This is a genomic window from uncultured Friedmanniella sp., assembly GCF_964244005.1.
Classification (GTDB): Bacteria; Actinomycetota; Actinomycetes; order Propionibacteriales; family Propionibacteriaceae; genus Microlunatus.
On record NZ_CAXTHG010000010.1, the window covers coordinates 1 to 114,397 of the forward strand.

The following is a 114,397-nucleotide window of genomic DNA, read 5'->3' on the forward strand; positions in this document are numbered from 1 at the left end:
CGAACCCCGGACCGCCACGCGACAAAAAACACCAGCCACCTAGGAGGGTGGTGTCGAACGGCGGCCGTAGCGAGCAGGTGCCCGGGTGCGTGCCGGGCAAGGCGCCGGAGGAGTCGGATAGCGGGGTTCTCTCCGCGACGACGGCAACGAAGACCGGTGCGTGCCCGGGTGCCGCGCAGTAGGTCGGCGTTTGACACCACCCTCCTAGTGGCGAGGCGGGCCATCATCGGCTCCGGTAGGTGTCGAGGGCGGCCGCACCGGTCGCGGTCAGCGCGATCGAGCCGGGCAGACCCGGCAGTGCGACATCGCCGAGCGGCACCCGGCAGTCGACGCGGGACGTCACCGTGGCCGGGGTGCCGACGGGAACGCCGAAGGCCGCCGTCCGGATCTGGACCGACGTCGTGCCACAGCGCAGTCCGGCGGTGGCCAGTGACGCCTCGGCCGCGTCTCGACCGTCGGAGGCTGCCACCCGCGGGCTACGGGCCAGCGACGCGGCTCGAGCCCCGGTCTGGGCGGCCTCGGCCACGGTCGTCCGCGCGAACCAGAGCCGGCCACCAGCCACCAGTAACCCCAGGACGAGCACCAGCGCCGGGACAAGCAGGGTCAGCTCCACGGTCGCGGACCCCCGTTGGGCCTCGAAGGAACGCGGCCGAAGGCGCAGCGGTCGCCGGGTCACGGCGCGGTCACCCGTTCGAGAGGCGCGGCAGCGGTCTCGTGGAGGTCGGCCATCCCCAGGTCGAAGATCAGCGGGGCGGTGCCGGTCACGGTGGCCGAGACGGCGGTCGCGCTGCGGACGACCGTCACCGACACCTCGTCCAGACCGCCGGCCCGCGCGAGGTCGACGCCCAGCTCTTCAGCCGCGGCGCTGGTCCCCTCGCTCCCCCGGGCGGCGTCGACGGCCGCCGTGGCGGCGCGCTCGGCGACGTTACGACCGTGCAGCCAGATCCCCGTCTGGATCAGGCCGAGGGTCACCAACATCAAGGCGGGCCAGATCACCGCGAGCTGGACGCTCTCGCTGAGCCCCCGCTCGTTCACCCGAGGCACGACTACTTGGGCAGCTTGGCGGTGACGTAGTTGGTGATCGCCGTGACCACGATGATCGCGACGGCGACCGCTCCCGCGAGCAGAATGGCGTTCTCGGCCGACTGGCTGAGGCCTCGCTCGTCGCGGGTCACCGGGTGCCGCAACAGCACCACTATTCCCACAGCCGTACTGATCAACGTCTTGACAGTCATTGGGTGTCCTCCCGAGATCGGTGCGATCACGAAACCCCCGAGGGCAGGTGATCAGACCGGCAACGCTGCCGGCGAAAAATTGCGGGAGAAACCCCGGGCAGCCCTGCCCATGGACGCCGGTGCCCCCGCACGCGAGCCACTACTATCGCTGGTCAGCGCGGGTTTTGCTCGGAAACTGAGAACTTGGTGTTGTCCTTTCTGCCCGAGGTGTTGTCCGTCCGTCGGGGCGCACGGGAATGACATTCGGGTGATTTGCCGGTGGCCGCCCGGGACCGTCACGCGGCCTCCGCGAGCTCGACGGCGTGGGCGGCCAGCACCCGGAGCGCCCGGCTGCAACGGACCCGTACCGAACCGGGGGTCGAGGCACTCTGCCGGGCGACCTCGGCCCCACTGAGACCCCGGAGGTACACCCCCTCGAGCAGCAGACGCGCCGGCTCGTCGAGGAGCCGCAGCCGCAGACCGGCCTCGATCACCTGGGCCGCGTCCAGCCGAGCGGCGACCCCGTGGTCGAGAACGCGCTGCCGGATGCCCCGCTCGAGCTGGTCGAGCTGTTCCCCCGCCAACCAGGGCGCCGACTCGGCCCGGCCCCAGCCGTCCCGCTCGTGGTGCACCGCCTTCAGCGTGTCCAACGCCAGGTTGGCCGCGATCCGGACCGGTCGCGCGGCGAGCGGGTACGCGACGAGGACGCACCAGGCGGCCGCCACGTAGTCGTCGGCCGAGGCCCGGCCGTCGCGCGCCGCCATCCGCACCAGCCGGCCGAGCAGTGACTGCAGCACCGTGCGCGCGGCCAGCCGGTCTCCGGACTGCGCCTCGGCCAGCAGGGCGTGCAGCGTGGTGTCGCAGCCGGCGCTCGCCCGGTCGAGCAGGTCGGCCAGCTCCGGTCGGTCGCCGAGCTCTGGTCGGCGGACCGACCACTCGAGCACCTGCGGCGGCCGGTGCTCCACCAGCTGTCGCCAGTCGGCGTTCAGCGCCTCGACCACCGCTCGACCGCCCCGCGACCCCGGAACCGCCAGCCAGCCGCTCCGCTCCATCTGCACCTCCTCGATCCGTTGGATCGAGGATCGCGAGCCCGTGTTGGCCGAGATGTTGTGCGGCGCGCGTCCGTTGTTGTCCGACTGAACGAGGTGTTGTCCGCCGCTCAGCCCCGTGCCAGAGTGCAGAGATGGACCCGGTGAGCCTGGCGGCGGAGCTGCTTGCCGCGTGCGTGGCGGACGGCCAGGCCGCACGTCGGGTGGCCGACGACGACCAAGCGGAGGCGGTGCGAGCGGAGCTGCGCCGGCGGGCGCGACGCGACGAGGTCCGGGTGCGGACGGCCCGGCTCGGCGACACCGTGGTCGTCGCCCGTACCGACGCCGCGGTCTGGACCGACGATGCCGCCACGATGCGTCGCAAGCTGAGCCCGCCCGACTGAGTCCCTACCAACAAGGGGGCTGAGGCACCCCCTGATGGGGTCAAGGCACCCCCTCCTGGGGTGCCTCAGCCGTCCAAGGGGTGCCTCGAGCTGCGTACCCCGGGGATCAGATGATGCCCGGCAGCGGGTCGGTGGCCTCGGGATTGATGACCTCGTCGGGTTCGACCGGGATCGGCTCGAGCTCCACCGGGTCGGGCACGGGGTCGGCGGGGTCGGGTACGGGGTCGGGGTCCGGCTGGGGGTCGGGCTCCTCCGGCACGTCCACGACCGGCCGGCCGCGTGCGTCGAAGGCGTCAGCCATGAGGATCAGTGCGCCGACGCCGAAGTCGGCCCCGGGGTTGAAGGTCGGTTTGGTGTTGAAGTAGGAGGTCTTGTCCAGGGCCAGCAGCCCCAGGATCACCTCGGCGACGATCCGGCCACCGACCGACCCGAGCTGGTGCCCGCCGGCCAGCTCGGCCTCCTTCAGCACGTAGAACCAGAGCGGGGCCTTGTTCTTCCAGCCGCTCTCGGTCAGCCCGAGCTGAGCGTTGGTCAGCGGCTTGGCCCCCATCGCGGTGGCCACGTCCTGGCCGGCCGGCAGGCCGAGCCGCTTGCCACGCAGCAGGTTTCTTTCGGCCAGGGCGACGATCGCGCCCGCGGTCGGGGCCACCACGGTGGACGGCAGCGTGGCCAGCGGCAGCGAGATCTGGGCGTCGAACCTGCGGGCCATGTTGCGGTCGTCGGGGGCGCTCATCCCGGGTATGTCGAAGAAGTAGTTCCAGTCCATCCACAAGTTGTGCGGGATGGCCCGGCTGCCGCGCAGGTCCTCGTACCCGTCCGGGCCGAAGATCGGCACGGTGTGCATGTCCTGCACCTCGTACTCGGCGCGGATCAGGCTGTGCCCGAAGCGGTAGGCCCCGGCCGAGAACTCGATCGGCATGTACGGCTTGGCCGGGTTCTTGGGCTTGTAGTAGGTCGTGGCGGCGGTCAGCTTGCCGGCCTTGGTCACCAGCAGCTTGTCGACGACGTCCTGGCCGACGATCTTGGGCAGGTAGTCGTGCACGATCAGCCACTGGTAGTGCCAGCGGCAGCGGGTCTGCGCGTCCTCGAAGCTGAGCCCGGAGTCGCGGAACTTGTTGTGCAGCCGCAGGAACACGGTGTGCAGCTGGGCGACGATCAGGTTCTCGTCGTTGCGCGGGTCACCGAGGTAGGCCGCGCCGACCGCGTCCCGGGGCAGGTCGACGAGGTCGTCGTGCGGGTTGACCTTGAGGTAGCCGGGCTTGGCGGCGTCGTAGAGGTCGGGGCTGAGGGTCGGGCCACTGCCGTAGACCGACCCCAGGTCGAAGCGGGGCGTGTCGTAGTTCACCAGGGCGGTCGGGTCGGACTTCTGGGTGGTCAGCGGGGTCTTGTCAAGAGTGACGTCGTGGTCGACGAACTGCCCGAAGTAGATGTAGCCGGCCGGGATCGAGGTGTCGAACGCGACGTCGGAGTCCTTCACGTCGTTGAGCGGGGCCTTGCCGTCGTTCATCTTGACCGCGAGCGAGCGGAGCAGAGCGTCGGACGGGCTGTAGGCGGGCAGCTTCTTGAACATCAGCCCGAAACGGGCCTCCCGGTCGCGGCCGTACTTGGCGGCGATGTCGCAGCCGCGCAGCATCGTGCCGTGCGAGCCCTTCAGCGCCCGCTTGGTCGCCGCCGCGGCGCGCAGCGTGCCGCGCAGCCCCACCGCGTGGGCCGAGACGAGACCGAGGGCCGCGGCCAGCACCGTACGGCGGCGGACGCCACCGGGTCCGGTCGTCGGTTCGGTCGCTGCGGCCGGGGTGCTCGGCGCGGTCGCGCTGGTGGCCTGGTGGAACGGGCACGTGCCGGTGCCGGTGTGGTCGCGCATGGTGGCTCTCCCCCTGAGTCAGTGGGTTCAGCCTGGTCGCACGGCGGCGGCGTGGTCAGCCGCAGATGGGGGGCAGCAAACCCCCCAGAACGAGGGGGTCAGGCCAGGCTGGACGGCCCCGAGCCGGGCTCGTCGAGCAGCCCGAGCTGGCGAGCCCGCAGCACCGCCTCGAGCTGGCTGCCCGCGTCGAGCTTCTGCCGGACCGACTTCACGTAGCCGCGGCAGGTGTTCACCGTGATGCCGAGGTCGGGGGCCATCTGCTTGACCGGGATCCCGGCGGCGAGCAGCCGCAGCACGTCCAGCTCGCGGCCGCTGAGCTCGGGCGCCGCGGGGTTGCGGGGGGCGGTCACGGGTGCCGTCGCGAACGTTGACGGAGCCACCAGCATCTGGCCGGCCCGGACGCTCCGCAGGATGTCGGTCAGGTCGGTCAGCGAGCCGTTCTTGGGGATGAACGCCGACGCCCCGGCCTGCGCCGCCTTCGCCACCCACTCCGGCGACGTGTGCGCGGTGACCACCGCGACCACGGCGTCCGGCACCACCTCGCGGATCCGCCGCGTCGCGGCCAGCCCGTCCTCCCGGGGCATCTGGATGTCCATCACCACGATGTCGGGCTGCAACCGAGAAGCTTCGGCCACCCCTTCGGCCGCGCTGCCGGCCGTACCGACACACCGCATCCCGGGCAGCGCGTTCAGCGCAGCGGCCAGCATCTCGGCGAACGTCCGGTGGTCGTCGATCACCAGGACGGCGGTCTCCCGCTCACTGCCCTCGCCGTCCGACCCCTCGTTCGCGAGATGTCTCTCGCCCTGATCTCCGTTGACCCCGTCCATCAGCCCGCCCCCGGCCTGTCCCGTACTCCCCCGTGCGTGAATGGTAGGGCCACGGAGCGGCGGGCCGGGGCCGAACTGGTCGGATCAGCCCACCGGCAGGACGAAGCCCAGACCGACCACGGCGGCCAGCAGGACGAGCTCACCGGCGACGGCGAGGACCAGCGCCCGCCGAGGTCCGGTCGCCGCCCCGGTCACGCTGCGCACCCGCAGCCGGTGACCGACCGCGACCACGAGACCCAGGCCGAGCAGCTGGGCGGCGGCGAGCACGACAGGCGTCCGGCCGGCCCCGACCGGCAGCAGGAGTCCGGCCACGACGGCCGTGGCGCCGAGGGCGGCGGCCGCTCCGGAGAGCAGGAACCCGACCCGGACGAGGTGGTGCCGTAGCTGGTAGGCCGGCGGCTGCAGGTGGGTGAGCGCGACCAGGGCACCGAGCCAGAGGACGACTGAGACCCGTTGCACCCCGGCCACGAGCAGCGGCGCCGCCAGGGCGCCGTCGTCGTGGCTGTGCCGGGCGGCAGCCTCGGGCAGTCCAGCGAGCAGGGCGACGACCACCAGAGCGAGCAGGGCGGCGGACTCGCGCCAGCCGCCGAGGCGGCGGCCGAGCAGCGCGACCAGCAGCGCGACCCACAGCACGGCCAGCCGCGCCACGGCGTCGTCGCTGTGCGCCACGACCGCGACCAGGTTGTCCGGGACGCCGCGGGCCTGCAGCCCGCCGTAGAGTCCGGCGACCGTGACCACCGACCAGATCGCGGTCACCCCGACCCAGACCGCAGCCCAGCGGGCGGCGGCCCGGGCGAGACCGTCGCTGGCCAGGCTCTGGTGGGGACCGCCGGCCAGGACGCGGAGGGCGAACAGGCCCACGACGGGCAGCCCGGGCAGCAGCCACAACGCCGAGGCCGAGGGCCACGCCCAGGTCAGCGGCAGGGCGGTACCGCGCTGCCACCAGACGGCGGCGAGCGCTAGGGCGACGGCGGCGAGCAACGCGGGTACGGCCAGGCCGGAGAGCTGCTGGCCGGCGACCCGGATGCGGGTCCGCGGGTCGACGACGGCACGTTGGGCCAGGTAGGACATGGCGGGTTCTCCTTGGGGTCAGGGCTCGGCTGGGTGGGCCTGGCCCTCCGAGAAGCTCAGGAACCGGTTCGGAACGGGGGAGTCCTTCGACGCGGTTCCTGAGCCCGTCGGGGGGTCAGGAGAGAAGAGGGGGGTCAGGAGAGAAAGGGGTCAGGAGGGACAGCTGGACCAGACGGTGCTGAGCAGCCGGCCGTCGATCGTGGTCAGGTCGACCGGCCCCCAGCGGCGGGAGTCGATCGAGAGCTCGCGGTCGTCGCCCATCACGAAGACCGTGCCGACAGGAACCGTCACGGGCCCGAAGTAGACCCCGTCGACACTGGCGGCGTCGACGTACGGCTCGGTGACGGGCTGGCCGTCGACGACCAGCACCGCGTCGGCGATCGCCACCCGCTGACCGCCGACGGCGACGACCCGCTTGAGCGTCTCGGTGCCGTCAGCGGGACTCGGGAAGCTGACGATGTCGCCCGTCCCCAGCCCCCGGACGGGCCGGAACCGGTCGAGCAGCACCACGTCGCCGGTGCAGACGGTGGGCGACATGCTGCCCGAGGAGACGCGAACGGCGTCGGCGACCGTCGTCCTGACGCCGACCACCACCAGGGCCGTGAGCAGCACGCCCAGCCCCACCCTCGTCCGCCTCCCGATCGGCATCGTGGTCGACCTAGTGGTCGTCGTCGGAGTCGTCGACGGCCGGGTCGGCCTTGATCGGGTCGTTGTCGTCGATGTCGGTGTCCTTCAGACCGACGCTGAACTGGTGCATCATGTCGTGGTCTTCGTGCGGCAGGTTGTGGCAGTGCACCATGTACTTGCCCCGGTGCGGGCCGAACTTCATCACCACCCGGACCTTCTCGCCCTCACCGACGTAGACCACGTCCTTCGGCCCCAGCTCGTAGGAGAAGGGCGGCTTGCCGTTGCGGTCCAGGATCTTGAAGTCGATCAGGTGGATGTGCACCGGGTGGAACCAGCCGCCGGACTTGTTCTCGATCTCCCAGATCTCGGTGTCGCCCAGGTCGGGGTTGGCGAGCACCTTCTTGTAGTCGGAGTCGACCACGTCGTGCCAGCTCTCGCCGTTGAGGTTCCACTCGTTGGTGGTGTCGTTGCGCTGCACCCGGATGTTCCGGACCTTCGTGGAGCTGGTGGGAACCTGGGCCATCACCTCGTTGCCCGGGTCGAGCAGCGTCGGAATGGCGCTCCAGGTGGCGTCGCTCCTGTCGAACGCGTCGTCGACCACGTCGAAGGCCATGATCTTGCCCGTGTTGTCGTAGTCGCGGTTGTTGGGGTTGCTGAGGTTCTTGAGCTCGATCCGGGTCCCCGCTTTGTAGCTGCGGAAGTCGACCAGGAACTCATAACGCTCAGCGCTGCCGTGCCGCCACTGCGTGACCGCCTGGGTCTTGGGCATCAGGCCGCCGTCGGTGGCCACCATGTAGACCGGGGCGCCGTTGGACAGCGACGGCCGGTACGACCGGGAGAGCGAGGCGTTGAGGAAGCGGAAGCGGTAGATCCGCTTCTTGACCCTCATCAGGGGCCACGGCCGGCCGTTGACCAGGATGACGTCGCCCCAGAGCCCGGAGTGGCTGCGGTCGTCGTACTGCTGCGAACCGTCGGCGTTGAACATCATGTCCGACACCGTGAGGGCGACGTCGAACTCGCCCTGGGGCAGCAGCGCCCGCTCGACCGGGTCGTGCAGGTGGTACTGCGACGCCAGACCGGAGTAGGCGTTCTGGGCGGTGTAGTGGACGCCGTGGTCGTGGTACCAGAGCGTGCGCGCCTTCTGGCCGTTCGGGTAGCTGTAGTACTTCTTCTGCTCCGGGAGCGTGACGTCGCTGGCGTACCCGTCGTACTGCGGCAGTGAGGCCGAGCCGTGCAGGTGGGTGGAGATCGCCAGCGGCGTACCGAAGGCAGGGTGGACGGGCGGCAGCTTGTTGCGCATCGTCATCTTGATGCGGGTGCCCTGCTCGACGTCGATCCGCTTCGCCGGCACCAAGCCGTCGTAGCCGAGGACCGGGGTCTTGAGGTTGGGCAGGATCCCCACCGAGCTCGACCGGGCCGCGATGTCGTAGTAGTGGATCGGACCGTTGGCGTCGGAGCCGATCCGCGGTGTCAGCACCTCCAGCCGCGCGAACGCCGCCGCGTACGGCTTGGGCATGTTGGCCGAGCTGAGCAGGCTGGGCGTACCGGCGCTGACCGAACGGCCGAACGGCAGCGTGAGGCCCGCCGTACCGACGGCAGCGAGGCCGCCGATCTTCAGCGCGTCGCGTCGAGTGAGCTTCATGATTCCCCCGGATCAAATGTCTGTGCCTCGAGCCTGGAGGAGCCGACCTGCCCGCACAGCCCTCACGCGAGGGGGCACCCGCCCCCCTAAACAAGGGGGTTCGCGTTCCCTCAGCCGGAGCCCTGTCCGAGGCGGAGTCCGGCCGACAGGTGGTCCGGGGCCGAGCCCCGCGGTCACTTCACAGCCCCACGGGCGTCGTTGCGCCCCCGGTGGAGGGCGCACGGCGGCCCTCCACAGTGTGAAGTGACCGGCCAGCCTCCGGCTGGGGTGAGGTCACGGCCGCCACCACCGGGCGGCTACCCGGGCACGGGCTGGCCGCAGACCGACCCGTACGGGAGGGTCAGCTGGCGCGGTCAGGCGGCGGCGGGGTCGTCGGACCAGAGGGTCTGGCCCAGGGCGACCCGGCGTACGGCAGCGAGGACGTCGGTGGAGTTGGCGCCCTTGACCAGGTAACCCGCCGCACCCCGGGCGCGAGCCTCGCGCTGGGTCCGCGCGGTGTGGTCGGTGGTCAGCATGATCACCCGGGCGCTCGAGCCGGACCGTTGCAGGGTCGCGGCGGCCTCGAGCCCGGAGACGTGCGGCATCCTCAGGTCCATCAGCACGACGTGGGGTTCCAGCGCAGCCACGGCGTCGAAGACCTCGGATCCGTCGCGGCACTCACCGACGGTCTCGAGGTCGTGGCTGGCGTTCACCAGGTCGACGAGGCAGCTGCGGAAGAAGTCGTGGTCGTCCACGATCAGCACACGGGTCATCGGGGCGCCCTCCTTCCGAGCTCTCGTCACCGTGCCTCGGTCGGCACCCGTCGTCCCAGCATCTCCCGAGAAGTCAAGGACTGACACCCTCACCAGAGTGTGGGCGGTCCCCCTCCGATGGGGGGTCGCGAGCCGGCGCCTCGTGCCGCCCCCTCATTTGGGGGTGCCGCGCTCCCCCTATCAAGGGCTGCCCCGGAGCCGCGCGGGCTCACACAGTTGAGCAGCCAAACCCCACGGCACTCATCAGTGGGGCGACTTCGACAACGGGGAGACCCCATGCACACCCAGATCCCGAGGACGGAGCCGCGCCGTCGCGGCCGGCACGTCCTCACCGCAGCAGCGGCCGCCGTGCTGCTGCTGACCGCCGTCACCACCTCGACCGCCGCGACCAAGGTCACCGTCACCAACCCCGGCGGCCTGACCGGGGTCGGACCCGTCAACGCCGACCACGGCTTCCCCTCCTGGTACGGCGACAGCGCCGGTACCCGGATCGAACCGTGCGTGGACGGGGACAACCCGCTCTGCGGCTTCCTGCCGGGCGACATCCCCGACCCCGACCAGCCGGTCGCGTTCCCGGGCAACTGGCCCGAGGAGTTCTTCTACTCCCTGATCGCCAGCTCGCTGACCCTGCCGGGCGGCGGCAAGGCGACGCTGACCCTCGGCCTGGAGGCATCCTTCGCCAACGGCGAGCCGATCGCCGGCGACCAGGTCACCTTCGCCCGTACCCGGATCACCGTCGTCGGCGGGCCGCGCAGCAGCACGCTCACCTTCAAGCACCCGTTCGGGGAGCTGACGATCGACACCGACGCGACCGGCAAGGGCCGGCTCGTCCAGGACATCACCCCGGCCGTCGGCAACTTCACCACCGCGCTCAACAGCAACTTCGGTCCCTTCCTGAAGTGGGACCCGTCGGTGGCGCCCGCCGCCCCCGACGGCTTCCTCGGTGACCCGGCCATCGCCCACACCGTCGTCGGCGGCAAGGCCGGCTACAACCAGTTCTCGGTGACCGGCGGCACCATCGCCACCCCGATCAGCACCGACCAGTTCACCGTCACCGGCAAGATCGCCACCAACACCGGCCTCACCGGCGACCGGGCCAGCATCGGCGACGGCTACGTCGACGTCTTCGCCAGCAGCAAGGGCACCCAGCTGCAGGTCGACGGCGGCACCGGCTACGCCACCACCCCGATGACGACCGACCCGGGCTCCAGCCGCCACTACGCGCGGATCGCCCTCGCCGACGGCGCCAAGCCGACCTCGGTGGTCGTTCGCAACCTCGGCGACAAGCCGGTCAGCACGACGACGATCAAGCTCGCCGACGTGCTCGTCACCAAGGCCGACTACGACGGCAACAAGCTGACCATCGCCGCCAAGAGCGACCACTTCCCGCTGACCGTCGCCGGTGTGGGGGAGCTGGTCGACAACGCCCCGCAGACCTTCACCATCGCCGCGCCGCCCGCAAGTGTCAGCGTCGCGTCGAACGGCGGAGCCGCGGTGGTCTTCCCGGTCACCATCACCGGTGGTGCCGCGACCGAGCCCGGGCTGCCCCCGGTCACGCCGACCCCGGCAGGTCCGCCGGTCATCGACAACACCCCGGACAACCCGTCGGCGCCGCCCGTCAGCGGACCGGTGGTCAGCGTCGCCGCGCCGGCCGCCACCGTGCCGGGGACCTCGGTGACGCTGGACGCCAGCGCCACGACCGGGGCGACCAGCTACGCCTGGACCCAGGTCACCACCCCGGCCGGTACGACCCTCAGCAACGCGCTCACGGCCAAGCCGACCGTCACGCTGCCCTACTTCACCGCCAACGCCGCGACGGCGCCGGCAGGGGCGTGGGCTCCGGTGACGCTCAAGGTGACCGCGACCAACGCCGGCGGCTCGACCGAACAGACGGTGGTGATCCCGGTCAAGACCGACGCCGTCACCATCGCCGCCGGCGCTCGGCACCGGATCGGCACGGAGCTGCGGATCGACGGCACCTCGCTGATCGACGGCGTCGCCGGGGTCCGCACCCCGCCGACGTCCATCGTGATCTGGGACATCACCCGGCCGGCGAACCCGGTCAAGCTGGGCACCGCACCGGTCGACACGCTCGGCGCCTGGCCGCTGCGGCTGAAGCCCGGCCCGACCGTCCAGGTCAGCTCGGTGCTCGTCCAGAGCACCCGCGGCGGCACGGCGACCTCCACGGTCACCAACCGCTGACCGAAGCCGGTGGAGGGCGGCCCGTCCGCCCTCCACCGGCCCTCCGGTGCCTCGCACCGACCCACCACCACACACGTCACGTCCGCGGCCACCGCCGCATCTCGGGGGAGAACACCATGACCACCAGCACGTACCACCGCTCGACGCCCCGCCTGTCCCGCCGTACGGTCCGCACCGGGCTCGCCGCCGCCGGCGCCGTCGGCCTCGTCCTGGCCACCCCGGTGGCCGCGCACGCACACGTCTCGCTGAGCGCCGACACGACCGCCGCCGGCGCGTCCGCGGTGGTCAGCCTGAACGTGCCGCACGGCTGCGAGGGCTCGCCGACCAGCCGGATCGCGATCCAGGTGCCCGCCGGGGTGAACGCCGTCATCCCGACGGTCAACCAGGGCTGGACGGTCGCCATCCGCAAGGAAAAGCTGTCGACGCCGATCGTCGGGGACGACGGCGACCAGCTCACCACCCGGGTCGCCGAGGTCGTCTGGACCGCCAAGACCCCGCTACCGGCCGACCTGCGCGACGTGCTGTCGCTGCAGGTCGCGATCCCCGAGGACGCGGCCGGCACCCAGCTCGCCTTCCCCACCGTGCAGACCTGCGTCGCCGGTTCGACCCGCTGGACCCAGGTGCCGGCCGCCGGCCAGGACCACGACGAGCTGGAGCACCCTGCGCCCGCACTGCAGGTGAGCGAAGCCGTCGCCGACGAGCACGGCGGCCACGCCGAGACCAGCGCCGCCAGCAGTGCCGCGGCCGGGCACGCCGAGACGGCGGGTCACGAGGGGAGTGGGGCGGCCGCCGACCTCCAGACCACCAGCACCGCCTCCGTGCCGGGCAGCGGCCTCGGCCTGGCCGGCCTGGTGCTCGGGGCCCTCGGACTGGCGGCGGGCGCTGCTGCCCTGCTGCGCACCCGGACGCCCCGACCCCAGCCGACCCAGCACTGAGGTGCGTCCCTCCTCCCGGCTGGCGCGGCGGCTACGGGCGGCGCTCGCGATCGTCGTGCTGGTCCTGCTGGGGGCGGTCGGCACCGCGCTGCCCGCCGCCGCGCACGCCGGCCTCGCGGCCTCCAACCCGGCCGTCGATGCTGTGCTGCCCGCCGCGCCGGCCACGGTCCGGCTGCGCTTCAACGAAGCGGTCGCCCCGGTCGCCGGAGCCTTCGCGCTGTACGACAGCGCCGGTCGCTACACCGTCGAGGGTCGACCGGCCACCGTCGTGGTCGCGGCGGTCGACGGCGTGGTGACCGCGAACCTGCCGGAGACGCTGCCGGCCGGCAGCTATCTCCTCAGCTGGCGGGTCGTCTCCGCCGACTCCCACCCGGTCAGCGGCGTGCTGCCCTTCGTCGTCGGTCACGCCTCAGCCCGGCCGGCCACGGCCCCCGCGGCCGCGGACTCTCTCGGTGGGCTCGTCGGATCGACCTACCTGGCGCTGCAGATCCTCGGCTACCTCGGTCTCTTCACTGCGGTCGGCCTGCGGGTCTTCGACGTCGTCGTGCTACGCCGGTCGCGGACGGCCGAGCGGGGTACCCGTCAGGTGCTCCGGGGCGCCGCCGGGGCGACGGTCACGGCGTACGCACTGCTGCTGCCCCTCACGGTGCTGCGCGAACGGGCCGGCCGGTGGACCGACCTGCGGACCGTCGCCCTCTGGCGAGACGGCCTGGCCACGCCGGCGGGCACCACCTTGGCTCTGGTCGTCGCCGGGCTGGCGCTGCTCCTGGGTGCCGCCCGGCTGCCGCTCCGCTGGAGCCGGCCGTTCGCCCTGGCCGGTGGGCTGGTCGCCCTGACCTCTGTCCTCGCCACCGGACACACCCGGACGGCCACCCCGTCCTGGCTGGTCAACGGCGCCGACCTGGTACACGTGGCCGCCGCCGCGGTGTGGCTGGGCGGCCTGGTGGGGCTGGGCCTCTACCTGGCGCGCGCCCGTCGGCTGCGCCTCGACCCCGTCCCGGTCGCCGGCGTCGTCGCCCGCTTCTCCGGCCTGGCCGGGGTGACGGTCGGCCTGCTGGGCGCGAGCGGGCTGATGCTGGCGCTGCTGGTGCCCGGGTCGTGGCGCTCCCTGCTCAGCAGCGACTACGGACACGCCTTGGCGGCCAAGCTGGCGCTCGTCGCCGTGCTCGGCGTACTGGCCGGCTGGAACCGGTACGCCCTGGTGCCGGCCGTGCAACGCCGTCCCGACTCCGCCGCCCGGTGGCGCCGGCTGCGGTCCGCCGTGGTCGATGAGTGCGTCATCGTGGTGCTGGCGATCGCGGTGACGGGGCTGTTGACCAGCCTGAACCCGGAGTCCGGTCCGGCCGGACCCTCCAGCGCGGACACCGCCGCGGTCGCGGTGGTCGACACCGCCGCCAAACCTGCGGGTTCAGGGGCCGCAGGCGCCCTCCGGCGGGCGGACCTCGGCAGCGGCAGCCTGCAGGGTCGGCTGCTGCCCGGGACCGCCGGCCCGAACACCTTCGAGTTCACGCTGCGGGACGCCGACGGGGCACCGCTGACCGGCCAGACCCTGCCCGAGGTCTCGGCGTCGCTACCGTCTGCCCAGCTGGGACCGCTGCACGCGACCGTCCGGCGGCTGCCCGGCACCGCTCACTACCGGGCGGAGCTGCCGCTGCCGGTCGGGGGCGACTGGCGGCTGATCGTGTCGGTGCGGCAGAGCACCTACGACGAGCCGACCACGACCCTGCTGGTCCCGGTGGCGGGCTGACGGACGGCTGGCCCGCAGCAGGCTCCGGCTCAGCCGACGCCGTTGGGCTCCAGCGGCAGGGTGACCTGCATCCGGGTGCCCTGACCGGGGGCGGAGGTGATGAGCAGCTCGCCGCCGAGGCTCTCGACCTTGTCCATCAGCAGCCGCACCCCCAGGTGACCCTCGTGCCGGCGGTCGAGCTGATGGTTCTCCAGCCCCACGCCGTCGTCCTGGACCACCAACCGGACGTCGGTCGGGTGACCGGCGGCCGCGCCGAGCACGGACAGCTGCACCAGCAGGTGCGTAGCGGCGGCGTGCTGCTGCACGTTCGACAACGTTTCCCGGGCCACCCGGTAGAGGGTGGCGGTGCTCTCCGGATCCAGGAGCGGCACGTCGGCCAGCTCGAGCTGAACCGCGACACCGGCCTCCTGCAGCGGCTCGACCAGGGTGCGGACGGTCTGCTGCAGAGTTCCGCTGCGCAGGTCCGGTGGGTAGAGGTCGGTCATCAGGCTGCGCAGCGAGGCGATCGACCGCTGCAGGGCACCCTCCACCCGCCCCATCAGCGCGACGTGCTGCGGCGGGACGCTGGGGGCGACCGCGCCGAGGGCGTACGCGATGCCGGCGAGGTCCTGGATGGGCCCGTCGTGCAGGTCCGCCGCAAAGCGGACCCGCTCGCGGTCGGAGACCGTCAGCGCCCGTTCGAGCAGCCGGGCCCGGTCCTGCTCGTGCCGCTTCAGCCGGCCGGCGAGAGAGACCGCGACCGGGATCTGGATCAGCTGCAGCAGCAGCAGCGTGCCGAGGACGAGCGGCAGGGTCGACCGCAACAGCTCGTCGGCCACCAGGTCGACCCGCTCGTAGGTGTAGTAGGCCTCGAAGACCAGCGGCTCTTCACCGGCGACGTCGAAGGGCACGTAGACCTCGACGTACCGGTTGCGCCCCGAAGGGTCGCTCGAGGACGGGCTGGCGCCGGGGTCGGCCGCCGGCGAGTCGATCGTCTCGGTCACCCCGGTGGCCGGTTCGTCCGCCTCCGGCTCACCGTCCTCGAACCCCTTGGACACGTGCCCGCGCAGGGCTTCGGCGACCTCCGGCGGCGGGTCGACCGTCTTCCCGATCGCGGCGGGGTCGCTGCAGAACACGATGTACCCGTCCTCCCGCCAGACCGTGACCTCGGTCAACGAGCCGTCACTCATCCGCTGGCCGACCGCCCGCTCGAGGTCGGCGCGGTCGGTCGAGTCACCGCTCCGGTAGCCCGCCAACAGCGGACCCACGACGTTGGACGCCAGCCGTTTGGTGGAACGTTCGGCCTCGTTCAGTGCTTGGTGCTGGGCCACCGACCGGGTGGCGAAGGCGGCGCCGACCCCCACGATGGCCATCGTGGCCACGGCAAACCCGACGATCAGCACGAGCTCGCGGCGCGCTCCACTACGCCGGCCGCGCACCCGCGGCCGCCACCAGCTCATGAAGCGACGAGCTGCAGGCGGCGTGCCTCATTCACCGCCTCGATCCGGCTGCCAACTCCAAGCTTGGCGTAGAGGGCCTTGATGTAGCCCCGACAGGTGTGCACGCTGATCCCCATCAGCCGGGCGATCCCCTTGACCTGGAGTCCCTGGGCGATGTGGCCGAGCACCTCGAGCTCACGCGCCGTCAGCTCCGGGATCAGCTCACGGGACGGACGGTAGGACACGACCGTGCCGCGCAGGGACGGCGCGAGGCTCATCCGGCCCGGTCGGGCGCTGCGCAGCATCTCGATCAGCTCGCTCAACGAACCGCCCTTGGCCACGAAGGCCGACGCTCCGGCCTGGGCGGCTCGGTTCACCCACTCGGGGTCGACGTGGCCGGTCACGACCGCGACCGCGGTGTCCGGGCTGGCCGCTCGCAGCCGACGCGTCGTCTCGAGACCGTCCGTCCCCGGCATCTGGAGGTCGACGACCACCACCGTGGGCGACAGCTCGGCCGCGCGCCGCAGCCCTTCCTCACACGTCGTCGCGGTCCCGACGCAGCGGATCCCCTCGACCGTGTCCAGCGCGGCGGCCAGCAGGTCGGCGAACGAGCGGTGGTCGTCGATGATCAACACCGTGGTGTCGGTCCTCGACTCAGCCGCTGCGGTCGAGTCGGGTGACCGCGGCTCCGAACGCGTCCCCGCCAGCCCCTCTCGACCCTCGGCCTCGGTACTCGGCCGTGTCAGAACCCCTCGACCTGCCATACGTGTCTCCCCCAAGAACGCGTTGCTGCGGGCACACGATAGGACAGATCACTAGCCTCCGGGCGGTTCGGTGGCGATTGCCAGAGGAACCGTTACGTCGGTGCCTTATTGACTCGCGAGCACGCAGCTGGACCGCCCGGCCGCCGTGGCTGTGACCTGCGCCACCGATCGGTTCGGAATCGGCCTCCCGTGCGGACGGTTCAGGTCGGTATGGCTTTGCTCTTCGAACCTCTGACCCTGCGCGACCTGACCCTCAACAACCGTGTCTGGCTGGCGCCGATGTGCCAGTACTCGGTCATCGCCGAGGACGGCGTGCCCACCGACTGGCACCTGGTGCACCTCGGCGCCCGCGCCCAGGGCGGGTTCGGACTCATCATCACCGAGGCGACCGCCGTCACCTCCGAGGGCCGGATCAGCCCGCAGGACACCGGGATCTGGAACGACGCCCAGCGCGACGCGTGGACCCGGATCGTCGACTTCGTGCACACCCAGGACGCCGCGATCGGCATCCAGCTGGCGCACGCCGGCCGCAAGGGCTCCACCTACCGCGGTTTCCCGGGCGAGGCGACGGGCTCGGTCCCCGCCGAGACCGGCGGCTGGACCACCGTCGGCCCGTCGACGGAGGCGTTCGCCGGCTTCACCGAGCCGCAGGCGATGAGCACCGACGCCGTCGCCGAGGTCGTGGCGGCGTTCGCGGACGCGGCCCGACGCGCCGACGAGGCCGGCTTCGACGTCGTCGAGATCCACGGCGCGCACGGCTACCTCGTGCACCAGTTCCTCTCCCCGCTCTCCAACGCGCGCACCGACGGCTACGGCGGCAGCTTCGAGAACCGGACCCGGCTGCTGATCGAGATCGTCGACGCCGTCCGCGCCGTCTGGCCGGTGGGCAAGCCGGTGCTGGTCCGGCTCTCGGCCACCGACTGGACCGAGGGCGGCTGGACGCTGGCCGACTCCGTCGCCCTCTCGACCCTGCTCAAGGACCACGGCGTCGACCTCGTCGACACCTCCACCGGCGGCAACGTGCTCGCCGACATCCCCGTCGGGCCCGGCTACCAGGTGCCCTTCGCTGCGGCCATCCGCGCTGAAGCGGCTATCCCCACCGGCGCCGTCGGGCTGATCTCGAGCCCGCAGCAGGCCGAGGACGTGCTCGCCACCGGCCAGGCCGACGTGGTGCTGCTGGCCCGGGCGGCCCTGCGGGAACCGGCCTGGCCGCTCCGCGCCGCCGCCGAGCTGGGGCTGACCTGGCGCGACGCCCCGTACCCCGCCGCGTACACCCGCGGCAAGTGGGACGACGTCCTCACCCCCGCCTAGTCCTCAGCGCTCAGCAGCGCTCGCTCACGCGTCCCGAGCCTGTCGAGGGGCGCGTTCCTCCAGCCTTCGACGGCTCAGACCGAGACGTCCGCGCGAACGAGGTCTCGGGCCGCGCAGACGGTCTTGCCGTCGCTGTAGCGGACGCCGTCAGCGAACCGGGCCTCGACGGCCCCGTCGCCGAACTGCTCGGTGTAGAGCCGGCGGTAGAGGCCACCGGCCGCCAGCAGCTCGGCGTGCGTGCCCTGCTCGACCAGCTCGCCGTCCTCGAGGCCGAAGATGACGTCGGCGTTCTGGATGGTCGAGAGCCGGTGGGCGATCGCGATCGTGGTCCGACCGTGGGTGGCGCGCTCGAGCGCGTCCTGGACGAGGCGTTCGGTCTCGGTGTCCAGGGCTGAGGTCGCCTCGTCGAGGATCAGCACCCGCGGGTTCATCAGGAACACCCGGGCGATGGCGAGCCGCTGCTTTTCCCCGCCGGACAACCGGTACCCGCGCTCACCGGTCACCGTGGCGTAGCCGGCCTCGAAGCCCTGGATCCGCTCGTGGATGTTGGCGTCACGGGCGGCCTGGTGGATCTCGGCGGCGGTCGCCGCGGGGCGGGCGTAGGCGATGTTGTCGTAGATGGTGCCGTGGAACAGGTACGGCTCCTGGGTGACCATGCCGACCGTCTCCGCGAGCGAACCCAGCGTGGCCTCGCGGACGTCGACGCCGTCGATCAGCACCGCACCCTCGGTGACGTCGTAGAACCGCGGCACCAGGTAGGTCATCGTCGTCTTGCCCGAGCCGGACGGGCCGACGATCGCGGCCAGCTGGCCCGGCTGCACGCTCAGGCTGAGTCGACGCAGCGTCCAGCCGTCGCCCGGTGTCCGTTCCTCCTCCGGCTCGGATCGCTCTGACCGAGGCGGCCCGGCTTCGGCCACCGGGGCGAAGCGGGGTGCGTCGGTACGCCCGCCGCTGAGCGCGCGCGGTTCGGGATAGCGGAACCAGACGTCGCGGAACTCGATGGCGCCGCCCGAGGTGCCCGTCGCCAGCGCGGTGGCGCCCGGCTTCTCCTGGATGGCCGGCACCAGGTCGAGGTACTCGAAGATCCGGCGGAACAAGGCCAGCGAGGTCTGGACGTCCAGCGTCACCCGCATCAGCTGGATCAGCGGCATCTGCAGTCGCGCCTGCAGGGTGGTGAACGCGACCAGCGTGCCGGCCGTCAGCCCGCTGCCGCCGCCGAGCCGACCGGTGATCATCAGCCCCGCGAAGAGATAGATCAGCGCGGGGGTGATGGCGAAGAACGTCTGCACCAACGCGAAGAAGGTGCGCCCGGTCATGGCCTGCTCGACCTGCAGCTTGGTCTGGCGCCGGTTTTCCTCGCGGTAGCGCGCGACCTCGGAGTCGGCTCGGTGGAAGACCTTGGCCAGCAGGATGCCCGAGACCGAGAGCGCCTCCTCGGTGATCGCCGCCATCTCCGACAGCGACTCCTGGGTGCGGCGGGCGAGCCGTTGCCGACGCCGGCCCACCCGGACCTGGACGGCCACGAAGATCGGCATCAGCACCAAGGTGATGATGGTCAGCTTCCAGGAGAGGAAGATCATCGCCACAAACGCCGAGATCACCGTCACCGAGTTCTGCAGGATCGTGGTCGCGGTGTCGGTCAGCACGGTCCGGACGCCGCTCACGTCGTTGGCCAGCCGTGACTGGATCGCCCCGGTCTTGGTGGCGGTGAAGAAGGCCAGCTCCATCTTCTGCAGGTGGGCGAAGAGGGTGCTGCGCAGGTCGGCCATCGCCGAGTTGCCGATGGTCGCGGTGAGCAGGTTCTGGCCGATCCCGATCAGTGCGGTGACCAGCGGGATCACGCACAGCCCGGCCACCAGCCAGCCGAGCAGCCCGAGGTCGGCCTGACCGCCGGCGACCGGGAAGAGCGCGTCGTCGAAGACAGCCCTCGTCAGGAACGGCGCCACCGAGCTCAGCACGGCCGAGGTGACCACCGCGACCGCGACCAGCACCATCTTGGCCTGGTACGGGGCCAGCAGCCGCGCGATCCGCGTCAGCACCGGAGCGGGGACGGAGATCTCGTCCCCCACGTCCGGAGCCGGTACGGCGGCCGAAGTCATGGCCCGACCTTATGTCACCCCCCAGATCGAGCGGGGACGCGCGAAGCGGCAGGCCACCGGCCTGCCGCTCGCGCGAGACGTCCTCCTTTCGCACTGTGTTCCCGAGGTGATGTCTCAGTCGAAGTCCATGTCGGTGATCTTCTCGTCGTACTCGTGCCAGCTCCGGCCGCTGAAGGGGGCGTAGATGGTGGAGGAGACGGTGTCCTTGGCGGTGTCGACGGTCAGCATCCGGACCGGGTTGGTCTGGCCCTCGTGGAAGGTGGTCAGGAACGAGTGGATCTTGTTGCCGTGCACCCCGGTGTCGACCCGGGACTTCTTGGCGTAGCCGACGTGGCCGGAGAAGACCATCTTGATGTTCGGGTACTGGCTGACCAGGTGGTCGTAGATGTACTGCGGTGAGGTGTCCCCGTAGCCCTGGCTGTCCTTGGCGATCGTGGCCTTGCTGGACAGGTAGTAGTGGGTGGAGATGATCACGTTCGTGTCGGGGTGGGCGGCCACGACCTTGGCTGCCCAGGCGACCGCGGCCTTGCGGGGGCAGAACTCCAGGGTCAGCACCATCCACTTCTCGCCGCCCGCCTCGTAGGTGGCGTAGACGTTGTCGATCTTGCCCGGCTCGAACGCTCCGGACACGTCGCCGAAGTCGGTGGCGGTGAAGTAGTGGTTCAGCGTCCGGGTGTCGCGGACCTGCTCCCAGGTCTTGCCGCCCCGGGCGCTGCCGCCGACGCCGGTGGCCATCGTGTCGTGGTTGCCCACCGCAACCGTGTAGGGGATCTGGTTCGCGGTGAGGACGTCCATCCCAGCCTTGGCCCGCTGGTACTGCTCGTGGGCGTCGGTGTCCCAGTTGACGAGGTCACCGGTCTGGGCCGCGAACGCCACCCCCTGGCTGTTCAGCCAGCGGTTGCGGGCCGCCAGCCGGGTGTCGTTGGACTGCAGCACCTCCATCTGGGTGTCGGGGATCACCGCGAACGTGAAGACGCTCGACTGGTTCGGCTTGGTCGGGGCCGGCGGGGTCGGGCCGGGCGGGGCCGGGGTCGGCTTGGTGGGGGTCGTGGTGGCGGTCGAGGCCACGTTGAAGTTGGTCTTCTCGGGCGTCCAGCCCGCCGCGGTCAAAGCGCTGGCCTCGGCGGCGGTCGGCGCGAGCCGGTGCAGGCCGCCCTTGACCAGCCGGGGCACCGCCTTGGTGCAGGAAGAGCCCGCGGACGCGACGTAGAAGCGGACGCCCTGGTCGACGTAGCCGTGCTTCTTCGTCGCCGAGGTCACCTCGCTCGTGCTGGTGGTGTAGAGGAAGTCCCGGTTGGCCTTGGCGTAGAGGCGGTGCACCCCGACCAGGCCCGGAGCGGCGGTGGTCGAGGCCCGGAAGGCGGTGCCCTTGGCGGTGAAGCCCTGCTTGGTGGCCTTGGTCACCTCGTCGGCCCACGGGGAGAACAGGCTGGCCCCGTCCGAGCCGACGGCCTCGTAGACCGCGTCGTCCAGGGCCGCGCACGCCGCGTTCGGGGCTGCGGTTGCCACCTGGGTGCCAGTGCCAGCTCCGGCGAAGAGGGCGATGGTGGTGCCGGCCGCGGCCAGCAGGGCGATCTTCTTCATGAGCAACCTCGGGTCGTGAGGCCAGATCTCCAGCAGATCCAGCGATGTCGAACCCCGAGTGGCTCAACCATCGCCAGCCGGACCCGGTCGTGACAACGCCCTTCAGGACAGTCGGGACTTTCGCCTGCGGGAAACCGCACAACGTGCCCGAAAGCCCTCGGGAAGGCCATGACCTAAGCCCGGCGCAGGTCGGGACTTAGGGCCCGGACCGGGCTCGGCGCACTAGGATCCGGGGATGACGTGGCTGCGCTTCCCGCGGGTGCTCGGGCTGCTGATCGCCGTCTACCTGTTGGCCATGGGCCTGCTGTTCGCCAACTTCTCCGCCCGGAACGCCGCTTTCGTCCGCGGTGCCGCCACCACCTCCGGCACCGTGGTCGCGCTGGTGCCGCGGGCCGCGGCCGGTTCGACCCGGGAGCCGAGCCCGACCGTACGGTCCATGCCGCTCGCCCCGACCGTCCGCTACACCGTGGCCGGGCACACCTACACCTACACCGCCGCGCACGGCCGGTACCGGCAGCGGCTACGGGTGGGTGACACCGTGGCGGTCCGCTACCTGCCCGCCGACCCTGGCCAGGCCCGGCTGGAGGGCGAGGACCGGGTGCTGATCCCGCTGCTGGGGATCGCGTTCGGGCTGGCGGCGCTCGGGGTGCTCGTACTGCTGTTGCTCACCCGGCGGCTGGGTCGCGCCGGTCCGCGTCCGGCCGCGCGCACCGAGGTCACGCGTACAACGGACCAGGGGACCGAGCGTGGCAGACTAACGACCCGACCGACCCGCTGAGTCCTTCCGACCGCCGAGCACGCGCCCGACGCGACTTCCAACCCGAGCAGGAACGCCCATGAACCCGGTGCTGCGATGACGGCCCTCCGTGAGAGCGAGTCGGACTTCGAGCCGATCTACCACCACTACGGTCCCCACCGGGCCGGGCTGCCGCCGTTGGTGAAGTACTTTCGTGAGCTGTGGGCCCGCCGGGAGTTCGCCACTGAGCTCAGCCGCTCGACGATGCGCAGCGCCAACACGTCCACCTTCTTCGGCCAGGCGTGGCTGATCTTGAACCCGCTGCTGCTGGCCGCGGTGTACTACCTGCTGGTCACCATCATCCGCAACCGGCACGACCCGTCGTTCTTCACCCACCTGCTGCTGACGCTCTTCGCCTTCCACCTGGTGTCGACCTCGATCAACAGCGGCTCGCGGTCGGTGACGACGTCGGGAAAGCTGCTGATCAACACAGCGTTCCCGCGGCTGCTGATCCCACTCTCGGCGGTGCGGACGGCGTTCTTCAGCTTTCTGCCGACGATCCCGCTCTACTTCGTCTTCCACCTCATCCTGATGCCGCGGCAGTGGGGCTGGACGATGCTGTTGTCGGTCTACTTCCTGGGCTGCCTGATCGTCTTCTCGATGGGCCTGGCGGCCTTCTTCGCCACCCTCCAGGTGTACTTCCGCGACACGTCCAGCTTCTTGCCCTACTTCGTCCGGATCTGGATGTACCTGTCGCCCGTGCTCTGGCTGCCCGACAGCATCACCAACTTCTCGAAGCCGATCCTGAGCCTCATCCAGTTCAACCCGCTGTACTCGATGCTCGGCGGCTACGCCGAGTCGGTGCAGGAACTGAACGTCCCGCCGCTCTACATGTGGGTCACGGCTGCGGTCTGGGCGCTGGCCTCGGCCGCCATCGGCTTCTTGTTCTTCATCTCGAGGGAGCGTGAGTTCGCTGTCCGTCTCACCTGAGACCACGTCCGCCACCGAGGTCAGCCCGCTCGCGGTCAAGGTCGAGGACCTCTCGATCACCTACCGGACCACCTTCGAGCGCAAGCCGACGCTGAAGCAGGCGCTGGTCCGGTTCGGTCGCGGTCAGCGGGCCGTCCGCGAGGTCCACGCGCTCAAGCACGTCAGCTTCGAGATCCGTACCGGGACCGCACTCGGCATCATCGGCTCCAACGGCGCCGGCAAGTCCACCCTGATGCGGGCGCTGGCGGGTATCCTTCCGCCGACCAGCGGCTCGGTCGAGGTCTGGGGCAAGGCCAGCACCCTGCTCGCGCTGGGCGTCGGGTTCAACAAGGACCTGTCCGGCCGCGAGAACATCATCCTCGGCGGCCTCGCCTCGGGCCTGTCCCGGCGTGAGGTGGAGGAGCGGGCCGACGACGTCGCCGAGTGGACTGAGCTGGGCGACTTCATCGACATGCCGATGCGGACCTACTCCTCGGGCATGTCGGCTCGAGTCGGCTTCTCCGTTGCGGTGCACATGAAGCCCGACATCTTGATGATCGACGAGGCGCTGTCGACCGGTGACGCGAAGTTCCGCGAGAAGGCCAACGCCAAGATGGCGGAGCTGCGGCAGAGCGCCCGGGCCATGTTCCTGGTCAGCCACGGCCTCGGCAACATCAAGGAGATGTGCAACGACGTCCTCTGGCTCAACCAGGGCCAGCTGATGATGCGTGGCGAGCCCGAAGAGGTCGTCGATGAGTACATGAAGTTCGTCAAGGTGAAGCAGACCGCGAGCACCGACGAGGACATCTGAGGCTCGTTCAGGCTCAGGTGAACGACGTGAGCTGGATCAGGTTGCCGCAGGTGTCGTCGAGCACCACTGTGCGGACCGGGCCCATCGCGGTAGGCGGCTGCACGAAGACCACCCCTCGGGCCGTGAGCTCCTCGTAGGTCGTCTCGACGTCGGCGACCGCGAACGAGGTGAACGGGACACCGTCCGCCACCAGGGCCTGCTTGAAGACCTGGGCGGCGGGATGAGCGTCCGGCTCGAGCACCAGCTCGACGCCGTCCGGGTCGGCCGGGCTGACCACGGTCAGCCAGCGGTACTCCCCCATCGGGACGTCGTTCTTGGCCTCGAAGCCGAGCACGTCGGTGTAGAAGGCCAACGCCTTGGCCTGGTCGTCGACCAGCACGCTGGTCAGGTTGATGGTCGGTCCGGGCATCCTGGTCCTGTCTAGGCCAAAGGCTTGTCGGTCAACGGTGGTGCGTCCGTGGTCATTCGGCGGCCAGCCGCCAGGCCAGGAAGTCGCTGAGTGAGCCGGACTCGCCGTCGCGGCCGCCCTTGCCCACGACCAGTGGTGGCGGGCTGGGCGTCAGCTTGACCCCGGTGAAGCGCTCGCGCAGCCCGCCCGGGACCGTCAGCACGTAGTACGAGCCGTCGTCACCGATGGCCAGGCTGTGGTTCTTGCGCAGGTACCAGCCGACCTTGTCGGTCTTGACTGACTGGCCGGTGTAGAGGGTGGCCCGCAGCGGTTCGGTCGGCAGCCCCCGGGCGCGGGCGTCGGCCACGAACTCCTCGATCAGCAGCTGGGCCCGCTGGGACTCGCCCCGCTCCTGGGCCGCGGCCAGCTCGGCGCGGCGGGCAGCTTCCTCGGCACGGCTCACGCGCCCACGGTAGCCCCGGCGGCTCGAGGTGTGACGCGCGCGACCCTGGTTTCGACCCCGAGCGAGGCTGACCGGGCTCTAAGAGAGCTGCTCGGTCGTTCTGGGGGTTGATATCCAGGGGCGCTGAACCACGGCACCGACCGCGCGCCGCCGCATAGACTGCGCGTGCTTCTCCAGCAGAGGACCCATGACCGACACCCCGGCGCCCGACGCCAGCTCCTCCGACCCGTCCGGGGCCAGCCCGGCCGGGCCTCGTCGTCGTGCCCGCCGCCGCTGGCCACGGGTCCTGATCGCGGTGGCCGCCCTGCTCGTGGTGGCCGTCGGAGCCGCCGGCGTGTACGCGTACACGATCGACCGCCGGCTCACCGACAACATCACCCGCGGGATCGACCTGCCCGGCGACAACCCCACCGGCAGCGGCGAGTCGGCGCGGCCGAGCGCCCAGCCGCAGGAGACGGGCACGCTCAACTACGTCCTGCTGGGCTCTGACAGCCGCGACCCCGACAACGACGGCAACGGTCGCAGCGACAGCATCATGGTCGTCCACCTCAACAAGGCGCGGAACAAGGCCTACATCGTCTCGTTCCCCCGCGACATGTACGTCGACATCCCCGGCCGCGGCAAGGACAAGATCAACGCCGCCTACTCCTTCGGCGGGCCGGCCCTGACCGTCCGCACCCTGGAAGAGCTCACCGACGTCCGGATGGACCACGTCGTGCTGGTGGACTTCGAGGGCTTCATCGGGCTGACCGACGACCTCGGTGGGATCAGCGTCACCAACAAGACCGCGTTCAGCTCGCACGGCTTCGACTATCCCAAGGGCAAGATCACCATCGCCGGCAAGAAGGCCCTCTGGTTCGTCCGGGAGCGGCACGCGTTCCCCGAGGGCGACCTCGACCGGGCCGAGAACCAGCGCAACGTCATCAAGGCGATCGTGGCCAAGGGCCTGAGCGCCGACGTGATCGCCGACCCGGCCCGCTTCACGACGTTCATCGGCAACCTGGCCAAGCACGTCACCGTCGACAACAGCCTCTCCGACGCCGACATCCGCAGCACCGCGGTGTCGTTGCGGCTCACGAGCAAGAACATCGAGCTGCTGCAGGCCCCGCTGTCCGGCTTCGGGACCGCCCCCGGCGGCCAGAGCATCGACGTCGTGGACACCGCCCAGATGGCCGAGCTGGCCAAGGCGCTCAAGGACGACACGATGGATGACTACCTCAAGAAGTACCCCAAGGGCTGATGGAGCTCCTCCGCAGCCTCCGTCGGCTCTGGCGGCACCAGCTGTTCCGTCGGTTGCTCGCGGTCCGGGTGGCGACCCAGTCCTGCGACGGGCTGCTGCAGATCGCGCTCGCCTCGTACGTGCTGTTCTCCCCCGAACGCCAACCCGACGCCCGCTCCATCGCCGTGGTGCTGGCCATCACGCTGCTGCCGTTCTCGGTGCTGGGACCGTTCGTCGGCGTGGTGCTCGATCGGGTCCCGCGTCGGCAGGTGCTGGTGGTGGTGGACTTCAGCCGGGCGCTGCTGGCCCTCGGCCTGGCCGCCGTGGTGGCCACCGGGCTGCGGACGCCGGGTATCGAGACCCTCTTCTACGGCGGTGTGCTGCTCGCGATGAGTCTCAACCGGTTCCTGCTCGCGGCCCTGTCGGCCTCGCTGCCGCACACCATCGACGAGGGCGAGTACATGGTCGCCAACTCCGTGGTGCCCACGATCGGCCCGGCCGGCGCGGTGATCGGCGTCGGGGTCGGCACCGGACTCAGGCTGTTGCTGGGCCAGTCGATGCCCGACTACACGGCCAACGCCGTGCTGTTCGCGGTCGCCGCCGCCGGCTTCGTGCTCAGTGCGAGCCTGGCGCTGCGGATCGGCCGGACCGCCCTCGGGCCGGACGTCGGCACGGCGGGCGAGCAGGGTCCGACGCGGGCCCGGGACGTGCTGGTCGGTCTGACCGAGGCCGTCGCGCACCTGCGCCAGCGCCGCGAGGCCGGGCTGGGGCTGCTCACCATCGGCGCGCACCGGATCGTGTACGGGATCGTCACCGTGGCGACGATCCTGGTCTACCGCAACTACTTCCACACCCTCGACCAGGTCGACGCGGCCCTGGCCGACCTCAGCCTGCTGGTGGTGGTCACCGGCGCCGGCTTCGTGGTCGCCGCCGTCGTCACCCCACCGATGACCGCCCGGATCGGCGTCCGCCGCTGGATGGTCCTGTGCCTGGTGGCCTCGGCGGTGTTCCAGCTGCTGCCCGGGGCGATCTACGCCAAGGGCCCGCTGCTGGTCGCGGCCTTCCTGCTCGGCGTGACCGCGCAGAACATCAAGATCTGCGTCGACACCCTCGTCCAGGCGCACGTGGCCGATGAGGTCAAGGGCCGGGTCTTCGTCCTCTACGACATGGTCTTCAACGTCGCCCTGGTCGCCGCCGCGGTGATCGGTGCCGTGATCCTGCCGACGGACGGCAAGTCCGTGCTGATCCTCGTGCTGCTGGCCGGCTGCTACCTGCTGACCGCGGTGGTCTTCGCCCTGGTCAGCCGCGGACTGAGCCTGGACGAGGGCACCGAGTCGCTCCGCGCCGAGCGCGCCGTCACCGCCCCCTGAACGAACGCGTCCCGAGCCAGCGCAACCCCTTCGGGGCCTTCGACAGGCTCAGGGCGCGTGGCTGGCCTTCCGCGTCCCGAGCCAGCGCAACCCCTTCGGGGCCTTCGACAGGCTCAGGGCGCGTGGCTGGCCTTACGCGTCCCGAGCCAGCGCAACCCCTTCGGGGCCTTTGACAGGCTCAGGGCGGGTGGCTGGCCTTCCGCGTCCCGAGCCAGCGCAACCCCTTCGGGGCCTTCGACAGCCTCAGGGCGCGTGGCTGTCCTTACGCGTCCCGAGCTCGTCGAGGGCCCCGAAGGGGTTGCGCTGAGTCTCAGGGCTCAGGCCTGCTGCTCGGCCCACCAGGAACGCAGGGCGGCCTCGGCACGGTCGGGACCGAGCGGGCCCTCGTCGATCCGCAGCTCGAGCAGATAGCGGTAGGCCTGGCCCACGAGCGGCCCGGGCGGGATCTGCAGCAGGTCCATGATCTGGCGGCCGTCCAGGTCGGGGCGCAGCGAGGCGAGCTCTTCGGAGGCGGCCAGCTCGGCGATCCGGGCCTCGAGGTCGTCGTACGCCGCCCACAGCCGGGCGGCCTTGGCCCGGTTCCGCGTCGTGCAGTCGGCGCGGGTCAGGATGTGCAGCCGTTCCAGCTGGTCGCCGGCGTCGCGCACGTAGCGGCGGACGGCGGAGTCGGTCCAGACCCCGTGTTCCCCGTCTGTGGTGGCCTCCTCGCCCGGTCCGTAGCCGTGGAACCGCAGGTGCAGCGTGATCAGCTCGGTCACCGCCGCGATCTGGTCGCTGGAGAAGCGCAGCGCGGTCATCCGCTTGCGGGCCAGCTTGGCGCCGACCACGTCGTGGTGGTGGAAGGACACCTTGCCGCCCGCCTCGAACTTGCGGGTCGCCGGCTTGCCGATGTCGTGCAGCAGCGCGGCGAGCCGCAGCACCAGGTCGGGTCCAGCCGGCTCGGTCGCCTCAGCCGGGGTCAGCCGGTGCTCCAGCTCGATCGCCTGCTCGAGCACGATCAGGCTGTGGTCGTAGACGTCCTTGTGCCGGTGGTGCTCGTCGCGCTCCAGCCGCAGGGCCGGCAGCTCGGGCAGCACCCGCGCGGCCAGGCCGGTGTTGACCAGCAGGTCGAGGCCGGGGCGCGGCCGATCGGCGAGCAGGGTCTTGCTCAGCTCCTCACGCACCCGCTCGGCCGAGATGATGTCGATCCGGCCGGCCATCGCCGTCATCGCCGCCGTCACCTCGGGCGCGGGGGTGAAGCCCAGCTGGGCGGCGAACCGCGCGGCGCGCATCATCCGCAGCGGGTCGTCGCTGAACGAGGTCTCCGGCGTGCCCGGCGTCCGCAACACCTTCGCCGCCAGGTCGTCCAGGCCGCCGAACGGGTCGCAGAAGCGGAGGTCGGGCAGCGAGACCGCCATCGCGTTCACGGTGAAGTCGCGGCGGACCAGGTCGTCCTCGAGGGTGTCGCCGAAGGCTACGGCCGGCTTGCGGCTGTCCGCGGCGTACGCATCGGAGCGGAAGGTGGTCACCTCGACCAGCCAGCTCACGGCCTGTCCGGCGGAGCCCGCGCCAGGGTCAGGCCCGTCCACCACCTGGCAGCCGATGGTGCCGAACTCCTTGCCGATGGTCCAGACCGACGGCGAGAAGGAGCGCAGCAGCGCCTCGACCTCGTCCGGCCGGGCGGAGGTGGTGAAGTCCAGGTCAGAGCCCAACCGGTTCAGCAAGGCGTCCCGCACGCTGCCGCCGACCAGGTAGATCTCGTGCCCGGCGTCGGCGAACAGCTGACCGAGCCTGTTCGCGACCGGGGTGACGCGCAGCAGCTCGGACAGGCCACCGGCCTGGACCGCGTTCAGCTTGGCTCGAGACACGTGGGCCAACTCTACGCCGAACGCATCCGGGCTCCCGTCCGTTGGGCGGCCGTAGGATGACTGAGGTGAGGAGGCCAGCGCGCATGACCGTGCTGCGCGTCCAGCCTCTCAGGGTGCTGGTCGCCTTGCTCGCCGGACTGGCCGTCGTGCTGGGCGTCGGACCCAGCCCGTCCGCCTCGGCCGCCGAACCCGAAGCCCTGGTCAGCATCACCCTCACCACGCTGACCCCGTCCTTGCCGGCCCGGGACGGCACGATCACCGTCACCGGACGGGTCACCAACGTGACGAAGGAACGGCTGTACCGGCTGCAGGCCATCTTCTGGCGTGACCAGGGCCCCATCACCACTCCGGAAGGGGTCGAGCAGGCGCTCGCCTCAGAGTCGAACATGCCGCTGGGGAACCGCGCGTCCGACTACTACGACGACCTCTACACCGCCGACGACCCCTACCTGGAGCCAGGCGCGTCGGCGACCTTCACCTTGACCGCCCCCGTGGCCAGCCTCCAGCTCTCCCCCACCGACGGCGTCTACCTGATGGGCGTGCACGTCCTGCAGAACGGCGTCCCGGTCGCCGTGGGCCGCGCCCGGACCTTCGTCCCCGTGCTGGCGGACGAGCCAGCAGGCCGGCTGCAGCTGACCTCGCTGGTGGTGCTGAGCTCACAGCCGTCCCTGCTGCGCCGGGGCGTCCTGGTCGATGACCACCTCGCCGACGAGGTGCGTTCCGGCGGCCGGCTGGACGAGCTGTTGAGCGCGGCCGACAGCGCGGGGACCAGCTTTGCCGTCGACCCGGAGCTGGTCGAGGAGCTGACCACGATGAAGGACGGCTACACCGTCCAGACCGGCGACGGACCGGCCACCACCGGCACGGGCCGTGCGGACGCCATCCGGTGGCTGAGCCGGTTCGCCTCGCTGCAGGCCACCCGGGACGGCTTCCGGCTGCTCTACGGTTCCCCCGACCTCGCCGCGCTCGTCCACTCCGGCCAGAGCTCGTTGCTGACCGACATCGTCGACGCCGGCCGCCGGATCAGCGCGACGGCGTCCCTGCCGCTGCTCGTGCTGCCCGCTGGTGGGTACGCCGACGAGGCGACCGTACGAGCCGCCGAGCAGCTGCGTCCGGCGGCGATCATGCTGTCCGACGCCTCCGCGCCCGGCGACAGCCCGCTGCTCGCCGGCCTCAGCACCGGCTCCGGGAGCGCCGCCCCGATCGTGCGCTACAGCAACGGTTCCTCCGGCGGCGGTGGTCCTGGCCCGGACCCGCGGACGACGCCCGTCCAGCTGCGCCAGCGCGCCCTGGCCGACAGCTGGGTGGAGGCCACCGCGGCCGGCTCGTCGGCCACCCAGGGTCGCGTCCGGTTGATCACCAGCACCGCGCAGGTCCAGGGCGACGACCCCGGCGTCGCCGCACCCTGGGTCACCCCGAGCACCCTCGGGGCGCTGCTGACCGGCCGCCCCGCCCGATGGGACCAACAGCTCGTCTATCCCGACACCGCGGTCGCGGCCGAGCTGACCATCGGTGAGCTGGGCAGCCTCCGGACGTTCGCGCGCCGGACCGCCACCTACGCCGAGCTGCTCGTCGACGGTGACGACGCCATGGTTGACGGCCAGGCCGCCGTCGCCCGGATGGCCAGCGCCGCCTGGCGCGAGCACGACCGCGAGCGCCGGCTGCTGCTGGCCCCGCAGCAGGCCGCGCTGGACGCCGTGCTGCTCGACGGCATTCAGATCAGCAGCAGCCCCAAGTTCACCACGATTGCTCGGGAGGGGTTGGAGTTCCCGATCACCGTGAAGAACCTGCTGCCGGTCGACCCCGACGACGAGGAGGTCAACGCGGTCAACCTCACACTGGTCTTCGTCTCCGACCAGGAGCGCCGCCTCGCCGTCAAGCCCCTGAGCTTCCGCGAGGTCGCGGCCGGGACGAACGTCACGAAGAACGCGCAGGTCACTGCACGCGCGAACGGCACGGTCCCGGTCAAGGCCCAGCTGCAGACGGCGGACGGGACGCCGGTCGGTCGGCCGCTGACCATCGACGTCCGGGTCACCCAGAACGGCACCACTGGCTGGGCGATCGCCGGCGCAGCCATGGTCGTCTTCCTCGGCGGCACCGCACTGCGGATCCGACGAGTCGGCCGGATCCGCACAGCCGAGGCGGCCGCGGCGGCCGGCGAGCCGGACGGGCCGTCCGCCCTGACCTCGGCGCCGCCCGCCGACGCCGAACGGCTGGAGCAGAGCCACCTCGACGGCGCTCCGCCGTCGACCACCGACCGGGTGCTGCCCGAGGACCGGGAACGCTTCGATGCCTGACACCTCGACCTCGGCGGTCGACCCGACCCTCGAGAACCCAGGACGTGACCACCCAGGGCTCGACGACCCGACCGAAGAGCGCCCGGCCGTCACCGACACCGGTTCCGGCCGGACGTCCCGGCTGATCTCGGCCAGTGCCCTGATGGCCGGCGGCACGCTGGTCTCCCGGCTCCTCGGCTTTGCCCGGCTGTCGCTGCTGGCCTTCCTCTTCGGCAACGCGACCCGCCAGGCCGACATGTTCACCGTCGCCAACACGGTGCCGAACAGCATGTACATCCTGCTGGCCGGCGGCGTGCTCAACACGGTCCTGGTGCCCCAGATCGTCCGCGCCATCAAGGGCGACCCGGACGGCGGCACGGCCTACACGAACCGGATCATGACCGCAGGCCTGCTCGCTCTCGGCCTGATCACGGTCGTGCTGACGTTGGCCGTACCGCTGGTCATCGACCTCTACTCCGCCGACGGCTGGAAGAGTCCCGCGCTGTCGAGCCAGTACCACTCGATGGTCGTGCTCGGCTACTACTGCATGCCGCAGGTCTTCTTCTACGGCGTGCACGTGCTGGCCGGGCAGGTGCTCAACGCCCGGGAACGCTTCGGCCCGATGATGTGGGCGCCGATCGCCAACAACGTGATCTCGCTGGCGGTGCTCGGCATCTTCCTCGTCGTCTTTCAGCGGACCGACCCGGGCCGCGCGTTCACCTCCGGCCAGGAGCTGTTGCTCGGGCTCGGCTCGACCCTCGGCATCGTCGCCCAGGCGGCCGTCCTGGTCCCGTTCCTGCGCCGCGCCGGCTACCGGTTCCAGCCCCGGTTCGACTTCCGGCACACGGGGCTGGGCAAGACGTTCGGGCTGGCCAAGTGGACCCTCGGCTACGTGCTGGTCACCCAGGTGGCGCTGGTGGTGGTCAGCAAGCTGGCGACCGGCGCCACCGTCCGGGGCGAGGGGGCCGGGCTGCTGGTCTACTCCAACGCGTACGCGGTCTGGATCCTGCCGCACTCGCTGATCACCTTGTCGCTGGCGACCGCGATGCTGCCCGCAGCATCGGCGATGGCCGCGACCGGCGACCTGGACGGGGTGGCGCGGGAGACGATGCGCTCGCTCCGGCTGGCCCTGACCGCCCTGCTGCCCGCCTCGGTCGCGTTCCTCACCCTCGGGGTCCCGATCGCCCGGGTGCTCTTCGGCTTCGGCCGTGGCGGGGAGGACGTCGCCTACGTGGGCTGGGCGCTGATGGCGCTGGGAGTCGGTCTCGTCCCGTTCACCATCCAGTACGTCTGCCTGCGCGCCTTCTACGCCCTCGAGGACACCCGGACCCCGTTCTTCCTGCAGGTGGTGATCGCCGGCGCCAACGTGCTGCTCGGGCTGGCCGCGGTGGCGATCGTCGACCGGCCCACGCTGGTGGCGGCCGCGCTGGGGCTGGCCTACTCACTCGCCTACGTGGTGGGGATCGGCCTCTCCTTCGCCCGGTTGCGGCGACGGCTGCCGGCCCTGGACGCGGTCGAGCTGCTCGAGCACTGCGTCCGGCTGCTGGTCGCGGTCACGCCGGCGGCCGTCGTCGCGGTGCTAATCAACTGGCTGCTGGTCCGGGGACTGGCCGGGCCGGGCGGGGACTCCCAGCTCGGTCGGGCCGTCGCTCTGGCGGTCGCCGGGATCGCCGCGGTGGTCCTGTTCCTGGTGGCCGCCCGGCTGCTCCGGGTCACCGAGGTGAGCGCGATCATCGCCACGGTGTCGCGACGTGGCGGCAGCGGGGGCGGCGGCGGCGCACCTCACGATTCGGCAACCTCCGGCGGTTCAACCCCTGCAGAACCGCCGGCGCCACCTACGATCGAGCCACCAATCACCGCCGGCCCGGCGACCCAGCCACCGACCGGCACGAACGAGAACGCTGACCGCATGACTTCCGCCGCAATGACCCGTACGGACCTCCGTCGGGAACTGAACGGAACCGACCCGGCGGGCGAGGCTGATCTGGGGGACGCCTCGCCCAACGCCGCGGACCGGGTGACCGCACCGGTCACCCGCGCCGCATCGCTGCCTGCCGGCACGGTGCTCGGTACCCGTTACCGCCTCGAAGAGCTGCTGGCCGTCTCGGAACCGGCCATCACCTGGCGAGCGTTCGACCAGGTGCTGTCGCGGTCGGTGCTGGTGCACCTGCTGCCGCCCGGGGACGAGGCCGAGCCCGACCTGATGGCTGCGGCCCGGCGTGCGTCCGTGGCCACCGACTCCCGCTTCCTGCGGGTGCTGGACGCCGTCCCGCAGCCCCGGACCGAAGACCAGCGCGCCGCCTCGGGCGACGACCCCGACCTCGGCTCCTACATCGTCTGCGAGTACGCGACCGGCCAGTCGCTCGAGTCGATCCTCACCCACGGCCCGCTGTCGGCGCTCGAGGCCGGCTGGGTCGTCCGTGAGGTCGCGGACGCGCTGTCGGGGGTGCACAGCCTCGGCCTGCACCACCGCCGGATCAGCCCCGAGACCGTGATCATCACCCCGACCGGCGACGTGAAGATCGTCGGCCTGCTGATCGAGGCGACGCTGCGACCGGCGCGCGCCTCGCGGGCAGCCTCGGCCCGGCTGCAGCAGGCTGCGCACGACCCTGAGCTGCTCGACGTGCTCGACCTCGGTCGGCTGCTCTACGCCGCCCTGGTCTGCCGCTGGCCGGGCGGCCCCGCGTACAGCCTGCCCGACGCCCCGATGGTCGGCCGGCACTGGATGTCGCCGCGCCAGGTACGCGCCGGGGTCTCGCCGGCGCTCGACAACATCTGCGACCAGCTGCTGGGTGACCAGCCGCGGCACCGCGCCAGCCCGATCACCACGGCGAACGCTCTGGTCGACGCGCTGACGAAGGTGCTCGGCGCCGCCGACGCGTCCGGTGACCTCGAACGCCGGTTGCGGCAGCCGATCCCGAAGGTCGGGGCGGCGACCAACCGCACCTCCGGACCGGTCTCGACGCTTTTGGACCAGCCGACCGAGCTCACCCCGGTCGTCCTGGACGACCGTCCCGGCGACACCGCGGTCCGCTCGTACGGCCTGGCCGGCCCGCACACGCCCGCCGCGGACGCCGCGCCGCTGCGGATCAGCCGACCGGTAACCGACGGCGGCCCGAGCGAGACCGGGCTCAGCGGGGCGGGGGCAGTCGGGGCGGGGGCAATCGGGGCGGGGGCGACCGGGGCCGCTGGGACGACCGTCGTCCGTGCCCCGGTACCGAGCCAGCCGGCCCCGCACCGGGTCCGGCCGCCGCACCCGCCGCGCCGCTGGATCGCCGTGCTGGTGATGCTGATCGTGCTGCTCACCGGTGTCGGCCTGGTGGCGGCCCTGGTGCTGGACAACCAGCTGAGCGCCGCCCCCGACCCGGGGCCGCAGGCCACCCCCGCCCGGTCGACGACGAGCAGGGCCACCACGGCACCGCCCGCCTCGACCACCGTGCCGATCGTCGCCGCTCGGGACTTCGACCCCCAGGGCGCCGACGACAAGCGCGAGAATCCCGACGAGGTCGGCCGCGCCTACGACGGCGACCCGGCCACCCGGTGGCGGACCGTGGCCTACATCGGCAACCCCAAGCTGGGCGGCCTCAAGCGTGGGGTCGGCCTCGTGCTCGACCTCGGCTCGGCCCAACCGGTCAGCTCGGTCACGGTGACCCTGAGCGGAGACGGGACCGACGCCGAGCTGCGGGTACCCGAGGACGACCCGGCCACGACGACCAAGGCCCCGCTGAGCTCGGACAGCCAGTGGCGGGTCGTGGCCAAGCAGTCCGACGCCGGCCGGACGGCCGCCCTGGTCCCGAAGGCGCCGGTCAACACCCGGTTCGTGCTGGTCTACCTCACCTCGCTGCCGAAGGAGGATGAGCGCTACCGCGGCGGGATCAGCGAGGTCGTGGTCCGCCGGTGAGCGCCGGCCCACCCGCCGTCGCCCGAACCCCACCCCCCACCTCGGCCGCCTCCGGGACCCCGCCTGCCGCGAGTCCCTGCGACCCTGAGCCGACCGACGCCGAGCTGCTCCGTCGCCACGTCGACGGCGACCCGGACGCGTTCGCCATCCTGGTCGGACGGCACGCCGACCGGCTGTGGGCGGTCGCCCTGCGCACCGTGCGCCACCCTGAGGACGCCGCGGACGCGCTGCAGGACGCCTACCTGTCGGCGTTCCGCCGAGCGGCCAGCTTCCACGGCGAGGCGCAGGTCACCACCTGGCTGCACCGGGTGGTGGTCAACGCCTGCCTCGACCGGTTGCGGGCCCTCAAGGTCCGGCCGGTCGACCCGCTGCCGGACGACCTGGACCGCGACCCCGACCTCGGCGCCACCCCCGACGACCCGGCGGTCGCATCCCAGGAACGGACCGACGTCGCCGTCGCGCTGGGCCGGCTCAACCCCGACCAGCGGGCGGCTCTGGTGCTGGTCGACATGCAGGGCTACTCGGTCGAGGAAGCCTCCCTCATCCTGGGCTGCGCTCCCGACACGGTGAAGAGCCGCTGCGCCCGCGGTCGGGTCCGACCCGCGCCGCTGCTGGCCGACCTCGCGCCCGTCACCGGACGTGAGCGCTGATGAGCGCCCCACTCGAGCTCTCCTACGTCTGGCAGCCCCCGGTCCTGTTCACCTCGGTCGGCGCCCTGATCTGCATCGCTGCCGTCGCCAGCACCCGGCCCAACGGCTGGGCATCGGTCATCGCCGTCCTGGTGGCTCTCTGGATCGGCATGCTGGGGTTCATCTGGACCCGCACCCGCGCGTACCTGAGCGTCGAGGGTTCGCGGCTGACGGTTCGCCGGGTCCGGCGGCTGCACACGTTCGAGGGTGAGCAGCTGGTCCGCGTCCGGCAGTACCTGACCCGTCCTGGACCCTGCTACCGGTTGGTCGTCCGGGAGGCGGACGGCCGTCAGCACAGCTATGCCGCGCCCGTCGCGCTGCTGACGACGGGCCATTCGACCCTCTTCGGCTGGATACTGGCCCGAGCCCCGCAGGCGGAGCTGGACCGTGGCTCGACCCGCACGCTCGACCAGCTCCGTGTCCGAGGACTGGTCGGATGAGACGACCTCGCCGACGGGGCCGAGGACCTGCTCGACCTCGACCGGACGGCACGGATCCAGGCACACCTGGACGGCTGCCTGGTCTGCCGGCGGTCCTCAGCCACGCTGACCTCGGTCTCCACGGCGCTCGCCGCCGCGCCGTCCCCCGGATGCCAGCTGCGGTCGCCCACCGGCTGCAGTCGGTGGTCGCCCAGGAGTCCGCCCGCCGCCAGGCCGCAGCCGCCGAGCCGGCCTCCAGCCCCCGCACCCCCCGGCGGGCCGTCACCCTCGGGCACTTCGGTGCGGACCGTCACCGAACGCCGGGCTGGCGCCGCTGGGTACCTGTCCTCGCGGCGGCCACGGCGGCCGCAGTCCTCGGCTGCGGCGGCTACGTGATCAACGCCACGGCCGGCCTCAACGAGCCTCCGGTCGTGGCCGCGGCCATCAACACCGACGACCTCGCCGCCCAGGCTGCGGGCCTCGAGCAGAGCCGCGACCTCGACCCGCACCGGTTCTCCAACGCCTGGTTCTGCGCCCGATCGGTCGCCCGCGGCCGGATCACCGGGCTGGCCGCCGCCCGCGTCGACGGCTCGCCCGCACTGCTGGTCTACACGCACTCCGCCGGGGCCGACCTGGTCACCGTGGTGACCGGCTGCGGAGCGCTCCAGCCGTCCGCGATCGCCTCCGCCCCCATCCCGCGCTGACCTCCACCGGGTGCCCACCGAGGCGGAATAGCGAACCAGCCGGACCGGTTGAGGCGGGGTAAGGTTTCGGGCCTCAGCGCCCGCGGAGAAGTGAGGAAGCAAGCGATGAGCAACGACGTGGTCGAGTCCGACACCCCGGTACGCGACCTGATCATCGTGGGCAGTGGCCCGTCGGGCTACACCGCGGCCATCTACGCCGCCCGCGCCGACCTGTCGCCGCTGGTCTTCGAGGGCTCGATCACCGCCGGCGGTGCGCTGATGAACACCACCGAGGTCGAGAACTTCCCCGGCTTCCCCGCCGGCATCATGGGCCCCGAGCTGATGGACAACCTGCGCAGCCAGGCCGAGCGCTTCGGCGCCGAGCTGGTCAGCGAGGACATCGTCTCGATGGACCTGACCGGTGAGATCAAGACGGTGACCGACGGCTACGGCAACCAGTTCTCCGCCCGGGCCGTCATCCTGGCCACCGGCTCCAGCTACCGCAAGCTCGGCCTGCCCGATGAAGAGCGGCTGTCGGGCCACGGCGTCTCCTGGTGTGCCACTTGCGACGGCTTCTTCTTCCGCGACAAGGACATCGCCGTCGTCGGCGGCGGCGACTCCGCAGTCGAGGAGGCGACCTTCCTCAGCCGCTTCGCCAAGACCGTCACCCTGGTGCACCGCCGCGACACCTTGCGCGCCAGCAAGATCATGGTCGCCCGTGCCGAGAAGGACCCGAAGATCCGGTTCGCCTGGAACTCCGCCGTCACCGCGATCTCGGGCGACAAGTCCGTCAGCGGCATCACGCTGCGCGACACCGTCACCGGCGCGGAGCGCGAGCTGGCCGTCAGCGGCCTCTTCATCGCCATCGGTCACGACCCGCGCTCAGAGCTCGTCCACGGTCAGGTACACCTGGACGGCGAGGGCTACGTGATCACCGACGGCACGTCGACCCGGACCAACCTGCCCGGCGTCTTCGCCGCTGGCGACCTGGTCGACCACACCTACCGCCAGGCCATCACCGCCGCTGGCACCGGCTGCTCCGCCGCACTGGACGCCGAGCGCTACCTCGCCGACCTCGACGACCTCGACGTTCTGGACGGAGGCGGCGCTTCGCGCCAACACGCCGTGCTCGCCGCGGCGCACGCCCAGCTGACGGGCGCCGGCAGCTGACCCCGCGCGAGCGTCGGACCGGGGCGAGCGCAGCAATACTGTCAGTGCCCTCCGCCACACTGAACTTCACGTCCCGCAACCGTAGGAGAACCGCATGAGCACCGTTACCGACGTTACCGACGCCGACTTCAGCGAGGTCGTGCTGAAGTCCGACCTCCCTGTGGTGGTCGACTTCTGGGCCGACTGGTGCGGTCCCTGCAAGCAGGTCGCCCCGATCATCGAAGAGCTCGCCCACCAGCACGGCGACAAGGTGCGGTTCGTCAAGATGGACACCAACACCAACCCGGTGACCCCGGCGAACAACCATGTCCTCGGCCTGCCGACCATTCAGGTCTACGTGGGTGGCGAGCTGGTCAAGGCGTTCAAGGGCGCGAAGTCCAAGTCGGTGCTGCTGAACGCGCTGGAGGAGTACCTCTGATCTAGTCGTCGACGCTCGCCCGCGTCTCGGTCGGTGCGGCCCACGGCCCCGCCAGCAGGCGACGCGCGTGGTCGATCAGCTCGGTACCCGTCGCCTGGGCCTGGAAGATCAGCTCGGTCAGCGCGTCCTCAGGATCAGTACCGCGGGAGATCAGCACCCCCTGCGCCTGGTTGACGACGGTGAACTCGGCGAGACCGGTGAGCCCGGACGCCAAGGGGGCCGGGGGCAGGTCGCGGTCCAGCTCGACGTCAGGGCCGGCGAGCAGGCTCGCCACCTCGTCGCGGCGGTCCTGGCGAGCGGTCCAGCTGAGGTCAGCCGCGAGATCGACGAGCGCGCCGGCCTGCCGGGCGTAGAGCGTCAGGGTCGTCGAGGTCGCTCCGGCGACGCTCGCCCACCGCAGTGACGTCATCACCGACCCGACCTCGGCGTCCTCCAGGGTCGCCAGGACGACGGGGGGACCGCCGAGATCCATGGTGAGGTGCAGGCCGACGAAGGACGGAACGGCTTCGGACAGAGTCCGCTCCAGCTCGGTGAGACCACCGGCCAGGTCGTCGCTGACGTCGGTGTCGAGCACGAGGTTGTGCAGAGCCACCAGGGCTGCTGATCGTGAGCTCACGGAATCGGTCCAAGGAAGCGGGTCCGCCCGCCGGATCATCACGCAGGAATCAGCCCTCCTCAGGAGGGCAGAGGTAGCGGTGGTGTCGGATCGCGCGTCACCGCTACCCGTCCAGACTAGACCACGTCTGGAGCGCATCCGGCCTGGTCGCACCACAGGGCCGAACCGGCACAGGCGGCACTACTCGCCCGCTCGCCGGCTCCGAGCCCGGCGGACTGCTTCGTCGACGATCTGCTGGGCGATCACCACCAGCTTGTGGTGCTCGTGCTGGCTCAAGGTCCGGATACGCTGCAGCGCCTCGACCTCGTCCACGCCGGAACGGCTCATGATGATGCCCACGGCACGATCGACGATCATCCGCTGCTCGAGCGCAGCCCGCAGCTGCTCGGTCAGCCGTTGGGCCTGGGCCATCGTCTGCGCGTTCTGGACGGCGATCGCCGCCGGGACGGCGAACAGCTCACCGAGGTCGGCCGCGCGCTCGTCGAAGACGTGCTTGGCGTGGGCGTAGACGTTCATCGCCCCCAGCACCTTGTCCTGGGCGACCAACGGCAGCGAGACGACGCTGTGGACGCCGAGGCGGGCGACCCGGGACCCGAACCGCGGCCACCTCCGGTCGCCGCCCAGCGACCCCGACATCACCGTGTGCCCCTCGGCCGCGGCACTCACACAAGGTCCCTGCATCAGGGAGTACTGGATGTCGTCGATCTCCCGGACGAACGGGGTGGTGGCCACGATGGTGTCCGACCGGCCCTCCTCCAGCAGGGTCAGACCGGCCCCGTCAGCTCCCGGGATGGCCAGCACGGCGTACTCGGCGACCCGGGTCAGCAACGGTTCCAGCCCGGCTCCGACCAGCGTCAGCCGGGACAACGACCGCAGGCTCTGCTGCAGGTCGTCCTCCTGGGCCTCGATCTCGGCGACCGTGGGGTCCACCTTCGGTGGGTGGGCTGAGGCCGCCGCCTCAGGTGCGCTGTCGCTCACGTTCAACCGCCGATCCCCTCGTCACCCTGCCGCTCCGGCGGAGGCGCGTCCACCCGAGCTCGATTCGCGATCTGTCCACGATGAGGTTACCCGCGCAGGGCTGATTGAGAGATATTCGGCAAGGCGCGGCGCCCGGCGACCAGGCCCAGCTGGGTGTACGGGACCCCGAGCGCCCCCAGTCGGCGACGCCGGATAGCGGTGTTCTCTCCGCGACGACGGCAACGCAGCCCGGTGCGTGCCCGGGTGCCGCGCAGCAGGCCGGCGTTTGACACCACCCTGCTAGGGCCCCGTCATCGCCGGTCGGCTGGGCTGAGCCGCGCGACGGCGACGACGGCGACGGACGACCCACGACCGGCGTTCGGTCTCGGTCAGCCCACCCCAGACGCCGTAGTCGGCGCCGGCTTCGATGGCCCACATCAGACACGCGTCGCTGACGGTGCAGCCGGAGCAGACCTCTTTGGCCTTCTCGGCCTGCTGGACGGCCGGGCCGCTGGTGCCGACGGGGAAGAAGAGGTCGCCGTTCTCGCCTTGACAGGCGGCGTGGTCGCGCCAGGTCATGGGGCCGAGCTTGGAGTGGTGTGGTGGAAGAACTTCACGGTGCAACCCTCACGTCAAAGGGTGCCGGGCGACATCAGGCGGCGAGTTCATCTCTCGTGTGGCGCGGCCGAGGTCAACGGCGCCAGCACGTCCAGACCGGCTGGGGGACCAGCACTTGCACTGTGACAGGTTCGGCCGGGTTCGGCAAGGGGTAGGGCCGGCAGACCGGAGCGCAACGCCTTCGAGGCCCTCGACCAGCTCGGGCCGCGCTACTGCGCCACCTACCCCTCAGCGGTCAGAAGTAGTCGAGGCAGAAGGGCAGCCGATTCCAGGCAAACGCGGCGCTGAGCTGCGCGACCGCACCGACCGTGTGCTCGGTGACCAGACCGGCGCGCTGCAGCACCGTGGCCGGAGTGCCGCCCAGGTAGAGGGTCGCCAGGTCGCGGACGTCGAGCGTGACGTCCGGGTCGTCCTGGACCCGGCTGACCTCGGCTCCATCGGGCCCGCCGCGCAGGCGGAAGGCTCCGTTGTTCTGGGGCAGCACGCTGTCGCGGACCCCGAGCACGAGGTCGACCGGCACGGCGTAGCGACGCGCCTCGAGGGCCCGAGGCAGGTCGACGAGCCGGGCGAACAAGCTCTCGCCGCGCGCAGACCCGAGCGCGTCGGCGTCACGGAGCAGGTACGGCAGCGGATCGTCGACGGGCAGGGTGGCCCGGACGGTACGGACCAGGTCGAGATCGAAGACGAAGCGCCACAGTCGGGCATAGCTGGCGGCGTTCGTGGCGTCGAGCTCGGCGACGCCGACCTGGAGGTCGGCGCTCACGACGCCCGAGCCGGCGCCGCGGGTGCGGAAGGCGAGGTAGCCGTCGACGGCTCCCGACCGGGCGTAGTGCAGCGCGAAGCGGAACGCCGACGCACCGCCGCGGCGGATGGGCGCGTCCGAGGTCGCCGAGTCCCACCAGAGCGCCGAGCGCGTCAGCGCACCCGGACGTTCCGGCAGCAGCCTGGCGTGCAGTGGTTCGACCGCCGCACGCCAGTCGGCTAGGTCGACCTCGCCGACCGACCCGGAGCCCAGGTCGACGTCGGCGCGGAACACCAGGTCGCCGGTAGCCCCGGAGACGGCCAGCGACCCGGCGGCCGTGCCGTAGCCGTAGCGGCCGTAGATCGCCGCCTCCGACGCCCAGAGCAGCGCGACCGGTTCTCCCCGCGCGACGGTGTCGTCGAGCTGGTGGCGCATCATCTGGTTCAGCAGCCCGCGCCGCCGGTACGACGGGGCGACCGTGACGAAGGTGACGGCCGCGCTCGGCAGGGTCGCGCCGCCGGGCACGGTGAGGCTCCGCGAGTACGCCGTGCAGGTGGAGACCCAGCGTCCGTCGACCCGGAAGCCAAAGCTGCGCTCCGGCTCGAACACCCCGCGGCTGGGCCACGTCTCCTCGTCGAAGTCGATCGAGAAGACACGCATCGCCGCCGCGACGAAATCCTCCGGTCGACCAGAGGTGGCGTAGCTCAGCTCCAGCTCGGCAAGGTGAGGCGCAGTCGGCACGGACTCAGCGTCGCACAGCACCTTGCTTGTCGATGCGGACGCGACCAAGCCGTTACCGCGCCGGTGTGCGCTCCTCGAGCCCCCAGGGTGAGTCGTAGTCGCCGGCCAGCAGGTCGAGGAAGGGCTGGGCGTCGAACGCCTCCGGCCCGAGGACCCCGCGGCCTCCCCAGGTGCCGGCCGCAAGCAGCTCGAGGGCGACCACCGGGTTGACCGCGGTCTGCCAGACCACGCACTGGGCGCCGTAGTCACCCATCGTGGTCTCGTTGTCGACGACGTGGTAGAGGTACACCTCGCGCGGCTGGCCGTCCTTGCCGGTACCGGTCACCCAGAGGCCCGCGCAGGTCGACCCGTGCATCAGGTGACCGAGGCCGGCCGGGTCGGGCAGGCAGGCCGCCACCACGTCGCGGGGGCTCACGTTTACCGTGAGGGGGACGACCCCCTCGGATCCCCGCCCAGACATGGACCCCTTGACCGTGACGGGATCGGTCTGGTCCAAGCCGAGCTTGCGGAGGACCTTGAGGACGTCGATGAACTCGGTGCCCAGCCCGTACTTGAACGTCACCCGCTTGGCGTCGAGCCAGCGGGGCATCAGCAGCACTTCCTCGTGCTCGACGTTGACGCACTCGACCGGCCCGATACCGCCGGGGAAGTCGAACACCTCCGGTTCGCTGAACGGCTCCGTGACGTACCAGCCCCGGTTCTTCTCCCAGATCACCGGCGGGTTGAGGCACTCCTCGATCGTGGTCCAGATGGAGAAGGACGGGGCGAAGTCGTAGCCCTCCACGGTGAGGTTCGACCCGTCCCGGGTGCCGAGCTCCTCGATCCGGGAGAACAGGTGGTCGGCCGCGTAGCGCGCGAAGACGTCGGACAGGCCGGGTTCGACGCCAATGCCCACCAGCGCCAGCCGACCCGCAGACTCCCACCGCTCGGCCTCGGCGAACTGCTCGTCCCCGAGCATCACCCCGGTCTGGGCGTACGGCTGGTCGGGGTCGCGGTGTGACAGCGACATGGCCATGTCCAGGTAGTCCGCACCCGCGTCGAACGCCCCGCGAAAGATGGGCATCACGAACCGCGGGTCGACGGCGTTCATCACGTGGGTGATCTGGTGCTCCCGGGCGAGGGCGGCCACCGACGCCGCGTCCGAGGCGTCGACCTGCGCGGCGCTGAAGCGAGGGTCTGGCCCGTGCCACTCCCCCACCGCGGCGACGGTCCGCTCGGCCCGGCCGAGGTCGTAGTCCGCGACAACCAGCCGTTCGAAGAACGGCCGCCGGACCGCGATCCTGGCGAACGCGTCGCCGACGCCGCCGGACCCGACCAACAAGATGCGCATGGTGCTCCCTCGTGGACTCCGAGAGTCCGTGCTCGGCACTCTATGACCCCGATCTCCAGGCGGCACGGACCCCGGCTCAGCCGGCCGCTGGTGGTCTAGGAGGGCGGTGTCGAACGGCGGCCGTAGCGAGCAGGTGCCCGGGTACGTGCCGGGCAAGGCGCCGGAGGAGTCGGATAGCGGGGTTCTCTCCGCGACGACGGCAACGAAGCCCGGTGCGTGCCCGGGTGCCGCGCAGTAGGCCGGCGTTTGACACCACCCTCCTAGCTGTCGAAGCCCATGCCCAACCGGTCGAGGGTCCGCAGCCACGGGCCACGGCGGCCCTCGTGCTCATCAGCCGCGGCCAAGGCCCGCCGGGTGAGCTGGATGCCGGCCCACCGGACCGGTTCGGGCGGGAAGGGCAGGGGCTTGCCGCGCACCATGGCGAGGCGGGTGCGTTCGGTGTCACGACCGTCGAGCAGGTCGAGTGCGGTCCGGGCACCGAAGTGCGACGCCCCGACCCCCAGGCCGGTGAAGCCCAGCACGTACGCGACCCGGCCGCGCAGCGCCTGACCCCAGAACGGGCTGAAGCGGCTGCAGGTGTCGATGGTGCCGCCCCAGGCGTGCGAGATCGCCACGTCGGCCAGCTGCGGGAAGGTCTGCACCAGGTGCTCGGCCAGCAGCGCGAAGGTCCGCGGGTGCTGAGCCAGCCGGGGGTCGGTCTTGCCGCCGGCGAAGTAGAGCGCGTCGTACCCACCGAACAGGAGCCGCTCGCCCTGCGCGCTCTGTCCCTCCGGGGGGGACGACCCCCCCGAGTCCCCCGGCAACGAACCAGAAGTCAGTCGGTAGTAGTGGAACTGGTTGCCCGCGTCGCCGATCCCCTGGCGGCCGGCCCAGCCGAGCGAGGCGCGGACGTCGGCAGGCAACGGCTCGGTCATCAGCGCGTAGTCCCAGACCGGCACCACGTACGCCGAGATGCGGCGCAGCACCGGCGGCGAGGCGGCGGTGGCGAGCAGCACCTGGGCCGCGCGGACGGTGCCGTGAGCCGTGGTCACCCGGACGCCGGGGCCGTCCAGCGCGAGGTCGTCGACCCGGCTGTGCTCGTGAATGACGACCCCGAGCCGCTCGAGCGCAGCCGCGAGCCCCCACGCGAGCCGGGCCGGATCGAGCATCGCTACCCCGTCGGGGTCGTAGACCCCGCTCAGGTAGGTGGGTGAGGCGACCTCGGCCCGTACCTCGTCGGTGTCCAGCAGCCGCAGGTCGAGGCCCAGCTCCGTGCCCAGCCGGTACTGCTCGGCGAGCCCCTCCACCTGCCACCGGGCCACGGCGACGTCGAGCTCACCGGTCCGCTCGAAGTCGCAAGCGATGCCGTGCCGCCGGATCGCGTCCTCGATCGCGTCCAGGGTCTGCGCACCCATCCGCAGCAGCGTGGGCATCTCGGCGGCGAAACGCTCCAGCCCGTTACCGAGACCGTGGGTCAGGCTCGCGGCGCAGAAGCCACCGTTGCGGCCCGTCGCGCCCTCCGCGATCCGGTCACCCTCGAGCAGCACCACCTGCCGGGTCGGGTCCGCCTCGACCGCCTGCAGCGCGGCCCACAGCCCGGTGAACCCTGCCCCCACCACCACCAGGTCGGCCTCGACGTCGTCGACCAGCCGGGGACGCGCCACCGGTCGTTCGGGTCGGTCGAGCCAGTAGGGGGCCGGGACGGCATTGGCCAGCGCCCTCGACGTCACGCCTCGACCCTATCTGCGTCAACGCCCCAACCCTGCCGAACGCGGGCACAGTCGGCGCTCGTCGCAGCAGCTGATCGGGAGCCCAGACCTCGGTCCAGACACAGAGTGTGAGTGAACGTCTCGTAGTCGGGACCCAAACTCACGATCTGCCGGGCTCAAGAGGTGTGCACTGACATCACGACGAGTCCCAGGCTGACGGCGCTTGACTGTGGCCGCTGACGGATGCTCCCGCGTTGCCTCAGATCAGATCAGGGGACCGGGGTCTCGGTCGGGAGGTAGACCGCGGGCTCGGGCAGCGGGGGCGGGCTGACCAGGCCGGTCAGCCGGTTCCAGGCGGCGCCGAGGCCGGGCCGCCAGCGCAGCGTGGTCTGCAGGTCCATCCGCAGCCGGGGCGTGACCGGGTGAGGTCGGACGACGGCGAAGCCGACGCTCTGCAGCCAGCCGGCGGGCAGCATGCAGGACGGCCCGTCGTGGTAGGTGCCGACGGCTTCGAGGGCGCGGATGTCGCGGCGGGCCACCAGCGCGGCCGCGGTCTGGACGAGGTGCCGGCCGACGCCGTGACCTCGGTGCTCCTCGGCCACCCGGACCGACATCAGCACCGCCGCGTCCGGGCTCACCGGCGTCGTGGCGAAGGCGCCGAGCCGCGGCACGTGCATCGCGGGGGCCATGGTGAGGTGGCCGATCAGCTCGAGGTCGTTGTAGGCGGCGACCCCGCAGTAACCCCAGTGGGCGGTGACCGCCTCGGCCCAGTCGGCCTTGGTCTCGGTCCGGCGGTGGTCTGAGGAGGTGGCCAGGTCGGACAGGCTGGCCTCCCAGAAGGTGCAGCTGCGGCAGGGAACGGGCAGCTCGGCCACGTCCGCCGCCGTCATGGGCCGAAAACGACGTGCCATCAGCTCACCCTCGCTCTCGGTTCGGCCAGACCGAGCACGAAGCCGACCGCCAACCCCGACAGACCGGCCGCGACGAACCAGAGCGACCACCGGAGCGGGCGAGGCATCCCACCCGAGGAGGCGCTGCGCATGGGACCATCGTAGGCGCGATGCCCAGCCCTGGCGATCATCCGGAGCGCCGCGAGCGCGGGACGACCTGGGTTCCGACGTGCGCCGCTGGTGCCGATGAGGCACCCTTGGAGAGTGAGTGCGTATCCTCCCCTCCCGACCGGGCCAGGACCTGCCGTCGAGCGGGTCGAGGACGCTGGCCCCCGTCGCCGCGACACTCGGCTGGACTCCTACGTCGACCGCTACGCCGCCCGTACGCACGGGATGACGGCCTCGGCCATCCGGGCGCTCTTCTCGGTCGCGAACCGGCCCGAGGTCGTCTCCCTGGCCGGGGGGATGCCGAACATCGCCGACCTGCCGCTGGACGTGGTCGGTCAGACGCTGCACGAGCTGGTCGCGGGCAACGGCATGCGGGCCATGCAGTACGGCTCCGGCCAGGGCGAGCCGATGATCCGCGAGGTGATCTGTGAGGTGATGCGGCTCGAGGGGATCAACGCCCACCCCGACGACGTCACCGTCACCGTCGGCTCACAGCAGGCGCTCGACCTGGTGACCCGGATCTTCTGCGACCCGGGCGACGTGGTGCTCTGCGAGGCCCCCAGCTACGTGGGCGCGCTCGGGGTCTTCCGCTCGTTCCAGTGCGACGTCGCGCACGTGGCCATGGACGACCAAGGTCTCGACCCGGTGGCCTTGCGGGAGTCCGTGACCGCGCTGCGCGCCGCTGGCCGGACGGTCAAGTTCCTCTACACGATCCCGAACTTCCACAACCCGGCCGGCGTCTCGCAGAGCCTCGAGCGGCGGACCGAGATCCTGCGGGTGGCCGAGGAGGCCGACCTGCTCGTGGTGGAGGACAACCCGTACGGCCTGCTCGGCTTCGAGGGCGAACCGACGCCGGCCATGCGGTCCCTCAGCGAGGACCGGGTGGTCTACCTCGGCTCGTTCTCCAAGACCTTCGCCCCCGGCTTCCGGGTCGGCTGGGTGCTCGCGCCGCACGCCGTCCGGGAAAAGCTCGTGCTCGCGCAGGAGTCGGCGACGCTCTGCCCGCCGGTCTTCTCCCAGTACGCGATCGCGGCCTACCTGGAGAGCCACGACTGGCGCGGTCAGATCAAGGTGTTCCGCGAGATGTACCGGGAACGTCGCGACGCCATGCTCGCCGGGCTGGCCGACCACATGCCCGCTGGGATGTCCTGGACGGTTCCGGCCGGCGGCTTCTTCGTCTGGGCCACCCTGCCGGCTGGGCTGGACTCGCACGCCATGCTCGCGCGAGCGGTCACGGCCCGGGTGGCCTACGTGCCGGGGACGGCCTTCTTCGCCGACGGCTTCGGCAGCCGCTTCATGCGGCTGTCCTACTGCTTTCCCACCCCCGACCGGATCATCGAGGGCACCCGGCGACTGGGCGAGGTGCTGGCCTACGAGGCCGGCGTGCACGCCACCTTCGGCACGTCGGTCGACGCCGGTCCGGGCTATCCGGCGCTGGCTCCGTACGAGGCCCCGGGGGCCAACCAGACGTGAGGAGCTCGACGACGTTGATCATGGAACTTCCTGCAGGGGCAGGGATGGCCGCCCTTCGACCGGCTCAGGGAACGGGCCGGCCCCGTGTCGGCTGACTCCCCGGGGACCGTCGTCGTGCTCGCGGGCGGGCTGTCCCATGAGCGGGACGTGTCGTTTCGTTCGGGCCGCCGGGTCAGCCAGGCGTTGCGCTCACAAGGGCTCGACGTGGTGGAGTCCGACCTCGACTCCGCCCTGGTGCCGCGGCTCGTCGAGCTGGGCGACGCGGTGGTCTTTCCGGTCCTGCACGGCGAGGCCGGCGAGGACGGCGCGCTCCGGGAGGTGCTGGCGCTGCTCGGGGTCCCGTTCGTCGGCTCGGTCGGTCCGGCGTCGCGGGTCGCCTTCGACAAGTCGATCGCCACCACCGTGGTCGCGGAAGCCGGGTTGCGGACGCCCGCCCAGGTCGCCCTGCCGCACGAGATCTTCCGCGAGCTCGGCGCCGCGGCGCTGGTCTCGGCACTGGGCGACCAGATCGGGTTCCCGATGATGGTCAAGCCGTCCCGAGGAGGCTCGGCCCTGGGCTGCAGCAAGGTGTCCACCGCCGCCGAGCTGCCGTCGGCGATGGTCGGCGCCTACGCCTACGGCGCCGTGGCCGTGGTCGAGGAGTTCGTCGAGGGCACGGAGGTGACGGTCGCCGTGGTCGACCGGGGAGCCGGCCCGACGGCCCTCCCGGCGGTGGAGATCCGGCCCGACTCCGGGGTGTATGACTACACGGCGCGCTACACCGCCGGTGCCACCCGCTTTCTCTGCCCCGCCGAGGTCGACCCGGTGGTCTCCGCTCGTTGCGCCGCACTGGCGCTGAAGGTGCACGACGAGCTCGGGCTGCGTGACCTCTCCCGGACCGACCTGATCATTGACGCCACCGGCGAACCGGTGTTCCTCGAGGTCAACGTCGCCCCCGGGATGACGGAGACCTCGGCTGTCCCGCTGGCCATCGAGACCGCCGGCTGGAGCCTCGGCAAGATGTGCGCTGACCTCGTCCGGGTCGCCGCCGCCCGGCCGGTCCGACCGCCGCAGCGGGCGCTGGACCGAGGCGCCAGGTGATCTGGCTCCGGCAGCTGGGCATCCTGGCGCTCGGGCTGGTTCTCGCCGGAGTGATGGTGATGCTCGGGATCTGGCAGCTGGACGTGTACCACTCCCAGGGTCAGGCCCAGTCGGAGCGGCGGGCGCAGTCGACGCCGGTCCCGCTGGCCTCGGTCGCGCGCCCGGCGGCCGCCATCAACGAGGGCTACGGCGTGCCGGTCACCTTCACCGGCCACTACCTGCCCGACTCGCAGCTGCTGGTCCCGCTGGACGACCCCGCCGCCGGCTACCGGGTGCTGTCGGCGCTGCAGCTCGACACCGGCGGCGTGTTGCCGGTCGTCCGCGGCGTGGTGCGTACCGCCGAGCTGCCCGTACCGCCGACCGGCACCGAGAGCGAGACCGGCGTCCTGCTGCCCTCGGAGGAGGCACCGCCGGGCGACCTGCCCGCGGACCAGCTCAGCTCGGTCCGCATCCCGACCCTGGCGCAGCAGTGGCCCGGGCCGCTGCTCACCGGCTACGTCACCCTCTCGGCCCCCGACGCCGCCCACCAGGGCCTGGCCCCCGCCCCGCTCGACCTGCCCCAGTCCAGCGGACGGCTGCGCAACGGCGCTTACGCCCTGCAGTGGTGGATGTTCGCCGCCTTCGCGGTCGCAATGGCCATCAAGGTGGCCCGTGACCAGGTGTTGACCGACCCGCTCGAGGCGGACACCGACTCCGAGGCGCAGATCGCCGATCCCGACGAGGTGCTCGATCTCACAGCCGACGGGCGGATCCCTACGACGTAGGCTCGCAGGCATGCGCAACGCCTTGATCCGCTACCGGGTGATGGCCTACCTCGTCGGCACGCTGCTGATCGTCCTCACCCTGGTCGGATTGCCCCTCAAGTACGGCTACGACAACGGCACCGTCGTCCTGTGGACCGCCATCCCGCACGGCTGGCTCTACATGGTCCTGCTGATCACGGCGTTCGACCTCGGCCGCCGAGCCAAGTGGAGCATCTGGCGGCTGCTGGCCATCGCGCTCGCCGGGACGATCCCGTTCCTGTCCTTCGTCGCCGAGCGGTCGGCGACCAAGGACGTCCTGGCCAAGCTCGCGGCGGCCGAGAACGGCGAGGCCCCCGACATCGTGGTCAACGCCGGCGAACGGCGGTCCGGAGGCCCGGACGATACCAAACCCGTGGCGCCGGCTCGCTCCGAGTTGCTGTGACGCTAGATGTGAATAAATCTATTTGTCGACTTATCGCGGGATGATTGTCTGAGCGAGCCGCTGGAGGTCGTCCTGGGTGGCGAAGTCGATGACGATCCGCCCCTTGCTGCGCCCCATCTCCACCCGTACCCGGGTGTCGAGGTGGTCGGACAGCCGAGCGGCCACCTCGGTCGCCGCCTCGGACGTCCGTCGGGGTGATCGGCGGCGCGGCGCCTCGTCACTGCCCGTCTCCCCCAGCGCCACCAGCTCTTCGGTGGCCCGGACCGACAGCCCTTCGGCGACGACGCGATGCGCCAGCCGCTCCTGGCCGGCCGGCTCGGGGACGGCGAGCAGCGCCCGTGCGTGCCCCGCGCTCAGCACCCCGGCGGCGACCCGACGCTGCACGGTCGGCGGGAGCCGGAGCAGCCGGATGGTGTTGGAGATCTGCGGTCGGGACCGCTTGATCCGGGTGGCGAGCTCGTCCTGGGTGCAGCCGAAGTCCTCGAGCATCTGCTGGTAGGCCGCCGCCTCCTCCAGCGGGTTCAGCTGGGCGCGGTGCAGGTTCTCCAGCAGGGCGTCCCGCAGCAGGTCGTGGTCCTCGGTCCGGCGAACGATGGCGGGTATCCGGCGGAGGCCGGCGGCCTGGGTGGCCCGCCAGCGCCGCTCCCCCATCACCAGCTCGAAGCGGTCGTCCCCGATCGGTCGGACGACGATGGGCTGGAGCAGCCCGACCTCGGCGATCGACCCGACGAGCTCGGCCATCGCGTCCTCGTCGAAGACGGTCCGCGGCTGGCGGGGGTTGGCGACGATGGCCGCCACGTCCAGCTCGGCGAAGTAGGACCCCTCGGGTACGGGGTGCGCCGGCGCCTTCGCCACGCTGGCTTCGGTAGTACCCGGACCAGCGACCGACTCCGTAGGGTCGGTCCGCTGGAACAGCTCGCCCAGGCCGCGGCCGAGACCGCGCCGCTCGGTGGTGGTGGTCATCGGGCGCCTCCGGTGGTTGCGGGCTCGGTCAGGGTGGCGGCTGCCGCCCCGCGTTGGGAGATCTCCTCGGCCGCGCGGAGATAGGAGACCGCCCCGGCGGAGTCAGGGTGATAGGTCAGGACGGTCTGGCCGTAGCTCGGGGCCTCGGAGATCCGGACCGAACGCGGGATGACGGTCGGCAGCGTCTCGGCCGCGAAGTGCGTCCGCACCTCGTCCGCGACCTGAGCAGCCAGCCGGGTACGCGCGTCGAACATCGTCAGCAGCACGGTCGTGACGCGCAGCTCCGGGTTGAGCTCGCCGGTGACGAGGTTGATCGTCCGCATCAGCTGCGAGACGCCTTCGAGGGCGTAGTACTCACACTGGATCGGGATCAGGATCTCGGTGGCGGCGACCAGAGCGTTCAGGGTGAGCAGCCCGAGCGACGGCGGGCAGTCGACGAAGACGTAGTCCACCTCGTGGTCCCGCAGATAGGTGCGGAGAGCCCGGAGCAGTCGGTTCTCCCGAGCGACCATCGAGACAAGCTCGATCTCAGCGCCGGCGAGGTCGATCGAGGCGGGAAGGACGGTGAGGTTGGGCGCCTCGCTGCTGGCCACCGCGTGGGCGGCGATGTCGTCCCCACCGATCAACACCTCGTACGTACCCGGCGTACCGGGGGAGTGCTCGATCCCGAGAGCCGTAGAGGCGTTGCCCTGCGGGTCGAGGTCGATCACCAGCACCGTGAGCCCACCGAGGGCGAGTCCGGCCGCCAGATTGACCGAGGTCGTGGTCTTGCCCACCCCACCCTTCTGGTTCGCGACGACGAACACCCGGGTCCTAGCAGGCGCCGGGAGGCGTGGCTTGGTCGTTTCACGTGAAACGACGACCTCGACCTCCTGAGCGGGAGCGAGTGGCGTCTCGTCCTGGTCGAACCGTGCGCGTCGGGGACCCGGGGGGCGGGGGATCGCGACGGGCTCTACGGCGGGAGCCTCAGCGACCGGCGCGACCTCTGGTTCGTTCGCGGGCAGTTGGAGGGCACTCGGCCAGGCGTGCGTTTCACGTGGAACACGCGGCCACCCGACGTGCTCATCGACGTCCACGGCCTGGGGCCACCCCAATCCTGGGCTGACCCTGTCTGTGCGTACCGGTCCTACTGCCATGGCCTCCCCTGTCCTCGTGACGGATAACGTTACCGGCCGGGGAAGGCCGAGCCCGCCAGGCACGCAGGCGGCCACGGGTGATCAGCGCTGGTGGTTCAGCGCGGGCGGCGTCGAAGCCGGACCACGGTGGTCGACTCCGCACCCTGGTGCGCGCGGACGGTCAAAACCTCGCCGTCCAGACCTTGACGACGGAGCTCGCGGTCGGCGGCCCGCAGCTCATCGGTGGCCGTACGGCCCTTCAGTGCGAGGATCACGCCGTCGGGGTGTCGGAGCGGACCACACCAGGTCAGCAGCCGGTCCAGGGGAGCGAGGGCTCTCGAGACGACGGCGTCGTAGGAGTGCCGATGCTCCTCGGCGCGGGCACGGACGACAGTCACCGACGAACGGAGGTCCAGCTCGGCCACGGTCTCGGTGAGGAAAGTTGCCCGTCGCAGCAGCGGCTCGAGCAGGGTCACCTGCAGGTCAGGCCGCAGGATGGCCAGCGGGAGTCCCGGCAGGCCCGCGCCACTGCCGACGTCGACGACCGTAGCGGACCGGGGGAGCAGACCGACGAGCGCGACGCTGTTCAAGATGTGCCGTTCCCACAGCCGGTCCCCTTCGCGCGGCCCGATCAGGCCCCACTCGACACCTGTCGACCTCAGAATGTCGACATATCGACTGACAGCGTCGAACCGAGCACCGAAGACTTCCGCCGCGACGCTCACGCGGGATGGCTGCCGTGGTCGTGCCCGGGTGCGCAGTCGTCTCCCGACGGCAGCACGTCCAGTGCCGGGTTGCGGTCGAAGAAGCCGACCGGCTTGAGCCAGAACGAGACGATGTCGGCCGGCATCACCGGCCAGTCCTCCGGCCGCGGGATGTGGTGGATCCCGAAGGTGTACCAGAGCACCACATCGGTGTCCTCGATCGGGCGGTCCGCCGCCGTCCAGGCCGGCAGTCCCTCACCGGGCCCGCTCTGGGTGACGAACTCCCCGGCAGGCCAACGCTCGTCCGGGGACTCGGGAGTCACCCATAGCGTGTGGCCGATCACCTGCGCCCGAGCGAACACCGGGGACGACGGGTCGAAGAAGGTCGGGATGGCCCCACCAGGGACGAGCTTGTAGGCCACCGGCGTACCCAGCCCGTTGCGGACGTGCGGGTTGACGACCTTCCAGGCGCGCTGACTGTCCCAGGAGTAGTCCTGCCGGCCTTCGGCCTCGGTCCGCAGCGGCTGACTGTGCTGGGCCACGGCGATGCCGTACGGGTTGTCGGGCCCGATCGGCACCGACCGGGTCTCGGTCATCTGGACGGTGTTGTCGGTCCCGTCGACGTCGAGGTCGAGCCGCGCGACGATGAAGTGCTGATGGTTGGGGGCGTAGGTGCGCTCGTCCACGAGCACGCCGTAGGGGAACGACCCGTCCTCGGCGAAGTGGGTGACGACCATGATCCCGGTGGCCCGGACCTCGCACTCGATGCTGCCGTCCTCGTAGAAGCGCCAGTAGACGAGGTACTCGTAGTTGGCCACCGTGACGTGGAAGGACGCGACGAAGCGTCGCATCCGCCGCACCTCGGCGCCGCCGTCGTGGTCGACGTGCTTCCAGAGCACGGCGTTGTCCTCCTCGTGCAGGCAGATCGCGTTCGTGATCACCCGAGGCACGCCGAGGCTGTCATGGGTGGTGGCGTCGAGGTAGCGGATCTCGCCGAGGCAGTCACACCCCAGCTCCAGCGACTGGGTCAGGAAGCCCAGGCCCCACTCGCCGATGTCGAACGCCGTCCGGCGCAGGTGGTCCGGCCCGGGGTCGCGGTAGGGGACCACCATCTCGGCGAACGACAGTTTGTGCGCGATCGACCGGTCGCGGGCGCCGCCCGGCGCGTACGGGTCGAAGTAGGAGACGTCGTGCAGCGTCATCCCCTCACGACCGTTGAAGCCGACCCGGAACGACCATTGCTGCCACCGCACCTGCTGGCCGTCGACGCTGAAGGAGACCCCGTCGGGCTGGGTGATTGCGAGCGGCTTACGCTCCGGCCGGCCGGCGAGCAGCTCCGCCGGCACCAGACCGGGCACGTACTCACCCATCACCGGCGGAACGGGCGGAGCTGGCACGTCCTCGATCTCGAGCAGGGCCATCGCGTTCAGGTCGACGATGCAGTGCAGCCCGTTGACCGGACCGGCGTACGGGTTGGCCCCGGGCCGGGACCGCACCCAGGTGTCGGACCAGCCCACCCGGCGGTCGGTGTAGGCCTTGGGCACGAAGGAGGCGCCGTAGGTCCAGGTGTCCATGAAGACCAGGCTCAGGTCGGTGATCCCGCGGCGGGCCAGCGCGGCCTGCACGTCCGGGTGCGCCTTGAGCATGGCGTTGGCTTCCTCCCACTCGTCCAGGGTGAAGTTCGGCTGCACCCCCGGAACGTGGTCAAAGCTCGTCAGGGTGCCTAGGTCGAGGTCGATCCGGGCGCGGTGGACGCGGTTGCTGCTGCGGTCCAGGCAGACGGCGGTGGCGAGCCGCGGCGGGCGCTCGCCGGTGCGGTCGAAGCGGACGAGTGCGTCCTTGGTCGGCTCAACGGCCTCGATGCTGGTGTAGCGCCAGCCGGGTCCGACCCCGTGCTCGGTCGCCAACAGCTCTCTGACCAGGTTGAACTCGGACGGCGTCAGCGGATCCAGCGGATGCGACGTCACCCCTGCGCACCCACCGGACACTCGGCCGTGCGGGTGTGGGCGAGGACGGTCACGCTGTGGCCTCCTGGTCGATGCTGACCTGGGGCTGGCGCTCGTCGGTCTCGGCCAGGATGTCGGCGAGCACGTCAAGCGCCTCCTCGAGCAGCGCGTCGGAGATGCTGAGCGGGGGCAGCAGCCGCAGCACGTTGCCGTACGTGCCGCAGGTCAGCAGGATCACGCCCTGGCGGTGGGCGGCGCTGGCGACGAGCCTGGCCAGGTCCGGGTCGGGGTCGGTGGTGTCCCGGTGCACGAGCTCGACGGCGATCATCGCGCCGAGGCCGCGGACGTCGCCGATCCGGCTGTCCTCGGCCTGCAGCCGGTGCAGTCGCGGCAGCATCACCCGGCCGAGCTCGACGGCCCGGTCGAGCAGGCCCTCGTCGGTGATGGTCTCGATGGCCCCGAGCGCGGCCGCGCAGGCGACCGGGTTGCCGCCGTACGTACCGCCGAGACCACCACCGTGGGCGGCGTCCATGATCTCGGTGCGGCCGGTGACCGCGGACAGCGGCATCCCGCCGGCGAGGCCCTTGGCCGTCACGACCAGGTCGGGCACGATCCCGAAGTGCTCGGACGCGAACCAGGCACCGGTCCGGGCGATCCCGCTCTGCACCTCATCAGCGATGAAGACCACGTTGTTGGCCCGGCACCAGCTGACCAGGGCGGGCAGGAAGCCGTCGGCCGGCACGATGAAGCCGCCCTCGCCCTGGATCGGCTCGATCACCACCGCGGCCAGGTTGGCGGCACCGACCTGCTTCTCGATCACGTCGATGGCTCGCCGGGCGGCGCGCTCACCGTCCATCTCCTTGCCGTCGCGGTAAGGGTAGGACAGGGGAGCGCGGTAGACCTCGGGCGCGAACGGACCGAACCCCGACTTGTACGGCATGCTCTTCGCCGTCATCGCCATCGTCAGGTTGGTCCGGCCGTGGTAGGCGTGGTCGAAGGCGACCACCGCCGACTTGTGGGTGTACGCCCGGGCGATCTTGACCGCGTTCTCCACCGCCTCAGCGCCGGAGTTGAACAAGGCGGTGCGCTTGTCGTGGTCACCGGGCGTCAGCTCGTTCAGCGCCTCCGCCACCTGCACGTAACCGGCGTACGGGGTGATCATGAAACACGTGTGGGTGAAGTACTCCACCTGTTCCTGGACGGCGGCGACCACGCGCGGCGCACTGTTGCCGATGGTGGTGACGGCGATCCCCGAACCGAGGTCGATCAGGGAGTTCCCGTCGACGTCGAGCACGACGCCGCCACCGGCCTGCGCGGCGAACACCGGCATGGTGGTGCCGACGCCGGACGCGACGGCAGACAGCTTGCGTTCCATCAGCTCGCGCGAGCGAGGACCAGGGATCGGGGTCAGCAGGGCACGACGTTGCTCGAGCGGGGCAGGCACAACCAGCATTCTGCACCCTGCGTCCGAGACAGCACCACGCGCGCCCGGACGCGCTCCTTGCCTCAGGCGGGCAGGACCACGACGTGGCGGCGGGGCTCCTCGCCCTCGGACTCGCTGTGCAGTCCGGCGGCGGCCACGACGTCGTGGACGATCTTGCGCTCGAACGGGTTCATCGGGCTGAGGGGTACCCGCGTCTGCGAGCTGCGGACCTCCTCGACGGCCTCGGTGGCCAGGGCCACCAGCTCGGCCCGGCGACGGTCGCGGTAGCCGGCGACGTCGAGCATCAGTCGGCTGCGGTCGCCGGTCTCGGTCATCACCGCGAGCCGGGTCAGCTCCTGCAGCGCGTCCAGCACCTCGCCGTTGCTGCCCACCAGCACCTGGGACTCGCTGACGATGGACACGTGCGCTCGGTCTCCCTCGATGTAGGTGTCGATGTCGCCGTCGAGGTCGGCGATGTCGAGCAGCTCCTCGAGGTAGTCCGCTGCGATCTCGGCCTCGGTGTCGAGCGGGTTGTCCGCGGTCGACACGTCCTCGGGGCTGGCCTCGTCCTCGGTGGACGCGGTTTCCGCCGGGGATACGTCGACCTCCGTCGCCGGCTGCTCGAGCTCGTCGGTGCTGGTGGGTGCGTCAGTCATCGGTCCTCTTTCCCGAGGGATGGTGCTCATCTCGGTGTTGATAACCCGCGAGGCGTCGGTGAAACCCCGCAGGACGTCCTGGGTGGAGCGGTACGGCTAGCCCGGCCCGGGCGGCTCAGACCTTGCGCTGCGAGCGGGTCTGCTTGCGGGGCTGCTGGCGGATGACGCGGTTCACGCTGGTCCCAGCGGCCTCCGCCTCGACCTCGAGGTCGGAGCGGATGGGTTCGACCAAGTCCTTGTGGTGGGCCTTCCGCCGAGCCTCCCAGGCGTCGTACGCGGGCGTGCCGGGAGCCGGGTTGCGGCGGATGACGTAGAACTGCTGAGCCATCGTCCACAGGTTCGAGGTGAACCAGTAGATGAGGACACCGACCGGGAAGTTGATGCCACCGATCGCGAAGATGATCGGGAAGAGGTACAGCATCATCTTCTGCTGCTGGGCGAACGGGCCGGTCAGCGCTTCGGCCGGCATGTTCTTGCGCATCAGCTGCAGCTGGGTGACGAACAGCGTGGCGGTCATGGCCAGGATCAGCAAGATCGTGACGATGTGCACGCTGTTGATGCCGTTGGCGAAGCCGGCCTTGGTGAAGGTGTCAGAGATCCGGGCGCCGAAGATGGTCGAGCTGTTCAGCGAGTCGACGAGCTCGGGGTGGATCTTGAGCCAGTGGCCGCGGGCCAACGGTCGGCCGTCGTCGCCGAGGCGCGAGGCGCCGTCCAGCACCCGGAACAAGGCGATGAAGATGGGGGACTGCAGCAACAGCGGCAGACAGGAGGCCAACGGGTTGGCGTTGTGCTCCTTGTAGAGCTTCATCGTCTCGGCGCCGAGCTTTTCCCGGTCGTGGCCGTACTTCTTCTGCAGCTCGCGCACCTTGGGCTGCAGCAGCTGCATCGCGCGGGAGGACTTGATCTGCTTGACGAAGAGCGGGATCAGCGCGACCCGGATCACGATGGTCAGCGAGATGATGGCCAGCGCCCAGGTCCAGCCGCTGTCCTGGCCGAACACCGGCGACCAGACGGTGTGGAAGAGGACCAGGATGCCGGAGACCACCCAGTAGAGCGGCTGCATGATCGCGCTGCCGACCGAGATGAAGGGGTCCCAGATAGTCATCGTGACCAGCATCGGGAGCAACGCGTCCATCAGTTCACACCTCGTCGTGACGCATAGTCGCGTCCTCTGCCTTGTGGGTTGGATCGTGGGTTTCGTCGTGCTGCGGAGAGACGACTGCAGCAGCCGGTCCCATTGTCGTCGCTCGGCGCGCTTGATCGCGAACTTCCTCGGCATGTTCTGGGGTACCGGGTACGGGATCGTACCCACCCACGGCCCAGGGGTGGCAGCGCAACAGGCGCCGACCCGCCAGCCAGGTGCCGCGGATCGCGCCGTGCACCTCGACCGCCCGCAGCGCGTACGCCGAACAACTGGGGTAGTAGCGGCACACGTCGCCGTAGAGCGGACTGATCACGAGCCGGTAGACCTTGAGCAGACCGATCAGCAGGTGCTTCACGACAGGCGACCCCGAGCCTTGGTCCAGGCGCTGGTCAGTTCAGTACCCAGCTGCGACCCCGCGGCCGCGGACGCCGGCAGGGCTCGTACGACCACATCGATTCCGGGGACATCGACCCCGGCCTCCGACGCGACCAAGTGCTCGGCGGCCAGGTGGCGCAGCCGACGCTTGACCCGGTTGCGGACGACGGCGTTCCCGACCGCCTTCGAGACCACGAACCCCACCCGGACCCCGGAGCGTGTCGGAGAGACTCCGGCGTGCAACACCAAGGTGGGTCGACCAACACGGGTGCCGCGTCGGATCGTGGATCGGAAGTCGCCGGAGACGTTCAGCCGGGACGTGCGCGGCAGCACCGCGGGGCTCAGGGTCGGGCGCTCAGCCGGAGAGCTCGGAGCGGCCCTTGCGACGACGCGCGGCCAGGATGGCGCGTCCTGCACGGGTCCGCATCCGCAGCCGGAAACCGTGGGTACGGCTACGACGACGGAGGCTCGGCTGGAAAGTGCGCTTGCTCACGGGAGCTCCAAATATTGCTCGAAGATGTACGGGCTTCTAGGGCACTATTGGCGCCCGCATGCAGGCGTCCGACAGCGTCCGCTGCAGGACAGCGACCTGCCAACGGTACGGGGCGCCGCAGCGCCGGTCAAACCATCGACGACGTCCAGCCGACACGCCGTGGAAGTCCTGCCGATCTGGCTCCATCTCTTGCAGAAGGTCGGGGAGGTTGCTAGCGTCCCGGTTCGCCCGAGTTTCCGTGGCTGCCCTTCACAACCTCCCGACCTCTTCGACGTCTTCCCGACCGGTACCTCACGTCAGTTTTCGTGCCCAACCGGGTGCTCGTGCGTGGCTTCCCCCAGGGCCTCGACCGAGGTCGGGTCGATGGCGCTCGCGGTCGTACACAGGTGTGGATAACTGTGTGGAAGGGATATGGTGACCCAACCCCCCCGAACGCACGACACGCCGAGCACCGGTGGAAGACGACCCGTCCGGGCCGCCCCCATGCGGATCAGTTCCCTCAGCTCGGTGATGCCAGGCCCGACACTTCTCGGAGTATGTGAGTGAGCGAACCTGCGGAGAACGCAGCCGGGTCCACCCAACAGGCGTGGGAGCAGCTGCACGCGAACGTGCCCCCCGAGCTGCGCCGCTGGCTGGAGACGGGCAAGGCGGTCGCGCTCCACCAGGACCTGCTGATGATCGCGGTGCCGAACAACTTCACCCGCAACCAGCTCGAGGGCCGCTTCCGCTCCGTCTTGGAGTCTGAGCTCTCCGGCTTCTTCGGTCGGGCCATCCAGCTCGCCGTCATCGTGGACGAGTCACTCACCCCCGCCGAGCCCGACGGCAGCACGCCGGTGTCCGACAGCGACCGGGGCGGTGACTTTGCCGCGTACGAGCAGCGCACCTTCGAGGGGCAGCGCACCTTCGAGGGGCAGCGCAGCTCTGACGGACAGCTCGGCGGGGCGTCCAACCCTGGCGCCGGCTACGCCGGCCAGCTGCCACGCGACGACTTCGCCCGCGCCGAGGACTACGCCAAACCCGACTTCCGGCCGACCGAGGGCGGTATCCCGCCGGGTGGACCCCCTGACCTGACCTCCGGCGCCGGAGATCCGAGCCGCCGCCGGGAACCCGACGCGCGGTTGAACGCCAAGTACTCATTCGAGACCTTCGTCATCGGCAGCTCGAACCGTTTCGCCCACGCCGCCGCGATCGCCGTCGCCGAGAACCCCGGCAAGTCCTACAACCCGCTCACCATCTACGGCGAGTCCGGCCTGGGCAAGACCCACCTGCTGCACGCCCTCGGGCACTACATCCGTAACTACTTCGACCGCGTCCGGGTCCGCTACGTCTCCACCGAAGAGCTGACGAACGACTTCATCAACGCGATCAGCCAGAACAAGGGAGCCGACTTCCGCCGCCGCTACCGCGACGTCGACGTGCTGCTGATCGACGACATCCAGTTCCTCGAGGGCAAGGAGCAGACCCAGGAGGAGTTCTTCCACACCTTCAACACCCTGCACAACGCGCAGAAGCAGATCGTGATGACCTCCGACCGGCCGCCCAAGCTGCTGGAGAACCTCGAGCCGCGGCTGCGCAGCCGGTTCGGCTGGGGCCTGATCACCGACGTCCAGCCACCCGACCTCGAGACCCGGATCGCCATCCTGCGCAAGAAGGCCGCGCAGGAACGGCTGACCGCCGGCCCGGACGTGCTGGAGTTCATCGCCAGCAAGATCCAGACCAACATCCGCGAGCTCGAAGGCGCGCTGATCCGGGTCACCGCCTTTGCCAGCCTGAACCGGCAGCAGGTCGACATGGCCCTCGCCGAGATCGTGCTCAAAGACCTGATCCCTGAGGGCGGGGAAGCCCAGATCACGACGGGCATGATCATGGCCCAGACCGCCGCCTACTTCAGCCTGACCCTCGACGACCTGTGCGGGCAGAGCCGCACCCACGTGCTCGTCACCGCCCGGCAGATCGCCATGTACCTGTGCCGCGAGCTGACCGACCTGTCGCTGCCCAAGATCGGTCAGCAGTTCGGCGGCCGCGACCACACGACGGTGATGCACGCCGACCGGAAGATCAGGACGCTCATGGCCGAGCGCCGAAGCGTGTTCAACCAGGTGACCGAGCTGACGAACCGCATCAAGCAGCAGGCCTCGCAGCGCTGATCGTCGTTTGGCGTTTCTTTGGCTGGTTTCGGTTGGGGGTCTGGGAGGTGAGGGGCCGGGCAACCATCCGCTCGCGCTGAGCCATCCGCCATACGCGGCGTTCGACTTCGTTGAGCGCGAGCTCCCGCCAGACCCATCCACGCCCGGCCCCTCACCTCCCAGACCCCCGCCCTTGCTGCCAGCGCGCGGATCGCGCGTCCTGAGCTTGTCGAAGGCCTCGAAGAGGTTGCGCCTCGCTTTTCCCGGGCCCCACTCGGCCACGCACCCTGGTTTCCCCGGGCCTCACTCGGGCTATGTCTCCTTTGTGTTTCTGCTTCCGCACAGCTGGGGAGAAGCCTGTGGACAAGTGTGGATGTTCGGGGTGGGGTGGGGGATGGGCGGCGGGTCGGGTGGTCGGCGTCGGTAGCGCGTCCGCAGATACTCCCCGTGTAGTTTCGAGAACTCCACAAGTGGCGGCGGCGGCGACTCGCGGTACGACGTGGGGGGACGGTAGTTGTCCCCAGCATCCACAGCACCTACGACTACGACTACCTGTTCTACGTAAAGGTCAGAAAGACGAAGTCTCGCAAGGGTCGGGCTGTGGATAGAGGCCAAGGTCCGTGACCTTGGTCCCGAACGGCGAGCGGTCGGGCACAATCGACGCGTGAGCTTTCTGAGCAAGCTGCTGGGTCGGGACCGCAACGACGAGGACGAGGAGTCCGAGGCGCCGATCACCATCGACGTCGAACGGCGGCGGCCGCAGCTCGTCCGCCTGGAGCAGGCGCTCGACGCCCTCGCGGCGGAGATGCGCGAGGCGCAGTCGTTGGACAACCCGGGCTGGCGGGGTCGGGTCAGCGAGTACAGCCGGCTGGCCGGTGAAGCGATGATGGCCCGGAAGGGTGTCCCCACCCGGGAGCAGCTGCTCGACCTGGTCTTCCAGATCCGGCCGGTGTTCACCGGCCCCGTCCCGCCTGGCCTGGAGCGTCTCAAGCCGCTGCAGGACGAGGTGATGGCCGCCGCCGAGGACCTCCGCGAGCTGCTGCCCCACGAACGGGCCTGATCGCGGCGGCAGGGTTGGCCCGTGAGACCTACGCGACCGGTAGGGCTGCCCGGTCGCGGCGGGGAGTCGGCGGTCTGGCGGTCGGGCCCCTCGTCGGTATGATTCGTCGGGCCCGTCCTGGGCACGTCCTACGGTGGGCACTCCGAGCCCGCCCGAGTTCGACCCGATCAGGGGTGAGGGAACCAGCGTGAAGATCAGACTCGAACGAGACGTCTTGGCCGAGGCCGTCCAGTGGGCGGCCCGGAGCCTGCCGATGCGGCCGAGCGTGCCGATCCTGGCCGGGCTGCTCGTTCGAGCCGACGCCGAAGGCGTCACGTTCTCCAGCTTCGACTACGAGACCTCCGCCCAGATCACCGTCGCGGCGACCGTCTCGGACGAGGGACAGGCCCTGATCTCGGGCCGGCTGCTGGCTGACATCTCGCGCAGCCTGCCGGCGAAGCCGGTCGACATCACCGCCGACGACAACCGGATGGAGCTGGTCTGCGGCAGCGCCCGCTTCACCCTCCAGACCTTGCCGGTCGCGGACTACCCGTCGCTGCCGTCGATGCCCGAAGCCACCGGGACCGTGCCGAGCGACGTCTTCGCCCAGGCTGTCTCGCAGGTCGTGGTCGCGGCCGGCCGGGACGAGCTGCTGCCGGTGTTCACCGGCGTCCGGGTCGAGATCGAGGGCGACACCATCTCGCTGCTGGCCACCGACCGCTACCGGATGGCGCTCAAGGAGCTGAGCTGGAACCCGACCTCGACTCAGATCTCGGCGACCGCGCTGGTGCCGGCAAAGGTGCTGAACGAGACGTCCCGGTCGATGACGGCCGGCGAGCAGGTGCAGCTCAGCCTGGCCAACTCCGGCAGCGGCGACGGCATCATCGGCTTCGAGGGACACGGTGCGGCCGGCGCGCGGCAGACCACCACCCGGCTGCTGGACGGGGAGTTCCCCAAGGTCCGGCACATCATGAACACCGCCGCCGTCCTCAACGTGCGGGTCGCCACCGCGGACGCGATCGCCGCGGCCAAGCGGGTCGCCTTGGTGGCCGAGCGGAACACGTCGCTGCGGATGCTGATCGGCGACGGCGTGGTCACTCTCGAAGCCGCGACCGGCGATCAAGCCCAGGCGTCGGAGTCGATCGAGGCGACGGTCGACCAGCCGGGCGGCGGCGACCAGGCCGTGACGGCCGCAGGGTTCAACCCGACCTACCTGCTGGACGCGCTCGGAGCGTTCGACACCCCGTACGTGAACTTCGCTTTCACCGCCCCCAGCAAGCCCTGCCAGCTGACCGGTGTGCCCGAGCTGGACGGCGAGATCCGCACCGACTACCGCCACGTCATCATGCTGATGCGGCTGCCCGCCTGATCTGCCCTCGCTCCGCTCGGGCGCGGACCGCGCTCTGGCCCTCCGTCGACGTCGTCGCCGGTGAACGAAAAGCATGTTCACCGGCTCCTCCTTTCGACGGAGGCGCGCGGTCCGGGTGCCCCGCAGCCTCGTCGCACCTCAAACGGAGCGATGGCCAAGAACACGTACGCTGTGGCCGTGTTCGTCGACCACCTGCAGCTGGCCGACTTCCGGTCCTACACCGCGGTCGACGTGGCGTTGGGTGACGGCGTCACGACGTTCGTCGGGGCGAACGGGCAGGGCAAGACGAACCTGGTCGAGGCGATCGAGTACCTGTCCACCCTGAGCTCCCACCGGGTCTCCACCGACCTGCCGCTGGTCCGGGCGGGCTGCGAACGGGCCGTGGTCCGGGCTCGGGTGCAGGCCGGCCGGGATGACCCGCGCCTCCTGCGGCTGGAGGTCGAGATCACCCCGGGCAAGGCCAACCGGGCCCAGCTCAACCGCTCGTCGCTACGTCGCGCCCGAGAGCTGGTCGGGGTGCTGCGGACGGTGGTGTTCTCACCGGAGGACCTGGCCGTGGTCAAGGGCGACCCGAGCGAGCGCCGTCGGTTCCTAGACGAGCTGCTGGTCACCCGCTGGCCGCGGATGGCCGGCGTCCGGGCCGACTACGACCGGGTGCTGCGGCAGCGCAACACCTTGCTCAAGTCACTGAGTGGTCGGAGCCGAGGCGGTGCGCCTGCGCCGGAGGCCGCGTCGACGCTCGAGGTCTGGGACACCCACCTCGCCCGGGCTGGTGGGGAGCTGCTGGCCGCCCGGCTGACCACGCTGGCCGATCTCGGGCCGCACACCGCGAAGGCCTACGCCGATATCGCGCCGACCAACAACGACGCGACGGCCGAGTACAGGTCCTCCGTCGAGCTGGACGGCGCGGCCAACCGCGAGGAGCTGGCCGACGTGCTCGTCGCCGCCATGCGTGACCGCCGTCCGGACGAGATCCAGCGCGGGATCTCCCTCGTGGGTCCGCATCGCGACGACATCGCCCTGGCGCTCGGCGTGCTGCCGGCCAAGGGGTACGCCAGCCACGGCGAGTCCTGGTCGCTGGCGCTGGCGCTCCGGCTCGGCAGCTTCTCGTTGCTGCGGGCTGACGGCATCGAGCCCGTGCTGGTGCTGGACGACGTCTTCGCCGAGCTGGACGTGACCCGCCGGCAACGGCTGGCCAGCGGCGTCAGCGCCGCCGAACAGGTGCTGATCACCGCCGCTGTGGGGGCTGACGTGCCCGACCAGCTGCGAGGCCGCCGCTTCGAGGTCCGTGCCGGCGCGGTCACGCCGCAGGAATGACCTCTCGGCGGGGCCCTCAAAACGCTCGCCGGATCCACGCCCAGGTGCCGCAGGACCCGGTCGAAGGTGCCGGCCGGGTCGGCTCGGTCCGGTCCGTCGACCGGTAGCAGGTGAACCCAGAGCGAGGGGTTCGTGGTCGGTCCGACCAGGCTGATCAGCTCTCGGGAGAACTGTTCCGTGAGGTGCCTGAGGCCCAAGGGAGCGCTCTGCGCGTTCAGTACAACGTGCTGGACGACCCGGAGCAGTCCCCAGTGCCGATGGCGGTACTCCAGGCTGCCAACCAGCTGTATCAGAAGAACGGATCGACTTCGTCGTCAATCAGCTGGGCCTACCTCTCTGACGTGTCGCCCCTCACCACCAGATCAGTGGCTCTGCAGGCGCGCGCGTGCGGCATCGCGGAAGCGGCGGTTGACGGCAAAGGCAGGCAGGTCGGCTCCGCGTCGGTCGAGCTCACAGTCGTACGCGCTGAGGGTGCCTCGTGCGGTGTCGAGGTCACCCTGCAGCAGAGCAAGCGCGATGAGGGTCTCCATGCTGAGGAACTGCCGCCCCTTCTCGCGCTCCCGCATCTGCGCCAGCAAAGCCTCGAGGTCTTGGCAGGACTGCCACCAGGGCGCGGCGACGTCGTCGACCATCTTCATCACCAGGTCGGTGACCTGTGGGAGGTCTTCGAGGGCATCGACGTTCAGGTCCGTGGTGGCGGAGGGATTATTGGCGGACGAGAGCTCAAGCAGAGCGAGCAGCGTCATGCCGTGGGTGACCTTGTCCTGGTTGAGAGGGCCGCCGCGTAACTCGGCCGCCAGTTCCTCGACCGCCGCCACGGTCACCGACACCGCAGGGAACTCCAGACTGACGCCCGTCTCGCCTCGGCCCCACGCTCGAAGCGGAAGCAGCAGGCCGTCTTGGACGCCGTTGCTCGATCGGCCGTAGGAGTCGGTTCCTGATGCAGTGAGATTCCGGTCCTTCAGCGCGTTGCGAAGCTGCTTCAGCCACTCCCGCTTCACGAACGCGGAGGTGAGTCGCGGACTCTCAATCACGGAACAATATATTAAGCGCCGGCCGCTGGTCCTGCCCCGGACAGCGGGATCGACGGTGAGGACGAGCGGCCTTGCCCTACGTGTCAGGGTGAGTTGCGGCCAGAGGTGGAGCCTGACGGACCGGCGCGGCCCAAGAACCTGCGCTCGTTCGCGACCGCGTCGAGTCACCTGAACGATGCACTGCGGTCGACGCCGACGAAGCTGAAGGCCGACTACGCCGACTTCCAGGCCAGGTGCCGGTGGGGCAGCTTGGACGCCTCGGGCGTCTTCTCCGGTTACACCGCGTGGCTGGCCGACAACGACGTGGAGTGGGCGACGACGGTCGCGGACGCGTTCAACGCCGCTGGTGGTGAGGGCGACCTGTCGACGTTGTCGAACAGCGCTGTTGCGGCGGCGTTGAGGTCGGCGGGGGTGGATGCGTCTCGTCGGGATCTGACGATTGATCCGCCGCAGGCGTACGGGGGTCCGGCGACGAGCGGGTACGCGAACGACCCGGTGAATACCGCGACCGGCAATTTCTTGGAGGTGGAGTCGGACCTGACGTTCCCGGGTGCGGCTGCGGGCCTGTTGTTGGGCCGTTGCTACAACTCCTTCGACCCCGAGATGCATGCGTTCGGGCCGGGGTGGTGCTCGGTCGCTGACGCCGGTCTGGTTCTTGAGGATGGTCTGGCGAAGTTGACCATGCCGGACGGCCGGCAGGTGCGCTTTCCGCGGCTGGGGACGGGTTGGGACCAGGCGGTCGGGGAGCCCCTGTGGCTCGCCGCTGACCCGGAGTCGGCTGAGCTGGTGGCGTCGGGGAACGACGGGTCGTGGTGGCGGCTCTCGGCGGCCGGGACCCTGGCGGCGTTCGGGACGGGGCCGGTGTCGGCGAAGAGCTTCGTGGAGGTGGGTCGGGACGACGCCGGCCGGGTGGTGCGGCTGTCTCACGCTCGCGGTCAGTGGATCGAGCTCGCCTGGGCCGAGGACCGGATCGTCTCCGCGCAGACGGCCGACGGCCGGACCGTCGACTACGGCTATGACGAGGTCGGGCAGCTGGTGTCGGCTTCCGGTCCGGCGGGGACCCGGTCGTACGGCTGGAACACCGAAGGCCTCATTGTGTCGGTGACGGACGCGGACGGGGTGGTGGAGGCGGTCAACGTCTACGACGACAGCCGTCGGGTCATCTCGCAGCAGTCCCAGTTCGGCCGGACCACCAGGTTCGTCTACCTGCCCGGCCGGGTAACGGTGGTCTCCGATGAGGACGGCACCCGGTCGAACACCTGGATCTCCGACGACAAAGGCCGCCTGGTCGGGGTGGTGGATGCCGACGAGCAGCGGCAGTCCAGCTCGTACGACCGCTGGGGCAACCCGGTTCTGCTGACCGAGCGCGACGGCGCCACCACGGTGCACCAGTACGACGACCGCGGCCGCCGGATCCGGACCGTCACCCCGTCGGGGGCGGACCTGTCCTATGGCTGGGACGAGTTCGACCGGGTGACCACGGTGGTGACCGAGCAGGGATCGGTCACCGAGTACCGCTACTACGGTGACCAGCGGAACCCGTCGAGCGTCCTCGACCCCGAGGGTGGCCTGACCCGCCTCACCTGGACCGATGGGCTCCTCACCGAGGTGGCCGATCCGACGGAGGTGACGGTCCGGTTCTCCTACGACGAGCGGGGTGACCTGGTCGGGGTGACCAACGCGGACGGGCACACCGCCCGGCTAGAACGCGACGCTCTCGGCCGCGTCACCGCCGCAGTCAGCCCGTCCGGGCACCGCACCGTCTTCACCTGGGATCCCGCCTCCGGCCAGCTCACCGAGCGGCAGGACCCGGACGGCGCCGTCTGGCGGTTCGAGCACACGACCGCGGGCCGGTTGGCGGCGACAATCGACCCACTCGGCGCGCGGACCACGGTGGAGTACGGCGACCACGGTGAGGAGACCCGGACGGTCGACCCGTTGGGTCGGCAGGTGACCCGACAGCTCGACGAGCTCGGCAACCTGTACAGCGTCACGTTGCCGGACGGGTCGCAGTGGCGGTTCACCCACGACGCGCTGTCCCGGTTGTCGGCGACGACGGACCCGACCGGCGGGGTGTGGTCGCGCGACTACGACACGGCCGGGCACCTGGTCGCGACCGTCGACCCGACGGGCGTCCGGGTCGGTGTCGACGTCAACCAGGCCGCGAACCAGGCCCAGGTCACCGGGGTCGACAGCGAGGTGACGTCGGGGTTCGACCCGTTGGGCCGGCTCACCTCGGCCGGCCGGGTGGACGGGACCGCATCGCTTTACACGTACGACCGGTGTGGACGCCCGGTAGAGGCGTTGGACGGCGATGGCGGTCTGGCCCGGATCGTCCGTGACCTCGCGGGCCGGCCGACCGCGGTCACGTCTCCGTCCGGGCTGACCACGACCTACGGCTACGACGGGTGCGGCCGGCTGGCGACGGTGACCGACCCGGCGGGCGGGACCGTCACGATCGGCTATGACGCCGACGGCAGGGTCACCGCGCAGACCACGGCGACCGGCGAGGTCGCGACCACCCGGTATGACGTGTGCGGACGGGTTCTTGAGCACGTCCAGCCCGGATCCGGGACCTCGCGCTGGACCTACGACGGCGCTGGCCGCGTGGTGGAGTCCCACGACCCCCAGTTCGGCCACCGGGGGTTCGGCTACGATGCGGCCGGCCAGCTTGTCGCGGTGACCGACGGCAACGGCGGCGTCACGACCTACGACTACGACGAGAACGGTCGAGCCACCGTCATCACGAACCCGGTGGGTGGGGTGACCCGTCGGGAGTTCGACGCCATGAACCGGTGCGTCGCCGAAACCGACCCGCTCGGCCGCACCACCCGCGCCGGCTACGACGCCGCCGGTCGGCTGGCGTGGCAGGAGACCGCGGACGGTCGCCGCACCACCTGGACCTACGACGCCGCCGGCCGCCCCGCCACCATGGCCGTCGACGGCCGCACGGTGACCGCGCTAACGCGGGACCTGCGTCGTCGCACCGTCACCATCACCGACACCACCAACCCGGACCGGGTGGAGCCGGTCGAACACACCCTGGAGTGGAACAGCCGTGGGCAGCTGGTCCGCCGAGCCCGCGACGGGCGAGCGGTCACCTGGGCCTACGACGCGGACGGCCGCCGCACCCGCATGACCACCCCCGACGGCACCACCACCGACTACCGCTACGACACGGCAGGCCGGCTGAGTGAGGTCGACTCGACCAGCCTGGGTCGGGCGGCGTTCGACCGCGACGCTGCGGGCCGGATCATCTCCGCCGTCGCCGGGGGGCTCATCCAGTCCTGGGAGCATCGGGACGGGTTCGTGGTCGCGCACACCATCACCGACGGTGACGGGGCCACCCGCACGGAGATCGACCGGGACGAGCGCGGGCGCATCCGGGCGGTCACGCGCGAAGACGACGCGGACACCCGGACCACCGCTTACGACTACGACGGCGCCGGCCAGCTGGTCGAGGCGCGGACCAGTAACGGCTCGGGCACCACGACCCAGCGTTGGGCCTACGACGCGGCCGGGCGGTTGACGACCGAGACCCGCAGGGCCGGCACCGACGTCGAGACCGTCGAGCACGTCTACGACCTGGCCGGGCAGCTCCTGTCGACAGGGACGGCCGACGGACGCCGGACCACCTACGCCTACGACGGAGCGGGCCGCCGCACCCACGCCCGCAGTGGCGAGGGTGAGCGAGAGTTCCTCTGGAACCCGAGCGGCTACCTCGCCGGTGTCGTCGACCGCCGTCAGGACCGTGTCCGCCACAGCACCACCCAGGTCGACGCGCTGGGCGAGTTCGCCAGCGTGGACGGCGTCGAGTTCTTCTGGGACACGGCCGCCTACGCCGGCGCCCCCGTGCTGGCCGGTGACACCCCCGTTCTGACCGCCGGTCCGATAACCGGGATCGGTTCCGCCTGGGTCGCCCCCGGGTGGCGCACCGCCGGGCGTTCGGGTACCGACCCGTGGACCAGCGTCCCCGGACAGGCAGGCGCTTCGACCGGTACCGCGACCATTGGCGCCTCCGGTGAGGTCAGCGTGGATGGTTTGGAGTGGATGGGGGCGCGGGTCTACGACCCGGCCGCCCGCGGCTTCCTGTCGGTCGACCCCCTTGATCCGGTGACCGGGGCCGGGTGGGCGGGGAACCCGTACGCGTTCGCAGGGAACGACCCGTTGCATGCGGTGGACCCGACGGGGTTGAGGCCGGTCACCGACGCTGAGCTGCAGGCGTACCGCGACGGCAACTCTGGGCTGGTGTCGAACGCGTTGAACACGGTCGGGAACGCGGTCAACACGGCGATGGACGCGACCGGTCACTGGTTGAAGAACAACTGGGAGTACGTCGCCGGCGGCGCATGGTCGTCGCTGGTGGCGCCCTGATGATCACCGGGGTCGGCGGCCCCGCTGGGGCGATGCTGATCTCGGCGGGTGCGGACACCATCATCCAGAAAGCCACCACCGGGGAGGTGAACTGGGGTGAGGTTGGGGTCAGTTTCGCCGCCGGTGCGGTCGGCGGCGGGTTCGCTGCCGCGAAGCTTGGCGCGACCGGGCTCCGCGGAGCGATGGTCGCAGGCGCGGTCTCCGGTGGAGTCGGTGGTGCGGCGACCAGCGGCTACCAGTACGCCAGCGGTCCCGGCCCGCACACCACCGCCGGGTTCCTCGGCGCCACCGCCCAAGGTGCCGGCACCGGAGCTGTCTTTGGCAGCCTCGGCGGAGCCGCCAGCGGTGTGTCCGCTGCATCGGGCCGAGCCTTGAGCGACGTTGGACCACGCCCACTCCTGGGGACCAGACTGTCAGCAACAGACATCAGATTCAGCCAGACATCGGTCAACGGAGTCAAGGAGATCGAAGCCAGCATGCTTCAGCACGGGTGGGTCGGCGATCCGATTGACGTCGTCCGGATGTCCGACGGCGGCCTCACGTCCGTGGACAACACTCGACTACTCGCCGCGAAGAGCAGCGGGATCGATGTGCAGGCGAATGTGCATGATTTCCATGAGCCCCTTCCGGCCGAACACGTGGAACGGTTTACGACTCCCAAGGGGGGAGTGCCTGACACCTGGGGAGACGCCGTCACAAACCGGATCGGACGCCAGAACTCCGCATACAGAGACGTTTATCCGAATGGATCACCGTTGACAGGATGGGGGGGCGACTACTAATGGCGCTGTTGCTGTCTCTGACCGACCTTCCTGAGGAGTTCTCCTACCCCCCCTTCTTCATCAGGGTCGTCGGACTCGGGCTGACCAATCTCGAGCCGTGGTGGATCATCGAAGGCGATGTCCTGCTCATGAAGTATCAGGGTCTTAGGAAGCGGTACCCCACCCGTCGGTTGATTCCTTTTGCCCGGCGCCAGGACAACGATGACGTCGCATGTTGGGACCTCGAGTTGGCTAGGGGAGGCGTCGTGATTATTCACGACTTCGCTGAGCCCGGCTGGGAAAGACGGGAGGAGATGGTGAGCTTCGAGAACTGGTTGCGGCGCGCCGTTGAAGACCTGATCGAGTTTGAGTAGATTCCACTCGTAGTCTCGGCTCAGGTCCGTGACCGGATTTCAGCGGAGGTAGCGTGTCGACAAATCTGAGCCGAGCCGTTTCGCGTGCATTGAGGCACGAACCGTGGCTCTACGAGCTGGAGCTTGACGATCAGGGCTGGGTACGTCTAGATGTCTTCGTTGAAGCTCTCCGCCGTCAGGGGTGGCCCTTCCTTACGTCCGCAGATGTCGAGGCAATGGTGGCAACAGCCACCAAGCCGCGTCATGAGGTTGCGGAGGGCTGGATCCGCGCCCGCTACGGGCACTCGTTGCCCGGTCGCATCAACCATTCACTGGCGACTCCGCCCGAATTCCTCTTCCACGGGACCGCGCCGCAGACCGTGGCAATCGTCGGTACGGAGGGCCTGAGGCCAAGGCAACGCCAGTTCGTACACTTGTCGGCGGACCAGGAGACTGCTCTAGCGGTCGGCAAGCGGAAAGCTTCCGCACCCACCGTGCTCACAGTCGCTGCTCTCAGGGCCGCGTCGGCTGGGGTGCGGTTCTACGAGGGGAGTGAGAAGGTGTGGTTGGCTGACGAGGTCCCACCAGAATTTCTCAGTTGGTAGGTGGAACCCAGACTCCGGTGGATCCCAATATCGCTGGAGCGATTTTCATGCGCAGTCCCCTTGTTCTTCCATTGTTCTTCCATTCGAGGGGAGGGACGTCGCGATCACGACTTTCGATGAGACGGTGTCGCCGAGCGAGGTTCAGAGCGTCTTGGGGCGGCCGTAGATGGCCGTTGATCTGGGCAAAGCCGCTGGTGACGTTCTGGGGCAGACGCTGGCGGACCAGGGTTTCGTGGTGGACGGCTCGTCGAGCTCAGCGGTCACGTTCCGCGACGAGCAGCGGCTGCTCGAGCTGAGTTACTACCCGGAGGATCCGACTCCGTGGCTCAGCGTCGTCCTCGGTCTGCGGGAGACCTCTGCCGAGCTGAGGGTCGCTCTCTGGCGGCTGTTCCCGGAGGCACCCAGGTTGGCCGCCGCCGAGAATGGCCAGTTCTCGTCCTCGGAGACGTTGGTGGACCGACTCGTCACGGTCCGGGACGCCTGGCTCGACCAGTACATCTGGCCGGCCTTCGAGCAACCGGAACGCTTTCGACGGGCCTGGCTCGCCCAACAGGACGAAGCCGAGCAGCGGTACCAGGCGGGCGTGCAGGACCAACGTCTCAGGCAAGCGCGGTCGGCTTTCGACCGCGGCGACCTGCCGGAGGCGGTCGAGCAGTACCCGCTGGCGGGGATCGACAGCCTTTCTGCGGCCGACCGGGGCCGCTACATTCGTGCTCGCCCGCGACCGTGAATCATGAGAACAGACTCCAAGGCCGGTGAGACGAGGAGCCGACGAAGTGGCTAGGCGGGTCGCGCTGAAACTGGGTGACGTCTTCGTCGTGCCCACCCACGAGGGCCGTGTCGGGGTGGGTCAGGTGGTGGGATCTGGCGAGCAACCGCAGCTGTACTACCTCGCCGTGTACGAGGAGGTCCTTCCTGAGGACTCGTCCGACGAAGATGTGGTGGCCGCGACACAGTCGCCGGTGCTGTTTCTCGGCCTGTCGATGATGGCCAAAATTCACCGCGGGGCACTGGACGATCGTGGCTAGCGCTCCTGTTCCGGCTCACGTCCGGCTTCCGGCCCCCAAGGTGAGCATTGGCTTCCCACCCACCTGGGAGGTGGTCGACCACATGGGCACCAGACGTCGACCCGCCACCGAAGTTGAAGCTGAGCTGTTGCACTATCGCAAAGTCGTTTCGCCGATGTACTTCGAGGTGGCTTTGCGCGCTCATCTCGGGCTCGAGGACTGGAACGACGCCTTCGACTGCCTCAAGCCGCAAGGCGGGGTCAGATCTGCCGACCTCTTCGGCTGACCCGCCGGCGCCTGGAAGAATGCAACGCCCAGAGGTTCAAGAGAACGGATTGCCGGTGATCCTGCGGGACGCGTGGCACCGAGCCCAAGAGATGTTGGATTCCACCATCCGGGTCCGGCACCCCGTTGAGATCGTCATCTGTGCTGTCGTCGAGCACGAGACGGCGTGGGCTTTCGCCTACAACACCCGCCCGTTTCTCGAGAACGCGGACTTTCTCGCCGGCTTGGTGGGCAACGGGCCGGTCGTCGTCCCGAAGAACGGAGATTCACCGTTCCTCGCCAGTTCAGCCCGACCGATCCTCGAGCAGCTCGACCAGCTCGACCAGCTTGCGTCGGAAGCCTGATGATCCCGCCTGGTGACGCTCGTGTTCGAGGCGGAGCAGCCGGACGCGGTGTTGCGCCGGAGCCGTGAGGTGATGACGGCCGTGCTCGACCGACCGGCCCAACCGTGGCCCTCCGTCGCTGAGTGGGCTGAGTCCCTGCCGGGCTGGTTCGTCTCGGCGTGCGCGCCTGAGTCCGAGGAAGAGCTCGAGGCGTGGGTGGCGTGGTGGCGCACGCTCGACCCTCCAGGACGGGCAGCTGCTGCCGCGGCCAAGCGTTGGTCGCTCGAGACCTGGCTCTCGTGGCTGGAGCCCGAGGAACGCCAGTGGTTCTGGTGGGACGCAGCAGTCGGTGGGCGGCGGGGGCAGGTGCTGGTCGAGGTACCGGGGTGGCCGGCACCCTTCGGAGCCTTGGAGTGGCTCTTGCGCGCAGCCGGTGCTGCTTCGGTCATCGTGGTCGAGCCGTAGCCCTCGAGAGCCGTAGCCCGATAGAAATGGGGGCAGCAGGACTGGAGGGTAGAGCTCCAACATCGAGGAGGTTCCGTGTCCGGGCTCGACGACGCCGGCGTGGTCGATGCGATCACCCAGACCCCCGAGGGTGAGGTCGTGCTGATCATCAGCCACGATCGGCCCTGGACCGACAGCGAGGACGAGCTGAGCCGCCTCGGGGAGAAGATCAACAACTACGCCTTCTTCGTCCTCGACGAGGGCTTCGCCTTGGCCTACCCCGACGCGGTCGAGCAGCCCAAGCGGGTCCAGGTCGACTGCGTGAGCCCGCCGACCCCGCAGGTGGCCGAGCTGTTGACGCAGGCGGAGGCCGCGTTCGCGGCGTAGGACATCCCGGTGAGCGTCAACGTGCTGCCACCCGTTGGCTGAGCCGCCCGGCGCCCTGATCGACCCGCCGGATCCGCCGGCTTGGCGGCCGCCGGTGGTCGAGCTGGTCGGACTCGGTCCGCAGCCAAGCGGTGGGAGGCGGTGATCGGTCAGCTCCTGACCGTTGGCGCCGTCAGCCCCGGGTAGACCCAGCTCCCGGTGCCGTCGTCAGCACCCGGCGGGACTCCAGCCGACCTAGGATGCTGCCACCAGCGGCCGACGACCGGCACGAGCAGAGAGGTGCGGAGGTGGGCACGACCGACGAGCCGGACCCGACCACGGCTGAGGCTGCTGCCGTGCCGTCGGAGCCGTCCGCCCCTTCCGAGCCGCACGACCCCACCGGCCTCGGCCTGGCCCAGACCGTCGCGCGGTCGCTCAGCAACGGCCGCCGAGGCTTCCCAGGTCGCCGCAGCACCCGCGGTCGGAGCGGAACGCCACGTCCGGTCGGTCCGGGCCCGCAGGTCTCCGGCAGCCACCCCGACGAGCGCGACCCCCAGCTGCTCAGTGCCGCAATGGAGCGGCTGGTGGACAGCAAGGGCTGGACCACCCAGCTGGACGTCCGCAGCATCTTGGCCCGCTGGGCCACCCTGGTCGGGCCGGTCAACGCCGCGCATTCTCACCCGGAGTCCTACACCGACACCGTGCTGACCGTTCGCGCCGACACCACGGCCTGGGCCACCCAGCTGCGGCTGCTCGCCCCGCGGCTCGTCGCCACCCTCAACACGGCCCTCGGCGACGGGACCGTCACCCGGGTGACGGTGCTCGGCCCGGACGCCCCCTCGTGGAAGAAGGGCCGTTTCTCCGTTCGGGACGGCCGGGGTCCGCGGGACACGTACGGCTGATGGTTCGGCCTTTCGTCGAGCCGCCGGGAGACCCTGGGGCCACCGAGTGCGTATCCGTACCGTTGAGAGGTCTGCGAAAGCCGCCAGACGGCCAGCCAGGGCCAACGAGACGCTATCCGCTGTCCACAGACCCCCTCCAGATGACGGGAGCACGGCAGGACACGCGCTAGAATCGTCTCTGCGCGACCGTGCCCCCTGCAGGCGGGGAAAACCAGCTCGGGGCGGTGGCGTGCGGTTGGGCCGCCGGTCCGACCTTTCTTTCCGTGCCGCCTCGTCGTCCGCACGGCGCGCACCCTCTCGGGTGACGTGCGACGCGTCCTGGCGGCACACCTGTGACAGGAGCCCGTGCCGGTGTCGGACCAGATCCCCGAGGACGCCGAGTCAGCCGACCGCGACAGCGGCGACCAGGACGAGGCGCTCGAGAGCTATCTCGCCTCCGACGACGTCCAGGCCAGCGAAGTGGACGGGGTGAGCATCGGTCCGGAGCCTTCCGACGACGCGCTCGCGGCCGACCGTAAGGTCGAGGCTCCCCGGACGACCAGCTCCAACAACCCGGGCGCCTACGACTCCGAGTCCATCACCGTGCTCGAGGGTCTCGAGGCCGTGCGCAAGCGTCCCGGCATGTACATCGGCTCCACCGGTGAGCGCGGCCTGCACCACCTGGTCCAAGAGGTCGTCGACAACTCGGTCGACGAGGCGATGGCCGGCTACTGCGACACCATCGACGTCCGGATCCTGCCTGAGGGCGGCATCCGGGTCACCGACAACGGGCGCGGTATCCCGGTCAAGATCCACCCGAAGGAAGGTATCCCGGCGGTCACGGTCGCGCTGACTGTGCTGCACGCCGGCGGCAAGTTCGGCGGCGGGGGCTACAAGGTCTCCGGCGGTCTGCACGGCGTCGGCGTCTCGGTCGTCAACGCGCTCTCCAGCCACCTCACCGTCGACGTCTTCCGCGACGGCTACCACTGGACCCAGTCCTTCTCCCTCGGCGTCCCCGACGGGCCGCTGGAGCAGCTGGAGGCCAGCGACCAGACCGGCACCACCGTCACCTTCTACGCCAGCGACGAGATCTTCGAGACCACGGTCTACAGCTACGACACCCTCGCCACCCGGTTCCGCGAGATGGCCTTCCTGAACAAGGGTCTGACCATCTCGATCACCGACGAGCGTCCCGACCGGGTGGACGAGGAAGGCCGCGCCAACACCGACACCTTCTGCTACGCCGATGGCCTGGTCGACTACGTGAAGTACCTGATCGGTACCAAGGAGACCATCCATGCCTCGGTGATCGACGTTGAAGCGGAGCGGCCCGAGTCTGGCCTCAGCCTCGAGCTGGCGATGCAGTGGAACACCTCCTACAACGAGTCCGTCCACACGTTCGCCAACGCCATCAACACCCACGAGGGTGGGACGCACGAGGAGGGCTTTCGCGCCGCGCTCACCACCATGGCCAACAAGTGGGGCGAGACCTGGGGGATGATCAAGAAGGCCGCCGACAAGCTGTCCGGCGACGACATCCGCGAAGGCCTGACCGCGATCGTGTCGATCAAGCTGGCCGAGCCGCAGTTCGAGGGCCAGACCAAGACCAAGCTCGGCAACACCGAGGCCCGCTCGTTCGTGCAGCAGGTCGTCAACGCCAAGCTGGGCGACTGGTTCGAGCAGAACCCGGCCGAGGGACGGCAGATCATCCGCAAGGGCCAGGCCGCGGCCGTGGCCCGGATCGCGGCCAAGACGGCCCGCGAGGCTGCGCGCAACCGCAAGGGCCTCCTCGGCCGGAGCGGTCTGCCGGGCAAGCTCAGCGACTGCCAGTCCACCGACCCGACCGAGTGCGAGGTGTTCATCGTCGAGGGTGACTCCGCCGGCGGTTCGGCCAAGGGTGGTCGGGACCCGCGGATCCAGGCGATCCTGCCCATCCGCGGCAAGATCCTCAACGTCGAGAAGGCGCGGATCGACCGGATCATGCAGAACAACGAGGTGCAGGCGATCATCTCCGCCCTCGGTACGGGCGTGCACGACGACTTCGACGTGGAGAAGCTGCGCTACCACAAGATCGTGATGATGGCCGACGCCGACGTCGACGGGGCGCACATCCGTACGTTGCTGCTGACGTTGATGTTCCGCTTCATGCGGCCGCTGATCGAGGCGGGGCACGTCTACCTGGCTCAGCCGCCGCTGTTCAAGATCAACTGGAGCAACGCCCCGGCCGAGCTGGCCTACACCGACGCCGAGCGCGACGCCCTGCTGCGCCTGGGCGAGGAGCGGAACCTCCGGCTGCCGAAGGACAACAAGATCCAGCGTTACAAGGGCCTCGGCGAGATGAACCCCGACCAGCTGTGGGACACCACGATGGACCCCGACAACCGGGTGCTGCTGCAGGTCACCCTCGACGACGCCGCCCGCGCTGACGAGATGTTCTCGATCCTGATGGGTGAGGACGTCGAGCAACGCCGGTCGTTCATTCAGCGAAACGCCAAAGACGTGCGCTTCCTTGATATCTGAGGTCACGCGTTTGGTGGGCGGGGTCCTGAGCTCTTGCTCGGGGCAACCATCCGCGCCTCCGCAGGCTCCGGCGCTCCCGCCAGGCCCATCCACGCCCCTTCTCAAGACCCCAGGACCCCGCCCACTGGCAGGGTTCCGCGATTCTCACCTCAGCTGCCGGGCCTGAAGAACCGATCACTAAGGACTGCACGTGACTGAAACGCCCCAGGCACCGCCGGCGGACCGCCGGGAGCCGGTGGATCTGCAGGAAGAGATCCAGAAGTCCTACCTCGACTACGCCATGAGCGTGATCGTCGGCCGGGCGCTGCCGGACGTCCGGGACGGGCTCAAGCCGGTGCACCGGCGGATCCTGTACGCGATGTACGACAGCGGCTACCGGCCCGACCGGGGCTGGAACAAGTGCGCCCGGATCGTCGGCGACGTGATGGGTCAGTACCACCCGCACGGCGACAGCGCGATCTACGACACCCTGGTCCGCCTGGCGCAGCCGTGGGTGATGCGCTACCCGCTGGTGTCGGGCCAGGGCAACTTCGGCTCGCCGGGCAACGATCCCGCGGCCGCGATGCGCTACACCGAGTGCAAGATGGCGCCGCTGGCCATGGAGATGGTTCGCGACATCGGCGAGGACACCGTCGACTTCAAGCCGAACTACGACGGCAAGGAGACCGAGCCAGTCGTGCTGCCGGCCCGGTTCCCGAACCTGCTGGTCAACGGCTCGACCGGCATCGCCGTCGGGATGGCCACCAACATCCCCACCCACAACCTGCGCGAGGTCGCGGCCGCCGTGCAGTGGTCCCTCGAGCACCCCGACGCCACCGCGGAGGAGCTGCTCGAGGCGTCGATGGAGCGCGTCACCGGCCCCGACTTCCCCAACGGCGCACTGATCGTCGGCCGCTCGGGGATCGAGGACGCCTACCGCACCGGCCGCGGGTCCGTCACGATGCGCGCGGTGGTCGACATCGACGAGGACCGTTCCGGCCGGACCAACCTGGTGGTCACCGAGCTGCCGCACATGGTCAACCCGGACAACCTGGCGCTCAAGATCGCCGAGCTGGTCAACACCGGCAGGCTCAGCGGCATCGCCGACATCCGCGACAACACCTCGTCCCGGACCGGCCAACAGCTGGTGATCGTGCTCAAGCGCGACGCCCAGCCGCGCGTGGTGCTGAACAACCTGTACAAGCACACCCAGCTGCAGGACACGTTCGGCTGCAACATGCTGGCCCTGGTCGACGACGTGCCGCGGACGCTGCGGCTCGACCAGTTCATCTCCTACTGGGTGGCCCACCAGGTCGAGGTCATCCAGCGCCGCACCCGGCACCGTCTCGCCGACACCCAGGCCCGCGCCCACATCTATCGCGGTCTGGTCAAGGCGCTCGACGCGCTCGACGAGGTGATCGCGCTGATCCGGCGCAGCCCCAGCACCGAGGAGGCCCGCGACGGGCTGAAGGGTCTGCTGGACATCGACGACGCGCAGGCGACGGCGATCCTGGACCTGCAGCTGCGCCGGCTCGCGGCCCTCGAGCGGCAGCGGATCCTCGACCAGCTGGCCGAGTACGAGCGAATCATCGCCGACCTCGAGGACATCCTGGCCCGGCCCGAGCGGCAGCGGCAGATCATCAGCGACGAGCTGACCGAGATCGTCGACAAGTACGGCGACGAGCGCCGGACCGAGATCATCTCCGCCGACGGCGACCTGTCCAACGAGGACCTGATCCCCGACTCCGACATGGTGGTCACCATCACCCGCGGCGGCTACGCCAAGCGCACGCCCACGGCGCTCTACCGGGTTCAGAAACGCGGCGGCAAGGGCGTCCGGGGGGCGAGCCTGCGGACCGACGACGAGGTCGACCAGCTGTTCGCCACCACCAGCCACCACTGGATCCTGTTCTTCACCAACAAGGGTCGGGTCTATCGCGCCAAGGCCTGGCAGCTGCCCGAGGCCGGTAGGGACGCGCGCGGCTCGCACGTGGCCGGACTGCTGTCCTTCCTGCCCGAGGAGGAGATCGCGCAGGTGCTGGCCGTCCGCGACTACTCGACCGCGCCGTACCTGCTGCTCGCCACCAAGCGGGGCCTGGTCAAGAAGAGCGCCCTCAGCCAGTACGACTCGCCGCGCCAGGCTGGCATCATCGCCGTCAACTTCCGCGACGACGACGACGAGCTGATCGGCGCCGAGCTGTGCAGCGCCGAGGACGACGTGCTGCTGATCTCGCGCAAGGGCCAGGGCATCCGCTTCCGGGCCAGCGACGAGGAGCTGCGGCCGATGGGCCGCGCCACCTCCGGGGTGACCGGGATGAAGTTCCGGTCCGCCGACGAGCTGTTGAGCATGTCGGTGATCCGGGCGGGAGAGACCGAGGACGACCACTACGTCTTCACCGTGACCGACGGCGGGTTCGCCAAGCGGACGGCCGTGTCGGAGTACCGGCTGCAGGGCCGCGGCGGACTCGGCATCAAGGCCATGAAGCTGAACGAGGACCGGGGGTCACTCGTCGGTGGTCTGGTCGTGCTCGAGAACGACGAGGTGATCGCGATCAAGGCGAGCGGTCAGATCACCCGCAGCGCGGTCAACCAGGTTCCGGTCAAGGGCCGTGACACCATGGGGGTCAAGTTCGTCGGAGTCAGCGGTACCGACTCGGTCGTGGTCATCGCGCTCAACCCGGAGACGACGGCCGAGGTCGCGGCCATCGACGAGGCCGTCGTCGAGGAGTCGGTCGAGATCGAGGAAGCCGCCGCCGCCTTGGCGTCGGCTGAGGAGGATTCGCAGGTGAGCGCCGAACCTGGTGTGCTGGAGACCGGCGAGGACGACGACCTCTCGGTCGACGGCGAGGAGGACGACGATGAGTGATGGCAACGCGGGGACGAACCCCACCAGCCGTCCGAGCAACGGCGACCGCGGGAACGGGCCCACCGAGGACGACCGTCCCACGGCGGAGATGGCCCCCGTCGCGCGGACGGCCGGTAACGGCTCCGCCCGTGGCAACGCCACACCGTCCTCGGCCCGCCCGCCTGCTCCGCGTCCCGCGCCTGCCCAACGCAACGGGGCCGGGTCGAACGGAGCGAACGGGAACGCGCCGTCGGGTCCGCAGCCGACGGCCTCGGGTTGGACCCCGCCGCCGCTGCCTGGGCGTCAGACCCCGGTGCCGCCGGTGAGCGCGACCCCGGCCGCGAACGCTCCGAAAGCGTCGGCACCAAAGCCGCCGACGTCTGGTCCGCCCGCCCAGGCTAAGCCGGTGACGGCCAAGCAAGCTCCTTCCCCGGCCAAGACCACCGCCGCGCCCGTGACGGGACCGCCTGCCACAGCTTCAACCGGCAAACCGGCCGCCCCGCCAGCGTCGCCGACCGCGTCCGCCCCGCCCTCTGCTCCGCCGCAGCGTCGGTCGTCGGTAGTGAAGGGCCCCAAGGCACCCGTTCCCCCGACGCCGGCCCCGTCGACGAGCGGTGGACCGACCCCCGCCCCTGCGCCGACCGGTCCGACTGGACCGGCTGCCGGGACCAGCGGACAAGCCGAGGCCACGGTGACGACTGCTGCCGTCACCCCGGGCGCGGCTCCCACGGCCAACAAGCCCTCGTTCTGGTCGAGGCTGACCGAGGGCCTCGGCTTCGAGAAGAAGTCCGACACGACCGAGCCGGCTGCCGACGTTGCTCCGCACCCGGCCGCCGCCGCTGGGCCTGTGGTGGCTGCGGCCAGTGCGGCCGCGCCCGTCACGGATCTCCCGGCGAAAGGTGCACCGGCGAAAGGTGCACCGGCGAAGGGCGGTTCAGAGACGGCCGCGCCCAAGCCGGACTCTGGCCTCGCGGACACCCTGACCGGTCCCACGGCGCTGGTCCCAAGCCTTGATCCCGCGCCTCGCGGACCGCAGCAGTACCGGGTCGCGCAGCCCACGCCGCAGCTGCGGGCGCCCGGCGCGCCGTTGCCCGTACCGGTGCCGGGTCGGCCGACTCCCGGCGCTCCGGGCGGGGCGACCGCTCTCGTACCGGAGGTCCTCCCGGGGGCTCCAGCGCCGACCAGGCCGGCCACCCGCCGGACCCGCAAGGCGCGGCTGCGACTCAGCCGGCTCGACCCGTGGTCGGTGATGAAGACGTCGTTCCTGTTCTCGATCGCTGCGGGCATCATGCTCGTGGTCGCCGTGTACGGGATCTGGCTGGTGCTCAGCACCTCGGGCCTGTTCGGCTCGGTGAACGACATCATCGGCATCCTGGTCTCCACGCCCGGGGACACGACCCCGTTCCGGGTGGAGGACTTCGTCAACACCCAGCGGGTGATGGGCGTGGCCGCTCTGGTCGCCACCGGGGACGTCCTGATCTTCACCGCGCTCGCCACCCTCGGTTCGTTCCTCTACAACCTCGCCGCCACCATGCTCGGCGGCCTGGAGATCACCCTGGCCGAGGACTGAGTCCCTCGCCGCGGAAGCGATTTGAGCGCATCCGCGGCGATGGGCTAGCCTTGGCCCTCGTGCCCGGAGCCCGCTCCAGACGCCACCCGCAGGACGCGGGCCTATAGCTCAGTCGGTTAGAGCGCTGCCCTGATAAGGCAGAGGTCAGTGGTTCAAGTCCACTTAGGCCCACCCATCTCGTCCCCGATAACCCCGCCCCCCTCAGGGTCGGAGATACGTTGCGACATCGTGCCGCGTACTCGCGGCACCATGTCACAACATCTTCGGTCGGTGGCCGCCTCAGTCGGAGATGTGGATCTTCGCGTTGTCGTCCGGCAGCTCGACGAAGGTCTGGCCCGGCGCCATCTTGAGCGGTTTGCCGTCGGCGAGGGTGAAGGTGAAGCGCTTCTTCGCCGCACCCTTGCGCCAGGTGCCCTTCACGTAGCGGCCGCGGTTGAAGTAGTAGAAGGTGCCGGAGGCGTTGATCACATCGTGCAGCGGCTCGTCGTGGCCGCCGCCGCGGAAGATCTTGCCGTAGTGCTGCCTGGCCAAGATGATCAGCACGTTGTCGGTGGAGACGCGGGTCCCGTCGGCCAGGATGTGTGGACCCCACGGCATGCTGCGGCGGTAGCGCTTGGTCAACGTGTCGTACTCGTAGCCCATCCGATAGCCGTCGCCCTGGTACGGCACCTCCACCGAGCGGCCGCGCTTGCCCTTGGCCGTGCTGACCTCGTCCGTGGTCGAGGCGTACGGGAAGTAGACCTGCGGCGGCCCGTCCCGGAACCGCTTCGTCTGCTTGGCCAGCACCTTCGGGTGGCAGATGATCGCGCGGTCGTAGTAGCTCTGGCCGTTCAGCTGGTAGACCCGCGCCTGGTCGGTCCCGTACGACCCGGTGCCGATCGTGTTGACGAAGGACAGCATGCCTTCCAGGTGGGCCCGGAAGTGCTTGACGTAGTTGATCACCCACTTCGCAGCGCCGGTGTTGCCGATCAGCGCGTCCATCGGACTGAGCAGCGCAATGTCGACCGGTCGGATCGAGCGGACCGGAGCCACGCTCTCGGCCATCGAGGAGTGGAACACCGGCACCAACCGGGTCGCGCTGTAGCCCCGGTAGTCCCGGTAGCCCTCCAGCTCGACGAAGACGATGTCGGCCTGGTCGATCCCGCGCTGCGGGTGCTCGATCCGGTTGTCCGGCACCTTGACCGCCACCGCGGCGTGCTGAGCCTTCTTCTTGTCCTTCAACAGCTCGCCGGTCAGCGGCCAGCGCGGCCGGGTGTCGACCGGCGGCTTCGGCGACGGCGTGGGAGTCGGTTTCGCCGTGGAGATGGGGGTCGGCGCCGGTGGGGGCGGCTCGGTCGACGGTGGCTTGGCCCGCGAGCACGCCGCCAGCGCCGCCGCAACCACGCCGGCGAGCGCCGCCCGGCGCGTGACCTTCACCATCTGTCCTCCGCTCACCGCCGCGACGTGGCCCGGCAGGCCTTCATCGTAGGGATCTCGTCCGCTGCGCCGAGCGATCCGAGCGTGTCGTTGTTACGTCCTTGTTGAACCCTGAGCATTCCCCACCACCTCAGGAGAGCATGGGGCGTGCTTCCTCGCCCCTGCCGGCTCCGTACGGACGCTGCTGCCCCGAGGCCGCACCATCGGATGCTGGCCCTCGCTCTCGCGCTGACCCTCTTGGCCAGCCTGCTGTCCTGCTCCCAACCTCCCGCGACCCCGGTCGACCCGCTGGCCCAGTGGAAGCGCGCCCGGGCAAAGACCAGCTCCGCTCCCGCCGTCTGGGTGGCGTACGGGGACTCCATCACCGAGGGCCAGGGTGCGACGAAACGCCAGCTCAGATGGATCGACCAGACGCTGACGAGCCTGCGCAGCCGCTACCCGGGTTCGGGAGCGGACGTGCCCTACCTGCCCGGGTGGTACGCCGTTTTCCCTCCGGACTCGCCCTGGCAGCCGTACGCGAGGCGCACCGGCACCGTCAGCAACGACAGCTTCGGTTCCCTGGGTCTGCGCACAGCCACCCTGAGCCGAGGAGCCAGCCAGACCTACGCCCTGGAGGGGACCGCCGCTGACCTGTACTACCTGACCAAGGGCGGCGTCATGGCCTACACCGTGGACGATGGACCACCGACGACGATCGACACCGCTGGCGCCTACTCGACCGCGAACCGGCAGCGGATCACGTTCGCCACGGCCGGGCGTCACGAGCTGACCGTCGTGGCCGCGTCCGGCAAGGTCTATCTCGCCGGCGTCGCTGAGCTCGACGGCGACGAGGCAAGCGGCATCCACCTCTTCGACAACGCGCACTCCGGTTACACCTCGCAGCAGTTCGTCGACTCCCAGCCCGACCTCAATCCGATCGTGCAGCTGGTGCGCCCCGACCTGGTCACCATCGAGCTCGGCGTGAACGACTACCTCAGGGGCGACGCCAGTGCCAACGAGGTGAAGGCCAACCTGCGTGATCTGGTGGTGGGGCTACGGACGGCCCTCGGCGACAAGCTGCCGTCGATCGTCCTGGTGCTGCCGTACCGGATCGGACGGCAGCCCAGCAATCCCGCTGACCGGTGGGACGACTACGTCGCGGCGACCGCCGCGCTGGGCAACGAGCTGTCCGTCGGTGTGCTGGACATGTCGGCCATGGGCACCTCCGCCCCCGGGGGCAGCTGGGCCTCGGACGGACTCCACGCCTCGGACGCCGGTAACGCCGAGATGGCCCGGCTCGCGACCAGCTATCTCACCGGCGGCTGAGGCACGTCCGAGGGCCGCAGACGCATCGGTTCTTCGTGACCCACTTCTTCGGCAGCGCGGCGTCGCTGACCGACACCCGGCACACTGCCGGACCGGGCTCTGCTTCCGCTGAGGCTCAGGCGGCCGCTTGCCGGCGGGCGGCCTTGAGCTGGGGCTTCGGCGTCGCGAGCAAGGCGAGCACGGCCTTCTCGATCTTGCCGTGGGTGACGCCGTCGGAGAGGTCGGCGTCCTTGCGGGCCACGTTCGGCGCGATGGTGATGCCGTCGTTGAACAGGTCGATCAACCGCGGGTCGACGTAGGAGGCGCGGGCCACGGTCGGGGTGTTGCCGAGGTAGGTCGAGACCTGCTTCATCGCCGCCGACACGGCCCGTTTCCGCTTGCTCGGCGTGGAGGCGATGTCGTTGGCCTGGGCGAGGGCGACCGCGGCGATCACCGTGCCGTGCCAGGTGCGGAAGTCCTTGGCCGACACCTCACCGCCCACCACCTGCTTGATGTAGGCGTTGATGTCGGTGGAGCTGACGTCGCGCCACTCCCCGTCCTCGGTGCGGTAGGCCAGCAGCTCCGGTCCGGCCTCGTTGTTGGCGAGCAGCTCGCTGACGGCGGCCCGGACCAGGTCGTCGCCGAGGGCGATGTAGCGCTCCTTGCCCGACTTGGCGATGTAGTCGAAGACGACCTGGCGGCCCTCGAGGGTGACGTGCTCCTTCTGGATCGTCGCCAGGCCGTAGCTCTGGTTGGACTCGGCGTAGGTCTCGCCACCGATCCGGAAGAAACCGAGGTCGAGCAGCCGGAACGCGGTCCCCAGCGCCCGTTCGTACGGCATCCCCGGCAGCCGCAGGTGCTTGCCCACCCGGCGCCGGGCGATCGGTAGCTTGGCGGCGACCTCGAGCACCCGGTCGTGCTTGTCCCGGTCCCGCTTGAGCCGCCAGTACTCGTGGTAGATGTACTGCCGCCGGCCGGCGTCGTCGGTGCCTACCGCCTGGATGTGGCCGTTCGGCGCCGGACAGATCCAGACCTGCTCCCAGGCCGGCGGGATCACCAGCAGCTGACACCGCTCACTCTGCTCCGCCACCAGCTGCTGGCCCTGCTCGTCGAGATAGACGAAGTCCTCGCCGACGCGCTGCCGGGTCCAGCCGGGATCCCGCGGGGAAACGGTTCGCAATCGAGGCACGGAGACCTTTCTACCCCGACGGGGCCCGAGGATGCGCAGGTCGCGACCTTGGTAACGATAGTGCCTGACCAGGGCCGAAAATTCGCTGTCACCGCTCGAGCGTGGTTATCGTAAGGAGTTGCCGTCGAGCCGTCTCATCGGTCGAGGCAACGTCCGCGGGGGCGGAACGAGTCTTCGGAGACCTGATGCAGACGCACCCCGCACCGCCCGCCCACGCCGGTCCGCAACCGACCCGGGCGCAGCTCACGGCGATGTCGCTGCTCGTCACCCTGCTGATCGCCCTGGTCCTCGTCGTGGCCGTCACCGGCTCGCTCCGCGCCTACGCCGCCGGCGGAGCCGCTGTCGGGCTCGGCACCGCGGACCCCTACTCCGTCCTCGCCGGGTCAGCGGTCACCAACACCGGCAACAGCGTCCTCGACGGCAATCTCGGGGTGTCTCCCGATGAGGCCATCTCGGGCTTTCCGCCCGGCTTGGTGGGCGGAGACACGAACGCGGGAAACGCGGAGGCCGCTCAAGCGCAGTCCGACCTGACCATCGCCTACAACGACGCCGCAGGACGCGCTTCCAACGGAGTCCTCAATGCGGGCTTCGGCGGCGAGACGTTGACGGGCGGCGTCTACACCGCCAGCTCGGCTGCGCTGCTGACGGGGACGATCACCCTGGATGGTGAGGACGACCCGAACTCCGTCTTCATCTTCCAGATCGGCTCAGCCTTGACCACCGCCACCAACAGCACGGTCGCGCTGATCAACGGCGCCCAGGCCTGCAACGTGTACTGGCAGGTCGGCAGCTCGGCGACGCTGCGGACGAACACCACCTTTGTCGGCACGATCTTGGCCCTGACCTCGATCAGCCTGCAGGACAGCACGACGGTCGACGGGCGGGCGTTGGCCCGCAACGGAGCGGTCACGCTGATCAACAACGTCTTCACCTCCTCCCCGTGCGACCGCTCCGTGCCCTCGGCGAGCCCCTCGGACAGTGCGACGGCGACCGGCAGCCCGTCGCCCGGGGAGAGCGACAGCCCGTCCAGCAGTGCCTCGGGCAGCACGTCACCCTCGGTGATCGTGACCAGCAGCTCGAACGAGACCGACAGCCCCACGGTCGAGGCCACCTCCACGGCCATCAGCACCGCCACCGACCTCGAGACCGACAGCAACGGGGCGGGCAGCTCCAGCAGCAGCGGTAGTGGCCTGGCCGCGACCGGCGGCAGCAGCCTCACCACAGCGCTCGGCGTCGGCGGTCTGCTGCTGGTGCTCGCTGCCGCGATCATCCTGGGCAGCAACCGGTTCCGCTCCCGGCCGCGAGGACGCCACTGAGGGCAGTACGCCACTGAGGGCGCTACGCCCCGGCCGGCGAGCTGAGCCGGCCACCACCACGACCACCCGACCCCGACGCCTCCCTGCGTCGGGGTCGGGTCGTTGTGTGGCTCTTCCTGAGCCGAACCGCGGCCAAGCCTGACCGCGTACAAGACCCCGCCAAAGCCTGAGCCCGACTTCGTCCGAGGTGGCGGCGACACCGCCGGAGAACCTGCACCACCGCCGACATGCTCTGAGCACGCAGAGCTTTCCGGCTCCTGCGTCCCTGGTAGGAGTCGTTGTGCTGAAGCCGTTCGTCACCCTCATCTCGTTCCTCGCCGTGCTGGCCGCCTCGCTCGGCCTGGCCAGCACGACCACCGCGTCCGCCGCCGTCACGGCGCCGTCCTGGCCGAAGACCGTCGTGTACGTCTACGACACGACCGCGGGGCTGAAGAAGGCCGACGGCACCCCGGTCTGGCCGGTCAAGGCGGCCGCGGAGCGTTGGGACAACGACAACCCCGTCGACTACCGCTACACCGCCAAGCCGTGCCCGGCCGGCGCCCAGTGCGTCGTCGTGAAGCAGCAGGAGCTGGCGGGCAACACGGTGGGCTCCGCGGTCACGGGGTCGATCGGCACGGAACTGGTCTCCGCGACGGTCACGCTGGACAAGACGTTCGGCGCGAGGAACTCCGCCACGCGGCGACGCAACGTCGCGTGCCACGAGCTCGGTCACGCACTCGGGCTGGCGCACCGCAGCGGCGAGACCTCGTGCATGACCTCCTACGTCACCAACCAGCGCAACCCCGACAAGACCGACGTCACGACCCTCGTCAGGATGTACACGCGCTGACCGACAGGCCCTCAGTAGGGTGATCGGGACCTGGTCTGTCCACCCGAGGAGCCTACGTGTCCGTCCCGGCCCCGCCCGGTAGGAGCCCCGGCCCCCTGCGGCTCGTGCAGGTCGGGGCCGGTGGCATGGGGCAGACCTGGCTGCACACCATCGCCGCCTCCCCCGACGTCACCCTGGTCGGGCTGGTCGACCTGGACCTCGACCGGGCCCGGGCCGCAGCGGACGCCTGCGGCCATCCCGGGGTGCCGGTCGCGAACAGCCTGGCCGACCTCGCGGCGGACCAGCTGGAGGCCGTGGTCAACGTGACGGTGCCGGCCGCCCACCGGTCCGTCAACGCCGCCGCACTCAGCCGGGGGCTGCCGGTCCTCTGCGAGAAACCGCTCAGCAGCTCCGTCGCCGAGTGCCTGCTGACGGTGGCCGCGGCTGAGCTCAGCGGTCAGCTGCTGATGGTCTCCCAGTCGCGCCGCTACTGGCGGTCCCTGGACGCGCTACGCGGCCAGCTCAGCGCGCTCGGCCGGATCGGGTCGCTCAGCTGCGAGTTCTTCCGGGCGCCACGGTTCGGTGGGTTCCGCGACCGGATGGACTATCCGCTGCTCGTCGACATGGCGATCCACCAGTTCGACCTGGCCCGGCTGCTGCTCGGCGCCGATCCGGTGTCGGTCTACTGCGAGTCCTACAACCCGCCCTGGAGCTGGCTGCGCGGGGATGCGGCGGCGGCGGCAACCTTCGCCTTTCCCGACGGCGCCCGCTTCACCTTCGACGGCAGCTGGGTAGCCCCCGGCCAGGAGACGTCCTGGAACGGTCGCTGGCGGGTCACCGCCGAGCACGGCTCCGCGGTCTGGGACGGGGACGCCGCCCCTGAGGCGGTGGCCGCGGGCGAGCCGCTGCCCTCCCCGCTCGGCGACCGGCCGGAGGAGACCGCCGGCTCGCTGGCCGAGTTCGTCGCTGCCGTCCGGGGTGGCCCGGTGCCCGACACCGAGGTGCACCGCAACGTGGTCAGCGTCGCGATGGTCGAGGCCGCCATCGCCTCGGCGGAGGCGGGCCGGCCGGTGCTGCTGGCCGACGTGCTCGAGTCGGCGTACGCGGTGGCCCTGCGGACCGTCGAAAATGCTGCGGTCGCCGACGTGCTCCGGTCTTGGACCTCCGTCACGGCGGCGGTCGCCGCCGGTCCTCGCTGACCTCGACAGAAATTGTCGGAGGCTGCGCATACGGTGGCCGCATGAGTGAATTTGCATCCGAGACCAGTCAGGCCGCCGAGGAAGAGGGCACCATCGGCGCCACCGCTACCGCCGACACCGAGAACCCGGCGCTGGAGAAGGACCCCAGCGACTGGGTGAGCGGCGACGACCCGATGACCCCGGCGCAGAAGAGCTATCTCGACACCCTCGCCAAGCAGGCCGGCGAAGAGCTCCCCGCCAACCTCAACAAGGCCGAGGCCTCCCAGCACATCGAGCGGCTGAAGTCCGCCCAGCAGAACTGACCGTGACGACGAGCGAGAGGCAGTGCCGATGACCCGGTTCGGGTACACGTTGATGACCGAGCAGAGCGGCCCGAAGGCTCTGGTCGGGTACGCCGCCGGAGCCGAGCGGGCCGGCTTCGACTTCGAGGTCTCCAGCGACCACTTCTCGCCCTGGCTGACCTCCCAGGGCCACGCCCCGTACGCGTGGACGCTGCTGGGTGCGGTCGCGCAGGCGACCTCGCGGGTCGAGCTGATGACCTACGTGACCTCGCCCATCCAGCGCTATCACCCGGCGATCGTGGCCCAGAAGGCCGCGACGTTGTCGCTGCTCAGCGACGGCCGCTTCACCCTCGGGCTCGGCTCGGGGGAGAACCTCAACGAGCACGTCACCGGTGAGGGCTGGCCGCCGGTCGACCAGCGTCAGGACATGCTGGTCGAGGCGACGACGATCATCCGCGAGCTGCACACCGGTGAGCTGACGACCTGGGAGGGGCAGTACTTCCGGGTCGATTCCGCCCGGATCTGGGACGTCCCCGAGGGTGGCGTGCCGATCGCCGTCGCGGTGTCGGGGCCCAAGTCGATCCGACGGTTCTCCCCGCTCGCCGACCACCTCGTCGCGGTCGAGCCCAAGGCCGAGCTCGTGCAGGGCTGGGACGAGGCCAAGGGCACCACGTCGTCCCGCAAGATCGGCCAGATCCCGATCTGCTGGGATCCCGACGAGCAGCGGGCGATCGAACGGGCCCACGACCAGTTCCGCTGGTTCGCCGGCGGCTGGGCCGTCAACGCCGACCTGCCGACCCCGGCCGGTTTCGCCGGCGCGAGCCAGTTCGTCCGGCCCGAGGACGTGGCCGAGCAGATCGCCTGCGGCCCCGACCTCGACGCCATCGTGGAAGCCGTCCGGCCCTACTGGGAAGCCGGCTTCACCGACGTCGCCCTGGTCCAGGTCGGCGACGAGGGCCAGACGGAGTTCCTGGCCGAGGCCGCCGTCCCCCTGCTGGACAAGCTCCGCGCCGCCGCCCCGTAACCGAGCTGGAGGGGCTAGAGCCCAGTAACGCCCTCAGGCTCGCAGCCGGTCGAGCAGCTGGGGCAGGTCGACGAAGGCGAACCGGATGGCGGAGTCGCTGCAGCCGTACGGGAGGACGAGGGTGTCGCCGTGCGCCAAGCCGCCGCAGGAGTAGACGACGTTCGGCACGTAGCCGGCGCGCTCGTCCTCCTGCGGCAGCAGCAGCGGCGTGGGCAGGGCGCCGATCAGCCGGGTCGGGTCGTCGAGGTCGAGCAGCAGCGCGCCGATGCCGTACCGGCGTACGGGTCCGACGCCGTGGTTGAGCACCAGCCAACCGGTCTCGGTCTCGATCGGCGGACCGCAGTTGCCCAGCTGGATCAGCTCCCACGGCTGCCGGGGCTGCTGCACGGTGACGGCCGGTTCCCACCAGCGCAGGTCGCTCGAGCGGGCGACGCCGATGCTCTCCCGGTCCCAGCGAACCAGCGCGACGTAGTTGCCGCCGACCCGGCGCGGGAACAGCGCCATCCCCTTGCTCTTGGCCGAGGGTCCCAGCAGCTGGGTCACCTCGACCCGGCGGAAGTCATCGGTCCGCAGCAGGTGCGAGCCGATGCCTGTCCCGTCGTAGGCGGTGTAGGTGGCGAGATAGCTGACCTGGCCGTCGTCGTCGACGAACCGGGTGCAGCGCGCGTCCTCCATGCCGTGTGACTCATCCGGTGCCGTCGGGAAGAGGACGGCGTCGGCCAGCTCGCCTGGCCCGAGATCGGCCACGTAGTCGCAGGAGTAGACCCAGTTGAGCTGCTCGGCCACCGACAGGCCGACGCTACGGGCGAAGTAGTCGCGGCGGACGACGCTCAGCGTCTGGTCGAGGTTGTCCTCGTCGACCTGGTCAGGCACCAGGGCGATGAGCTGTTCGGTGGCCGCGCCGGTCCGGTCGGCCAGCGCCCGCAGCAGGACCTCTCGGGTCATCGTGGCCGGCCCCGTCAAGGCCAGCCGCGGCGGACCGGGCGGGTCGACCCGCAGCGAACCAACCCCACCCTGCAGCACCCCGCCGTCCGGAGCAGCCGCGTCCAGCACTCCGCTGCGCAGCTGGATGCTCGACACGTGCCCTTCGCCGACGGAGCGGACGGTCATCAGGAACCGCAGCTCGCCGGGCTCGAGGCCGCTCTGGTCGGGGTGCTGGATCATCGACGGGTTGAACAGCGCGGCCGCCTCGAGCGCGTACTCCTGGGTGAAGTACGCGCCGATCAGCGCGGCCTGGTCCTCGGTGACGGACCGGCCGTGCAGACGGAAGACGATGGCGTCGAAGTGTCGGCGGAAGACCTGGGCCAGGTCGGCGTGCCGGCCGGCGAACGTCTCGACCGTTTCCGCGAGCGTCTGCTGCAGCTGCGCGTCGGGCATCTCGAGCACCCGGGCGATGACGGCGTCCACCCGGGCGCGGCCGTCGGCGAGCAGCTCCTGTCCGGGCTGGAACTGGCGGGCGACGACCCGGCCGGGGTCGGGCTCGAGGACGGTCGGGCTTCGGGTCACCAGGTCGCGGGTCACCAGGTCGTGGGCGGCCCCGGTGGCGGCCGTCACGACCGAACGGCCGTGAGGCTCGCGCAGCGCTGGAGGGTCGAGATCAGCGCCATGGTCGACTCGGCCCCCTGGTTCTCGTTCCGGCCGTGCCGTTCGAGCCCGTCGCACCCACCACCGCTGGTCATGTCGAGCAAAACTACGCCCGTGTCGTTGTGTCCGAGGAACCATGACCGGCAGCGCAGCAGCGTGTCGAGCCAGCGGCGCTCGCCCGTCAGCTCGTACGCGCGGCCGCAGGCGTCCGCCAGCGCCGCCACCTCGATCGGCTGCTGGTCGAAACCGGGCCGCGGCTCGCCCCGGGTCCAGCCGCCCACCGGGGTCACCGACAGATGGGTCTCGACGGTCTCGACCTCGACCAGCCAGTCCAGCAACGCCAACCCCTCCGCCAGCAGGGCACGGTCCTCCAGCAGCGACCCGGCCGCGAGCAGCACCTCGGGGACGCAGCCGTTGGCGTAGCGCAGCCGCGGTTCCGGCCAGGGCCAGCCGGCGTCGCCTGACACGTCGATCCGGAGCTGGTCGGTGGCGGTCCGCAGCAGGGCGCGGGCGGCCCGGTGGCGCGGCCGGACCGTCAACACCTCCGCTGCTCCCAGGGCAGCGAACGCCATCGCGCGTCGGTGCGGGGACCGGCGGACGGCGCTGACGGTGAACCGCGCGAGCGCCAGCTCTGCCTCGGCAGTGCCCTGCGGCAGCCGGGCGGCCGCAGTCCCGAGACCCCAGATCGCGCGCCCCCAGCAGTCCTCGAGGCTCGGTTCGTCGGTCCAGCGCAGCTCGAGGTCGCGGCGGTTGTGCACCCGCCCGTCGTCGGCCTGAGCGTCCACCACCAGGTCGAGGTAGAACCGGGCCAGCAGCTGCAGCTGCGGCGGCGGCGCCGGCTCTCGGGTGGCGACGACCAGGCCACGGGCGATGTCGTCGACGCAGTAGCCGTGCTCGGGCCGGGGCTCGGTCAGGCGGGCGTGCTCGAACAGCCCGCCGTCGTCGCTCAGCCGGAACAGGTGCGCGAACGAGACCCCTGAGTCGGAGCCGGCCCCTGAGCCCCGGGCGGCCCCGGACCCGCTCGGCGGGGCCGGGGCGGCCCTCACGCGGTGGCCAGGGCGTCGGCGGACGAGACGAGCTGGCTCGCCAGCGCCCGGTAGCTGGCGGCCACGGCCGGCCACAGCAGCCGCGGCGCGATCCGGGTCGCCTCGGCGGCCATCCCCGCCTCCAGCCCCGGCTCGGTCAGGACCCGACGCAGCGCGGCGGCGATGGCGTCGGGATCCTGCCGTTCCACCAGCAGTCCGGCGCCGGAGGACAGCAGCTCGACGGCGTGCGGGAAGGCGGTCGAGATCACCGGCTTGCCCGCCGTGACCGCCTCGATCAGCACCCCGGAGGTGACCTGTTCGCGCGAGTCGTACGGCAGCAGCACGACGTCACACTGCGCGACCTGCGCGTGCAGCTCGACCGTCGTCAGGTAGCGGCCGTCGAAGTGCACGAATCCGCTGGCGCGGCTCTGGGCGCGTTCGACCAACCGCTGCCGGTATGCCTCGCCGTGCTGGGCCCTGACCTTCGGATGGGTCTCGCCGACGACGCGGTAGCGCGGCCGCGGGTGCAGGTCGCCCAGCTGGCCCATGGCGTCGATGGCCCACTCGATGCCCTTGCCCTCACCGAGCAGCCCCCAGGTCAGCACGGTCGGCGGCTGGTCGTGCCGGCGCAGCCGACCCCGACCCGAGACCGGGGAGGCTTCGGCGCCGTGCGGGATGACGACGATCCGTGACGGGTCGACCGCGTAGTGGGCGAGCAGTCGGTCGCGGGCGGTCTGGGTCATGGTGACCAGGACGCTGGAGTGCGCGGCGAGCTCCTCCAGGATCTCCCGCTGGGAGTCCGAGGGGGTCACCAGGACCGTGTGCAGCACCGTGATGGTCGGCACCCGAAGGGCGCGGACGACCTGCAGCACCTCACGGCCGTCCGGGCCCGGGAAGATGCCGTACTCGTGCTGGATGATCGCCACGTCGTGGGAGTTGAGCGCGGCGGCCGCGGTCTGGCCACCACCGAGGGATTCTCGGATCCAGAGCGAGTCGCCGGGTCCGTTGCCGTGCCGGGCGAGGGGCCGGCCGGGACGGACCTCGGCGGTGTCGACGACCCGGACCACGCTCACCCGCTCACCGGCCGCGGACAGGTGGCTGACCAGGGCGCGGCTGAAGCTGGCCAGACCGCACTGGGTGGGGGGATAGGTGCTCAGCACCCCGTAGGACGTGCTCACGTCGGAGACCTCTCTTTCGCTGTGGCGGGGTAAGGACCAGCCCTGGGGACGCGGGCCTCCGCGGTACTCACCGCTGGTCCCCCGCATGTCACCGGCCACGCTGCTGATCGGAACTTAGCACTGGGGTGTGTCGCCGATGTTTCGTCAGGAGCAGCGACGCAGGCTGCTGACGCTGACTGCTGACTGCGACACCAGCATGAGGGGTGGCGGCCAGGTCGTCGGGCTCAGCCGGACGCGGCGGCCTCAACCGGCGGCCAGCGCAGCGGTCGGGCTGGCCGTGGCGGCCCGGCGGGCGGGCAGCACCGAGGCGGCCGCGCCGGCGAGCACGCTCAGTGCCAGTACGACGAGGGTCGAGGTCACCGGTACCGCCAGGTGCAGGTCGCCCATCTCGGTCTGCCGGGTGACGGCGGCCGCGCCCAGGCTGCCGAAGACCACCCCGGCGGCTACGCCGATGACGGCGCCGACGAGAGCCAGCAGGACGGCCTCGACGGCCAGCATTCCGCGCAGCTGCCGTCGCTGCAGCCCGAGCGCACGCAGCAGCGCCGACTCGCGGGTGCGTTCGAGCACGGACAGGCCGAGGGTGTTGCCCACCCCGACCAGCGCGATCAGCGCCGCGACCGCGAGCAGCGCGGTGGCCACGTCCAGGACGGTGTCGAGCACCCCGCCGACCTCGGCGGCTTGCGGCAGCGAGCCGGCCACCACCAGCCCCGGTTGGGTCACGAGCGCCTTCCGTACCCCGGCGCTGATCTGCGCCGCCTGCCGCCGGTCGGCCGCGGCCGCCCACAGGCCGGCCGTCGGTGCGGTCGGGGCCAGTGCGGTCATCGTCGCGTCCGACACCACCACCTGGCCGGCGTCGGCCACGTCACTGGCGACCAGGACGACGCTCATCCGGTGCCCGCCGTACCGCAGCGCCAGCGGGTCTCCGGGGCGGAGCCCCAGGCCTTCGATCGTGGTGTGGTGGGCCAGCGCGGTTCGGTCGGTGAGCTGCGCCAGGCCGGCGGCCACCACCCGGTCGGCGCCGTCCCCCGGAGCGACGACCTGGAGCTGCTGCCTCTCCCCGGTCGAACCCGCGTCGCCGACGCCGGCGGTCACGATCCGGACGGGGCTGGTGGCGACGATGCCCGGCGTCGCGGCCACGGCCGCCTGGACGGTCGGGGAGAGCGGCCCGGAGGGGTTCGTCACGGTGAGGTCGACCGGGAACTGGGTGTCCAGGGCGGCGTCGGAGGTGCTGCGCAGGCTTGCGGCGCCGACCTGGAGGGTGACGATCAGCCCGACAGCGAGCATCAGGGCGGTCGCGGTGGCGGCCGCACGGCCGGGGTTCCGGGTGAGGTTCACCGCCCCGAGCCGGGCGACCGGGCTGAGGGGGTGGGTCAGCCGGCCGGCGATTCGTAGCAGCGGCGGGACGAAGGAGCCCGTCAGCGCGAGCACGCCGGTAGCGGCGAGGAAGGCACCCGCAGCGGTGAGCAGCACGATGTGGCTGGTCTGCTGCAGGGCCCAGCCGGCCAGCGCGGCACCCAGGCCCACGAGCAGTCCGCCGGCGACCAGCCGGAGCCGGCCGGTGCGCCGTACCGTGTCAGGTTCGGCTACCGGGCGGAGCGCGGCCAGTGGCGCCACCCGCGTCGCCCGCAGCACGGGGACCAGCGCCGCGAGGGCCGTGACGGCGGTGCCGCCGACGCCGACGACCAGCAGCCGGCCGTACGGCAGCACGAGCCCTGAGCTGATCGCCCCGCTGACCGTGCTGCCGAGGGCCGCGACCGCCACTCCGACGACGACACCGGCGACGGAGCCGAGGAGGCCGATCAGCAGCGCTTCGGTGAGCAGCCGGCGGCGGACCTGGGCGGTGGAGGCGCCGACGGCTCGCAGCAGCCCGATCTCCTGCCGTCGGGCGCCTAGGATGATGCCGTAGGTGTTGACGATGATGATCGAGCCGACCAGCAGGGCGATCGCGCCGAAGATCGTGACGAGATAGCCGAAGAGGTCCCGGACGCCGGTCGCCTGGGTGAGCGCGTCCGCACGCGCCTCGGCGGCGGTCTGGACCGTGGTCTGGGGACCGAGCAGCGTCTGCAGCCTTTCGGCGACCACGTCCGGGTCCGTCCCGGGATCGGTCCGTACCAGCAGCGTCGGATCGCCGCCGAGGTCGCGCTGGGCGCGGAAGAACGCGGCATCGACGGTCCCGGAGTCCCCCGGGTCGGCCAGCAGCAGGTGGCCCTCGTCGACGATCCCGCTCACCTGCAGCAGCCGGACGGCCCCGCGGCCGGCCTGGACGGTGAGCGTCGAGCCCACGTGCAAGCCGTAGTTGTCGGCGGTGACGGTGCTGACGGCGACCTGGTCGGCGCCGACCGGCCAGCCACCCGTGGTGAGCCGGGACCAGCGGAACTCCGGCCGGTCCGGCAGGGACTGCAGCCGGATCAGGCCCGGACCCTCCTCGCTGGTGAAGTCGACGTAGCCGTGGCTGGTGGTGGCGACCGCGGCCACACCCGGGACGGCGGCAACCGCTGCACTGCGGTCGCGGCCCCCCGGCAGGTTGACGAGGACATCGCTCGTCGAGGACTCGGCGGTGAGCCGACGACTGGCCGCCTGGGTCTCCGTCGCCACGAAGACGCCGCAGGCCACCAGGAAGGCCACGCTGATGGTGACGGCCAGCCCGACCGCGACCAGCCGGGTCGGGTGAGCGCGCAGCTCGGCCCAGGCACCACGAGGGCCGAAGGTGCGACGCACGGGTCAGTCCCCCAGCCGCTGCAGCGCACCGAGCAGCGCGGCCGCATCGGGCCGGTCGAGGTCATCGACCAGTCGGCCGTCGCTCAGCAGCAGGGCGCGGTCCGCGTAGCCGGCGGCCACCGGGTCGTGCGTGACCAGGACGACGGTCTGGGACAGCTCGGTGCTGGCCCTCCGCAGCAGGGCGAGCAGCTGGTGGCCGGTACGGGAGTCGAGCGCCCCGGTCGGCTCGTCGGCGAAGACCACCTCGGGCCGGGTGATCAGGGCCCGCCCGATCGCCACCCGCTGCTGCTGGCCACCGGACAGCTCGCTGGGGCGGTGGGTCAGCCGGTCACCGAGACCGAGCGAGCCGACACACTCCTCGAACCAGGCCGGGTCGACCCGACGGCCGGCCAGCTCGAGCGGCAGCAGGATGTTCTGCTCGGCGGTCAGGGTCGGGAGCAGGTTGAAGGCCTGGAAGACGAAGCCCACCTGGTCGCGGCGCACCCGGGTCAGCTCGCGGTCACCCAAGGCGGTGATCTCCTGATGGCCGAGGAACACCTGGCCCTCGGTGACGGTGTCCAGCCCCGCCAGGCAGTGCATCAGGGTGGACTTGCCCGAGCCCGACGGACCCATCACGGCGGTGAGCTGACCGCGGCCGATGGCCACGCTGATCCCGTCCAGGGCTCGGACCGTGGTGCTGCCGCTGCCGTACGCCTTGACCAGGCCCAGCGCGCGGACGGCGACGCCACGGCTGCCGGCCGGGGCCGGAGCGGGAGGTTCGGGAGCGAGCGAGGTACGCACGAGGAGCCTTTCGGTCGGGGTCGTCCTCACCCTAGGAACGGGGGCCGACCTCCCGCGTCGGAGCGCGGACCCGCCTGCCTCAGACCCTGGTCTGACCCCCCGGATCCCGAGTTGTCAGCGTTGGTGGTCGCTCGGGCGACCACTGACGCTGACACGTCAGCGGTCGACGACGCCGGTCTCGTACGCGAAGAGCACCAGCCCGACCCGGTCGCGGATGCCGAGCTTGGCCAGCAGCCGGCCGATGTGGGTCTTGACGGTGCCCTCGGCGAGGTAGAGGTGGGCGCCGATCTCGGCGTTGCTCGACCCGGCGGCGATCTCGGACAGGACCTCGAGCTCCCGGCTGGTCAACAGTGCGAGCCGCGGGTCGGGTGCGGTGTGGTTCGGCCGGCCGGGCAGGGTCGGCACCACCTGGGCCAGCAGCCGGCGGGTCGCACTCGGGGCGACCACGGCGTCGCCGGCGGCGACGTTGCGGATGGCGGTCAACAGCTCGGGGGGCCGCGCGTCCTTGAGCAGGAAGCCGCTGGCGCCGGCCTTGAGCGCGGCGAACACGTACTCGTCGAGGTCGAACGTCGTCAGCACGAGCACCCGGGCCTCGCTGCCGGAGGCGGCCAGTCGTCGGGTCGCCTCCACCCCGTCCATCCGGGGCATCCGGATGTCCATCAGCACGACGTCGGCGGCCGTCCGGGCCAGCGCCTGCACCGCGTCCTGACCGTCGGCGGCCTCGCCCACCACCACCAGGTCGTCCTCGGCCTCGATCAGCATCCGGAACCCGCCGCGGACGAGCGCCTGGTCGTCGACCAGGAAGACCCGGATCGGGTTCACCGGACGACCGAGGCGGGCAGCGGCCCGAGCGACACGGTCGGCTCGGCGAGCAGCGGCAGCGACGCCCGGACGCAGAAGCCGCCGGTCGGACGCGGGCTCGCGTGCAGCACGCCCCCGTGCAGGGCCACCCGTTCGGCCATCCCCTGCAGCCCGTGACCCTCGCCGTCGGAGGGGACTGCCGCCCCGCTGCCGGAGTCGGTCACCTCGATCTCGACCGTGGTGGCGGTGAACGCGAGCGTCACCCGGGCGGTGGCCGTGGCGCCGCCGTGCTTGAGCACGTTGGTCAGCGACTCCTGCACGATCCGGTACGCCGTCAGGCCGAGTGCCTGGCTGACCAGCGGCGCCTCCCCGAAGACCACCAGCTCGGCGGTGTCGCTGGTCCGGCGGACGAGCTCGGGGATCTCGGCCAGCCCGGGGGTGGGGACGTAGCTGGTCTGCTCGTGCTCGCTCCGGCCGCTGCGCAGCAGGCCCACCATCCGGCGCATCTCCTCCAGCGCCGTCCGGGCGGTCTCGGCGATCGTGCCGAGCACCTCACCCGCCTGTTCGGGATGCTTGGCCGCCAGGGCCCGGCCACCTTCGGCCTGGACGACGATGACCGACAGCGAGTGGGCGACGATGTCGTGCAGCTCGCGGGCGATCCGGTTGCGTTCGTCGACCGCGGCGACGGCCGCCCGCTGTTCCTGTTCGGCCAGGGTGAGGCGGGACCGTTCGAGGGCCGACTGACGTCGCTCGCGGGTGTTCTCGAGCCCTTCCCGCCGCCGCCGGCCCACCAGGTAGGCCGCGAGCACGATGCCCGCACAGCCGGTCACCCCCATCGCGAAGTAGATGAGCGCGGTGGTCGTCGGCCCCACCCGGAGGGCCCAGCGGGTGGGCCCCAGCAACGCCCCGGCGAGGCCCAGCCCGAGCGCAGCCCGGCCGATCCGAGCGTCGGCCCAGCGCGCGCTGCTGTAGACGATCATCGGTACCACGACGATCCCGACCAAGGGGAATTCGTAGGCGACCAGCTGACCCAGGGCACCCACAGTCGCGACGACCAGGGCGGCGGTGGGCAGGATGCGCCGCATCATCAGTGCGCTGACGAGGACGATGCTGGTCGCCAACGACTCGATCCGGTCGCCGACGTAGGGGGTCGTGACGACCAACCCGACGACGACCGCCAGGGCGAAGTCGAAGCGGAAGTGGAGGTCGTCGACGGCGGTCATGGCGTCGTCAGCCTAGGACGCCGGCAGCCCCGGCAGATCGGCCTGCAGTCTGATCTCCGACCGGGCGGGCGAGGCGATTAGGCTGCGGCCATGAACTGGAAGCTGCTGATGGCCGTCGGAGCCGCTGTGGGCGGCGTGTGGTGGGCGGCCAGTCGCCGGGTCCGTGCCGACGCGGCCGAGGCCGACCTGTGGGCCGAGGCGACCGACCCCGTTCCGCGGGCCTGAGCCGGCGTCAGCGAGTCCGGTTCTGGTCCTCGACCTGGTCGACCAGCCGCTGGGCGATGTCGCGCAGCTTGGTGTTCGTCCGCTGGGACGTGTGCACGAGCAGCGCGAAGGCGCGCTCTGAGCTGAGGCCGTCGCGCTGCATCAGGATCCCGACGGCCTGACCGATCACCATCCGGGTCTGCAAGGCCGCGGCCGACTGGGCGTCCAGCTCGGTGTGGCCTGCTTGCCGCCTCTGGGTGCGCGGGACCGGGGCATCGAAGACGGTGTCGGCCGATGCTGTTGCTAGCCACTCCACTGCTGCCTCCCCAGAGGTGCCGCTCGTTGTCGGCGGCCTCACCGCCGAGCATCGAGTTTATTCCCGTGGTCGGTCGAGGCCGGATGCACCCGTTTTTACGCGGCCGTGACCTGGCGAAACCGAACTGAAACGCACGCGTCGTTCAATGCGACGGCGGGGCGACGCGGCCCGTGGTGGTGGACGGCGACATCACTTGGCGCAAGGGTGGGGACATGAGCGACGTGAGCACGATCCGAGCGGCTATCACCCAGGCGACCTGGACCGGTGACAAGGCCTCGATGCTGGACCTGCACGAGAAGTTCGCCCGAGACGCCAAGGCGGCGGGCGCCCAGGTCATCTGCTTCCAGGAGCTGTTCTACGGCCCGTACTTCGGGATCACCGAGGACGCCAGGTACTACGACTACGCCGAGCCCGCCGACGGGCCGATCGTGCAGCGCTTTGCTGCCCTGGCCGCCGAGCTGGGGCTGGTGACGGTGCTGCCGATCTACGAGGAGGACCAGCCCGGCGTCTACTACAACACCGCGGTGGTGGTGGACGCGGACGGCACGATCCTCGGCAAGTACCGCAAGCACCACATCCCCCACCTGGAGAAGTTCTGGGAGAAGTTCTACTTCCGGCCGGGCAACCTCGGCTACCCGGTCTTTCAGACCGCCGTCGGGCCCATCGGGGTCTACATCTGCTACGACCGGCACTTCCCGGAGGGCTGGCGCGAGCTCGGCCTCAACGGTGCCCAGATCGTCTTCAACCCGAACGCCACCAAGCCCGGACTGTCCAACCGGCTGTGGGAGATCGAGCAACCCGCCGCCGCCGCGGCCAACGGCTACTTCGTCGCCGCGGCCAACCGGGTCGGCCGTGAGGACAACGAGTACGGCGAGCTCGCCGTCACCTTCTACGGCTCCAGCCAGTTCGTGGACCCCCAAGGCAACCTGATCGGCGCGATGGGCAGCCCCGACCACGAAGAACTGGTGATCCGGGACCTCGACCTCGGCATGATCCGCGAAGTCCGCAACGCCTGGCAGTTCTACCGTGACCGCCGGCCCGAGTCCTACACGTCGATCCCGAAGCCATGAATCGCTTGTCGGCTGCGAGCGAGTGAGGAAGACAGGGTCTTGAGCGCGATCGCACGAGCAGGGAGCACACAGAGATGAAGACTCTGGTCAAGAACGGGACGGTCGTCAACGCCACCGGTACGGCCAACGCCGACGTGCTGATCGACGGCGAGACGATCGCCGCCGTCCTGGCGCCGGGCTCCACCCTGCTGGGATTTGATCTTGAGGGCGCCTGCGACCAGGTGGTCGACGCGACAGGCAAGTACGTGATCCCCGGCGGGATCGACGCGCACACCCACATGGAGATGCCCTTCGGGGGCACGTTCGCCAGCGACACCTTCGAGACCGGGACGCGCGCAGCGGCCTGGGGCGGGACGACGTCGATCATCGACTTCGTCGTCCAGTACGCCGGTGAGAACGTCCTCGACCAGTACCACCTCTGGCACGAGAAGGCCGCGGGCAACTGCGCGATCGACTACGGCTTCCACCAGATCCTGTCCGACGTCGACGACGACTCGTTGAAGGCGATGGACGAGCTGATCTCCGAAGGCGTGACCAGCTTCAAGCTCTTCATGGCCTACAAGGGCGTCTTCCTCTCCGATGACGGCCAGATCCTCCGCACCATGCAGAAGGCCGCGGAGAACGGCTCGATGATCATGATGCACGCCGAGAACGGCGCCATGATCGACGTGCTGGTGAGCCAGTTGATCTCCGAGGGCAAGACGGGTCCCTACTGGCACGGGATTTCCCGGCCCTGGCAGGCCGAGGAGGAGGCGACGCACCGGGCGATCATGATCGCCAACCTCACCGGCGCCCCGCTCTACGTGGTGCACGTCAGCGCCAAGCAGGCGGTCGCCCAGATCGCCGCCGCCCGCGACGCCGGCCAGAACGTGTTCGGCGAGACCTGTCCGCAGTACCTGTACCTCTCGTTGGAGGAGCAGCTCGGGGCCAAAGGCCCCGAGTGGGGCGACTTCGAGGGCGCCAAGTGGGTCTGCTCGACGCCGTTGCGGTCGCGCGCCGAGGGCCACCAGGACCACATGTGGCAGGCGCTGCGCACCAACGACATCCAGATGGTCAGCACCGACCACTGCCCGTTCTGCATGAAGGACCAGAAAGAGATGGGGATCGGCAGCTTTGCCAAGATCCCCAACGGCATCGGCTCGGTCGAGCACCGGATGGACCTGATGTACCAGGGCGTGGCGACCGGCCGGATCAGCCTCGAACGCTGGGTCGAGCTCACCTCGACCACGCCGGCCCGGATGTTCGGGCTGTACGGCCGCAAGGGCGTGATCCAGCCCGGCGCGGACGGGGACGTGGTGGTCTACGACCCGAACGGCCACACGTCCATCGGTCTGAACAAGACCCACCACATGAACATGGACTACTCCGCCTGGGAGGGCTTCGAGATCGACGGTCACGTCGACACGGTCATCTCCCGCGGGACGGTCGTGGTCGACGACGGCAGCTACGTCGGCACCAAGAGTCACGGCCAGTACGTCAAGCGCGGGTTGTCCCAGTACCTGACATGAGGAGTTCCATGCCTGACCACCGCCTGATTGCGCGCCGCCGAGCAGAGGAGGAGCGAGACAAGGCGTTCTTTCCTTGTCGAGCGACGAGGATGTCGGCGGATCAGAGCGCAATCTGCGCCCGAGCGAAGCGAGGGCAGTAGATATGGAATTCGGTGTCGTTCTTCAGACCAACCCGCCCGCACAACGGACGGTGCAGCTCGCGCAGCTGAGCGAGGCGCACGGCTTCGACTACCTGTGGACGTTCGACAGTCACCTGCTGTGGCAGGAGCCGTACGTCATCTACAGCCAGATCCTCGACCGGACGGCGCGGATCAAGGTCGGTCCGATGGTCACCAACCCGGCCACCCGCGACTGGACGGTGACGGCCTCGGTCTTCGCCACCCTGAACGAGATGTACGGCAACCGCACGGTCTGCGGCATCGGCCGGGGCGACTCGGCCGTCCGGGTCACCAACGGCAAGCCGTCGACGTTGAAGGAGGTGCGGGAGGCGACCCACGTCATCCGCGAGCTGGCGAACTGCCGGGCGGTCGACTACAAGGGCACGTCCCTGCAGTTCCCGTGGGCGCGGACCTCCTCGCTCGAGGTGTGGGTCGCCGCGTACGGACCGCTGGCCTTGAAAGCCGCGGGCGAGGTCGGCGACGGCTTCATCCTGCAGCTCGCCGACGTCGACATCGCCGCCTGGATGATCGAGGCCGTCCGGACCGCCGCCAGCAACGCCGGCCGCGACCCGATGGCGCTCACCTTCTGTGTCGCCGCCCCGATGTACGTGGGCGACGACGTGGCGCACCAACGCGACCAGTGCCGTTGGTTCGGCGGCATGGTGGGCAACCATGTCGCCGACATCGTGGCCAAGTACGGCGACACGGCTGCGGTGCCCCAGGCCTTGACCGACTACATCAAGAACCGGCAGGGCTACGACTACAACGAGCACGGCCGGGCGGGCAACACCCACACCGACTTCGTGCCGGACGAGATCATCGACCGCTTCTGCCTGCTCGGTCCGGCCGAGGCGCACATCGCCAAGCTCGAGCAGCTCAAGGCGATCGGCTGCGACCAGTTCGCCGGCTACCTGCAGCACGACCAGAAGGAAGAAACGCTGCGCGTCTACGGCGAGACGATCATCCCGGCCCTCCGCGACCACGTGACCGCCCGTTCGTGAACCGGTTGCGGGGGATCGGACTGGGGCTGCTCGGGATCATCGCCCTGCTCGCGCTCTGGGAGCTCTACAAGGCGGTCGGTCCTGCGACGGGCGTGCTGGTCGGGGACCGGGCCGTGCTCCCGCGCACGACCGACCGGGCCATGCCGCACGTCTGGGACATGGTCACCCGGTTGACCGGTCCGACGGTCGGCCGGCGCGGCGACCCGCTGTGGATCTCGGTGCTGCACGCCTGCCTGTTCTCGCTCAAGATCGCGGCCACCGGGTGGGTGATCGGCGTGGTCGTCGGCATCGGGCTCGCCCTGGCCATGCAACGCCTGCGGCTGGCCGAGGCCGCGATCCTGCCCTGGATCGTGCTGAGCCAGACCGTGCCGCTGATCGCCATCGCGCCGCTGGTCCGACGCTGGGGATCTCAGATCCACGTCGGCAGCTTCACGTGGAGCAGTGAGAACTCGGTCGCCGTGATCGCGGCCTACCTGGCCTTCTTCCCGGTCGCGGTCGGCGCGCTGCGCGGGCTCAAGTCTCCCGACGCCACTCACGTCGACCTGCTGCGCACGTACGGAGTGGGCTGGTGGCGCACGCTGCTCAGCCTGCGGCTGCCCGCCTCGGTGCCGTACCTACTGCCCGCGCTACGCCTGGCCGCCGCCTCCGCGGTGATCGGGACGGTCGTGGCCGAGGTCTCGATCGGTCTCCGTGGCGGCATCGGCCGGATGGTGATCGAGTACGCCCAGGCCGCGGGTGGCGACCCGGCCAAGCCCTGGGCGCCCATCTTCGGCGCCGTCGCCGTCGGGCTGATCGCGGCTGGCTGCGTCTGGTTGCTCGGGCTCGCGCTACGCCCGTACCGTCGCTCGGAGGTGACGGTATGAGCTCGGCCATCACCCTCCCGGAGCCCGGGCCTTCGACAGGCTCAGGGAACGAGGCCGTCCGGGCCCGCGGGCTGAACCGGGTGTTCGCCGCGAAGCGCGGGCCGGGTGTGCAGGCGCTGGCTGATGTGGACCTCGACGTGGCGCCGGGGGAGTTTGTCTCCCTGATCGGGCCGAGCGGCTGCGGCAAGAGCACCCTGCTGCGGCTGATCGCCGACCTGGACTCACCGACGTCGGGTGAGCTGACCGTGTTCGGCAAGTCGGCCCGCCAGGCCCGGCTCGACCAGGACTACGGCATCGCGTTCCAGCAGGCCGGGCTGTTGCCCTGGCGGACGGTCTCGGCCAACATCGAGCTGCCGCTCAAGCTGCACGGTGCTGACCGGACGACGCGGCGAACCCGGGTGGCGGAGCTGATCGAGCTGATCGGGCTGCGGGACTTCGCCGGCTCCTATCCCGACCAGCTGTCCGGCGGCATGCAGCAGCGGGTGGCGATCGCCCGTGCGCTGGCCGAGAGCCCGCGGCTGCTGCTGATGGACGAGCCGTTCGGCGCCCTCGACGAGATGACCCGCGAGCGGATGCAGGACGAGCTGGTGCGGATCGCCGCCGAGACCGAGGCGGCCGTCGTCTTCGTCACCCACTCGATCCCCGAGGCGGTGTTCCTCTCCGACCGGGTCGTGGTGATGTCGCCGCGGCCGGGCCGGATCGCCGACACGGTCGCGGTCAACGTGGCCGCCGCCGCGCGCGACGACGCCCTCCGTGAGGACGACACCTTCTTCCGCTCCGTCGCCGCGGTCCGGGAGGCGCTGCACGGCGTCCCCACGGGCGGGGTACGCGGGGTGGAGAACCGGTGAGCGCCGTCGCCGACGCGGGTACGGCCGCCGGCCTCACGGTCCCCCGGCGGGTGCTGGCCCGCGGGTCGGGCGCCCGGACGGTGCTCGCGCCGGTCGTCTTCGGGCTGGTGTTCCTCGGGCTGTGGCAGCTGCTGGTCACCGCGCTGGACGTCGACCCCTTCCTGGTGCCGGCGCCGAGCGCCATCGGCGCGGAGTTCCTCGACAACGCCGGCTCGGTGCTCGCCGGGTCGCTCACCACCGGCGCCAACGCCCTGATCGGCCTGCTGGTCGGCACCGTCATCGGGGTGCTCGCCGCGGTGGTGGCCAGCCTGTGGCGGACCGCCGACGCGCTCGCGGCCCCGCTGGTCGCCGCACTGTCGGTGATGCCGATCGTCGCCCTCGCGCCGGTGCTCTACACGATGTACGGCGCCGGGGTGGAGACCTCGCGGCAGCTCGTCGCCGCCCTCGCCGTGCTCATCCCGGTCTACGTCAACACCCTCCGCGGGCTACGCCAGGTGCGGCCCGTGCACCGGGACCTGATGCGTGCGTACGCCGCGACCCCCCGCCAGCAGCAGCTGGCCGTCACCTTGCCGACCGCGGCGCCGTACCTGTTCACCGGACTACGGATCGCGTCGTCGCTGGCCGTCATCTCGGCCCTCGTCGCCGAGTACTTCGGCGGCCCGGTCGGCGGCCTCGGCGGCTCGATCACCGACGCCGCCTCCCGCAGCAACTATCCGCTGGCCTGGGCCTACGTCCTCGGCTCGATCCTGCTCGGTCTCGTCTTCTACTGCGCCGCGCTCGCCGTCGAGTCGTGGTCGTCCCGCCACCGACCGTCCTGACCCACCTCACCGCCCTCACCAGGAGAACCCATGACCCCGAAGCTCTTCACCCGCCGCGCGGCCCTCGGCCTCGCCGCCAGCGCCGTGGCGGTCACGGCCGTCGCCTGCAGCAGCGACAACGGCTCGTCGGGGACCCCCTCGACGAGCGGTAGCGGCAGTGCCAGCACGCCGACCGTTCCCGTCAAGCTGCAGCTGCAGTGGGTGGCCCAGGCCCAGTTCGCGGGCTACTACGCCGCGATCGACCAGGGCTACTACACCGCCGAGGGCCTCGACGTGACGATCGTCGAGGGCGGCGCGGACATCGTGCCGCAGGACGTGCTGTCCACCGGCGACGTCGACTACGCGATCTCGTGGGTGCCTAAGGTGCTGGGCTCGATCGAGAAGGGCGCCAAGATCACCAACGTCGCGCAGATCTTCGAGCGCAGCGGCACCACCCAGATCTCGTTCAAGACGAAGAACATCACCTCCCCCGACCAGTTCGCCGGCAAGAACATCGGCAGCTGGGGCTTCGGCAACGAGTGGGAGCTGTTCGCGGGCATGCAGAAGGACGGCGTCGAGGTCTCCGCGGTCAAGCTGGTCAAGCAGGCCTTCGACATGAACGGCTTCCTGGCCGGCGACATCGACGCGGCCCAGGCGATGACCTACAACGAGTACGCGCAGGTGCTCGAGACGACGAACCCTGACACCGGCAAGCTCTACACCGCCGACGAGCTGAACGTCATCAATTGGAACGACGTGGGCACCGCGATGCTGCAGGACGCCATCTGGGCCAACTCCGAGAAACTGTCCGACGCCGCGTACGCCGAGCAGACGACCAAGTTCATCAAGGCCTCCATCAAGGGCTGGATCTACGCCCGGGACAACCCTGACAAGGCTGCGGAGATCGTCACGGCGGCCGGCTCGCAGCTGGGCGTGAGCCACCAGCTCTGGCAGACCAACGAGGTCAACAAGCTGATCTGGCCCTCCACCAGCGGCATCGGCTCGATCAGCGACACCGCGTGGAAGCAGACCGTCGACATCGCCATGGGCACCAAGAACGAGACCGGCGCGACGATCATCACCAAGGCGCCGCCGGAGACCGCCAAGAACACGACCTACCTCGACGCCGCGCTCAAGCAGCTGCGCGACGAGGGCGTGGACGTCGACGGCAAGAGCTTCGCGCCCCTGACCGTCGAGCTCCAAGAGGGCGGCGCCTGAGCCGCGGGCTCCTCGCGCTGATCGATCCTGACGCGACTATGCGTCAAGATCGTTCGCCGTGAGCACCGTTCATTCGGATCACAGTCAACGCTATCGGGGTCAAGGCAGCATCGGTGTGCTCGCGGCCATCCTTGTGGCCACCGTCGATCCCGGGATTGGCGTTCTATGGCGTTTTGGAGTGCTGCTGTTGCTGACCGGGCCGGCAGCGCTGACCTTCTACCTGACTCTTGGCTGTGCTGTCGTCCTCGTGGGTCTCTGCGTTCCCGCCCGTCACCGAACGATCTATCGGAAGGTCCGATCTGGCCCCGAGCTTGCCCACCCGATGATGACTCCGGCGCCCATAGCGCCGCCTGGCTGGTACCCAACTCCGGGCGGACAGCGGTACTAGGACGGCCAGAGGTGGGCCTGACCGCGAGCGGGTGCCGGTCCGGGACTTCGCGCTAATTTTAGAGGCATGCGGATCAGTGAAGCCTTGGCGGCAGCGCGGGCCAACCAGCAGTCAGTGCTTACCACCATGCGCCGAGACGGGCTGCCTCAGCTCTCCAACGTGGTGCACGGGGTGGACGACCAGGGCGTGATCCGGGTCTCCACGACGGCGGACCGAGCGAAGTACGCGAACCTACGCCGCCGGCCGTGGGCCGCGCTCAAGGTCGACGGCGCGTCCTTCTGGTCCTACGCGGTGCTCGAGGGTGACGTGACCTTGTCGGCGGTGGCGGAGACGCCCGACGACGCCGCAGTCGAGGAGCTGGTCGGGCTCTACCGCGCCCTGTCTGGCGAGCACGAGGACTGGGCCGAGTACCGAGACGCGATGGTCACCCACCGTCGGGTCGTCGTCCGGCTCCACCCGACGCGGGCGTACGGCATGCTCCGCTGACCGGTGACGCCGTTGGCCTACGGATGGCAGGCTGGCGGCATGACCGTGATCGTGGTGGGGGCCGGAATCTCTGGAGTGGCAGCGGCACGCACGCTCGCCGGGGCGGGTGTGCCGGTGGTGGTGCTCGACCGGGGGCGCGCGATCGGGGGTCGGATGGCCAGTCGGCGGCCCGACGGTCGGGTCGTCGACACCGGCGCCTCCTACTTCACCGTCTCGGACCCGGCGTTCGACGAGGTCGTCCAGGACTGGCGGCGGCGCGGCCTCGCCCGACCCTGGACCGACACCTTCTCCGTGGCCGGGGACGGTGAGCTGACGCCCAAGTCCGGACCGATGCGCTGGGCCGCGAACGGGGGGTTGCGCAGCCTGGTCGAGGACCTGGCGACCGGCCTCGAGCTGCGCCAGGTCAGCGTCGAGTCGGTCGAGCCAGGCGTGGAAGGCGCGGGCCTGGTGGTGGACGGCGAGGCCGCCGAGGCGGTCGTCCTGGCCATGCCCGACCCGCAGGCCCGGCGGTTGCTGCCGCCTGAGCTGACCGCCGAGCTGGCTGCGCTGACCGACCCGTTCGAGCCGGTGCTCGCCCTGACGGCCCGCTGGGCGGAGGCCAGCTGGCCGGCCTTCGACGGCGCGTTCGTCTCCGGCGACCCGATCCTGTCCTGGATCGCCGACGACGGGCGGCGGCGCGACGACTTCGCCCCCGTCCTGGTGGCCCACTCCACGCCGGAGTTCGCCGCCGAGCACCTGGGCGCCCCCGACGAAGCAGCACCGCTGATGGCGCTGGCCGTCCGCGACGTGCTCGGCATCGCCGCCGAGCCGACATCGACGGCGGTGCAGCGCTGGTCCTTCGCCCGGCCGGCCGGTCGGCGGGAGCAGACCTACTGGCTCGGTGAGCACCGGATCGGCTTCTGCGGAGACTCCTGGTCGGACAAGCCGCGGGTCGAGGCCGCGTACCTGTCCGGGATGGCGCTGGGCCGCGCCGTCGCCGACCAGCTCAGCTGATCAGCGGCCGCGCCCGGACCGTCGGCCGGGCGGACGCTTGGCGCGGAGGCTCGGCCGAGGAGGCTCCGGCGGGGGCGCCGCCGCCGGTCGGGCGGTCCGCGAGCTGTTCAGCGTCCGTCCCCGGACGATGCCGATGAACTCCTCGATCATCTCGTGCGGGTTCTCCCGCAGCCAGGCGAGCGCGATCTGGGTCGGTGGCGCGTCCGACACCGGACGGTAGACGAGGTCGCGCCGGCTGAACGAGCGGGCGATCGAGTGCGGCACGACCACGACCCCGGCGCCGCCCGCCACCAGGTCGATCGCCTCGGCCGCCGTGAACCCGTCCAGCACGTTCTCGTCCTCGAGGTCGGCCAGCGACACCTCGTCGTACAGCGACGCCGGATGGTCGCGCAGGACGACGACCACCGCGACCTCCTCGTACAGCGGGATGACGTGCAGCCGCGCGTCCGAGAGCGGCAGCCGGACGAAGCACATGTCGACCTGTTCCTGGTCGAGCGCCGTCCGCTGGTCGGCCTCGTCGACGTCGAGGATCTCCAGACCGAGACGGGGAAAGCGCTCGGCCCAGACCCGTCGCCACTTGGTGAGGGTCACGCCAGGGACGTGCCCCACCCGCAGCACCGGGACGGCGCGGCGCTCGTCGGCGACCGCGGGGGGAGGGTTCGTCACCCGCGCAGGCTACGCCGATCGCTACCCTGGGGCCGTGAGCCAGACCCTGAAGCCCATCACCGCGGCGAGCAAGCTCGGCGTCCACCTGCCGGCGACGCCCGAGGAGTTCCAGCACGCGGCGCTCACCCGGGACGAGCTCGAGGCGCTCCGCGCCGACCCGCCGGCCTGGCTGGTCGAGCTCCGGCGTAACGGGCCCTTCCCGCGCGACGTGGTGGCGCAGAAGCTCGGCATCTCCCGCGCCGGGCTCGCCCGCGCCGGCGTCCCCGACGCCATGGACGCCGACCAGATCGGCACCCTGCTCGCCGACCCGCCGCCCTGGCTGCTGAAGGAACGCCGCAGCTACGCCGCCGTGGTCGCCGAGAAGGAGCGGGTCAAGGCCCAGCACGCCGGCTGACCCGTCCCGACTGGGCCAGGTGACGCTGGGTCGGGCCCCGCCCGGAGGTCTCACCGTCACTTCACAGCCTTGCGGCGCACGTCACACGCGCTCGCGCAGCTGTGAAGTGACCCTTGGGGCTGTGAAGTGACGGACAGACCTGGCCGCGGGAGGGGGGAAAGGCTGGCAAGGCCTGCGACCGGGCGGACCTCAGACGACCGGGGCGGCCTCGTTGTGGGCGCCGCCGACCTGGTCAGCCTTCGCCCCGCCGGCCTCGAGCGAGCTGCCGGCGGGCAGCTCGTTGTGGCCGCCGAACTGCTGGCGCATGGCCGAGAGGACCTGGTTGGCGAAGTGGTCCTCGCCGCGGGAGGCGAACCGCTCGAAGAGCGAGGAGGCCAGGACGGGGACGGGTACGCCGATGTCGATGGCGGCCTTCACCGTCCAGCGGCCCTCGCCGGAGTCCGACACCCGACCGGCGAGCCCGTCCAGCGTCGGGTTGGCCTGCAGGGCGGCGGCGGTGAGGTCGAGCAGCCAGGAGGAGATGACCGACCCGCGGCGCCACAGCTCGGTGACCTTTGCGGTGTCGATGTCGAACTGGTAGTACTCCGGCTCCTCGAGCGGGGCGACCTCGGCGGAGTGCTCACCGGAGGCGATGCCCGCGTCGGCGTTGTCGAGGATGTTCAGCCCCTCGGCGAAGGCGGCCATGATGCCGTACTCGATGCCGTTGTGGACCATCTTGACGAAGTGGCCGGCACCAGAGGGCCCGCAGTGCAGGTAGCCCTGCTCCTCCGCGGCCAGCTCGCCCTCGCGTCCGGGGGTCCGTTCGACCTCGCCCGGCCCGGGTGCGATGGTCTTCAGGATCGGGTCGATCAGGCTGACGGCCTCGTCGTCGCCGCCGACCATCATGCAGTAGCCACGCTCGAGGCCGAAGACGCCGCCACTGGTACCGATGTCGACGTAGTGGATGCCCTGTTCCCGCAGCTTGGCGGCCCGCCGGACGTCGTCGTGATAGTTGGAGTTGCCGCCGTCGATGATCACGTCGCCGTCGTCGAGCAGCGCCGCGAGCGCCTCCACGGTCTTGCCGGTGATCCCGGCCGGGATCATCACCCAGGCCACCCGGGGACGCTCGAGCTTGGCCACGAACTCCTCGAGCGTGGGCGCGCCGGTGGCGCCCTCACCCTCCAGCTTGGCAATCGAGTCAGGGCTGACGTCGTACACGACGCAGTCGTGGCCGTCCCGCATCAGGCGGCGGACGATGTTGGCACCCATCCGGCCAAGACCGATCATTCCGAGCTGCATGGTGGCTCCCATCCTCGAGTGGGCTCGAACATAACAGAACGCGATGGCGGGCCAGCAGCGGCCGATCCGTGCTCGCGGCCTGTCGGTCGTCACCGGTCCGGACGGGCGCGGACGGCGGTGGGAACGCTTGCCGCCGGAGGCTGCGGAGCTAAGATCGTCCTGCGCGACTTGTCCACGTGCCGGACCTAATCCGAGGAGCCGAATGGCGACGACGTCAGCGGAGCTGGACCAGTTCCTGGCCGACCTCAACGTCCGGCGGCAACGGGTGATCACGCTGGTCGGAACCGAGGAGGGCACGGCCGGTCTGGTCGAGGAGCTGCTCGAGCTGAGCGAGCAGCTGCTGGTCGCGGACGAGGAGCTGCGCGTCCAGCAGGAAGAGCTCGAGAACACCCGGCGACGGCTGGACGGGCTGGCCCTGGAGTGGTCGGCCATGTTCGAGAGCTCATCAGCCGCGCTGGTGCTCACCGACCAGCACGGCGTCGTGCTGCAGGTCACTCGGGCCGCCGCGCAGCTCGTGCTGCAGCCCCCGTCCCGCCGGACGCCCCGGCCGATCGCCACCTGGTTCGAGGTCGCGGACCGCAGCCGGATCCGCGGACTGATCAGTCAGCGTGACCTGGGCCGACCACTGACCTTCTCCGGCGCCACCCTGCTGCGGTCCGACGGCAGCACGGTCGCCGTCGACGTCCGGGTGACCCCGACCAGCAGCAGTGCCCACGACCAGACGGTGCTGAGCTGGGAGCTGACGGTGGCCGACGGCTCGGCGCTGCGCCTGCTCGACCTGGACGCGCGCCCTGAGTCCGACCCTCGCGTCGCTCGTGGCCTGGCCGACGCCGTCCGCCGGCTCGACGGCATCCAGGGTCTGCCGGCGACGCTGACGGCCGCCGCCGAGGAGGCCGTACGGCTGGTGCCGGGCGCCGCCAGTGCCGTGGTGGTCGTCGCCCACCAGAGTCAGACCGAGGTGCTGGCCTCGACCGGCGACGGTCCGGCGGCTCTCGCAGGCAGCCTGGCGCTGCCGCTGGCCTTTCCGGGCTGCCCGACCGCTGAGCTGCGGGTGCACGCCGACCCGGACTGGTCCTGGAGCGCGGAGGCGACCGAGGTCGCCGAGCTGCTCGCCGTCCACCTGCGGGTCGCGGTCCGACGGGCGGTCCAGGAGGACAACCTGCGGCGTGCGGTCGAGAGCCGGCAGCTGATCGGCCAGGCGATCGGCCAGCTGGTCGAACGTCGCCGGATCACCACCGAGGCCGCTTTCGATGAGCTGACCCGCTGTTCGCAGCGGCGGAACGTCAAGCTGCGGGACGTGGCCCGGTTGGTCGTCGAGACCGGCCTGGATCCCGACCAGCTTCCGCTGACGTGAGCTCGTCGGCGCCGCCGACCGACACCTTCCGTGACGTCGTCCTCGTCGGTGCCTCCGCGGGCGGGGTCGAGAGCTTGCGCGCGTTCGTCGGCGCCCTGTCGGCGGACCTGCCCGCCGCGGTGGTCGTCGTGCTGCACCTCCCGCCCAGCGGGCCGACGGTGCTGCCCGCCATCTTGGCGCGGGCCGGTCGGCTGCCGGTCAGCCTGGCGGCGGCGGAGAGCCGGCTCACGCACGGCCGGATCGTGGTGGCTCCACCGGACCGGCACCTCGTGATCAGCGACGACCACGTGCTGAGCACCCGCGGTCCGCGGGAGAACGGGCACCGTCCGGCGGTCGACGCGCTCTTTCGCAGCGGCGCCCGCGCCTTGGGGCCGCGAGCCGTCGCGGTGGTGCTCTCCGGGGCCCTCGACGACGGGACGGCCGGCGCCTTGGCCGTGGCCGCCCGCGGGGGACTCGTCCTGGCCCAGGACCCGGAGGAGGCCGCCTATCCGAGCATGCCGCGCAGCATCATCGAGCACGGCGCCGTGCACACCGTCGGTACGGCGGCCGAGCTGGGCGCTCTCGTCGACCGCCTCTGCCGCACCCCGCTCGAAGCGAAGGTGCAGGCTGACTCGGAGCTGACCGAAGGCGAGCGGGACCCGACGACGTGTGGGGTCGACCGGCCAGGCCACCCGGC

The 114,397-nt window shown here is 70.7% G+C and carries 107 protein-coding genes and 1 tRNA gene (1 of these 108 cut by a window edge); 60 read left to right on the plus strand and 48 right to left on the minus strand.

What is annotated here, in order from left to right; all coding sequences use genetic code 11:
- The coding region (locus ACFE76_RS08160; RefSeq protein ID WP_375431247.1) for a hypothetical protein at positions 1-182 on the plus strand (182 nt) is incomplete at its 5' end.
- 41 nt (positions 183-223) lie between these two features.
- Here the strand turns inward: ACFE76_RS08160 and ACFE76_RS08165 are convergent.
- The 4 genes from ACFE76_RS08165 to ACFE76_RS08180 all read right to left on the minus strand — a co-directional run bounded on the left by ACFE76_RS08165 (position 224) and on the right by ACFE76_RS08180 (position 2,266).
- Positions 224-613, minus strand: a complete 390-nt coding sequence (locus ACFE76_RS08165) for a TadE/TadG family type IV pilus assembly protein (protein ID WP_375431248.1) — start codon at positions 611-613, stop codon at positions 224-226.
- A gap of 59 nt (positions 614-672) precedes the next feature.
- The gene (locus ACFE76_RS08170) at positions 673-1,035 is read right to left on the minus strand and encodes a TadE/TadG family type IV pilus assembly protein (RefSeq protein ID WP_375431249.1); all 363 of its coding nucleotides are present in this window, start codon (positions 1,033-1,035) and stop codon (positions 673-675) included.
- 11 nt (positions 1,036-1,046) lie between these two features.
- Positions 1,047-1,235 (minus strand): hypothetical protein, encoded by a 189-nt coding sequence (locus ACFE76_RS08175; protein WP_375431250.1) that lies wholly within the window; start codon positions 1,233-1,235, stop codon positions 1,047-1,049.
- 275 nt (positions 1,236-1,510) lie between these two features.
- Entirely contained in the window at positions 1,511-2,266 is a 756-nt protein-coding gene (locus ACFE76_RS08180) for an RNA polymerase sigma factor (RefSeq protein ID WP_375431251.1), read from the minus strand.
- Between the two features lie 131 nt (positions 2,267-2,397).
- Here ACFE76_RS08180 and ACFE76_RS08185 point away from each other — a divergent pair, with 131 nt between their 5' ends.
- Entirely contained in the window at positions 2,398-2,646 is a 249-nt protein-coding gene (locus ACFE76_RS08185; RefSeq protein ID WP_375431252.1) for a hypothetical protein, read from the plus strand.
- A gap of 106 nt (positions 2,647-2,752) precedes the next feature.
- Here ACFE76_RS08185 and ACFE76_RS08190 read toward each other — a convergent pair whose 3' ends face one another.
- The 6 genes from ACFE76_RS08190 to ACFE76_RS08215 form a co-directional block, all read right to left on the minus strand.
- Complete coding sequence (locus tag ACFE76_RS08190; protein WP_375431253.1) at positions 2,753-4,510, minus strand: heme peroxidase family protein; 1,758 nt, start codon at positions 4,508-4,510, stop codon at positions 2,753-2,755.
- 98 nt (positions 4,511-4,608) lie between these two features.
- Complete coding sequence (locus ACFE76_RS08195; protein WP_375431254.1) at positions 4,609-5,337, minus strand: response regulator transcription factor; 729 nt, start codon at positions 5,335-5,337, stop codon at positions 4,609-4,611.
- Positions 5,338-5,421: 84 nt separating this feature from the next.
- Entirely contained in the window at positions 5,422-6,408 is a 987-nt protein-coding gene (locus tag ACFE76_RS08200; RefSeq protein ID WP_375431255.1) for a hypothetical protein, read from the minus strand.
- 150 nt (positions 6,409-6,558) lie between these two features.
- Complete coding sequence (gene lepB, locus ACFE76_RS08205) at positions 6,559-7,056, minus strand: signal peptidase I (RefSeq protein ID WP_375431256.1); 498 nt, start codon at positions 7,054-7,056, stop codon at positions 6,559-6,561.
- Between the two features lie 10 nt (positions 7,057-7,066).
- Positions 7,067-8,677 carry a multicopper oxidase family protein gene (locus ACFE76_RS08210; RefSeq protein ID WP_375431257.1) on the minus strand — a complete coding sequence of 537 codons (1,611 nt, stop codon included), beginning with the start codon at positions 8,675-8,677 and terminating at the stop codon, positions 7,067-7,069.
- Positions 8,678-9,030: 353 nt separating this feature from the next.
- The gene (locus tag ACFE76_RS08215) at positions 9,031-9,429 is read right to left on the minus strand and encodes a response regulator transcription factor (RefSeq protein ID WP_375431258.1); all 399 of its coding nucleotides are present in this window, start codon (positions 9,427-9,429) and stop codon (positions 9,031-9,033) included.
- Positions 9,430-9,705: 276 nt separating this feature from the next.
- On the opposite strand from ACFE76_RS08215, the gene ACFE76_RS08220 reads away from it, so the two are divergent.
- From ACFE76_RS08220 to ACFE76_RS08230, 3 genes are all read left to right on the plus strand, one after another.
- On the plus strand, positions 9,706-11,631 hold the full coding sequence (locus tag ACFE76_RS08220; protein WP_375431259.1) for a hypothetical protein: 1,926 nt from the start codon (positions 9,706-9,708) through the stop codon (positions 11,629-11,631).
- A 116-nt stretch (positions 11,632-11,747) separates the two neighbouring features.
- A complete protein-coding gene (locus tag ACFE76_RS08225) occupies positions 11,748-12,566 on the plus strand; it encodes a YcnI family protein (protein WP_375431260.1) in 819 nt (272 codons plus the stop codon).
- 1 nt (position 12,567) lies between these two features.
- Positions 12,568-14,313 carry a copper resistance protein CopC gene (locus tag ACFE76_RS08230; protein ID WP_375431261.1) on the plus strand — a complete coding sequence of 582 codons (1,746 nt, stop codon included), beginning with the start codon at positions 12,568-12,570 and terminating at the stop codon, positions 14,311-14,313.
- Between the two features lie 29 nt (positions 14,314-14,342).
- Here ACFE76_RS08230 and ACFE76_RS08235 read toward each other — a convergent pair whose 3' ends face one another.
- Complete coding sequence (locus ACFE76_RS08235; protein WP_375431262.1) at positions 14,343-15,752, minus strand: sensor histidine kinase; 1,410 nt, start codon at positions 15,750-15,752, stop codon at positions 14,343-14,345.
- Entirely contained in the window at positions 15,749-16,366 is a 618-nt protein-coding gene (locus tag ACFE76_RS08240; RefSeq protein WP_375431263.1) for a response regulator, read from the minus strand. The genes ACFE76_RS08235 and ACFE76_RS08240 overlap by 4 nt, the downstream gene beginning before the upstream one ends.
- 339 nt (positions 16,367-16,705) lie before the next feature.
- On the opposite strand from ACFE76_RS08240, the gene ACFE76_RS08245 reads away from it, so the two are divergent.
- Positions 16,706-17,806: an NADH:flavin oxidoreductase/NADH oxidase gene (locus ACFE76_RS08245; RefSeq protein ID WP_375431264.1), complete on the plus strand. Its 1,101-nt coding sequence runs from the start codon at positions 16,706-16,708 to the stop codon at positions 17,804-17,806.
- A 74-nt stretch (positions 17,807-17,880) separates the two neighbouring features.
- On the opposite strand, the gene ACFE76_RS08250 is transcribed toward ACFE76_RS08245, so the two are convergent.
- Positions 17,881-19,905 (minus strand): ABC transporter ATP-binding protein, encoded by a 2,025-nt coding sequence (locus ACFE76_RS08250; RefSeq protein WP_375431265.1) that lies wholly within the window; start codon positions 19,903-19,905, stop codon positions 17,881-17,883.
- A gap of 114 nt (positions 19,906-20,019) precedes the next feature.
- Positions 20,020-21,489, minus strand: a complete 1,470-nt coding sequence (locus ACFE76_RS08255; protein ID WP_375431266.1) for a metallophosphoesterase — start codon at positions 21,487-21,489, stop codon at positions 20,020-20,022.
- Positions 21,490-21,724: 235 nt separating this feature from the next.
- On the opposite strand from ACFE76_RS08255, the gene ACFE76_RS08260 reads away from it, so the two are divergent.
- The 3 genes from ACFE76_RS08260 to ACFE76_RS08270 all read left to right on the plus strand — a co-directional run bounded on the left by ACFE76_RS08260 (position 21,725) and on the right by ACFE76_RS08270 (position 24,005).
- A complete protein-coding gene (locus ACFE76_RS08260; protein ID WP_375431267.1) occupies positions 21,725-22,267 on the plus strand; it encodes a DUF3592 domain-containing protein in 543 nt (180 codons plus the stop codon).
- A gap of 75 nt (positions 22,268-22,342) precedes the next feature.
- On the plus strand, positions 22,343-23,215 hold the full coding sequence (locus ACFE76_RS08265; protein ID WP_375431268.1) for an ABC transporter permease: 873 nt from the start codon (positions 22,343-22,345) through the stop codon (positions 23,213-23,215).
- Positions 23,190-24,005 (plus strand): ABC transporter ATP-binding protein, encoded by an 816-nt coding sequence (locus tag ACFE76_RS08270; protein ID WP_375431269.1) that lies wholly within the window; start codon positions 23,190-23,192, stop codon positions 24,003-24,005. The genes ACFE76_RS08265 and ACFE76_RS08270 overlap by 26 nt, the downstream gene beginning before the upstream one ends.
- A 13-nt stretch (positions 24,006-24,018) precedes the next feature.
- On the opposite strand, the gene ACFE76_RS08275 is transcribed toward ACFE76_RS08270, so the two are convergent.
- Together ACFE76_RS08275 and ACFE76_RS08280 are read right to left on the minus strand one after the other, a co-directional pair.
- On the minus strand, positions 24,019-24,414 hold the full coding sequence (locus ACFE76_RS08275) for a VOC family protein (RefSeq protein WP_375431270.1): 396 nt from the start codon (positions 24,412-24,414) through the stop codon (positions 24,019-24,021).
- Positions 24,415-24,466: 52 nt separating this feature from the next.
- The gene (locus tag ACFE76_RS08280; protein ID WP_375431271.1) at positions 24,467-24,856 is read right to left on the minus strand and encodes a hypothetical protein; all 390 of its coding nucleotides are present in this window, start codon (positions 24,854-24,856) and stop codon (positions 24,467-24,469) included.
- A gap of 187 nt (positions 24,857-25,043) precedes the next feature.
- On the opposite strand from ACFE76_RS08280, the gene ACFE76_RS08285 reads away from it, so the two are divergent.
- Together ACFE76_RS08285 and ACFE76_RS08290 are read left to right on the plus strand one after the other, a co-directional pair.
- Positions 25,044-26,096: an LCP family protein gene (locus ACFE76_RS08285; protein WP_375431272.1), complete on the plus strand. Its 1,053-nt coding sequence runs from the start codon at positions 25,044-25,046 to the stop codon at positions 26,094-26,096.
- The gene (locus ACFE76_RS08290; RefSeq protein ID WP_375431273.1) at positions 26,096-27,445 is read left to right on the plus strand and encodes an MFS transporter; all 1,350 of its coding nucleotides are present in this window, start codon (positions 26,096-26,098) and stop codon (positions 27,443-27,445) included. Before ACFE76_RS08285 ends, ACFE76_RS08290 begins: the two co-directional genes overlap by 1 nt.
- 317 nt (positions 27,446-27,762) lie before the next feature.
- Here ACFE76_RS08290 and ACFE76_RS08295 read toward each other — a convergent pair whose 3' ends face one another.
- Complete coding sequence (locus ACFE76_RS08295) at positions 27,763-29,301, minus strand: CCA tRNA nucleotidyltransferase (RefSeq protein WP_375431274.1); 1,539 nt, start codon at positions 29,299-29,301, stop codon at positions 27,763-27,765.
- A 74-nt stretch (positions 29,302-29,375) separates the two neighbouring features.
- On the opposite strand from ACFE76_RS08295, the gene ACFE76_RS08300 reads away from it, so the two are divergent.
- The 7 genes from ACFE76_RS08300 (at position 29,376) to trxA (ending at position 38,848) form a co-directional block, all read left to right on the plus strand.
- Positions 29,376-31,589, plus strand: coding sequence for a DUF6049 family protein (locus tag ACFE76_RS08300; protein WP_375431275.1), 2,214 nt, complete (start codon positions 29,376-29,378; stop codon positions 31,587-31,589).
- Positions 31,582-35,469, plus strand: a complete 3,888-nt coding sequence (murJ, locus tag ACFE76_RS08305; protein WP_375431276.1) for a murein biosynthesis integral membrane protein MurJ — start codon at positions 31,582-31,584, stop codon at positions 35,467-35,469. Before ACFE76_RS08300 ends, murJ begins: the two co-directional genes overlap by 8 nt.
- On the plus strand, positions 35,466-36,119 hold the full coding sequence (sigM, locus tag ACFE76_RS08310) for an RNA polymerase sigma factor SigM (protein WP_375431277.1): 654 nt from the start codon (positions 35,466-35,468) through the stop codon (positions 36,117-36,119). Before murJ ends, sigM begins: the two co-directional genes overlap by 4 nt.
- On the plus strand, positions 36,119-36,598 hold the full coding sequence (locus ACFE76_RS08315; protein WP_375431278.1) for a hypothetical protein: 480 nt from the start codon (positions 36,119-36,121) through the stop codon (positions 36,596-36,598). Before sigM ends, ACFE76_RS08315 begins: the two co-directional genes overlap by 1 nt.
- A gap of 149 nt (positions 36,599-36,747) precedes the next feature.
- Positions 36,748-37,281, plus strand: coding sequence for a hypothetical protein (locus ACFE76_RS08320; protein WP_375431279.1), 534 nt, complete (start codon positions 36,748-36,750; stop codon positions 37,279-37,281).
- A gap of 105 nt (positions 37,282-37,386) precedes the next feature.
- Positions 37,387-38,430 carry a thioredoxin-disulfide reductase gene (gene trxB, locus ACFE76_RS08325; RefSeq protein WP_375431280.1) on the plus strand — a complete coding sequence of 348 codons (1,044 nt, stop codon included), beginning with the start codon at positions 37,387-37,389 and terminating at the stop codon, positions 38,428-38,430.
- A gap of 94 nt (positions 38,431-38,524) precedes the next feature.
- On the plus strand, positions 38,525-38,848 hold the full coding sequence (gene trxA / locus ACFE76_RS08330; protein WP_375431281.1) for a thioredoxin: 324 nt from the start codon (positions 38,525-38,527) through the stop codon (positions 38,846-38,848).
- A gap of 1 nt (position 38,849) precedes the next feature.
- On the opposite strand, the gene ACFE76_RS08335 is transcribed toward trxA, so the two are convergent.
- From ACFE76_RS08335 to ACFE76_RS08370, 8 genes are all read right to left on the minus strand, one after another.
- Positions 38,850-39,440, minus strand: a complete 591-nt coding sequence (locus ACFE76_RS08335; protein WP_375431282.1) for an ANTAR domain-containing protein — start codon at positions 39,438-39,440, stop codon at positions 38,850-38,852.
- 204 nt (positions 39,441-39,644) lie between these two features.
- Positions 39,645-40,394 carry an ANTAR domain-containing protein gene (locus tag ACFE76_RS08340; RefSeq protein ID WP_375431283.1) on the minus strand — a complete coding sequence of 250 codons (750 nt, stop codon included), beginning with the start codon at positions 40,392-40,394 and terminating at the stop codon, positions 39,645-39,647.
- 327 nt (positions 40,395-40,721) lie between these two features.
- Positions 40,722-41,000, minus strand: a complete 279-nt coding sequence (locus ACFE76_RS08345; RefSeq protein ID WP_375431284.1) for a WhiB family transcriptional regulator — start codon at positions 40,998-41,000, stop codon at positions 40,722-40,724.
- Between the two features lie 274 nt (positions 41,001-41,274).
- Positions 41,275-42,522 carry a GNAT family N-acetyltransferase gene (locus ACFE76_RS08350; protein WP_375431285.1) on the minus strand — a complete coding sequence of 416 codons (1,248 nt, stop codon included), beginning with the start codon at positions 42,520-42,522 and terminating at the stop codon, positions 41,275-41,277.
- Positions 42,523-42,574: 52 nt separating this feature from the next.
- Positions 42,575-43,852 carry a saccharopine dehydrogenase family protein gene (locus tag ACFE76_RS08355; RefSeq protein ID WP_375431286.1) on the minus strand — a complete coding sequence of 426 codons (1,278 nt, stop codon included), beginning with the start codon at positions 43,850-43,852 and terminating at the stop codon, positions 42,575-42,577.
- 260 nt (positions 43,853-44,112) lie between these two features.
- Positions 44,113-45,561 carry an NAD(P)/FAD-dependent oxidoreductase gene (locus ACFE76_RS08360; RefSeq protein WP_375431287.1) on the minus strand — a complete coding sequence of 483 codons (1,449 nt, stop codon included), beginning with the start codon at positions 45,559-45,561 and terminating at the stop codon, positions 44,113-44,115.
- A gap of 248 nt (positions 45,562-45,809) precedes the next feature.
- Positions 45,810-46,451: a GNAT family N-acetyltransferase gene (locus ACFE76_RS08365; RefSeq protein ID WP_375431288.1), complete on the minus strand. Its 642-nt coding sequence runs from the start codon at positions 46,449-46,451 to the stop codon at positions 45,810-45,812.
- Complete coding sequence (locus ACFE76_RS08370; protein ID WP_375431289.1) at positions 46,451-46,582, minus strand: hypothetical protein; 132 nt, start codon at positions 46,580-46,582, stop codon at positions 46,451-46,453. Before ACFE76_RS08370 ends, ACFE76_RS08365 begins: the two co-directional genes overlap by 1 nt.
- A 112-nt stretch (positions 46,583-46,694) precedes the next feature.
- On the opposite strand from ACFE76_RS08370, the gene ACFE76_RS08375 reads away from it, so the two are divergent.
- The 4 genes from ACFE76_RS08375 (at position 46,695) to ACFE76_RS08390 (ending at position 50,336) form a co-directional block, all read left to right on the plus strand.
- Positions 46,695-48,071 (plus strand): PLP-dependent aminotransferase family protein, encoded by a 1,377-nt coding sequence (locus ACFE76_RS08375; protein ID WP_375431290.1) that lies wholly within the window; start codon positions 46,695-46,697, stop codon positions 48,069-48,071.
- An 84-nt stretch (positions 48,072-48,155) separates the two neighbouring features.
- Positions 48,156-49,151, plus strand: coding sequence for a D-alanine--D-alanine ligase (locus ACFE76_RS08380; protein ID WP_375431291.1), 996 nt, complete (start codon positions 48,156-48,158; stop codon positions 49,149-49,151).
- A complete protein-coding gene (locus ACFE76_RS08385) occupies positions 49,148-49,915 on the plus strand; it encodes an SURF1 family protein (RefSeq protein WP_375431292.1) in 768 nt (255 codons plus the stop codon). Before ACFE76_RS08380 ends, ACFE76_RS08385 begins: the two co-directional genes overlap by 4 nt.
- Positions 49,916-49,925: 10 nt before the next feature.
- The gene (locus tag ACFE76_RS08390) at positions 49,926-50,336 is read left to right on the plus strand and encodes a DUF3817 domain-containing protein (RefSeq protein WP_375431293.1); all 411 of its coding nucleotides are present in this window, start codon (positions 49,926-49,928) and stop codon (positions 50,334-50,336) included.
- A gap of 30 nt (positions 50,337-50,366) precedes the next feature.
- On the opposite strand, the gene ACFE76_RS08395 is transcribed toward ACFE76_RS08390, so the two are convergent.
- From ACFE76_RS08395 to rpmH, 10 genes are all read right to left on the minus strand, one after another.
- A complete protein-coding gene (locus ACFE76_RS08395) occupies positions 50,367-51,299 on the minus strand; it encodes a ParB/RepB/Spo0J family partition protein (RefSeq protein WP_375431294.1) in 933 nt (310 codons plus the stop codon).
- Complete coding sequence (locus tag ACFE76_RS08400; RefSeq protein ID WP_375431371.1) at positions 51,296-52,240, minus strand: ParA family protein; 945 nt, start codon at positions 52,238-52,240, stop codon at positions 51,296-51,298. Before ACFE76_RS08400 ends, ACFE76_RS08395 begins: the two co-directional genes overlap by 4 nt.
- A 290-nt stretch (positions 52,241-52,530) precedes the next feature.
- Positions 52,531-53,139 carry a 16S rRNA (guanine(527)-N(7))-methyltransferase RsmG gene (gene rsmG, locus ACFE76_RS08405; protein WP_375431295.1) on the minus strand — a complete coding sequence of 203 codons (609 nt, stop codon included), beginning with the start codon at positions 53,137-53,139 and terminating at the stop codon, positions 52,531-52,533.
- On the minus strand, positions 53,136-55,085 hold the full coding sequence (locus ACFE76_RS08410) for a primary-amine oxidase (protein ID WP_375431296.1): 1,950 nt from the start codon (positions 55,083-55,085) through the stop codon (positions 53,136-53,138). Before ACFE76_RS08410 ends, rsmG begins: the two co-directional genes overlap by 4 nt.
- A gap of 49 nt (positions 55,086-55,134) precedes the next feature.
- Positions 55,135-56,508 (minus strand): 4-aminobutyrate--2-oxoglutarate transaminase, encoded by a 1,374-nt coding sequence (gene gabT, locus ACFE76_RS08415; protein ID WP_375431297.1) that lies wholly within the window; start codon positions 56,506-56,508, stop codon positions 55,135-55,137.
- Between the two features lie 62 nt (positions 56,509-56,570).
- On the minus strand, positions 56,571-57,143 hold the full coding sequence (locus ACFE76_RS08420) for a protein jag (protein WP_375431298.1): 573 nt from the start codon (positions 57,141-57,143) through the stop codon (positions 56,571-56,573).
- A gap of 115 nt (positions 57,144-57,258) precedes the next feature.
- Positions 57,259-58,269 (minus strand): membrane protein insertase YidC, encoded by a 1,011-nt coding sequence (gene yidC / locus ACFE76_RS08425; RefSeq protein ID WP_375431372.1) that lies wholly within the window; start codon positions 58,267-58,269, stop codon positions 57,259-57,261.
- 13 nt (positions 58,270-58,282) lie between these two features.
- Positions 58,283-58,642 (minus strand): membrane protein insertion efficiency factor YidD, encoded by a 360-nt coding sequence (yidD, locus tag ACFE76_RS08430; protein ID WP_375431299.1) that lies wholly within the window; start codon positions 58,640-58,642, stop codon positions 58,283-58,285.
- Positions 58,639-58,995, minus strand: a complete 357-nt coding sequence (gene rnpA, locus ACFE76_RS08435) for a ribonuclease P protein component (RefSeq protein WP_375431300.1) — start codon at positions 58,993-58,995, stop codon at positions 58,639-58,641. Before rnpA ends, yidD begins: the two co-directional genes overlap by 4 nt.
- A 22-nt stretch (positions 58,996-59,017) precedes the next feature.
- Positions 59,018-59,155 (minus strand): 50S ribosomal protein L34, encoded by a 138-nt coding sequence (gene rpmH / locus ACFE76_RS08440; RefSeq protein ID WP_375424427.1) that lies wholly within the window; start codon positions 59,153-59,155, stop codon positions 59,018-59,020.
- A gap of 542 nt (positions 59,156-59,697) precedes the next feature.
- Between rpmH and dnaA the strand changes: the two genes are divergently transcribed.
- From dnaA to recF, 4 genes are all read left to right on the plus strand, one after another.
- Entirely contained in the window at positions 59,698-61,302 is a 1,605-nt protein-coding gene (gene dnaA, locus ACFE76_RS08445; RefSeq protein ID WP_375431301.1) for a chromosomal replication initiator protein DnaA, read from the plus strand.
- Positions 61,303-61,945: 643 nt separating this feature from the next.
- The gene (locus ACFE76_RS08450) at positions 61,946-62,341 is read left to right on the plus strand and encodes a hypothetical protein (protein WP_375431302.1); all 396 of its coding nucleotides are present in this window, start codon (positions 61,946-61,948) and stop codon (positions 62,339-62,341) included.
- 187 nt (positions 62,342-62,528) lie between these two features.
- Positions 62,529-63,689, plus strand: coding sequence for a DNA polymerase III subunit beta (gene dnaN / locus ACFE76_RS08455; protein ID WP_375431303.1), 1,161 nt, complete (start codon positions 62,529-62,531; stop codon positions 63,687-63,689).
- 150 nt (positions 63,690-63,839) lie between these two features.
- Positions 63,840-65,006 carry a DNA replication/repair protein RecF gene (gene recF / locus ACFE76_RS08460; RefSeq protein ID WP_375431304.1) on the plus strand — a complete coding sequence of 389 codons (1,167 nt, stop codon included), beginning with the start codon at positions 63,840-63,842 and terminating at the stop codon, positions 65,004-65,006.
- Between the two features lie 362 nt (positions 65,007-65,368).
- On the opposite strand, the gene ACFE76_RS08465 is transcribed toward recF, so the two are convergent.
- Entirely contained in the window at positions 65,369-66,040 is a 672-nt protein-coding gene (locus ACFE76_RS08465) for a hypothetical protein (protein WP_375431305.1), read from the minus strand.
- A gap of 105 nt (positions 66,041-66,145) precedes the next feature.
- Here ACFE76_RS08465 and ACFE76_RS08470 point away from each other — a divergent pair, with 105 nt between their 5' ends.
- The 15 genes from ACFE76_RS08470 to ACFE76_RS08540 all read left to right on the plus strand — a co-directional run bounded on the left by ACFE76_RS08470 (position 66,146) and on the right by ACFE76_RS08540 (position 82,524).
- Positions 66,146-70,414, plus strand: coding sequence for a DUF6531 domain-containing protein (locus ACFE76_RS08470; RefSeq protein ID WP_375431306.1), 4,269 nt, complete (start codon positions 66,146-66,148; stop codon positions 70,412-70,414).
- Positions 70,414-71,196, plus strand: coding sequence for a hypothetical protein (locus ACFE76_RS08475; protein ID WP_375431307.1), 783 nt, complete (start codon positions 70,414-70,416; stop codon positions 71,194-71,196). Before ACFE76_RS08470 ends, ACFE76_RS08475 begins: the two co-directional genes overlap by 1 nt.
- Positions 71,196-71,549 carry a hypothetical protein gene (locus ACFE76_RS08480; RefSeq protein WP_375431308.1) on the plus strand — a complete coding sequence of 118 codons (354 nt, stop codon included), beginning with the start codon at positions 71,196-71,198 and terminating at the stop codon, positions 71,547-71,549. Before ACFE76_RS08475 ends, ACFE76_RS08480 begins: the two co-directional genes overlap by 1 nt.
- 53 nt (positions 71,550-71,602) lie before the next feature.
- Positions 71,603-72,133: an RNA 2'-phosphotransferase gene (locus ACFE76_RS08485; protein ID WP_375431309.1), complete on the plus strand. Its 531-nt coding sequence runs from the start codon at positions 71,603-71,605 to the stop codon at positions 72,131-72,133.
- Between the two features lie 166 nt (positions 72,134-72,299).
- Complete coding sequence (locus ACFE76_RS08490) at positions 72,300-72,863, plus strand: hypothetical protein (protein ID WP_375431310.1); 564 nt, start codon at positions 72,300-72,302, stop codon at positions 72,861-72,863.
- 46 nt (positions 72,864-72,909) lie between these two features.
- Positions 72,910-73,161, plus strand: coding sequence for a hypothetical protein (locus tag ACFE76_RS08495; RefSeq protein WP_375431311.1), 252 nt, complete (start codon positions 72,910-72,912; stop codon positions 73,159-73,161).
- Positions 73,162-73,243: 82 nt separating this feature from the next.
- Complete coding sequence (locus ACFE76_RS08500; RefSeq protein ID WP_375431312.1) at positions 73,244-73,426, plus strand: hypothetical protein; 183 nt, start codon at positions 73,244-73,246, stop codon at positions 73,424-73,426.
- A gap of 55 nt (positions 73,427-73,481) precedes the next feature.
- Entirely contained in the window at positions 73,482-73,769 is a 288-nt protein-coding gene (locus ACFE76_RS08505) for a YrhB domain-containing protein (RefSeq protein ID WP_375431313.1), read from the plus strand.
- Between the two features lie 12 nt (positions 73,770-73,781).
- Complete coding sequence (locus ACFE76_RS08510; protein ID WP_375431314.1) at positions 73,782-74,213, plus strand: hypothetical protein; 432 nt, start codon at positions 73,782-73,784, stop codon at positions 74,211-74,213.
- Between the two features lie 75 nt (positions 74,214-74,288).
- Positions 74,289-74,579: a DUF6572 domain-containing protein gene (locus ACFE76_RS08515; RefSeq protein WP_375431315.1), complete on the plus strand. Its 291-nt coding sequence runs from the start codon at positions 74,289-74,291 to the stop codon at positions 74,577-74,579.
- A 287-nt stretch (positions 74,580-74,866) separates the two neighbouring features.
- Positions 74,867-75,460, plus strand: a complete 594-nt coding sequence (locus tag ACFE76_RS08520) for a DUF721 domain-containing protein (RefSeq protein WP_375431316.1) — start codon at positions 74,867-74,869, stop codon at positions 75,458-75,460.
- Between the two features lie 576 nt (positions 75,461-76,036).
- Positions 76,037-77,959: a DNA topoisomerase (ATP-hydrolyzing) subunit B gene (gyrB, locus tag ACFE76_RS08525; RefSeq protein WP_375431373.1), complete on the plus strand. Its 1,923-nt coding sequence runs from the start codon at positions 76,037-76,039 to the stop codon at positions 77,957-77,959.
- Positions 77,960-78,149: 190 nt separating this feature from the next.
- Complete coding sequence (gyrA, locus tag ACFE76_RS08530; protein ID WP_375431317.1) at positions 78,150-80,804, plus strand: DNA gyrase subunit A; 2,655 nt, start codon at positions 78,150-78,152, stop codon at positions 80,802-80,804.
- Between the two features lie 670 nt (positions 80,805-81,474).
- On the plus strand, positions 81,475-82,353 hold the full coding sequence (locus ACFE76_RS08535; protein WP_375431318.1) for a DUF3566 domain-containing protein: 879 nt from the start codon (positions 81,475-81,477) through the stop codon (positions 82,351-82,353).
- Positions 82,354-82,450: 97 nt separating this feature from the next.
- A tRNA-Ile gene (locus tag ACFE76_RS08540) sits at positions 82,451-82,524 on the plus strand.
- A 108-nt stretch (positions 82,525-82,632) separates the two neighbouring features.
- On the opposite strand, the gene ACFE76_RS08545 is transcribed toward ACFE76_RS08540, so the two are convergent.
- A complete protein-coding gene (locus tag ACFE76_RS08545; protein WP_375431319.1) occupies positions 82,633-83,772 on the minus strand; it encodes a DUF3048 C-terminal domain-containing protein in 1,140 nt (379 codons plus the stop codon).
- A gap of 204 nt (positions 83,773-83,976) precedes the next feature.
- On the opposite strand from ACFE76_RS08545, the gene ACFE76_RS08550 reads away from it, so the two are divergent.
- Positions 83,977-85,074 carry an SGNH/GDSL hydrolase family protein gene (locus ACFE76_RS08550; protein ID WP_375431320.1) on the plus strand — a complete coding sequence of 366 codons (1,098 nt, stop codon included), beginning with the start codon at positions 83,977-83,979 and terminating at the stop codon, positions 85,072-85,074.
- 115 nt (positions 85,075-85,189) lie between these two features.
- On the opposite strand, the gene ACFE76_RS08555 is transcribed toward ACFE76_RS08550, so the two are convergent.
- Positions 85,190-86,242, minus strand: a complete 1,053-nt coding sequence (locus ACFE76_RS08555) for a DNA topoisomerase IB (protein WP_375431321.1) — start codon at positions 86,240-86,242, stop codon at positions 85,190-85,192.
- Positions 86,243-86,427: 185 nt separating this feature from the next.
- Between ACFE76_RS08555 and ACFE76_RS08560 the strand changes: the two genes are divergently transcribed.
- The 5 genes from ACFE76_RS08560 (at position 86,428) to ACFE76_RS08580 (ending at position 90,870) form a co-directional block, all read left to right on the plus strand.
- Positions 86,428-87,558 carry an ice-binding family protein gene (locus tag ACFE76_RS08560; RefSeq protein ID WP_375431322.1) on the plus strand — a complete coding sequence of 377 codons (1,131 nt, stop codon included), beginning with the start codon at positions 86,428-86,430 and terminating at the stop codon, positions 87,556-87,558.
- A 280-nt stretch (positions 87,559-87,838) separates the two neighbouring features.
- Entirely contained in the window at positions 87,839-88,387 is a 549-nt protein-coding gene (locus ACFE76_RS08565) for a matrixin family metalloprotease (RefSeq protein ID WP_375431323.1), read from the plus strand.
- Between the two features lie 56 nt (positions 88,388-88,443).
- Entirely contained in the window at positions 88,444-89,565 is a 1,122-nt protein-coding gene (locus ACFE76_RS08570; protein ID WP_375431324.1) for a Gfo/Idh/MocA family protein, read from the plus strand.
- A gap of 41 nt (positions 89,566-89,606) precedes the next feature.
- Positions 89,607-89,867 carry a DUF3072 domain-containing protein gene (locus ACFE76_RS08575; RefSeq protein ID WP_375431325.1) on the plus strand — a complete coding sequence of 87 codons (261 nt, stop codon included), beginning with the start codon at positions 89,607-89,609 and terminating at the stop codon, positions 89,865-89,867.
- Between the two features lie 28 nt (positions 89,868-89,895).
- A complete protein-coding gene (locus ACFE76_RS08580; RefSeq protein ID WP_375431326.1) occupies positions 89,896-90,870 on the plus strand; it encodes a TIGR03557 family F420-dependent LLM class oxidoreductase in 975 nt (324 codons plus the stop codon).
- A gap of 33 nt (positions 90,871-90,903) precedes the next feature.
- Here ACFE76_RS08580 and ACFE76_RS08585 read toward each other — a convergent pair whose 3' ends face one another.
- The 7 genes from ACFE76_RS08585 to ACFE76_RS08615 form a co-directional block, all read right to left on the minus strand.
- Positions 90,904-92,424 (minus strand): glycoside hydrolase family 130 protein, encoded by a 1,521-nt coding sequence (locus tag ACFE76_RS08585; RefSeq protein WP_375431327.1) that lies wholly within the window; start codon positions 92,422-92,424, stop codon positions 90,904-90,906.
- Complete coding sequence (locus ACFE76_RS08590) at positions 92,421-93,500, minus strand: hypothetical protein (protein ID WP_375431328.1); 1,080 nt, start codon at positions 93,498-93,500, stop codon at positions 92,421-92,423. The genes ACFE76_RS08585 and ACFE76_RS08590 overlap by 4 nt, the downstream gene beginning before the upstream one ends.
- Positions 93,497-94,657, minus strand: coding sequence for a glycosyltransferase (locus ACFE76_RS08595; protein ID WP_375431329.1), 1,161 nt, complete (start codon positions 94,655-94,657; stop codon positions 93,497-93,499). The genes ACFE76_RS08590 and ACFE76_RS08595 overlap by 4 nt, the downstream gene beginning before the upstream one ends.
- A 243-nt stretch (positions 94,658-94,900) precedes the next feature.
- A complete protein-coding gene (locus tag ACFE76_RS08600) occupies positions 94,901-97,375 on the minus strand; it encodes an FtsX-like permease family protein (RefSeq protein WP_375431330.1) in 2,475 nt (824 codons plus the stop codon).
- A gap of 3 nt (positions 97,376-97,378) precedes the next feature.
- The gene (locus tag ACFE76_RS08605) at positions 97,379-98,155 is read right to left on the minus strand and encodes an ABC transporter ATP-binding protein (protein ID WP_375431331.1); all 777 of its coding nucleotides are present in this window, start codon (positions 98,153-98,155) and stop codon (positions 97,379-97,381) included.
- A gap of 156 nt (positions 98,156-98,311) precedes the next feature.
- Positions 98,312-98,977: a response regulator gene (locus ACFE76_RS08610; RefSeq protein ID WP_375431332.1), complete on the minus strand. Its 666-nt coding sequence runs from the start codon at positions 98,975-98,977 to the stop codon at positions 98,312-98,314.
- A complete protein-coding gene (locus ACFE76_RS08615; protein WP_375431333.1) occupies positions 98,974-100,179 on the minus strand; it encodes a sensor histidine kinase in 1,206 nt (401 codons plus the stop codon). Before ACFE76_RS08615 ends, ACFE76_RS08610 begins: the two co-directional genes overlap by 4 nt.
- Before the next feature lie 90 nt (positions 100,180-100,269).
- Between ACFE76_RS08615 and ACFE76_RS08620 the strand changes: the two genes are divergently transcribed.
- Entirely contained in the window at positions 100,270-100,404 is a 135-nt protein-coding gene (locus ACFE76_RS08620; RefSeq protein ID WP_375431334.1) for a DLW-39 family protein, read from the plus strand.
- A 7-nt stretch (positions 100,405-100,411) separates the two neighbouring features.
- Here ACFE76_RS08620 and ACFE76_RS08625 read toward each other — a convergent pair whose 3' ends face one another.
- Positions 100,412-100,699, minus strand: coding sequence for an ANTAR domain-containing protein (locus ACFE76_RS08625; RefSeq protein ID WP_375431335.1), 288 nt, complete (start codon positions 100,697-100,699; stop codon positions 100,412-100,414).
- A gap of 212 nt (positions 100,700-100,911) precedes the next feature.
- On the opposite strand from ACFE76_RS08625, the gene ACFE76_RS08630 reads away from it, so the two are divergent.
- The 9 genes from ACFE76_RS08630 (at position 100,912) to ACFE76_RS08670 (ending at position 110,029) form a co-directional block, all read left to right on the plus strand.
- Positions 100,912-101,769, plus strand: a complete 858-nt coding sequence (locus tag ACFE76_RS08630) for a nitrilase-related carbon-nitrogen hydrolase (RefSeq protein ID WP_375431336.1) — start codon at positions 100,912-100,914, stop codon at positions 101,767-101,769.
- A gap of 74 nt (positions 101,770-101,843) precedes the next feature.
- The gene (gene hydA / locus ACFE76_RS08635) at positions 101,844-103,277 is read left to right on the plus strand and encodes a dihydropyrimidinase (protein WP_375431337.1); all 1,434 of its coding nucleotides are present in this window, start codon (positions 101,844-101,846) and stop codon (positions 103,275-103,277) included.
- Positions 103,278-103,419: 142 nt separating this feature from the next.
- Entirely contained in the window at positions 103,420-104,436 is a 1,017-nt protein-coding gene (locus tag ACFE76_RS08640) for a TIGR03842 family LLM class F420-dependent oxidoreductase (protein WP_375431338.1), read from the plus strand.
- Complete coding sequence (locus ACFE76_RS08645) at positions 104,433-105,299, plus strand: ABC transporter permease (RefSeq protein WP_375431339.1); 867 nt, start codon at positions 104,433-104,435, stop codon at positions 105,297-105,299. Before ACFE76_RS08640 ends, ACFE76_RS08645 begins: the two co-directional genes overlap by 4 nt.
- A complete protein-coding gene (locus tag ACFE76_RS08650; RefSeq protein ID WP_375431340.1) occupies positions 105,296-106,147 on the plus strand; it encodes an ABC transporter ATP-binding protein in 852 nt (283 codons plus the stop codon). Before ACFE76_RS08645 ends, ACFE76_RS08650 begins: the two co-directional genes overlap by 4 nt.
- On the plus strand, positions 106,144-106,965 hold the full coding sequence (locus ACFE76_RS08655; protein WP_375431341.1) for an ABC transporter permease: 822 nt from the start codon (positions 106,144-106,146) through the stop codon (positions 106,963-106,965). Before ACFE76_RS08650 ends, ACFE76_RS08655 begins: the two co-directional genes overlap by 4 nt.
- A 30-nt stretch (positions 106,966-106,995) precedes the next feature.
- A complete protein-coding gene (locus ACFE76_RS08660; protein ID WP_375431342.1) occupies positions 106,996-108,162 on the plus strand; it encodes an ABC transporter substrate-binding protein in 1,167 nt (388 codons plus the stop codon).
- Positions 108,163-108,616: 454 nt separating this feature from the next.
- The gene (locus tag ACFE76_RS08665) at positions 108,617-109,036 is read left to right on the plus strand and encodes a PPOX class F420-dependent oxidoreductase (protein ID WP_375431343.1); all 420 of its coding nucleotides are present in this window, start codon (positions 108,617-108,619) and stop codon (positions 109,034-109,036) included.
- 39 nt (positions 109,037-109,075) lie between these two features.
- Positions 109,076-110,029: an NAD(P)/FAD-dependent oxidoreductase gene (locus ACFE76_RS08670; RefSeq protein ID WP_375431344.1), complete on the plus strand. Its 954-nt coding sequence runs from the start codon at positions 109,076-109,078 to the stop codon at positions 110,027-110,029.
- On the opposite strand, the gene ACFE76_RS08675 is transcribed toward ACFE76_RS08670, so the two are convergent.
- A complete protein-coding gene (locus ACFE76_RS08675; protein WP_375431345.1) occupies positions 110,030-110,695 on the minus strand; it encodes a LysR substrate-binding domain-containing protein in 666 nt (221 codons plus the stop codon).
- Positions 110,696-110,729: 34 nt separating this feature from the next.
- Between ACFE76_RS08675 and ACFE76_RS08680 the strand changes: the two genes are divergently transcribed.
- Positions 110,730-111,089: a DUF5997 family protein gene (locus ACFE76_RS08680; RefSeq protein ID WP_375431346.1), complete on the plus strand. Its 360-nt coding sequence runs from the start codon at positions 110,730-110,732 to the stop codon at positions 111,087-111,089.
- Positions 111,090-111,278: 189 nt separating this feature from the next.
- Here ACFE76_RS08680 and gnd read toward each other — a convergent pair whose 3' ends face one another.
- Positions 111,279-112,367: a phosphogluconate dehydrogenase (NAD(+)-dependent, decarboxylating) gene (gnd, locus tag ACFE76_RS08685; protein WP_375431347.1), complete on the minus strand. Its 1,089-nt coding sequence runs from the start codon at positions 112,365-112,367 to the stop codon at positions 111,279-111,281.
- 202 nt (positions 112,368-112,569) lie between these two features.
- On the opposite strand from gnd, the gene ACFE76_RS08690 reads away from it, so the two are divergent.
- Positions 112,570-113,721 (plus strand): ANTAR domain-containing protein, encoded by a 1,152-nt coding sequence (locus tag ACFE76_RS08690; RefSeq protein ID WP_375431348.1) that lies wholly within the window; start codon positions 112,570-112,572, stop codon positions 113,719-113,721.
- On the plus strand, positions 113,718-114,397 hold the 5' portion of the coding sequence (locus ACFE76_RS08695; RefSeq protein WP_375431349.1) for a chemotaxis protein CheB. It continues 352 nt past the right edge of the window; 680 of the gene's 1,032 nt are visible here — the first part of the coding sequence; its start codon is at positions 113,718-113,720; the stop codon falls past the right edge of the window. Before ACFE76_RS08690 ends, ACFE76_RS08695 begins: the two co-directional genes overlap by 4 nt.

Excerpts from the sequence above, each read along its gene's own strand:
- ACFE76_RS08175 (WP_375431250.1), bottom strand. The coding sequence starts at position 1,235 with ATGACTGTCAAGACGTTGATCAGTACGGCTGTGGGAATAGTGGTGCTG.
- ACFE76_RS08180 (WP_375431251.1), bottom strand. The coding sequence starts at position 2,266 with ATGGAGCGGAGCGGCTGGCTGGCGGTTCCGGGGTCGCGGGGCGGTCGA.
- ACFE76_RS08185 (WP_375431252.1), top strand. The coding sequence starts at position 2,398 with ATGGACCCGGTGAGCCTGGCGGCGGAGCTGCTTGCCGCGTGCGTGGCG.
- ACFE76_RS08190 (WP_375431253.1), bottom strand. The coding sequence starts at position 4,510 with ATGCGCGACCACACCGGCACCGGCACGTGCCCGTTCCACCAGGCCACC.
- ACFE76_RS08195 (WP_375431254.1), bottom strand. The coding sequence starts at position 5,337 with ATGGACGGGGTCAACGGAGATCAGGGCGAGAGACATCTCGCGAACGAG.
- ACFE76_RS08200 (WP_375431255.1), bottom strand. The coding sequence starts at position 6,408 with ATGTCCTACCTGGCCCAACGTGCCGTCGTCGACCCGCGGACCCGCATC.
- lepB (WP_375431256.1), bottom strand. The coding sequence starts at position 7,056 with ATGCCGATCGGGAGGCGGACGAGGGTGGGGCTGGGCGTGCTGCTCACG.
- ACFE76_RS08210 (WP_375431257.1), bottom strand. The coding sequence starts at position 8,677 with ATGAAGCTCACTCGACGCGACGCGCTGAAGATCGGCGGCCTCGCTGCC.
- ACFE76_RS08215 (WP_375431258.1), bottom strand. The coding sequence starts at position 9,429 with ATGACCCGTGTGCTGATCGTGGACGACCACGACTTCTTCCGCAGCTGC.
- ACFE76_RS08220 (WP_375431259.1), top strand. The coding sequence starts at position 9,706 with ATGCACACCCAGATCCCGAGGACGGAGCCGCGCCGTCGCGGCCGGCAC.
- ACFE76_RS08225 (WP_375431260.1), top strand. The coding sequence starts at position 11,748 with ATGACCACCAGCACGTACCACCGCTCGACGCCCCGCCTGTCCCGCCGT.
- ACFE76_RS08235 (WP_375431262.1), bottom strand. The coding sequence starts at position 15,752 with ATGAGCTGGTGGCGGCCGCGGGTGCGCGGCCGGCGTAGTGGAGCGCGC.
- ACFE76_RS08245 (WP_375431264.1), top strand. The coding sequence starts at position 16,706 with ATGGCTTTGCTCTTCGAACCTCTGACCCTGCGCGACCTGACCCTCAAC.
- ACFE76_RS08250 (WP_375431265.1), bottom strand. The coding sequence starts at position 19,905 with ATGACTTCGGCCGCCGTACCGGCTCCGGACGTGGGGGACGAGATCTCC.
- ACFE76_RS08255 (WP_375431266.1), bottom strand. The coding sequence starts at position 21,489 with ATGAAGAAGATCGCCCTGCTGGCCGCGGCCGGCACCACCATCGCCCTC.
- ACFE76_RS08260 (WP_375431267.1), top strand. The coding sequence starts at position 21,725 with ATGACGTGGCTGCGCTTCCCGCGGGTGCTCGGGCTGCTGATCGCCGTC.
- ACFE76_RS08265 (WP_375431268.1), top strand. The coding sequence starts at position 22,343 with ATGACGGCCCTCCGTGAGAGCGAGTCGGACTTCGAGCCGATCTACCAC.
- ACFE76_RS08275 (WP_375431270.1), bottom strand. The coding sequence starts at position 24,414 with ATGCCCGGACCGACCATCAACCTGACCAGCGTGCTGGTCGACGACCAG.
- ACFE76_RS08285 (WP_375431272.1), top strand. The coding sequence starts at position 25,044 with ATGACCGACACCCCGGCGCCCGACGCCAGCTCCTCCGACCCGTCCGGG.
- ACFE76_RS08290 (WP_375431273.1), top strand. The coding sequence starts at position 26,096 with ATGGAGCTCCTCCGCAGCCTCCGTCGGCTCTGGCGGCACCAGCTGTTC.
- ACFE76_RS08300 (WP_375431275.1), top strand. The coding sequence starts at position 29,376 with ATGACCGTGCTGCGCGTCCAGCCTCTCAGGGTGCTGGTCGCCTTGCTC.
- murJ (WP_375431276.1), top strand. The coding sequence starts at position 31,582 with ATGCCTGACACCTCGACCTCGGCGGTCGACCCGACCCTCGAGAACCCA.
- ACFE76_RS08315 (WP_375431278.1), top strand. The coding sequence starts at position 36,119 with ATGAGCGCCCCACTCGAGCTCTCCTACGTCTGGCAGCCCCCGGTCCTG.
- ACFE76_RS08320 (WP_375431279.1), top strand. The coding sequence starts at position 36,748 with ATGCCAGCTGCGGTCGCCCACCGGCTGCAGTCGGTGGTCGCCCAGGAG.
- trxB (WP_375431280.1), top strand. The coding sequence starts at position 37,387 with ATGAGCAACGACGTGGTCGAGTCCGACACCCCGGTACGCGACCTGATC.
- trxA (WP_375431281.1), top strand. The coding sequence starts at position 38,525 with ATGAGCACCGTTACCGACGTTACCGACGCCGACTTCAGCGAGGTCGTG.
- ACFE76_RS08345 (WP_375431284.1), bottom strand. The coding sequence starts at position 41,000 with ATGACCTGGCGCGACCACGCCGCCTGTCAAGGCGAGAACGGCGACCTC.
- ACFE76_RS08355 (WP_375431286.1), bottom strand. The coding sequence starts at position 43,852 with ATGCGCATCTTGTTGGTCGGGTCCGGCGGCGTCGGCGACGCGTTCGCC.
- ACFE76_RS08365 (WP_375431288.1), bottom strand. The coding sequence starts at position 46,451 with ATGGCACGTCGTTTTCGGCCCATGACGGCGGCGGACGTGGCCGAGCTG.
- ACFE76_RS08370 (WP_375431289.1), bottom strand. The coding sequence starts at position 46,582 with ATGCGCAGCGCCTCCTCGGGTGGGATGCCTCGCCCGCTCCGGTGGTCG.
- ACFE76_RS08390 (WP_375431293.1), top strand. The coding sequence starts at position 49,926 with ATGCGCAACGCCTTGATCCGCTACCGGGTGATGGCCTACCTCGTCGGC.
- ACFE76_RS08395 (WP_375431294.1), bottom strand. The coding sequence starts at position 51,299 with ATGACCACCACCACCGAGCGGCGCGGTCTCGGCCGCGGCCTGGGCGAG.
- ACFE76_RS08420 (WP_375431298.1), bottom strand. The coding sequence starts at position 57,143 with ATGACTGACGCACCCACCAGCACCGACGAGCTCGAGCAGCCGGCGACG.
- recF (WP_375431304.1), top strand. The coding sequence starts at position 63,840 with ATGGCCAAGAACACGTACGCTGTGGCCGTGTTCGTCGACCACCTGCAG.
- ACFE76_RS08475 (WP_375431307.1), top strand. The coding sequence starts at position 70,414 with ATGATCACCGGGGTCGGCGGCCCCGCTGGGGCGATGCTGATCTCGGCG.
- ACFE76_RS08480 (WP_375431308.1), top strand. The coding sequence starts at position 71,196 with ATGGCGCTGTTGCTGTCTCTGACCGACCTTCCTGAGGAGTTCTCCTAC.
- ACFE76_RS08490 (WP_375431310.1), top strand. The coding sequence starts at position 72,300 with ATGGCCGTTGATCTGGGCAAAGCCGCTGGTGACGTTCTGGGGCAGACG.
- ACFE76_RS08500 (WP_375431312.1), top strand. The coding sequence starts at position 73,244 with ATGGGCACCAGACGTCGACCCGCCACCGAAGTTGAAGCTGAGCTGTTG.
- ACFE76_RS08545 (WP_375431319.1), bottom strand. The coding sequence starts at position 83,772 with ATGGTGAAGGTCACGCGCCGGGCGGCGCTCGCCGGCGTGGTTGCGGCG.
- ACFE76_RS08550 (WP_375431320.1), top strand. The coding sequence starts at position 83,977 with ATGCTGGCCCTCGCTCTCGCGCTGACCCTCTTGGCCAGCCTGCTGTCC.
- ACFE76_RS08560 (WP_375431322.1), top strand. The coding sequence starts at position 86,428 with ATGCAGACGCACCCCGCACCGCCCGCCCACGCCGGTCCGCAACCGACC.
- ACFE76_RS08575 (WP_375431325.1), top strand. The coding sequence starts at position 89,607 with ATGAGTGAATTTGCATCCGAGACCAGTCAGGCCGCCGAGGAAGAGGGC.
- ACFE76_RS08580 (WP_375431326.1), top strand. The coding sequence starts at position 89,896 with ATGACCCGGTTCGGGTACACGTTGATGACCGAGCAGAGCGGCCCGAAG.
- ACFE76_RS08615 (WP_375431333.1), bottom strand. The coding sequence starts at position 100,179 with ATGACCGCCGTCGACGACCTCCACTTCCGCTTCGACTTCGCCCTGGCG.
- ACFE76_RS08620 (WP_375431334.1), top strand. The coding sequence starts at position 100,270 with ATGAACTGGAAGCTGCTGATGGCCGTCGGAGCCGCTGTGGGCGGCGTG.
- ACFE76_RS08630 (WP_375431336.1), top strand. The coding sequence starts at position 100,912 with ATGAGCGACGTGAGCACGATCCGAGCGGCTATCACCCAGGCGACCTGG.
- hydA (WP_375431337.1), top strand. The coding sequence starts at position 101,844 with ATGAAGACTCTGGTCAAGAACGGGACGGTCGTCAACGCCACCGGTACG.
- ACFE76_RS08640 (WP_375431338.1), top strand. The coding sequence starts at position 103,420 with ATGGAATTCGGTGTCGTTCTTCAGACCAACCCGCCCGCACAACGGACG.
- ACFE76_RS08650 (WP_375431340.1), top strand. The coding sequence starts at position 105,296 with ATGAGCTCGGCCATCACCCTCCCGGAGCCCGGGCCTTCGACAGGCTCA.
- ACFE76_RS08660 (WP_375431342.1), top strand. The coding sequence starts at position 106,996 with ATGACCCCGAAGCTCTTCACCCGCCGCGCGGCCCTCGGCCTCGCCGCC.
- ACFE76_RS08665 (WP_375431343.1), top strand. The coding sequence starts at position 108,617 with ATGCGGATCAGTGAAGCCTTGGCGGCAGCGCGGGCCAACCAGCAGTCA.
- ACFE76_RS08670 (WP_375431344.1), top strand. The coding sequence starts at position 109,076 with ATGACCGTGATCGTGGTGGGGGCCGGAATCTCTGGAGTGGCAGCGGCA.
- gnd (WP_375431347.1), bottom strand. The coding sequence starts at position 112,367 with ATGCAGCTCGGAATGATCGGTCTTGGCCGGATGGGTGCCAACATCGTC.
- ACFE76_RS08690 (WP_375431348.1), top strand. The coding sequence starts at position 112,570 with ATGGCGACGACGTCAGCGGAGCTGGACCAGTTCCTGGCCGACCTCAAC.